This is a genomic window from Streptomyces sp. PL-29, assembly GCF_058344425.1.
The window spans coordinates 4,008,858-4,123,320 of the sequence record NZ_CP136996.1 but is presented as its reverse complement, the minus strand read 5'-3'; the positions used below and the strand labels follow the sequence as shown (position 1 = coordinate 4,123,320).

104 protein-coding genes and 2 pseudogenes (2 of these 106 only partly in view) are annotated in these 114,463 nt (G+C 71.8%); 46 read left to right on the top strand and 60 right to left on the bottom strand.

Going from position 1 to position 114,463, the window contains the following annotated elements; translation table 11 throughout:
• Together R4Z63_RS18945 and R4Z63_RS18940 are read left to right on the top strand one after the other, a co-directional pair.
• Positions 1–1,167, top strand: partial view of a SulP family inorganic anion transporter gene (locus R4Z63_RS18945; RefSeq protein ID WP_384451589.1) — the 3' portion only. 261 nt of this gene lie to the left of the window's left edge; only the last 1,167 of its 1,428 coding nucleotides appear in the window; its start codon lies beyond the left edge, outside the window; the stop codon is at positions 1,165–1,167.
• Positions 1,168–1,185: 18 nt separating this feature from the next.
• Positions 1,186–2,422: pseudogene (locus tag R4Z63_RS18940) on the top strand (APC family permease).
• A gap of 282 nt (positions 2,423–2,704) precedes the next feature.
• Here the strand turns inward: R4Z63_RS18940 and R4Z63_RS18935 are convergent.
• The 11 genes from R4Z63_RS18935 to R4Z63_RS18885 form a co-directional block, all read right to left on the bottom strand.
• Positions 2,705–3,097 carry a YccF domain-containing protein gene (locus tag R4Z63_RS18935; RefSeq protein WP_037918887.1) on the bottom strand — a complete coding sequence of 131 codons (393 nt, stop codon included), beginning with the start codon at positions 3,095–3,097 and terminating at the stop codon, positions 2,705–2,707.
• Complete coding sequence (gene htpX / locus R4Z63_RS18930) at positions 3,094–3,957, bottom strand: zinc metalloprotease HtpX (RefSeq protein WP_037918886.1); 864 nt, start codon at positions 3,955–3,957, stop codon at positions 3,094–3,096. Before htpX ends, R4Z63_RS18935 begins: the two co-directional genes overlap by 4 nt.
• Before the next feature lie 206 nt (positions 3,958–4,163).
• Positions 4,164–5,696 carry an NADH-quinone oxidoreductase subunit N gene (locus R4Z63_RS18925; protein WP_384451596.1) on the bottom strand — a complete coding sequence of 511 codons (1,533 nt, stop codon included), beginning with the start codon at positions 5,694–5,696 and terminating at the stop codon, positions 4,164–4,166.
• Complete coding sequence (locus R4Z63_RS18920) at positions 5,693–9,331, bottom strand: NADH-quinone oxidoreductase subunit M (RefSeq protein ID WP_491522563.1); 3,639 nt, start codon at positions 9,329–9,331, stop codon at positions 5,693–5,695. The genes R4Z63_RS18925 and R4Z63_RS18920 overlap by 4 nt, the downstream gene beginning before the upstream one ends.
• A complete protein-coding gene (nuoK, locus tag R4Z63_RS18915; protein ID WP_037918881.1) occupies positions 9,328–9,705 on the bottom strand; it encodes an NADH-quinone oxidoreductase subunit NuoK in 378 nt (125 codons plus the stop codon). Before nuoK (R4Z63_RS18915) ends, R4Z63_RS18920 begins: the two co-directional genes overlap by 4 nt.
• On the bottom strand, positions 9,705–10,292 hold the full coding sequence (locus R4Z63_RS18910; protein WP_370466479.1) for an NADH-quinone oxidoreductase subunit J family protein: 588 nt from the start codon (positions 10,290–10,292) through the stop codon (positions 9,705–9,707). Before R4Z63_RS18910 ends, nuoK (R4Z63_RS18915) begins: the two co-directional genes overlap by 1 nt.
• The gene (locus R4Z63_RS18905; RefSeq protein WP_384451601.1) at positions 10,289–10,900 is read right to left on the bottom strand and encodes a NuoI/complex I 23 kDa subunit family protein; all 612 of its coding nucleotides are present in this window, start codon (positions 10,898–10,900) and stop codon (positions 10,289–10,291) included. The genes R4Z63_RS18910 and R4Z63_RS18905 overlap by 4 nt, the downstream gene beginning before the upstream one ends.
• Positions 10,900–11,868: a complex I subunit 1/NuoH family protein gene (locus R4Z63_RS18900; protein ID WP_037918878.1), complete on the bottom strand. Its 969-nt coding sequence runs from the start codon at positions 11,866–11,868 to the stop codon at positions 10,900–10,902. Before R4Z63_RS18900 ends, R4Z63_RS18905 begins: the two co-directional genes overlap by 1 nt.
• Positions 11,865–12,998 carry an NADH-quinone oxidoreductase subunit C gene (locus R4Z63_RS18895; RefSeq protein ID WP_384451605.1) on the bottom strand — a complete coding sequence of 378 codons (1,134 nt, stop codon included), beginning with the start codon at positions 12,996–12,998 and terminating at the stop codon, positions 11,865–11,867. Before R4Z63_RS18895 ends, R4Z63_RS18900 begins: the two co-directional genes overlap by 4 nt.
• Positions 12,995–13,588 carry an NADH-quinone oxidoreductase subunit B gene (locus R4Z63_RS18890; protein ID WP_037918876.1) on the bottom strand — a complete coding sequence of 198 codons (594 nt, stop codon included), beginning with the start codon at positions 13,586–13,588 and terminating at the stop codon, positions 12,995–12,997. The genes R4Z63_RS18895 and R4Z63_RS18890 overlap by 4 nt, the downstream gene beginning before the upstream one ends.
• Entirely contained in the window at positions 13,579–13,986 is a 408-nt protein-coding gene (locus R4Z63_RS18885; protein ID WP_037918874.1) for an NADH-quinone oxidoreductase subunit A, read from the bottom strand. Before R4Z63_RS18885 ends, R4Z63_RS18890 begins: the two co-directional genes overlap by 10 nt.
• Before the next feature lie 147 nt (positions 13,987–14,133).
• Between R4Z63_RS18885 and R4Z63_RS18880 the strand changes: the two genes are divergently transcribed.
• The 8 genes and pseudogenes from R4Z63_RS18880 (at position 14,134) to R4Z63_RS18845 (ending at position 24,852) form a co-directional block, all read left to right on the top strand.
• Positions 14,134–15,324, top strand: a complete 1,191-nt coding sequence (locus R4Z63_RS18880) for a sensor histidine kinase (protein ID WP_384451610.1) — start codon at positions 14,134–14,136, stop codon at positions 15,322–15,324.
• 283 nt (positions 15,325–15,607) lie between these two features.
• On the top strand, positions 15,608–16,909 hold the full coding sequence (locus R4Z63_RS18875; RefSeq protein WP_384451613.1) for a sensor histidine kinase: 1,302 nt from the start codon (positions 15,608–15,610) through the stop codon (positions 16,907–16,909).
• Positions 16,910–17,355: 446 nt separating this feature from the next.
• A complete protein-coding gene (locus tag R4Z63_RS18870; RefSeq protein ID WP_037918870.1) occupies positions 17,356–18,015 on the top strand; it encodes a response regulator transcription factor in 660 nt (219 codons plus the stop codon).
• Positions 18,016–18,166: 151 nt separating this feature from the next.
• Positions 18,167–20,109, top strand: a pseudogene (locus tag R4Z63_RS18865) (2-oxoacid:acceptor oxidoreductase subunit alpha).
• A complete protein-coding gene (locus tag R4Z63_RS18860; protein WP_491522562.1) occupies positions 20,102–21,181 on the top strand; it encodes a 2-oxoacid:ferredoxin oxidoreductase subunit beta in 1,080 nt (359 codons plus the stop codon). Before R4Z63_RS18865 ends, R4Z63_RS18860 begins: the two are co-directional and overlap by 8 nt.
• A 155-nt stretch (positions 21,182–21,336) precedes the next feature.
• The gene (locus R4Z63_RS18855; protein WP_384446394.1) at positions 21,337–22,191 is read left to right on the top strand and encodes an NAD(P)H-binding protein; all 855 of its coding nucleotides are present in this window, start codon (positions 21,337–21,339) and stop codon (positions 22,189–22,191) included.
• A gap of 168 nt (positions 22,192–22,359) precedes the next feature.
• Positions 22,360–23,304, top strand: coding sequence for an EamA family transporter RarD (gene rarD, locus R4Z63_RS18850; RefSeq protein ID WP_384446392.1), 945 nt, complete (start codon positions 22,360–22,362; stop codon positions 23,302–23,304).
• Between the two features lie 231 nt (positions 23,305–23,535).
• Positions 23,536–24,852, top strand: a complete 1,317-nt coding sequence (locus R4Z63_RS18845) for a M28 family metallopeptidase (RefSeq protein WP_037918860.1) — start codon at positions 23,536–23,538, stop codon at positions 24,850–24,852.
• A 121-nt stretch (positions 24,853–24,973) separates the two neighbouring features.
• On the opposite strand, the gene R4Z63_RS18840 is transcribed toward R4Z63_RS18845, so the two are convergent.
• The 4 genes from R4Z63_RS18840 to R4Z63_RS18825 form a co-directional block, all read right to left on the bottom strand.
• Positions 24,974–25,390: a hypothetical protein gene (locus R4Z63_RS18840; RefSeq protein ID WP_236647541.1), complete on the bottom strand. Its 417-nt coding sequence runs from the start codon at positions 25,388–25,390 to the stop codon at positions 24,974–24,976.
• Positions 25,387–25,590, bottom strand: a complete 204-nt coding sequence (locus tag R4Z63_RS18835; protein WP_236647540.1) for a hypothetical protein — start codon at positions 25,588–25,590, stop codon at positions 25,387–25,389. Before R4Z63_RS18835 ends, R4Z63_RS18840 begins: the two co-directional genes overlap by 4 nt.
• A 103-nt stretch (positions 25,591–25,693) precedes the next feature.
• The gene (locus R4Z63_RS18830) at positions 25,694–26,908 is read right to left on the bottom strand and encodes a LolA family protein (RefSeq protein ID WP_384446389.1); all 1,215 of its coding nucleotides are present in this window, start codon (positions 26,906–26,908) and stop codon (positions 25,694–25,696) included.
• Positions 26,909–27,147: 239 nt separating this feature from the next.
• Entirely contained in the window at positions 27,148–28,158 is a 1,011-nt protein-coding gene (locus R4Z63_RS18825; protein WP_037918855.1) for a polyprenyl synthetase family protein, read from the bottom strand.
• 231 nt (positions 28,159–28,389) lie between these two features.
• On the opposite strand from R4Z63_RS18825, the gene R4Z63_RS18820 reads away from it, so the two are divergent.
• Positions 28,390–30,396 carry a CocE/NonD family hydrolase gene (locus R4Z63_RS18820; protein WP_384446387.1) on the top strand — a complete coding sequence of 669 codons (2,007 nt, stop codon included), beginning with the start codon at positions 28,390–28,392 and terminating at the stop codon, positions 30,394–30,396.
• Positions 30,397–30,414: 18 nt separating this feature from the next.
• Here the strand turns inward: R4Z63_RS18820 and R4Z63_RS18815 are convergent, their stop codons facing one another.
• The gene (locus tag R4Z63_RS18815; RefSeq protein ID WP_037918852.1) at positions 30,415–31,233 is read right to left on the bottom strand and encodes an HAD family hydrolase; all 819 of its coding nucleotides are present in this window, start codon (positions 31,231–31,233) and stop codon (positions 30,415–30,417) included.
• A 390-nt stretch (positions 31,234–31,623) separates the two neighbouring features.
• Here R4Z63_RS18815 and fahA point away from each other — a divergent pair, with 390 nt between their 5' ends.
• Both fahA and R4Z63_RS18805 read left to right on the top strand, forming a co-directional pair.
• Positions 31,624–32,847 carry a fumarylacetoacetase gene (fahA, locus tag R4Z63_RS18810; RefSeq protein WP_037918851.1) on the top strand — a complete coding sequence of 408 codons (1,224 nt, stop codon included), beginning with the start codon at positions 31,624–31,626 and terminating at the stop codon, positions 32,845–32,847.
• Between the two features lie 167 nt (positions 32,848–33,014).
• Entirely contained in the window at positions 33,015–33,626 is a 612-nt protein-coding gene (locus R4Z63_RS18805) for a hypothetical protein (protein WP_037918850.1), read from the top strand.
• A gap of 395 nt (positions 33,627–34,021) precedes the next feature.
• Here the strand turns inward: R4Z63_RS18805 and nuoN are convergent, their stop codons facing one another.
• From nuoN to R4Z63_RS18735, 14 genes are read right to left on the bottom strand one after another with little or no spacing between them, the layout of a single operon-like run.
• Positions 34,022–35,668 (bottom strand): NADH-quinone oxidoreductase subunit NuoN, encoded by a 1,647-nt coding sequence (gene nuoN / locus R4Z63_RS18800; RefSeq protein ID WP_384446402.1) that lies wholly within the window; start codon positions 35,666–35,668, stop codon positions 34,022–34,024.
• Between the two features lie 5 nt (positions 35,669–35,673).
• Positions 35,674–37,290 carry an NADH-quinone oxidoreductase subunit M gene (locus R4Z63_RS18795; protein ID WP_384446384.1) on the bottom strand — a complete coding sequence of 539 codons (1,617 nt, stop codon included), beginning with the start codon at positions 37,288–37,290 and terminating at the stop codon, positions 35,674–35,676.
• Position 37,291: 1 nt separating this feature from the next.
• Positions 37,292–39,187 (bottom strand): NADH-quinone oxidoreductase subunit L, encoded by a 1,896-nt coding sequence (gene nuoL, locus R4Z63_RS18790; protein WP_384446382.1) that lies wholly within the window; start codon positions 39,185–39,187, stop codon positions 37,292–37,294.
• Positions 39,188–39,196: 9 nt separating this feature from the next.
• Positions 39,197–39,496, bottom strand: coding sequence for an NADH-quinone oxidoreductase subunit NuoK (gene nuoK, locus R4Z63_RS18785; protein ID WP_030958925.1), 300 nt, complete (start codon positions 39,494–39,496; stop codon positions 39,197–39,199).
• Positions 39,493–40,299 carry an NADH-quinone oxidoreductase subunit J gene (locus R4Z63_RS18780; protein ID WP_384446379.1) on the bottom strand — a complete coding sequence of 269 codons (807 nt, stop codon included), beginning with the start codon at positions 40,297–40,299 and terminating at the stop codon, positions 39,493–39,495. The genes nuoK (R4Z63_RS18785) and R4Z63_RS18780 overlap by 4 nt, the downstream gene beginning before the upstream one ends.
• Positions 40,296–40,898 (bottom strand): NADH-quinone oxidoreductase subunit NuoI, encoded by a 603-nt coding sequence (nuoI, locus tag R4Z63_RS18775; RefSeq protein ID WP_037918840.1) that lies wholly within the window; start codon positions 40,896–40,898, stop codon positions 40,296–40,298. The genes R4Z63_RS18780 and nuoI overlap by 4 nt, the downstream gene beginning before the upstream one ends.
• Positions 40,891–42,255, bottom strand: a complete 1,365-nt coding sequence (nuoH, locus tag R4Z63_RS18770; protein ID WP_384446377.1) for an NADH-quinone oxidoreductase subunit NuoH — start codon at positions 42,253–42,255, stop codon at positions 40,891–40,893. Before nuoH ends, nuoI begins: the two co-directional genes overlap by 8 nt.
• Entirely contained in the window at positions 42,252–44,756 is a 2,505-nt protein-coding gene (locus R4Z63_RS18765) for an NADH-quinone oxidoreductase subunit G (RefSeq protein WP_384446375.1), read from the bottom strand. The genes nuoH and R4Z63_RS18765 overlap by 4 nt, the downstream gene beginning before the upstream one ends.
• Positions 44,753–46,129: an NADH-quinone oxidoreductase subunit NuoF gene (gene nuoF, locus R4Z63_RS18760; RefSeq protein WP_384446373.1), complete on the bottom strand. Its 1,377-nt coding sequence runs from the start codon at positions 46,127–46,129 to the stop codon at positions 44,753–44,755. Before nuoF ends, R4Z63_RS18765 begins: the two co-directional genes overlap by 4 nt.
• Positions 46,129–46,884, bottom strand: a complete 756-nt coding sequence (gene nuoE, locus R4Z63_RS18755; RefSeq protein WP_384446371.1) for an NADH-quinone oxidoreductase subunit NuoE — start codon at positions 46,882–46,884, stop codon at positions 46,129–46,131. The genes nuoF and nuoE overlap by 1 nt, the downstream gene beginning before the upstream one ends.
• Entirely contained in the window at positions 46,881–48,206 is a 1,326-nt protein-coding gene (locus R4Z63_RS18750; protein WP_037918832.1) for an NADH-quinone oxidoreductase subunit D, read from the bottom strand. Before R4Z63_RS18750 ends, nuoE begins: the two co-directional genes overlap by 4 nt.
• Positions 48,206–48,952, bottom strand: coding sequence for an NADH-quinone oxidoreductase subunit C (locus R4Z63_RS18745; protein ID WP_384446368.1), 747 nt, complete (start codon positions 48,950–48,952; stop codon positions 48,206–48,208). Before R4Z63_RS18745 ends, R4Z63_RS18750 begins: the two co-directional genes overlap by 1 nt.
• Positions 48,949–49,503 carry a NuoB/complex I 20 kDa subunit family protein gene (locus tag R4Z63_RS18740; protein WP_030028258.1) on the bottom strand — a complete coding sequence of 185 codons (555 nt, stop codon included), beginning with the start codon at positions 49,501–49,503 and terminating at the stop codon, positions 48,949–48,951. The genes R4Z63_RS18745 and R4Z63_RS18740 overlap by 4 nt, the downstream gene beginning before the upstream one ends.
• 14 nt (positions 49,504–49,517) lie before the next feature.
• Positions 49,518–49,877 (bottom strand): NADH-quinone oxidoreductase subunit A, encoded by a 360-nt coding sequence (locus R4Z63_RS18735; protein ID WP_030653431.1) that lies wholly within the window; start codon positions 49,875–49,877, stop codon positions 49,518–49,520.
• A 798-nt stretch (positions 49,878–50,675) separates the two neighbouring features.
• On the opposite strand from R4Z63_RS18735, the gene R4Z63_RS18730 reads away from it, so the two are divergent.
• Positions 50,676–51,506: a C40 family peptidase gene (locus R4Z63_RS18730; protein WP_037918830.1), complete on the top strand. Its 831-nt coding sequence runs from the start codon at positions 50,676–50,678 to the stop codon at positions 51,504–51,506.
• 181 nt (positions 51,507–51,687) lie between these two features.
• On the top strand, positions 51,688–51,960 hold the full coding sequence (locus tag R4Z63_RS18725; RefSeq protein ID WP_037918828.1) for a hypothetical protein: 273 nt from the start codon (positions 51,688–51,690) through the stop codon (positions 51,958–51,960).
• A gap of 306 nt (positions 51,961–52,266) precedes the next feature.
• Here the strand turns inward: R4Z63_RS18725 and R4Z63_RS18720 are convergent, their stop codons facing one another.
• On the bottom strand, positions 52,267–53,550 hold the full coding sequence (locus R4Z63_RS18720) for a geranylgeranyl reductase family protein (RefSeq protein WP_037918827.1): 1,284 nt from the start codon (positions 53,548–53,550) through the stop codon (positions 52,267–52,269).
• 97 nt (positions 53,551–53,647) lie between these two features.
• Here R4Z63_RS18720 and R4Z63_RS18715 point away from each other — a divergent pair, with 97 nt between their 5' ends.
• Positions 53,648–54,190, top strand: a complete 543-nt coding sequence (locus R4Z63_RS18715) for a GNAT family N-acetyltransferase (protein WP_037918825.1) — start codon at positions 53,648–53,650, stop codon at positions 54,188–54,190.
• Positions 54,191–54,214: 24 nt separating this feature from the next.
• Here the strand turns inward: R4Z63_RS18715 and R4Z63_RS18710 are convergent, their stop codons facing one another.
• Positions 54,215–55,144 carry a glutaminase gene (locus R4Z63_RS18710; protein WP_037918823.1) on the bottom strand — a complete coding sequence of 310 codons (930 nt, stop codon included), beginning with the start codon at positions 55,142–55,144 and terminating at the stop codon, positions 54,215–54,217.
• Positions 55,145–55,148: 4 nt separating this feature from the next.
• Complete coding sequence (locus R4Z63_RS18705; protein ID WP_384446364.1) at positions 55,149–55,841, bottom strand: demethylmenaquinone methyltransferase; 693 nt, start codon at positions 55,839–55,841, stop codon at positions 55,149–55,151.
• A 323-nt stretch (positions 55,842–56,164) separates the two neighbouring features.
• Here R4Z63_RS18705 and R4Z63_RS18700 point away from each other — a divergent pair, with 323 nt between their 5' ends.
• Together R4Z63_RS18700 and R4Z63_RS18695 are read left to right on the top strand one after the other, a co-directional pair.
• The gene (locus R4Z63_RS18700; RefSeq protein WP_384446362.1) at positions 56,165–57,070 is read left to right on the top strand and encodes a DUF3152 domain-containing protein; all 906 of its coding nucleotides are present in this window, start codon (positions 56,165–56,167) and stop codon (positions 57,068–57,070) included.
• Positions 57,071–57,124: 54 nt separating this feature from the next.
• Positions 57,125–57,541: a response regulator transcription factor gene (locus R4Z63_RS18695; protein ID WP_052030264.1), complete on the top strand. Its 417-nt coding sequence runs from the start codon at positions 57,125–57,127 to the stop codon at positions 57,539–57,541.
• Here the strand turns inward: R4Z63_RS18695 and R4Z63_RS18690 are convergent.
• The 4 genes from R4Z63_RS18690 to R4Z63_RS18675 all read right to left on the bottom strand — a co-directional run bounded on the left by R4Z63_RS18690 (position 57,507) and on the right by R4Z63_RS18675 (position 62,312).
• Positions 57,507–58,151, bottom strand: a complete 645-nt coding sequence (locus tag R4Z63_RS18690; RefSeq protein WP_384446360.1) for an imidazolonepropionase-like domain-containing protein — start codon at positions 58,149–58,151, stop codon at positions 57,507–57,509. The two genes, R4Z63_RS18695 and R4Z63_RS18690, sit on opposite strands and share 35 nt — an antisense overlap.
• Before the next feature lie 13 nt (positions 58,152–58,164).
• Entirely contained in the window at positions 58,165–59,364 is a 1,200-nt protein-coding gene (gene mqnC / locus R4Z63_RS18685) for a cyclic dehypoxanthinyl futalosine synthase (protein ID WP_384446358.1), read from the bottom strand.
• A 77-nt stretch (positions 59,365–59,441) separates the two neighbouring features.
• Positions 59,442–61,241: a serine/threonine-protein kinase gene (locus R4Z63_RS18680; RefSeq protein WP_384446356.1), complete on the bottom strand. Its 1,800-nt coding sequence runs from the start codon at positions 61,239–61,241 to the stop codon at positions 59,442–59,444.
• Positions 61,242–61,448: 207 nt separating this feature from the next.
• Positions 61,449–62,312 carry a menaquinone biosynthetic enzyme MqnA/MqnD family protein gene (locus R4Z63_RS18675; RefSeq protein ID WP_384446354.1) on the bottom strand — a complete coding sequence of 288 codons (864 nt, stop codon included), beginning with the start codon at positions 62,310–62,312 and terminating at the stop codon, positions 61,449–61,451.
• Between the two features lie 237 nt (positions 62,313–62,549).
• Between R4Z63_RS18675 and R4Z63_RS18670 the strand changes: the two genes are divergently transcribed.
• Complete coding sequence (locus R4Z63_RS18670; RefSeq protein ID WP_030012116.1) at positions 62,550–62,753, top strand: cold-shock protein; 204 nt, start codon at positions 62,550–62,552, stop codon at positions 62,751–62,753.
• Between the two features lie 217 nt (positions 62,754–62,970).
• On the opposite strand, the gene R4Z63_RS18665 is transcribed toward R4Z63_RS18670, so the two are convergent.
• Entirely contained in the window at positions 62,971–64,644 is a 1,674-nt protein-coding gene (locus tag R4Z63_RS18665) for a lytic transglycosylase domain-containing protein (RefSeq protein ID WP_384446352.1), read from the bottom strand.
• A gap of 451 nt (positions 64,645–65,095) precedes the next feature.
• Here R4Z63_RS18665 and R4Z63_RS18660 point away from each other — a divergent pair, with 451 nt between their 5' ends.
• Positions 65,096–65,692, top strand: coding sequence for a dihydrofolate reductase family protein (locus tag R4Z63_RS18660; RefSeq protein ID WP_037918811.1), 597 nt, complete (start codon positions 65,096–65,098; stop codon positions 65,690–65,692).
• Between the two features lie 24 nt (positions 65,693–65,716).
• Here the strand turns inward: R4Z63_RS18660 and R4Z63_RS18655 are convergent, their stop codons facing one another.
• Positions 65,717–66,214 carry a hypothetical protein gene (locus R4Z63_RS18655; protein WP_157840192.1) on the bottom strand — a complete coding sequence of 166 codons (498 nt, stop codon included), beginning with the start codon at positions 66,212–66,214 and terminating at the stop codon, positions 65,717–65,719.
• 710 nt (positions 66,215–66,924) lie between these two features.
• Between R4Z63_RS18655 and R4Z63_RS18650 the strand changes: the two genes are divergently transcribed.
• Both R4Z63_RS18650 and R4Z63_RS18645 read left to right on the top strand, forming a co-directional pair.
• Positions 66,925–67,125 (top strand): hypothetical protein, encoded by a 201-nt coding sequence (locus R4Z63_RS18650; protein ID WP_384446349.1) that lies wholly within the window; start codon positions 66,925–66,927, stop codon positions 67,123–67,125.
• 377 nt (positions 67,126–67,502) lie between these two features.
• Positions 67,503–67,709, top strand: a complete 207-nt coding sequence (locus tag R4Z63_RS18645; protein WP_384446347.1) for a hypothetical protein — start codon at positions 67,503–67,505, stop codon at positions 67,707–67,709.
• A gap of 90 nt (positions 67,710–67,799) precedes the next feature.
• Here the strand turns inward: R4Z63_RS18645 and R4Z63_RS18640 are convergent, their stop codons facing one another.
• The 3 genes from R4Z63_RS18640 to R4Z63_RS18630 form a co-directional block, all read right to left on the bottom strand.
• Positions 67,800–69,674: an AMP-dependent synthetase/ligase gene (locus tag R4Z63_RS18640; RefSeq protein ID WP_384446345.1), complete on the bottom strand. Its 1,875-nt coding sequence runs from the start codon at positions 69,672–69,674 to the stop codon at positions 67,800–67,802.
• A gap of 306 nt (positions 69,675–69,980) precedes the next feature.
• Positions 69,981–70,751 carry a helix-turn-helix domain-containing protein gene (locus R4Z63_RS18635; protein ID WP_384446343.1) on the bottom strand — a complete coding sequence of 257 codons (771 nt, stop codon included), beginning with the start codon at positions 70,749–70,751 and terminating at the stop codon, positions 69,981–69,983.
• A 324-nt stretch (positions 70,752–71,075) separates the two neighbouring features.
• Positions 71,076–71,483 carry an ATP-binding protein gene (locus tag R4Z63_RS18630; RefSeq protein WP_370466481.1) on the bottom strand — a complete coding sequence of 136 codons (408 nt, stop codon included), beginning with the start codon at positions 71,481–71,483 and terminating at the stop codon, positions 71,076–71,078.
• Between the two features lie 156 nt (positions 71,484–71,639).
• On the opposite strand from R4Z63_RS18630, the gene R4Z63_RS18625 reads away from it, so the two are divergent.
• The 5 genes from R4Z63_RS18625 to R4Z63_RS18605 are packed head-to-tail and all read left to right on the top strand — an operon-like array spanning position 71,640 to position 74,893.
• Complete coding sequence (locus R4Z63_RS18625; RefSeq protein ID WP_037918802.1) at positions 71,640–72,500, top strand: helix-turn-helix domain-containing protein; 861 nt, start codon at positions 71,640–71,642, stop codon at positions 72,498–72,500.
• Complete coding sequence (locus R4Z63_RS18620; RefSeq protein WP_037918801.1) at positions 72,497–72,688, top strand: DUF397 domain-containing protein; 192 nt, start codon at positions 72,497–72,499, stop codon at positions 72,686–72,688. Before R4Z63_RS18625 ends, R4Z63_RS18620 begins: the two co-directional genes overlap by 4 nt.
• A gap of 32 nt (positions 72,689–72,720) precedes the next feature.
• Positions 72,721–73,188 carry a hypothetical protein gene (locus tag R4Z63_RS18615; RefSeq protein WP_384446340.1) on the top strand — a complete coding sequence of 156 codons (468 nt, stop codon included), beginning with the start codon at positions 72,721–72,723 and terminating at the stop codon, positions 73,186–73,188.
• Entirely contained in the window at positions 73,185–74,576 is a 1,392-nt protein-coding gene (locus R4Z63_RS18610) for a hypothetical protein (protein WP_384446338.1), read from the top strand. Before R4Z63_RS18615 ends, R4Z63_RS18610 begins: the two co-directional genes overlap by 4 nt.
• On the top strand, positions 74,573–74,893 hold the full coding sequence (locus R4Z63_RS18605; RefSeq protein WP_384446336.1) for a hypothetical protein: 321 nt from the start codon (positions 74,573–74,575) through the stop codon (positions 74,891–74,893). The genes R4Z63_RS18610 and R4Z63_RS18605 overlap by 4 nt, the downstream gene beginning before the upstream one ends.
• A gap of 255 nt (positions 74,894–75,148) precedes the next feature.
• On the opposite strand, the gene R4Z63_RS18600 is transcribed toward R4Z63_RS18605, so the two are convergent.
• The 5 genes from R4Z63_RS18600 to R4Z63_RS18580 all read right to left on the bottom strand — a co-directional run bounded on the left by R4Z63_RS18600 (position 75,149) and on the right by R4Z63_RS18580 (position 79,635).
• A complete protein-coding gene (locus tag R4Z63_RS18600; protein WP_384446334.1) occupies positions 75,149–76,486 on the bottom strand; it encodes a dicarboxylate/amino acid:cation symporter in 1,338 nt (445 codons plus the stop codon).
• A 370-nt stretch (positions 76,487–76,856) separates the two neighbouring features.
• Entirely contained in the window at positions 76,857–77,129 is a 273-nt protein-coding gene (locus tag R4Z63_RS18595; protein WP_052030316.1) for a DUF4229 domain-containing protein, read from the bottom strand.
• A 183-nt stretch (positions 77,130–77,312) separates the two neighbouring features.
• A complete protein-coding gene (locus R4Z63_RS18590) occupies positions 77,313–77,837 on the bottom strand; it encodes a GNAT family N-acetyltransferase (RefSeq protein WP_384446332.1) in 525 nt (174 codons plus the stop codon).
• Between the two features lie 117 nt (positions 77,838–77,954).
• Entirely contained in the window at positions 77,955–79,118 is a 1,164-nt protein-coding gene (mqnE, locus tag R4Z63_RS18585) for an aminofutalosine synthase MqnE (RefSeq protein ID WP_037918797.1), read from the bottom strand.
• 61 nt (positions 79,119–79,179) lie between these two features.
• Positions 79,180–79,635 carry an Lrp/AsnC family transcriptional regulator gene (locus tag R4Z63_RS18580; RefSeq protein ID WP_030026281.1) on the bottom strand — a complete coding sequence of 152 codons (456 nt, stop codon included), beginning with the start codon at positions 79,633–79,635 and terminating at the stop codon, positions 79,180–79,182.
• 122 nt (positions 79,636–79,757) lie between these two features.
• Between R4Z63_RS18580 and R4Z63_RS18575 the strand changes: the two genes are divergently transcribed.
• Positions 79,758–79,892, top strand: a complete 135-nt coding sequence (locus R4Z63_RS18575) for a hypothetical protein (protein ID WP_269084508.1) — start codon at positions 79,758–79,760, stop codon at positions 79,890–79,892.
• 8 nt (positions 79,893–79,900) lie between these two features.
• On the opposite strand, the gene R4Z63_RS18570 is transcribed toward R4Z63_RS18575, so the two are convergent.
• Positions 79,901–80,593, bottom strand: coding sequence for a UbiX family flavin prenyltransferase (locus tag R4Z63_RS18570; RefSeq protein WP_037918796.1), 693 nt, complete (start codon positions 80,591–80,593; stop codon positions 79,901–79,903).
• An 86-nt stretch (positions 80,594–80,679) separates the two neighbouring features.
• Here R4Z63_RS18570 and R4Z63_RS18565 point away from each other — a divergent pair, with 86 nt between their 5' ends.
• Positions 80,680–81,291 carry a rhomboid family intramembrane serine protease gene (locus R4Z63_RS18565; protein ID WP_384446328.1) on the top strand — a complete coding sequence of 204 codons (612 nt, stop codon included), beginning with the start codon at positions 80,680–80,682 and terminating at the stop codon, positions 81,289–81,291.
• A 127-nt stretch (positions 81,292–81,418) separates the two neighbouring features.
• Here the strand turns inward: R4Z63_RS18565 and mqnP are convergent, their stop codons facing one another.
• Genes mqnP through R4Z63_RS18550 form a run of 3 tightly spaced genes read right to left on the bottom strand, consistent with a single transcriptional unit; the run spans position 81,419 to position 84,266 of the window.
• Complete coding sequence (mqnP, locus tag R4Z63_RS18560) at positions 81,419–82,342, bottom strand: menaquinone biosynthesis prenyltransferase MqnP (RefSeq protein WP_384446326.1); 924 nt, start codon at positions 82,340–82,342, stop codon at positions 81,419–81,421.
• Positions 82,339–82,812, bottom strand: a complete 474-nt coding sequence (locus R4Z63_RS18555) for a hypothetical protein (RefSeq protein WP_037918792.1) — start codon at positions 82,810–82,812, stop codon at positions 82,339–82,341. Before R4Z63_RS18555 ends, mqnP begins: the two co-directional genes overlap by 4 nt.
• Positions 82,809–84,266 (bottom strand): menaquinone biosynthesis decarboxylase, encoded by a 1,458-nt coding sequence (locus R4Z63_RS18550; RefSeq protein WP_384446324.1) that lies wholly within the window; start codon positions 84,264–84,266, stop codon positions 82,809–82,811. Before R4Z63_RS18550 ends, R4Z63_RS18555 begins: the two co-directional genes overlap by 4 nt.
• 90 nt (positions 84,267–84,356) lie before the next feature.
• Between R4Z63_RS18550 and R4Z63_RS18545 the strand changes: the two genes are divergently transcribed.
• On the top strand, positions 84,357–84,701 hold the full coding sequence (locus R4Z63_RS18545; RefSeq protein WP_384446322.1) for a PLD nuclease N-terminal domain-containing protein: 345 nt from the start codon (positions 84,357–84,359) through the stop codon (positions 84,699–84,701).
• 28 nt (positions 84,702–84,729) lie between these two features.
• Here R4Z63_RS18545 and R4Z63_RS18540 read toward each other — a convergent pair whose 3' ends face one another.
• The 8 genes from R4Z63_RS18540 to hemL form a co-directional block, all read right to left on the bottom strand.
• On the bottom strand, positions 84,730–85,245 hold the full coding sequence (locus tag R4Z63_RS18540) for an SRPBCC domain-containing protein (RefSeq protein WP_037918786.1): 516 nt from the start codon (positions 85,243–85,245) through the stop codon (positions 84,730–84,732).
• A gap of 25 nt (positions 85,246–85,270) precedes the next feature.
• Positions 85,271–86,359: a c-type cytochrome biogenesis protein CcsB gene (gene ccsB / locus R4Z63_RS18535; RefSeq protein ID WP_037918784.1), complete on the bottom strand. Its 1,089-nt coding sequence runs from the start codon at positions 86,357–86,359 to the stop codon at positions 85,271–85,273.
• On the bottom strand, positions 86,356–88,059 hold the full coding sequence (gene resB, locus R4Z63_RS18530) for a cytochrome c biogenesis protein ResB (RefSeq protein WP_384446319.1): 1,704 nt from the start codon (positions 88,057–88,059) through the stop codon (positions 86,356–86,358). The genes ccsB and resB overlap by 4 nt, the downstream gene beginning before the upstream one ends.
• A gap of 13 nt (positions 88,060–88,072) precedes the next feature.
• Positions 88,073–88,846 (bottom strand): cytochrome c biogenesis CcdA family protein, encoded by a 774-nt coding sequence (locus tag R4Z63_RS18525; RefSeq protein WP_384446317.1) that lies wholly within the window; start codon positions 88,844–88,846, stop codon positions 88,073–88,075.
• A 4-nt stretch (positions 88,847–88,850) separates the two neighbouring features.
• Positions 88,851–89,477: a TlpA family protein disulfide reductase gene (locus R4Z63_RS18520; protein ID WP_384446315.1), complete on the bottom strand. Its 627-nt coding sequence runs from the start codon at positions 89,475–89,477 to the stop codon at positions 88,851–88,853.
• Between the two features lie 78 nt (positions 89,478–89,555).
• Positions 89,556–90,791, bottom strand: a complete 1,236-nt coding sequence (locus tag R4Z63_RS18515; RefSeq protein ID WP_370466482.1) for a polysaccharide deacetylase family protein — start codon at positions 90,789–90,791, stop codon at positions 89,556–89,558.
• A gap of 214 nt (positions 90,792–91,005) precedes the next feature.
• Positions 91,006–91,704, bottom strand: a complete 699-nt coding sequence (locus R4Z63_RS18510; RefSeq protein WP_037918777.1) for a histidine phosphatase family protein — start codon at positions 91,702–91,704, stop codon at positions 91,006–91,008.
• Positions 91,701–93,023: a glutamate-1-semialdehyde 2,1-aminomutase gene (gene hemL, locus R4Z63_RS18505; RefSeq protein ID WP_384446312.1), complete on the bottom strand. Its 1,323-nt coding sequence runs from the start codon at positions 93,021–93,023 to the stop codon at positions 91,701–91,703. Before hemL ends, R4Z63_RS18510 begins: the two co-directional genes overlap by 4 nt.
• Positions 93,024–93,156: 133 nt before the next feature.
• Between hemL and R4Z63_RS18500 the strand changes: the two genes are divergently transcribed.
• Positions 93,157–93,765 carry a hypothetical protein gene (locus R4Z63_RS18500; protein ID WP_078556091.1) on the top strand — a complete coding sequence of 203 codons (609 nt, stop codon included), beginning with the start codon at positions 93,157–93,159 and terminating at the stop codon, positions 93,763–93,765.
• Positions 93,766–94,123: 358 nt separating this feature from the next.
• Here the strand turns inward: R4Z63_RS18500 and R4Z63_RS18495 are convergent, their stop codons facing one another.
• Positions 94,124–95,485 (bottom strand): COG1470 family protein, encoded by a 1,362-nt coding sequence (locus R4Z63_RS18495; protein ID WP_384446310.1) that lies wholly within the window; start codon positions 95,483–95,485, stop codon positions 94,124–94,126.
• A 188-nt stretch (positions 95,486–95,673) separates the two neighbouring features.
• Here R4Z63_RS18495 and R4Z63_RS18490 point away from each other — a divergent pair, with 188 nt between their 5' ends.
• The 15 genes from R4Z63_RS18490 to R4Z63_RS18420 form a co-directional block, all read left to right on the top strand.
• On the top strand, positions 95,674–96,444 hold the full coding sequence (locus R4Z63_RS18490) for a helix-turn-helix transcriptional regulator (RefSeq protein WP_384446308.1): 771 nt from the start codon (positions 95,674–95,676) through the stop codon (positions 96,442–96,444).
• A gap of 194 nt (positions 96,445–96,638) precedes the next feature.
• Positions 96,639–99,767: a hypothetical protein gene (locus R4Z63_RS18485; protein WP_384446306.1), complete on the top strand. Its 3,129-nt coding sequence runs from the start codon at positions 96,639–96,641 to the stop codon at positions 99,765–99,767.
• Positions 99,764–100,468 carry a Pvc16 family protein gene (locus R4Z63_RS18480; protein ID WP_384446304.1) on the top strand — a complete coding sequence of 235 codons (705 nt, stop codon included), beginning with the start codon at positions 99,764–99,766 and terminating at the stop codon, positions 100,466–100,468. The genes R4Z63_RS18485 and R4Z63_RS18480 overlap by 4 nt, the downstream gene beginning before the upstream one ends.
• Positions 100,465–102,654: an ATP-binding protein gene (locus R4Z63_RS18475; protein WP_384446302.1), complete on the top strand. Its 2,190-nt coding sequence runs from the start codon at positions 100,465–100,467 to the stop codon at positions 102,652–102,654. Before R4Z63_RS18480 ends, R4Z63_RS18475 begins: the two co-directional genes overlap by 4 nt.
• Before the next feature lie 217 nt (positions 102,655–102,871).
• Positions 102,872–104,431, top strand: a complete 1,560-nt coding sequence (locus tag R4Z63_RS18470) for a phage tail sheath family protein (RefSeq protein WP_384446300.1) — start codon at positions 102,872–102,874, stop codon at positions 104,429–104,431.
• A gap of 74 nt (positions 104,432–104,505) precedes the next feature.
• A complete protein-coding gene (locus R4Z63_RS18465; RefSeq protein WP_030031999.1) occupies positions 104,506–104,946 on the top strand; it encodes a phage tail protein in 441 nt (146 codons plus the stop codon).
• A complete protein-coding gene (locus R4Z63_RS18460; RefSeq protein WP_037918765.1) occupies positions 104,943–105,440 on the top strand; it encodes a zinc-ribbon domain-containing protein in 498 nt (165 codons plus the stop codon). Before R4Z63_RS18465 ends, R4Z63_RS18460 begins: the two co-directional genes overlap by 4 nt.
• Positions 105,437–105,595, top strand: a complete 159-nt coding sequence (locus R4Z63_RS18455; protein WP_167344733.1) for a DUF6760 family protein — start codon at positions 105,437–105,439, stop codon at positions 105,593–105,595. Before R4Z63_RS18460 ends, R4Z63_RS18455 begins: the two co-directional genes overlap by 4 nt.
• Positions 105,596–107,921: 2,326 nt before the next feature.
• Complete coding sequence (locus R4Z63_RS18450) at positions 107,922–108,863, top strand: hypothetical protein (RefSeq protein ID WP_491522561.1); 942 nt, start codon at positions 107,922–107,924, stop codon at positions 108,861–108,863.
• 37 nt (positions 108,864–108,900) lie between these two features.
• Complete coding sequence (locus R4Z63_RS18445) at positions 108,901–109,326, top strand: phage tail protein (RefSeq protein ID WP_030710062.1); 426 nt, start codon at positions 108,901–108,903, stop codon at positions 109,324–109,326.
• A gap of 98 nt (positions 109,327–109,424) precedes the next feature.
• Positions 109,425–110,150 carry a CIS tube protein gene (locus R4Z63_RS18440; RefSeq protein WP_037918754.1) on the top strand — a complete coding sequence of 242 codons (726 nt, stop codon included), beginning with the start codon at positions 109,425–109,427 and terminating at the stop codon, positions 110,148–110,150.
• Positions 110,147–111,964: a VgrG-related protein gene (locus R4Z63_RS18435; RefSeq protein WP_384446294.1), complete on the top strand. Its 1,818-nt coding sequence runs from the start codon at positions 110,147–110,149 to the stop codon at positions 111,962–111,964. The genes R4Z63_RS18440 and R4Z63_RS18435 overlap by 4 nt, the downstream gene beginning before the upstream one ends.
• A 46-nt stretch (positions 111,965–112,010) precedes the next feature.
• Positions 112,011–112,328, top strand: a complete 318-nt coding sequence (locus tag R4Z63_RS18430) for a PAAR domain-containing protein (protein WP_384446292.1) — start codon at positions 112,011–112,013, stop codon at positions 112,326–112,328.
• A complete protein-coding gene (locus R4Z63_RS18425; protein WP_037918745.1) occupies positions 112,328–112,750 on the top strand; it encodes a GPW/gp25 family protein in 423 nt (140 codons plus the stop codon). The genes R4Z63_RS18430 and R4Z63_RS18425 overlap by 1 nt, the downstream gene beginning before the upstream one ends.
• Positions 112,750–114,463, top strand: partial view of a putative baseplate assembly protein gene (locus R4Z63_RS18420; RefSeq protein WP_384446290.1) — the 5' portion only. The gene runs 260 nt beyond the window's last position; 1,714 of the gene's 1,974 nt are visible here — the first part of the coding sequence; the start codon lies at positions 112,750–112,752; the stop codon falls past the right edge of the window. The genes R4Z63_RS18425 and R4Z63_RS18420 overlap by 1 nt, the downstream gene beginning before the upstream one ends.

Below are 114,463 nucleotides of genomic sequence, written 5' to 3'. Positions count from 1 at the left end.
CTGGCCGCCGGCGTGCTCCAGCTGGGCATGGGGGCGCTGCGGCTCGGCCGGTGGTTCCGGGCGATCTCCGTGGCCGTGGTGCACGGGATGCTGGCCGGCATCGGGCTCGTGCTGATCGCCGGGCAGCTGTACGCCCTGGGTGACGCGGAGGCTCCCGGGCAGACCCTGGCGAAGCTGGGCGGTGTGCACGGGCTCGCGGCGCGGGCCGACTGGGCCGCTGCGCTGCTGGGGGTCGTGACCATCGCCGTCATGGTCGTGTGGCGCCGGGCGCCCGCCCGCCTGCGGGTGCTGCCGGGCGCGCTGGTCGGGGTGGCGGTCGCCGCCGCGGCGGCGGCCCTGCTGCGGCTGCCCGTCGAGATGGTGCGCGTGACAGGGGTGCTGGAGGCCGTGTCCCCGCCCGCCTGGGGCGAGTTCGGGGTACTGGCGTCCTTCGGCGCGGCCGGGACGGTGGTCGCGCTGGCACTGATCGCTTCCGCCGAGACGCTCTTCAGTGCCGCCGCCGTGGACCGGATGCACGACGGTCCCCGGACGGAGTACGACCGGGAGCTGATCGCCCAGGGCGTGGGCAACAGTGTCTGCGGGCTGCTCGGGGCGCTGCCGATGACCGCCGTGATCGTCCGCAGCGCCGCCAATGTGGAGGCCGGAGCGCGCACCCGGGCGTCCCGGGTGATGCACGGCGGCTGGCTGCTGCTCTTCGCCGTGGCCTTCCCCCAGGTACTGGAGAGTGTGCCGCTGGCCGCTCTGGCCGGAGTGCTCCTGTACGCGGGGTGGAAGCTGCTGCCGGTCAGGTCGGTGGCCGCGCTGTGGCGCACGCACCGGGGCGAGGCGGTGGTGCTGGTCGCCACGGCCGGCGCGATCGTGGTCACCAACCTGTTCGAGGGGGTGCTGTTCGGGCTGGGCCTAGCCATCGCCAAGGCGGCCTGGGAGACCTCCCATGTGCACGTCGAGGAGGTGTGGGAGGGCGAGGAGCTGTGCGTGCGGGTCATCGGGAACGCGAGCTTCCTGCGGCTGCCCAAACTGCTCGACGCCCTGGACGCGCTGCCGCACGGGCAGCCGGTGCGGCTGGACCTGAGCGGGCTGCGCCATCTCGACCACGCCTGCCTGACCGCCCTGGAGGGCTGGGAGCGCACCCGGACGCCGCTCCCCGGCCGAGAGGGCGTCACCTAGCCCGGCTACCCTCCGCGCGTGGAGAACGAGCTGAAACGCACCCTGGGGGTTTCCGACGCGGTCGTCGTCGGGCTCGGAGCGATGGTCGGCGCCGGCGTCTTCGCGGCCTTCGCCCCGGCCGCGCGGGCCGCGGGCGGGGCGCTCCTCGCCGCCCTCGCGGTGGCAGCCGTGGTGGCCTACTGCAACGCGCTCTCCTCAGCGCGGCTGGCCGCCCGCTACCCGGCCTCCGGCGGCACCTACGTGTACGGGCGGGAGCGGCTCGGACCCTTCTGGGGCTGGCTGGCCGGCTGGGGCTTCGTGATCGGCAAGACCGCGTCCTGCGCGGCGATGGCACTGACGGTCGGTGCGTACGTGTGGCCCGGGCACGAGCACGCCGTGGCCGTGGCTGCGGTGGTGGCGATCACCGCCGCGAGCTACGGCGGGGTCCAGAAGTCCGCCCGGATCGCCCGGCTGATCGTGGCGGCGGTCCTGGCGGTGCTGGCCGGGGTGGTGGTGGTGTGCCTGTCCTCGGAAGTGGCACGGCCGGAGCGGCTCGCCGGGGCCCAGTGGTCCCTCTTCGGTCTGTTGCAGGGCGCCGGCCTGCTGTTCTTCGCATTCGCGGGCTACGCGCGGATCACCACCCTGGGCGAGGAGGTGCGCGAGCCGGAACGCACGGTCCCGCGGGCGGTGCCGATCGCGCTGGGCATCGCGCTGCTGGTGTACGGGGCGGTTGGGGTGGCGGTGCTGTCGGTGCTCGGCGTCGAGGGGCTGGCCGGGTCGCCGGCCCCGCTGGCGGACGCGGTCCGGGCGGCGGGGTGCGCCGGGACTGGCGCCGGTCGTCCGGGCGGGTGCGGCCCTGGCCGCGCTGGGCTCGCTCCTGGCTCTCGTGCTCGGGGTGTCGCGGACGGTGCTGGCGATGGCCCGGGACGGCCGCCTGCCGCGTGCGCTGGCCGCCGTGCATCCCCGGCACCGGCTGCCGCACCATGCCGAGCTCGCGGTGGGCGTGGTCGTGGCGGTGCTCGCGGCCACCGCCGACCTGCGGGGCGCGATCGGTTTCTCCTCCTTCGGAGTGCTCGCCTACTACGCGATCGCGAACGCTTCCGCCTGGACTCTCGATTCAGGTGTCAAGGGGCGGGCCGTGGCGGCGGTCGGACTGTCCGGCTGTGTGGTGCTGGCGTGTGCGCTGCCCCTCGCGTCGGCGGTCGCGGGGGCCGCGGTGCTGGCTCTGGGTGCGCTGGCCTACCGAGTGCCGGGCTCGTTCAGGGCCGGGGGCTGAACTCCGCCCGGGGCGCGGGTTCCAGGTCCGGGCCGCATTCCGCCGCCCTCGGCGCGGACGGCCTCCTGGGGGCCCAACGGGGCGGGCGGGCACTTTCCACGGGCCCGCGGGGAGTTGCGCGCACGGTCTGTGATGTGCTCCGGCAACTGCTTGGTTTCGTCCATGCGTTCATGCGTTCATGGTGACGCACACCGCCGACCACGCGCCCGCCCTGTGGAAAACCGCGCCGCGGACGGGCCTGGCCCGTCCGCGGCGCGGTGTCGAACTGTCGCTTCCGCAGTGTCAGCGGGAGGCGAACGGGGCGTCCGTGGGGACGATCTCGCGGCCCAGCGGGAGCAGCGAGAGCGGGACCATCTTGAAGTTGGCGATGCCGAACGGGATGCCGATGATCGTGAGGCAGAGGGCGATGCCGGTGGCGATGTGGCCGAGGGCCAGCCACCAGCCGGCCAGCACCAGCCACAGGACGTTGCCGATGCAGGACGGGGCGCCCGCGTCGTGGCGCTCGACCGTGGTGTAGCCGAACGGCCAGAGGGCGTAGACCGCGATGCGGAAGGCGGCGATGCCGAACGGGATGCCGATGATGGTGATGCAGAGGAGCACACCCGCGAGCAGGTATCCCAGGAACAGCCAGATGCCGCTGAGGATGAGCCAGATGACGTTCAGGATTGTCTTCATTGGCGGCGGCCTGCCATCTGTTCGAGCCGGGCGATGCGCTCGGCCATCGGAGGGTGGGTGGAGAACATCTTGGAAAGTCCCGCGCCGGGCCGGAACGGGTTGGCGATCATCATATGACTCGCTGTTTCCAGACGGGGCTCCGGCGGCAGCGGGAGTTGCTTGGTCCCGGCGTCGAGCTTGCGCAGGGCGCTGGCCAGGGCCAGCGGGTCCCCGGTGAGCTGCGCTCCGGAGGCGTCGGCCTCGTACTCGCGCGAGCGGCTGATGGCCAGCTGGATCACCGAGGCGGCCAGCGGGCCCAGGATCATGATCAGCAGCAGGCCGATCAGCCCGGGGCCCTCGTCGTCGTTCGACCGGCCGATGGGGATGAGCCAGGCGAAGTTCACCAGGAACATGATCACCGAGGCGAGCGCCCCGGCCACCGAGGAGATGAGGATGTCGCGGTTGTAGACGTGGCTGAGCTCGTGACCGATGACCCCGCGCAGCTCGCGCTCGTCGAGGATGCGCAGGATGCCCTCGGTGCAGCAGACCGCGGCGTTGCGCGGGTTGCGGCCGGTGGCGAAGGCGTTCGGCGCCTCGGTGGGTGAGATGTAGAGCCGTGGCATGGGCTGGCGCGCGGACGTGGAGAGCTCGCGCACCATGCGGTAGAGCTGCGGCGCCTCGAACTCGCTCACGGGGCGGGCGCGCATCGCGCGCAGAGCCAGCTTGTCGCTGTTCCAGTACGCGTAGGCGTTCGTCCCGAGTGCGACGAGGACGGCGACGATCAGGCCGGTCCGTCCGAAGAAGCTGCCGATCAAGATGATGAGTGCGGACAGCCCGCCGAGGAGTACGGCGGTCTTGAGCCCGTTGTGCCGGCGGTGCACGGTACGCCCTCCAAGTGGTGCGGCAGGGGAGCCCGTCATGGATCTGAGGGTCTACGGTCCAGTGGACCCTCCCTTCCTGGTCAACGCGAGGTGACGGCGTCTGGTTCCCAGGGCGTGCCGGAGCGGCGGCCCGCCGCCGCCCCCTCGGCGGGGGTGGCGGGGCCGCCGCGCGCGTTACTCCGTACGGGGCAGCCGCCCCGCTCCGGCTACTGCGTGAAGAGGCTTCCCGACGCGACGCGCAGGACGAGCTGCGGGGCGCCCGAGAGGACGACCGCGGTGATCGCGGTCGCGACGATGGCCGCCGCAACCGGCCAGGGGGCCTTCGTACGGGCCTGTGCGCCTTCTGCGCCCTCGGGGACGCGGAAGAGCAGCGCCGTCCAGCGCAGGTAGTAGTACAGGGCGATGACGACGTTGACCGCCATGACCGCGGCCAGCCAGCCCAGGCCCGCGTCGACGGCGGACCGGAAGACGGTGACCTTGGCGAAGAGGCCGATGATGCCCGGCGGCAGACCTGCCAGGCAGAGCAGGAAGAAGGCGAGGGACAGCGCGGCCAGGGGGCGCTCGGCGTACAGGCCTCGGTAGTCGCTGATGCGGTGCAGCGGCTTGGTGCGGGCGACGAGGGCGGCCACGGCGAAGGCTCCGAGGTTCACGGCCGCGTACATGAGCGCGTAGGCGAGGGTGGAGCCGATCTGGTCGCGCTCGGCGTACGCCGCCGCGGCGATCGGGACCAGCAGGTAGCCGGCCTGGCCGACCGAGGACCAGGCGAGCAGCCGTACGGCGCTGTGCGGGCGGTCCGCGGACTGCCGCACGGCGGCGGCGTTGCCCAGGGTCATGGTGAGCGCGGCGAGGACTGCGACGGCCGGGCCCCAGACCTGCGCGTACGCCGGGAAGGCGATCACCGTGACGAGGATGAGGCCGGTGAAGCCGACGGCCTTGCCGATCACCGAGAGGTAGCCGGCGATGGTGAGGGGAGCTCCGACGTAGGTGTCGGGCACCCAGAAGTGGAAGGGGACGGCCGCGGTCTTGAACGCGAAGCCGACCAGGGTGAGCGCGACACCGGCCACGGCGAGGGTGTCGAACTGCCCGGGGACGTCCTCCAGGCGGTCCGCGACCTGGGTGAGGTGCAGCGAGCCGGTGACGGCGTAGACGAAGCTGACGCCCATCAGCGACACGGCGGTGGCCGTGACGGAGGACAGGAAGAACTTCAGGGCGGCCTCGGAGGAGAGGCGGTCGCCGCGGCGCATGCCCACGAGCGCGAAGGCGGGCAGGGAGGCGACCTCCAGCGCGACGATCAGGGTGGCGAGGTCGCGGGAGGCGGGCAGCAGGGCGGCGCCGGCGGCGGAGGAGAGCAGCAGGAACCAGTACTCGCCCGCGGGCATGCGCGTGTCGCGTACGGCGGTGACCGACAGGAGCGCGGTCAGCAGGGCGCCGGCCAGCACCAGGAACTGGACTACGAGCGTGAAGTGGTCGGCAACGTAGCTGCAGGCCTCGGGGTCGGCGGTGAGGCAGAAGGTGGCGCGGTCGCCGGAGCGCAGCGGCAGCAGGCAGGCAGTCGCGGCGGCCAGGCCGGCTACCGCGGTCCAGCCGAGGACCGGCTTGTGGCGCTCGGCGACGAAGAGGTCGGCGACGAGGACGGCCAGGCCGACGGCGGCGGTGATCACCACGGGTGCGATGGCGAGCCAGTCGACGGACTGGACCAGGCTGGGGGTCTCGGCCGCGAGGACCGTCAGGGCCGTCATGAGTTGCCTCCTGCGAGGAGCTGCTGAACGGCCGGGTCGGTCAGGCCGAGGAGGAGCGCGGGCCACAGGCCGGCGAGGACGGTGAGGGCGACGAGCGGGGTCCAGGCGGCGAACTCGTGGCGCTGGACGTCCGCGACGGTGAGCTCGGGACCCGCTTTCGGGTCTCCCATGCAGACGCGCCGTACGACGACGAGCAGGTAGGCGGCGGTGAGCAGGGTGCCGAACGCGCCGACGGCCGTGTACGTGAGGAACGCGGCGCGGGACAGTCCTTCGGCCGGGTCGAAGGCGCCGAACAGGGCCAGCATCTCGCCCCAGAAGCCGGCCAGTCCCGGCAGGCCCAGGGAGGCGACGGCGGCGAAGGCGAGGAGCGCGCCGAGGCGGGGGGCGCGGCCGTAGAGGGCGGCTCCGGTGGCGCCGGCGAGGGTGTCGAGGTCGGCGGTGCCGTAGCGGTCCTTGAGGGCGCCGACCAGGAAGAAGAGCAGGCCGGTGATCAGGCCGTGCGCGATGTTGGCGAAGAGGGCGCCGTTGACTCCGGTGGGGGTCATGGACGCGATGCCGAGGAGGACGAAGCCCATGTGGCCGACGGAGGAGTAGGCGATGAGGCGCTTGAGGTCGCCCTTGTTCCCCTTGCGGGCCAGCGCCAGGCAGGCCAGCGACCCGTAGACGATGCCGACGACGGCGAAGGCGCCCAGGTAGGGGGCGAAAACGGCCATGCCGTCGGGGGTGGCGGGCAGCAGGATGCGGACGAACCCGTACGTGCCCATCTTGAGCAGGACTCCGGCCAGGAGGACGGATCCGACGGTGGGGGCGGCGGTGTGGGCGTCCGGCAGCCAGCTGTGCAGGGGCCACATCGGGGTCTTCACGGCGAGGCCGAGGCCGATGGAGAGGACGGCCAGCAGTTGGGTCGTGCGGGACAGTTCGCGGCCGTTGTCAGAGGCGAGTGCCACCATGTCGAATGTGTCCGCCGTCACACCGATGAGGAGGATGCCGAGCAACATGACGACGGAGCCGAGGAGCGTGTAGAGGATGAACTTCCAGGCGGCGGCCTGCCGCTGAGCACCGCCCCAGCGGGCGATGAGGAAGTACATCGGGATGAGGACCATCTCGAAGGCGAGGAAGAAGAGCAGCAGGTCGAGGACGGCGAAGGTCGCGAGGGTGCCGGACTCCAGGACGAGGAGCAGCGCGACGAAGGCCTTCGGGGAAGGGCCTGCGGGGAGCTTGGAGTAGCTGTAGAGCGCGCAGAGGAAGAACAGCAGCGCGGTCATCACGAGGAGGGGGAGCGAGATGCCGTCGACACCGAGGTGGATCCGGACGTCCAGCGCCGGGATCCAGCTGATGTCCGTCGTCGCCTGGAAGCGGGACGGTGCGTCGTGGTCGAAGCCGAGGGCGAGTGCGATCGCCGCGGCGAGGATCACGCCGGTCACGGTCACGCCGTGGCGGAGCACGGCCTGCTCGGGGCTGCGGCCCTTGAGGCCGGGCGGGGCCGGCAGGAGGGCCGCGACGGCGCCGAGGAGCGGCGCGGCCACGATGAACGCCAGAAGGAACTGCATCACGGACGGGCTGATATCAATCACGGCTGGCTCACGGCTCACGATCCGGCGTTGACGTTGGCGAGGACGGCGGTGGCGATCGCCCAGGACCACGGCGCCGGCGAGCAGGGCGCTCAGGTAGCTCTGCACGTTGCCGGTCTGGGCCCGGCGGACGAGCCCGCCGAGCAGCCGGGTGCCGGTGCCCGCGCCGCGGACGTACGTGTCCACGACCTCGCGGTCGAGGAAGGCGACGAGGCGGGCCGCGGCACGGACGGGGCGGACGAAGAGCCGGTCGTAGACGGCGTCGAGGTGGAAGCCCTCGGCCGCATGGCGGTGCAGGGGGCCCAGGAGGGCCCGGCCGGGGTCGGCGGCCGGTCCCGCCGGCACGGCGGGGTGCTCATGGGTGACCTCCGCGACCTCGGGCGTTTCGGCCGCGGACTCGGCTGCCGCCGTGGCCGCGGACACGGCGGCGGACACGGCGGCGGGCTGCTCGGCGGCGGCGTTGCCGGCGGGCCCGGCCGCGGGGGCCTCGGCGGCCTTGGCCGTGGCGCGCTGCCAGAAGGCGTAGGTGAGCATCGCGCCGAGGAGGGCGGCACCCGTGCCGAGGACCGATGTGGCCACGGTGGGGGTGAGCGCCCGGCCGTCGAACCAGTCGGCGAGCGAGTCCGCGGCGAGGCCGAAGCCGACCGACGGGATGGCCAGCAGCCACAGCACGCCGGTCATGGCGAGGGGTTCCTTGCCGTGGTCGGGGGCGGCGGCGCCCCGGCCGCGGAAGGCCATCAGCCACAGCCGGGCTGCGTAGGCGGCGGTGAGCAGGGCGGTGAGCACGCCGGCGATCAGCACCAGCCAGCCGGCGGCGGAGGGAGCGGCGTCCGAGTGACCGGTGGCGGTCTGCTCGGCTGCGACGAGGACGGCTTCCTTGGAGAAGAAGCCGGCGAAGGGCGGGATCGCGGCGAGCGCGAGCAGCGCGATCGTCATCGTCCAGAAGGCGTCGGGGATGCGCTTGGCCAGGCCGTCCATCCGGGACATGGCGGCCAGGGAGTTCGTACCGGCAGCGTGGATGATCACGCCCGCGCCCAGGAAGAGGAGCGCTTTGAAGGCGCCGTGGGACAGGAGGTGGAAGACGGCCGCACCGCGGTCGGCGACGGCCAGGGCGCCGGTCATGTAGGCGAGCTGGCCGATGGTGGAGTAGGCGAGCACCCGCTTGATGTCGTCCTGGGCCAGGGCGGCGAGGCCGGAGCCGACCATCGTGACGGCCGCCATGACGGCCATCACCACCAGTGCGGCTGCGGAGGCCGCGAAGACGGGAAGGAGACGGGCGATGAAGTAGACACCGGCGGCGACCATCGTCGCGGCGTGGATCAGCGCGGAGACGGGGGTGGGACCGGCCATCGCGTCGGGGAGCCAGGTGTGCAGCGGGAACTGCGCCGACTTGCCCGCGACTCCGGCGAGCAGGAGCAGTGCGATCAGCGTCGGGTGGTCGAGTCCGCCGGCGGCGACGGTCCCGAGGATCTTTGTGATCCGGAAGGATCCGGCGTCCGTGGCGAGCGCGAACAGGCCGATCAGGAAGGGGACGTCGCCGAGCTTGGTGACGAGGAAGGCCTTCAGGGAGGCGGAGCGGGCCGCTTCGGTCTCCCAGTAGTGGCCGACGAGGAAGTACGAGCAGATGCCCATGACTTCCCAGCCGACCAGCAGCACCATCAGGTCGCCGGAGTAGACGACGAGCAGCATGGCGGAGGTGAACAACGAGACGAGGGACGCGTAGGAGGGGTAGCGCGGGTCGTCGCGGAGGTACGCCGTCGAATAGAGCTGTACGCAGGTGGCGACGACCCCGACGAGGACGGCAACCAGCGCGGCGAAGCCGTCGATGTAGAGCGAGAGGTCGATCGGAACCGAGCCGGTCGGGGTGAGCTCGGTCGCGGTGCTGACGGGCTGCCCGCCGCCCTGGCGGAGGGCGACGGTCACGGCCAGTACGGCGGCGGCGAGCGTCGGCAGGATCGCGAGCGGGCGGACGAATCCGGGGGCGGTGCGGCCGAGCAGCAGGCCCGCCACCGCGCCCAGGAAGGGCAGCAGCGGGACGAGGACGGCGAGGGTCGTGGTGCTCACGCGGCGACCTCCGGCCGGACGCTGCCGGTGCTGGTGCTGTCGGTGCTGTCGTTCGGGCCGGGCTCGTGGCCTTCGGCGGTGTCGCGCAGACGGTCGACGTCCGAGGTGCCGCGGTTGCGGTACACCATCAGTACGATCGCGAGGCCGATGCCGATCTCCGCGGCGGCGATGGCGATGGTGAAGAGGGTGAGGGCCTGGCCGGCGTGCAGGGTGTCGCGCAGCCAGACGTCGAAGGCCACCAGGTTGAGGTTGACGGCGTTGAGCATCAGCTCGACGGACATCAGGACCAGGATGGCGTTGCGGCGGGCGAGCACTCCGTACAGGCCCGTGCAGAACAGGAGCGCCGCGAGCACGGCGGGGTAGGCGAGGTGCATCAGCGCTGCCCCTTGTCTCGGGCGTCGGCGGGGTCGTTGCGGCGGGACAGCACGATGGCGCCGATCAGCGCGGCGAGGAGGAGCACCGAGAGCGCCTCGAAGGGCAGCACCCAGTGCTGGAAGAGGATCTCGCCGGAGACCTTCGTGGAGCCCTGGACCGGCCCGTCCAGGTCGATCCAGGTGGTGCGGAAGGCGTCGACGACGACCCAGACGAGGGCGACCGCGGCGACGACGGCGACGGCGAGGGCGATCCGGCGGTTGCCGGAGTCGGCGTCCGGGGAGCGGCCGATCGGGGCCTTGGTGAGCATGAGCCCGAAGAGGAGCAGCACGACCACGGAGCCGAGGTAGATCAGGACCTGGACCCAGGCGATGAACTCGGCGGTCAGCAGCAGGTACTCCACGGCGATCCCGCCGAGGGCGACGACCAGCCAGAGGGCGGCGTGCACCAGCTGCTTGGTGGTGACCGTGACGAGGGCCGCGCCGAAGGTGGCGAGGCCCACGAGGAGGAAGGCGATCTCGACGCCGGTCGGGGACAGGAATCCGGGCCCGGTGGTGGCGGCTGCGGCCAGGGGGGCGGCGGGGCTCACGCGTCTCCCTCCGGGGTCGGGGTCGGGGTCGTCGGCGGTTCGTCCGCGGCCGCTCGGGCGGCGGCTTCGGCGGCAGCCGCGGCGGCAGCCGCCGCTTCGGCCTTCTCCACCGCCTTGCGGGCGGCGGCGATCTCCTTGGGCTCCTCGGCCTTCGGGTCGAGGGCCGGCGGGGCGGGGACGGTCCACATCCACTCGCGGAGTTTGTCGCGCTCGTGGGTCAGCTCGTGGATGTCGGTCTCCGCGTACTCGAACTCCGGCGACCAGAAGAGGGCGTCGAAGGGGCACACCTCGATGCAGATGCCGCAGTACATGCAGAGGGAGAAGTCGATGGCGAAGCGGTCGAGCACGTTCCGGCTGCGCTCGCGGCCGCCGGGGGTGGCGGCGGGGACCGTCTCCTTGTGGGAGTCGATGTAGATGCACCAGTCGGGGCACTCACGGGCGCAGAGCATGCAGACCGTGCAGTTCTCCTCGAACAGGCCGATGACCCCGCGGGAGCGCGGCGGAAGTTCGGGCTGGACCTCGGGGTACTGGGCCGTGTGAGAGCGCTTCGTCATCGTGCGCAGCGTGACGGCCAGGCCCTTGGCCAGGCCGGATCCGGGGATGGGCATTACTGGATCGCCACCTTCACGATGCCGGTGAGCGCGATCTGGGCGAGCGCGAGCGGGATGAGTGTGGTCCAGGCGAGCTTCTGGAGCTGGTCCTCGCGCAGGCGCGGGTAGCTCACGCGGAGCCAGATCACGACGAAGGCGAGGACCGCGGTCTTGAGCAGGGTCCAGACCCAGCCGAGCCCCTCGGCGCCGAAGGGTCCGTGCCAGCCGCCGAGGAAGAGGACGGTGGTGAGGAAGCAGAGGACGACGATGCCGGCGTACTCGGCGAGCAGGAACAGCGCGAAGCGCAGGCCGGTGTACTCGGTGTACGCGCCAAAGATGATTTCGGAATCGGCGACGGGCATGTCGAAGGGGGGCCGCTGCAGTTCGGCGAGGCCGGCGGTGAAGAACACCAGGGCGCCGGCGATCTGCCAGGGCAGCCACCACCACTCGAAGGCCTCCACGATGCCGGGGAGGGAGACCGTCCCGGCCGCCATCGCCACGGAGGCGGCGGCGAGCAGCATCGGGAGCTCGTAGGCGAGCAGCTGGGCGGCCGTGCGCAGGCCGCCGAGCAGGGAGAACTTGTTGGCGGAAGCCCAGCCGGCCATGAGGGAGCCGAGGACTCCGACGCCCATGACGGCGAGCACGAAGAACAGGCCGGCGTCGATGACCTGGCCGACCGCGCCCTCGCCCGGACCGATCGGGATGGCGAGGAGGACCAGGAGGTACGGCAGCAGGGCGACGGCGGGGGCCAGCCGGAAGATCCTGCGGTCGGCGCCCGCCGGGACGACGTCTTCCTTCTGCGCGAACTTCACGCCGTCGGCGACGAGCTGCGCCCAGCCGTGGAACCCGCCGGCGTACATGGGGCCGAGGCGGCCCTGCATGTGGGCCATCACCTTGTGCTCGGTCTGCCCGACGACGAGCGGGAGCACGAGGAAGACGGCGAAGACGACGATCAGCCGCAGGGCGACGTCGAGGACGTCGTTCACGCGTCGCCTCCGTTGTCGGTGGTGGGGTGGGTCTCGGGGGATTCCCCGGGCTCGGCCTGCGCGGCCCGCTCGGGGCCGGACTCGTCGTAGGCGGGCTTCGGGTCGTGCCAAGGGGCGTCGGAGCTGCGCGGGGCGGGGCGGCGCGGCGCGCGTGCAGCGGGCTCCGTGGCCGGCGGGCCGGCGTCCGGCGCGGCCGGCGTCGTGCCCGGGTCCTGGCTCGCCGAGCCGTCGGCCGCCGAGCGGGTGCGGCGCGCCGGGCGGGCCGGGGCTTCGGAGGCCTCTGGGCCGGCAGCGGCGGCGTCCGGGGCGGCCTGTTCGGTGGCCGGAGCGGCAGCGGTGTCGGCCGCCTGGCTCGCCGAGCCCTCCGTGACCGAGCGGGTGCGGCGCGCCGGGCGGGCCGGGGTCTGCGGGGTGGCGGCCTCGGCGGTCTGGGTGGCCGAGCCCTCGGCGACCGAGCGGGTGCGGCGGACGGGGGCGCCCTCGCGCGGGGTGCGGGCGGCGCCTGCACCGGCGGCCCGCGGGGTGCGGGCGGGGCGGGCCGGAGCCGGCGGGAGCTGGCCCTTCATGGGGCCCCAGTCGTTGGGGTCCGGCACGCCGGGCGGAAGCATCTGCCGGCGCTTCGGGGCGTCGGGGTCGTGGGCCTCACCCGGCTCCTTCGCCCCCGGCCAGGCCTTCGCGACGCGCGCGGCCAGCACGAAGTCCTTGCGCAGCGGGTGTCCCTCGAAGTTCTCCGGGAGGAGCAGGTGCACCAGGTGCGGGTGGTCGGTGAAGGTGATCCCGAACATCTCGAACGTCTCGCGCTCGTGCCATTCCGCCCCCGCGTACAGGGCCACGGCCGACGGCAGCGAGGGGGAGCCGTGCGGGACGGTCGTGCGCAGCAGGAGCCGGCGTACGCGGCGGTTCTCCAGCGAGGCGACGTGCGCGCAGACCCGGAAGCCGGTGCCGGGCTCGTCCACGGCGCTCAGCCAGTCGAAGTACGTGCAGCCCAGCTTGTCCCGGGCGATCTCCAGCGAGGAGATCCAGGAGCCGACGGGCACGTCGACGGTGAGGACGTCGTACGAGAGCTCGGCCACGGCCTCGGCGCCGAAGAGCGTCGGCGCGGCGTCGGGGAGGGAGTCGTAGAGGTTCACGCGCCGGCCCCCTGCCCGGGTGCCGGCGGGGCCGTGACCAGGCCGCTGGTCAGCTGGGAGACGGACGGCCCCGACGCATAGCGGTCGGCCAGCGACTCACGGGCGATCTTCTCCTGGAGCTTGAGGATGCCCTGCAGGAGCGCCTCCGGGCGCGGCGGGCAGCCGGGCACGTAGACGTCGACGGGGATGATCTGGTCGACGCCCTTCGTCACCGAGTACGAGTCCCAGTACGGGCCGCCGCAGTTGGAGCAGGCGCCGAAGGAGATGACGTACTTCGGCTCCGGCATCTGCTCGTAGAGCCGCTTGACCGCGGGGGCCATCTTGTCCGTGACGGTGCCCGAGACGATCATCAGATCGGCCTGGCGCGGACCCGGTGCGAACGGGATGACGCCGAGGCGGATGAAGTCGTGCCGGGCCATCGACGCGGCGATGAACTCGATCGCGCAGCAGGCCAGGCCGAAGTTGAAGACCCACAGGCTGTACCGGCGGCCCCAGTTCAGGACCACCTTCATCGGTTCCGGGGCCAGGCGGGAGAGGACTCCGAGGCGCTTGGGCTCGGGGAGCAGCTCCGGCTGAGGTGTCACGTCCATTCGAGGACGCCCTTCTTGTACGCATAGAGCAGGCCGACGGCCAGGAAGCCCAGGAAGATGAACATCTCGACCAGGGTCGTGGCGCCGTAGCCGGCGGCGGCGAACACCGTCGCCCACGGGAACAGGAAGATCGAGTCGACGGCGAAGATGACGTAGAGGAACGCGTAGACGTAGTAGCGGACCTGGGTGTGCGCCCAGCCCTCGCCGACGGGGTCCACGCCGCATTCGTAGGTCAGCAGCTTCTCGGGGGTCGGGACGACGGGCCGCAGGAGGCGGCCCGCGCCGAAGGCGACGGCCACGAAGAGCACACCGAGGGCTGCGAGCAGACCGACGACCGAATAACTCCGGAAGTAGTCCGCCGCGAGCACGGTTACGGTCGATACCGTTGCTTCGGGCACGTCCGTTCCTCGCTCCTCGGTCACTGTCGACGATCTGGTACGGACGGGAGTCTAGGGCCTGCCCCACACGGGGTGGGGTTATCCCCCGTTCACAGCACCCCGGCCACCCCATGGCACCAGCGAGTCCCGCTTGACAGGCTGTGGCGCATGACCACGAGCCCGGCCATCGCCGACACCGACCGACCTCCCCCCGTACGGCCCGTGTTCAGCGCCGTCACGTTGAAGGAAATCGCCCATCTGGTGACCAATCTGCCGGAGGCGGTCGTCGGTTTTGTTTACGCGGTCGTCATGATTTCCACCGCGGGCGGTCTTTCCGTGACCGCGATCGGACTTCCTTTGCTTGCGGTCGGCCTCCTTCTGTCTCGGCAATGGGGACGGCTGGAGCGGGCCCGCGCACGGTTGCTCCTGGGCGTGGGGGTGGAGGAGCCGACCCCGCTCCCCGGTCCGCGGCGGTCCGGCGGCTTCTTCCCCTGGCTGTGGACGAGCATCAAGGATCCGGTCGGCTGGCGGGCCGTGCTGTACCAGCTGATCCGGCTGCCCTGGGGGATGCTCACCTTCACGGTAGTCCTGACCGGGCTGTTCGTGCTGTGGCCGGTGCTGCCGTATCTGGTGCGGCTGCTCGCGAACGTGGACCGCGCGATGGTGCGGGGCCTGCTGTCGCCCTCCGACGACCTGGAGCGTCGGATCGCGGAGCTGGAGTCCGACCGGGGCGTGGTCGTGGACACGGCCGCCGCCGACCTGCGGCGCATCGAGCGGGACCTTCACGACGGGGCGCAGGCGCGGCTGGTCGCGCTGGCGATGGGGCTGGGCCTGGCGAAGGAGAAGCTGCTGGAGGACCCCGAGGGCGCTGCGGCGATGGTCGACGAGGCCCACGACGAGGTGAAGCTGGCGCTCCAGGAGCTGCGGGACCTGGCCCGCGGGATCCACCCGGCCGTGCTGACCGACCGGGGTCTGGATGCGGCGCTGTCGTCGGTGGCGGCGCGGTGCGTGGTGCCGGTGAAGGTGTTGGTGGACCTGCCGACGGGACCGCAGGCGCGGCCGGCCGAGGCGATCGAGGGCATCGCGTACTTCGTGGTGTCCGAACTGCTGCAGAACGTCAGCAAGCACGCGAGGGCGCGGGGGGCGACCGTGGAGGTCTGGCGGGCAGGGGCGCGGCTGATGATCCGGGTGTCCGATGACGGGCGGGGCGGGGCGGACACGTCCGGCGGGACGGGGCTGGCGGGGCTGGCCGAGCGGCTGGGCGCGGTGGACGGGGTGCTGGTCGTCGACTCCCCCGAGGGGGAGGGGACGGTGGTGACGGCGGAGCTGCCGTGGCGTGACCGCCGGGGCCGACTCTGAGGCGCGCGAGGTGCAGCCGGTGTGTGGTCGTGGGTGGTGCTTCCGTCCAGGGGTGAGCGGGCTCCCGTCCAGGGGTGGGCGGGGGCCCGTCCGTGTGTCCGGCTCGCGGCCGCTCCCCGGGGCTCCGGTTCCGGCTCCGGCTCCGGCTCCGGCTCCGGCGGTGCCGCATCGACAGGGGTGGGGTTATCCCCCGGGTGGAGAGGCCCACCCGCCGCATGGTCCGGGGGTGGCGGCGGGCGGGAGGGTGGGGGTGTGGCCGAGGAGTGGAAGGGCGGGACGTGAGATGGACGACGGCAAGGGCGGGCGGGGCGGGGTCGGTGCGGTGCTGCTGGCCCCGGTGGCGGGGCGGACCTGGCGGGAGTTCGCGTACCTCCTGGTCGGGCTGCCGCTGAGCACGCTGTACTTCTCCCTCACCATCACCGGCGTGAGCCTCGGTGCCGGCCTGCTCGTCACCTTCTTGGGCGTCCCGGTACTGGCGGGGGTGCTGGCCATGTGCCGCGGGTTCGGGCGGCTGGAGCGGATCCGGGTGCGCGTGCTGCTCGGGGCGCACATCAGCGAGCCGGCGCCGATCCGTGCGAAGAAGAGCGGGCCGCTCGCCGCCATGGGCGCGGTCCTGCGCAGCGGCAGCGCCTGGCGGCACGCGCTGTACTCCGTGATCCACTTCCCGTGGGCGGTGTTCGCCTTCTGCGTGGCACTGACCTTCTGGGCGGTCGGCTGGACGTACCTGCTGTACCCGCTGTGGTTCTGGGTCCTCCCCACCTGGACCGACCAGCCGGGGCTCCAGCTCTTCCAGAACGACGACTACTCCTTCTACCTCGACTCGCCCGCGGAGATCGCCCTCACCTGCCTCGTCGGGCTGGCCGTCACTCTCGCCACCCCGTGGCTGTTCAGGGCGCTGACCACGGTGGACCGGGTCGTGGTCGGCGGGCTGCTCGGTGCGTCCCGGCTGGACAGCCGGGTCACCGAGCTGGAGTCCGACCGGGGGGTCGTCGTGGACACCGCCGCCGCCGACCTGCGGCGCATCGAACGGGATCTGCACGACGGTGCCCAGGCACGGCTGGCGGCGCTGGCGATGGACCTGGGGCTGGCGAAGGAGAAGTTCGGCCAGGACCCCCAGGCCGCCGCCCGCATGGTGGACGAGGCGCACGGCGAGGTGAAGACCGCCTTGCAGGAGCTGCGGGACCTGGCCCGCGGAATCCACCCGGCCGTGCTGACCGACCGCGGGCTGGACGCCGCGCTGTCCTCGGTGGCCGCCCGGTGCACCGTGCCGGTACGGGTGGAAGTGGACCTCGCGGCCAGGCCGGCCGCGGCCATCGAGGGGATTGCGTACGCCACGGTCTCGGAGTTGCTGCAGAACATCGGCAGGCACTCCGCGGCCCGATCGGCCTCGGTGGACGTGTGGCGGTCCGGGGGGCGGCTGCTGCTCCGGGTGGCCGATGACGGCCGGGGCGGCGCGAGCGTGCGGGCCGGGACGGGGCTGGCGGCGCTCGCCGAGCGGCTGGACGCCGTGGACGGGGTGCTGGTCGTCGACTCCCCCGAGGGCGGGGGCACGACGGTCACCGCCGAGCTGCCGTGGCGGTCCTGACGCCGGTGCGGAGCCGTGGGACCCCCGTCCGGGTGGGCCGGGGGTCCGTCCGCGCGCCCGCCCCACCGCCGCCTCCCGGCCCGCTTCCCCGAACCCCGCGCCCCGGACTCCCGGGCCGCACCGGAGGGCGCCCCGGGCGGGGCTGAAACGGCGCGGCGCCGCCGCTCAGGATCCTCGGACGGGAACCCGGGGTGGGCATCCGGACGGAAATCCGGGGCGGCGTCCGAGCGGGAATCCGGGCCGCGGACGCCGACGCGGCCGGACGGCGCCGGCTCCCGTGGATCCGGAGCTCTGGCTTCCATCAGCTCGGTGTGCGAAAACTCCCCTCGTACGCCCACGTGTTGTCCCGGCTCTGCCTTCACCGGGACTCAAGGCTGGGATGCTTGGCTGAGTCGGGCAGTACGGGAACGAGTGGACGCGGGAGCTGCTGAGTCGTGGAAGACAGGGTGCGGGTGGTCATCGCCGAGGATTCCGTACTGCTGCGCGAGGGCCTGACCCGGTTGCTGACGGACCGGGGGCATGACGTCGTGGCGGGCGTCGGGGACGGGGAGGCCCTGATCAAGACGGTGGCGGACCTCGCCGCCGAGGATGCGCTGCCCGACGTGGTGGTGGCGGACGTGCGCATGCCGCCGACGCACACCGACGAGGGCGTGCGGGCCGCCGTACGGCTGCGGCGCGACCATCCCGGGATAGGCGTGCTGGTGCTGTCGCAGTACGTGGAGGAGCAGTACGCCACGGAGCTCCTGGCCGGTTCCAGTACCGGAGTGGGGTATCTGCTGAAGGACCGGGTGGCCGAGGTGCGCGAGTTCCTGGACGCCGTGGTCCGGGTGGCCAGGGGCGGCACCGCCCTGGATCCCGAGGTCGTCGCCCAGCTGCTGGGGCGCAGCCGGAAACAGGACGTCCTGGCGGGTCTGACGCCGCGCGAGCGCGAGGTGCTGGGGCTGATGGCCGAGGGCCGTACCAATTCCGCCGTGGCCAAGCAGCTGGTCGTGAGCGACGGAGCGGTGGAGAAGCACGTCGGCAACATCTTCATGAAACTGGGCCTGTCGCCGAGTGAAGGGGATCACCGGCGCGTACTGGCCGTTCTCACCTATCTGAAATCTTGATCGACTGAAACTTTGTCAGATACGGCATACCGGCAGGGCCGTCTCGAATTATGGCCCTACGGTCCAGAATGTGGTCGCTCCTGGGGGCCTGATCCCTACCGTCGTAGGGTGGGTCATGGGGGTGCTCACGCCTCGAAGGAGGTCCAGTTCAGTGACCAGCCAGGTCAGCAGCCCAGCCGAGCAGGCCGACGGGGCCGGGGGTGCGGTTGTCGGTGGACAGCGCACTCCGGGCAGTCCGGACGGCAAGGAAGTACGGCGACTCGATCGGGTGATCATCCGGTTCGCGGGTGACTCCGGTGACGGCATGCAGCTCACCGGTGACCGGTTCACCTCGGAGACCGCGTCGTTCGGGAACGACCTGTCGACACTGCCGAACTTCCCGGCCGAGATCCGCGCCCCCGCCGGCACCCTGCCGGGCGTCTCCTCCTTCCAGCTCCACTTCGCCGACCACGACATCCTCACGCCGGGCGACGCCCCGAACGTGCTGGTGGCGATGAATCCGGCGGCCCTGAAGGCGAACATTGCGGACGTGCCGCGCGGCGCCGAGATCATCGTCAACACGGACGAGTTCACCAAGCGCCCGATGGCGAAGGTGGGCTACGAGACCTCGCCCCTGGAGGACGGCTCGCTGGCCGCCTACAACCTGCACCCGGTGCCGCTGACCACGCTCACGGTCGAGGCGCTGAAGGGTTTCGGGCTGTCCCGCAAGGAGGCCGGCCGCAGCAAGAACATGTTCGCGCTGGGGCTGCTGTCCTGGATGTACCACCGGCCCACCGAGGGCACGGAGCGTTTCCTGCGGCAGAAGTTCGCGAAGAAGCCGAACATCGTCGAGGCGAACGTGGCCGCGTTCCGCGCCGGCTGGAACTTCGGCGAGACGACGGAGGACTTCGCCGTCTCCTACGAGGTGGCACCCGCGACCCAGGCCTTCCCCACCGGCACCTACCGCAACATCTCCGGGAACGTGGCTCTCTCGTACGGCCTGATCGCGGCGGGCCGGCAGGCCGATCTGCCGCTCTATCTGGGCTCCTACCCGATCACGCCGGCCTCGGACATCCTGCACGAGCTGAGCAAGCACAAGAACTTCGGGGTGCGCACGTTCCAGGCCGAGGACGAGATCGCCGGGATCGGCGCGGCGCTCGGCGCCGCGTTCGGCGGCGCACTCGCGGTGACCACCACCTCCGGGCCGGGCGTCGCCCTCAAGTCGGAGACGATCGGCCTGGCGGTCTCCCTGGAGCTGCCGCTGTTGATCGTGGACATCCAGCGCGGCGGCCCCTCCACCGGTCTGCCGACGAAGACGGAGCAGTCCGACCTGCTGCAGGCGATGTACGGGCGCAACGGCGAGGCGCCGGTCCCGGTCGTCGCCCCGCGCACCCCGGCCGACTGCTTCGACGCGGCCCTCGACGCGGCCCGGATCGCGCTGACCTACCGCACCCCGGTGTTCCTGCTGTCCGACGGCTACCTCGCCAACGGCTCGGAACCGTGGCGGATCCCGGAGGTCGCGGACCTGCCCGACCTGAAGGTCAAGTTCGCCACCGGCGCGAACCACACGCTCGCCGACGGCACCGAGGCCTTCTGGCCCTACAAGCGAGATCCGGAGACCCTGGCCCGACCCTGGGCGGTCCCCGGAACCCCGGGCCTCGAACACCGGATCGGCGGGATCGAGAAGCAGGACGGCACGGGCAACATCTCCTACGACCCGGCCAACCACGACCTCATGGTCCGCACCCGCCAGGCCAAGGTCGACGGCATCGAGGTGCCCGACCTCGACGTCGACGACCCGGACGGCGCCACCACCCTGGTCCTCGGCTGGGTTCCACCTACGGCCCCATCACCGCCGCGGTCCGCCGGCTCCGGGCGGCCGGACTCCCCGTCGCCCAGGCTCACCTGCGCCACCTCAACCCCTTCCCCGGGAATCTCGGCGAGGTCCTTCGGCGTTACCACAAGGTAGTGGTGCCGGAGATGAATCTCGGCCAGCTCGCCACCCTCATCCGCGCGAAATACCTGGTCGACGCCCAGTCGTATCACCAGGTGAACGGAATGCCCTTCAAGGCCGAGCAGCTCGCCAAGGTTCTCAAGGAGGCCATCGATGACTGAGGTGACCGAGGCGACCGACGGGGCGCGGACCCTGCTCTCGCTGGTACCGAAGGCCGAGGGCAAGCAGTCGATGAAGGACTTCAAGTCGGACCAGGAAGTCCGCTGGTGCCCCGGCTGCGGCGACTACGCCGTGCTCGCCACCGTCCAGGGCTTCATGCCCGAGCTCGGACTGGCGAAGGAGAACATCGTCTTCGTCTCCGGCATCGGCTGCTCCTCCCGCTTCCCGTACTACATGAGCACCTACGGGATGCACTCGATCCACGGCCGGGCGCCGGCCATCGCGACGGGCCTGTGCACCTCCCGGCGCGACCTGTCCGTGTGGGTCGTCACGGGGGACGGAGACGCCCTCTCCATCGGCGGAAACCATCTCATCCACGCCCTGCGCCGCAACGTCAACCTCAAGATCCTCCTCTTCAACAACAGGATCTACGGACTCACCAAGGGCCAGTACTCCCCCACCTCCGAGGTCGGCAAGATCACCAAGTCGACGCCGATGGGCTCGCTGGACGCGCCCTTCAACCCGGTGTCGCTGGCGCTCGGCGCCGAGGCGTCGTTCGTCGCCCGCACCGTCGACTCCGACCGCAAGCACCTCACCGAGGTGTTGCGCCAGGCGGCCGACCACCAGGGCACGGCGCTCGTCGAGATCTACCAGAACTGCAACATCTTCAACGACGGCGCCTTCGAGGCCCTCAAGGACAAGGACCGGGCCCGCGAGGCGGTGATCAGGCTGGAGGACGGCCGGCCGATCCGGTTCGGCGCGGACGACGAGAAGGGCGTGGTGCGCAATCAGACCACCGGTGACCTGGAGGTGGTCGACGTGACCCCCGCCAACGAGGGGCGGGTCCTCGTCCACGACGCCCGAGCCGCCAGCCCCGCCACGGCGTTCGCGCTCTCCCGGCTCGCCGACCCGGACACCCTGCACCGGACCCCGATCGGGGTCTTCCGCAGTGTCGAACGACCGGTCTACGACACCCTGATGGCCGACCAGCTCGACGCGGCCGTCGACCGCAGCGGCAAGGGCGACCTGGGCGCACTGCTGAACGGCAGTGACACCTGGACCGTCGTCGGCTGACCGAACCACGCGGACGCGCCGAAGCCCGGACCCCCTCGACGGGTCCGGGCTTCGGCGCGTCCGCCCCCCGAGAGGTAAGCCCTCCCCCGGGAAGCGCTTTCAAAAAGAAAGCGCTTCCCGTAGGGTTGTGCTGTCGTCCATCGAGGAGAACAGTCATGAGCATCGTCGTCACCGCAGCCACCGGAGCCCTGGGCCGCCTCGTCGTCGAGGAACTGCTGGAACGGGTCCCCGCCGACCGCGTCGCCGTCGTCGTCCGCAGCGCGGAGAAGGCCTTCGACCTGGCCGCACGCGGGATCGACGTGCGCGTCGCCGACTACGACGACCCGGCCGCCCTGGCCGTCGCCTTCCGGCCCGGCGACCGGGTGCTGCTGATCTCCGGCAATGAGATCGGGCGGCGCGTCGCGCAGCACACCGCCGTGATCGCTGCCGCGAAGGCGGCGGGCGCGGCACAGCTGGCCTACACCGGCGTCCTCGGCGGCCCGGAGGCGGACTTCGAGCTGGCCTCGGAGCACACCGCCACCGAGCAGGCCGTCCTCGCCTCCGGACTCCCGTATACCTTCCTGCGCAACGGCTGGTACCACGAGAACTACACCCGCGACCTGCCGACCGTGCTCGGGCACGGGGCGGTCCTGGCCAGCGCGGGCGAGGGGCGGGTCGCCTCGGCGGCGCGGGCCGACTACGCGGCGGCCGCCGCCGCGGTGCTCACCGGCGAGGGGCACCTGAACCGGATCTACGAACTCTCCGGCGACACCGCGTGGAGCCTCGCGGAGTACGCGGCCGAGGTCTCGGCACAGAGCGGCAAGGAGATCGCGTACAGCGAGGTCCCGGCCGACGAACACCTCCGGATCCTGACGGACGCCGGGGTGCCGGAGGGGTTCGCCGCGATCATCGTCGACGTGGACGCGGCGATCGCGCGCGGCCGGCTGGCCGGCACCGGCGGAGACCTCGCCCGGCTGATCGGGCGGCCGACGACCCCGGTCGCCCAGGCGATCGGGGCCGCGCTGGCCTGAACCCGCGGACTCCCGGCGGACTCCCGGCGGACTCCCGGCGGGCGCGCCGCCGCGGCCCCGCGAGACGTCACACGGGATGTCATGAGTATCTCCCGATTACGGGCATGACATCTGGGCCCCGCGGCGATAACGTCGTCAAAGTTGGCTGGAAGTCGCACAGGAGGCCCCGTGAAGGCACAGAACGAGCAGCGCGCGGGTTTGCTCTACGGATTCGGCGCTTACGGGATGTGGGGGCTGGTCCCCCTCTTCTGGCCGCTGCTGATGCCTGCCGGGGCCGTCGAGATCCTCGCCCACCGCATGACGTGGTCCCTGGCCGTGGTCGGCCTGGCACTGCTCGCAGTGCGCCGCTGGAGCTGGATACGCGAGCTGCTGAGCCGGCCGCGCAAGCTGGGTCTGACCGCGCTGGCCGCGTCCGTCATCAGCGTGAACTGGGGCCTGTACATCTGGTCGGTCAACAACGGCCACGTCGTCGAGTCGAGCCTCGGCTACTTCATCAACCCGCTGGTCAGCATCGCCATGGGGGTGCTGGTCCTGGGTGAGCGGCTGCGGCGCGCGCAGTGGGTGGCCGTCGGCCTCAGCTTCGTCGCCGTGCTCGTCCTCGCCGTCGGCTACGGGCGGCCGCCGTGGATCTCGCTGGTCCTGGCCTGCTCGTTCGCGACCTACGGCCTGATCAAGAAGAAGCTCAACATGGGCGGGCTGGAGTCGCTGGCCGCCGAGACGGCCATGCTGTTCCTGCCGGCCCTCGGATACCTGCTGTGGCTGGGCGCCCAGGGCCGGTCCAGCTTCGCCTCCCAGGGCGTCGGCCACGCGCTGCTGCTGGCCGCCACCGGCCTGGTCACGGCGATCCCGCTGGTGCTCTTCGGGGCGGCCGCCATCCGCGTTCCGCTGTCCACCCTGGGACTGCTTCAGTACATGGCCCCGGTGTTCCAGTTCGGACTCGGCGTCCTGTACTTCCACGAGGCCATGCCGCCCGAGCGCTGGGCGGGCTTTTCCTTGGTGTGGGCCGCGCTGGCGATCCTGACCTGGGACGCCCTGCGGACCGCTCGGCGCTCCCGCGCCCGGCTGGAGACGGCTCCCGTGATCACCCCGGCGCCGACCCGCGAACCCGCGTAACGACCACACGACGGGCCCGCAACAGCAAACGCTCCGACCCCACGATCCCCGGCACGGACCCTCCGTACCGGGGATCGTCCGTTTTCCGAACTGCCCTGACCGAATCGAGGTCTTGACGGATAGTCATACTCTCGCTGACCATCAGGCTCGCACTTCCGCACTGACGCACTCACGCTCACCTGCTCTCTCGCTCGTTCCGTCATATCCCCAGCGGAATCCCGGAGCCCCCACATGAGCCTGTCCGTCTCCCGGCGCCTCGCTGCCGTGACCGCTCTCGCGGTTGCCGGCCTGTTCGCCTCCACCGCACCCGCCGCACTCGCCGCCCCCACGGCGGTCGCCGCGGCGCCGACCCCGCCCGACATCCCGCTGGCCAACGTCAAGGCCCACCTGTCGCAGCTGTCGACGATCGCCGCGAACAACGGCGGCAACCGCGCCCACGGCCGGGCCGGCTACAAGGCCTCGATCGACTACGTGAAGGCCAAGCTGGACGCGGCGGGCTTCACCACGACGCTGCAGACCTTCACCTCCAGCGGCGCCACCGGCTACAACCTGATCGCCGACTGGCCGGGCGGCGACCCGAACTCGGTCCTGATGTCCGGAGCGCACCTCGACTCCGTCACCTCGGGCGCGGGCATCAACGACAACGGCTCCGGCAGCGCGGCCGTCCTCGAAACCGCCCTCGCCGTCTCCCGGGCCGGGCTGCAGCCCACCAAGCACCTGCGTTTCGGCTGGTGGGGCGCGGAGGAGCTGGGCCTGGTCGGCTCGAAGTACTACGTCAACAACCTCCCGTCGGCCGAGCGGGCCAAGTTCGCCGGGTACCTGAACTTCGACATGATCGGCTCGCCGAACCCCGGCTACTTCGTCTACGACGACGACCCGACGATCGAGCAGACCTTCAAGAACTACTTCGCCGGCCTCGGCGTGCCGACCGAAATCGAGACCGAGGGCGACGGCCGCTCCGACCACGCCTCCTTCAAGAACGTGGGCATACCGGTCGGTGGCCTGTTCACCGGGGCCAGCCGCACCAAGACCTCCGCGCAGGCCCAGAAGTGGGGCGGCACCGCAGGGCAGGCCTTCGACCGCTGCTACCACTCCTCGTGCGACAACACCGCCAACATCAACGACACCGCCCTGGACCGCAACGCGGACGCCATCGCCTACGCGATATGGAACCTGGGCGCGTCGACCCCGGTTCCGCCCGGCCCGTCCTTCGAGAACACGACGGACGTGAACATCCCTGACTCCCCCGCCCCGGCGGTCAACTCGCCGATCACGGTCTCCGGAGTCCCCGGCAACGCCCCCGCCACCACCAAGGTGGACGTGAACATCGTCCACACCTACCGCGGTGACCTGGTGGTCGACCTGGTCGCCCCGGACGGCTCGGTCTACAACCTGCACAACCGCACCGGCGGCAGCGCCGACAACATCGTGGGGTCCTACACCGTCAACGCCTCCAGCGAGGTGGCGAACGGAACGTGGAACCTCCGGGTCAGGGACGCGGCCGCACTGGACGTCGGCTACATCAACAGCTGGAAGATCACCTTCTAGGGCGTTCCAGGGGATTCCGGGAGGTTCCAGGACCTTCCGGAGCCCTGCAGGGCCCTCCGGGCGACCGGCGGTCCCGCCGCGCTCTGGGCTCCGGCGCGATCCACCCGGACCGCGCCGGAGCTCAGCCGTCCTCGGCGCGGGCCGGGGACGAGGCCTCCAGCGGCTCCCTCATCCGGGCCCGCAGCTCCTCGGCCACAGCCGCGACGTCCGCGCGGCCCAGCTTCGCCGCCTCGACCAGGTCGCCGAGTTCCTCCGGCGAGGGCAGCTTCGCGGCTCCGGCCACGCGCAGGTACGAGCGGGTCGCCGCGGCCGCGTAGAACTCGTTCATCGGCGATTCCAGCGCCGGGCAGACCGCCAGGGTGTGCAGGAACGCGGCGGCCCGCCACGCGGTGTCCGGGGCGGGCTGTTCTGGTACCAGCACCAGGTCGTTCTGGTGCCGGGCGACTGCGGCGGCCACCCCGGAGGGATCCCACACCGCGGGATCTGACGGGAGATGGTGGGCCAGAGCGGTCCAGGCCCACTCCATGGTGATCTTCAATTGCCGAACCGCTCCTGGAAGTAGCCCCAGTGATCGGCGAACTCCTCAATGCCGGAGAGGAAGTTCTTCCGGTCCTCGTCGAGCTCGCGTTCGGTGACCTCGGTGATCAGCGCGGTGACCGTCGTCCCCAGCGCCGCCGCACGCGCCTTGAGGCGCTCGTGGAACTCTTCGTTCAGGCGGATGGTGACGTGTCTCGACATGCCCAACACCGTACAGCGGAGGCGCTGTACGGGCAGCACCAACGACGCAAGGGTGGGCAGGGACACAGTCCCTGCCCACCCTCGGCCGCACCTCCCGGGACGGCTACTTGTCGGCGTCGGCCGCCTTCACCAGCGCGTCCTTGGTGACGGCGCCGGCGTAGACCTTGCCGTTGTCGGTGACCAGGACGTTGAACAGGCGGGTCGACATGACCCGGCCCTCACCGAAGCCGCCGCTGACCTTGTCCCCGAGGGAGTCGAGGAACTGCCGGGCCTCCTTCGGGGCGTTCTTGTCGTTCTCCAGGTCCTTCAGGCTCCTGCCCGAACCCGAATCAATCCGTGCGATGGTGGCCCAGCCCTCGCCGAGCACCTTCACGTCGCCCTGGCCGGCCGGACCGCCGACCAGTCCGTCCAGGCCCGGGAAGGACTCCAGCGCCTTGAACGCGCCGTCCTTGTCACCCTTGCCGTGTCCGTCCACGCCCTCGGTCACCTTGGCACCCTTGGGCGGGGTGAAGGAGAAGGTGTCGGCGGACGGCTTGGCGAAGTCCACCTTGGTGAAGCCGGCGTCCACGATCGGCTTACCGCCCTGGGACGAGAGCAGCTGCACGCGCAGCGGCACGCCGTTCCTGGCGTCCACCGCGATCTGCACCGATCCGACGGTCGAGCCGGCCTGCTTGGGCTTGAGCACCAGCTGGTAGGCGTCCCGCCCGGCCACCTGGGCGGTCTCGCCGACGCTCACGTCCGTGGTGGGACCGGCGGCCGCGAGGATCTCCTCGGCCAGCTTCTGCGGGGAGGCGTTGAGCCGGTCGCCGGTCTTGTGCTCCTTGCCCGTCCCCTTGCCGGCCGTCTTGTCCGACGGGGATGCCTTCTCGTGGAAGACCTCGTTGGACTTGGAGTCGTAGCCCCACACGTCGTCGCCGTTGTGGATGAGGCTGTACTCGTCCTTGCCGTCCAGGAAGGTGAGCTTCTGGCGGTCCTCGCCGTCGGCCGCGACCCGCAGGGTGTGCGTGCCGCTCGCCAGCTGCGCGACCTTGTCCCCCGGGTCGGCGGAGCCGCCCGTGACCCCGCCGCCGCCCAACAGGCCGGACGCGATCTTCGGCAGGCCCAGGTCGGTGCTGATCCTCGCCGTACCCGACAGCTGCTCCACCTGCGAGGCGGCGACCTTCTCGATCAGCTGCTGCGCCGTGACCTCGGGCAGGTCGGGCCCGCCGGCGTTGGCGAAGGCCGGGACCATCGCCACGGTCGCCGCGGCGACACCCGCCACCGCGACCGGTACGGCGTACCGGGCGGCCTTGCGAGAAGTCTTCGTGTTCGCTGCCATGTCAGTGCCCTGCCCTCTGTGTCGACGGCGGCGATCCGCATGTCGCCGCGCTCACCCGATCTGGTGGGGTTGATGACTCCATCTGACCAAATCGGCGACGTCGGGGCGTCAGTCCCCGGAAGCAACCGTACGTACGACCGTGGGATGACACGGAACGGGCCCTCTTCCCCCGACCCGTAGGGGTCGGCGGGCGGAGGGCCCGTGCGGTGCCGTCGGACGCGACCGCCCGCCGTGGGCGGTCAGCCGGCGCGGTGCACCACCGCGTCGCACAGCTCCTCCAGAGCCGCCTTCGCGAAGCACTCGGGCAGCGGCGCGAGCGTGGCCCGTGCCTCCTGCGCGTAGCGGACCGTGTCGCGGCGGGCCTGCTCCAGGGCCGGGTGCGCCCGCAGTCGGGTGAGCGCCTCGGCGTGGCGGGCGTCGTCGGTCAGGTCGCCGTCGAGCAGTTCGACGAGCTCCAGGTCCTCCGGCCGGCCGTCCCGCGCGGCCATCTCGCGCAGCCGGAGCACGGGCAGCGTCGGGATGCCCTCGCGCAGGTCGGTGCCCGGGGTCTTGCCGGACTCGTGGGTGTCGGAGGCGATGTCGAGGACGTCGTCGGCGAGCTGGAAGGCGGTGCCGAGGCGCTCCCCGTACTGGGTCAGGATGTCGACGACCGACTCGTCGGCGCCGGACATCAGTGCGCCGAAGCGGCCGGAGACCGCGATCAGCGAGCCGGTCTTGCCTGCGATGACGTCGAGGTAGTGGGCGACGGGGTCACGGCCGTCCCGCGGGCCGGCCGTCTCCAGGATCTGGCCCGTCACGAGCCGCTCGAAGGCCTCGGCCTGGATGCGCACGGCCTCCGGCCCGAGGTCGGCCAGGATGTGCGATGCACGTGCGAAGAGGAAGTCACCCGTGAGGACGGCCACCGAGTTGCCCCAGCGGGCGTTGGCGCTCGCCACACCGCGGCGCACGTCCGCCTCGTCCATGACGTCGTCGTGGTAGAGCGTCGCCAGGTGGGTGAGCTCGACGACCACGGCGGACGGCACGACGCCGGGCGCGTAGGGGTCGCCGAAACGGGACGCCAGCATGACGAGCAGCGGCCGGAACCGCTTGCCTCCGGCCCGGACGAGGTGCTGTGCGGCCTCGGTGATGAAGGGGACTTCGCTCTTGGTGGCTTCCAGCAGACCCGCCTCGACGGCGGCCAGTCCGGCCTGGACATCGGTCTCAAGAGCCTGGTCCCGCACGCTCAGTCCGAACGGCCCGACGACGGTCACGAGGGGTACTCCTGTCTGCTGACGATCACGCTGACGATCACATGGATTGTCGATGTGTCGCTGCCATCACTCAAGCCAGCGTATCGGGTCTGTTTTCGATCACCGAGAGGGCCTTCCCGGCCACCCTCCCCACACTGCCCGATGCGCACCGGTATGTTCTGGAGGAGCCGGAACAACCGGAGAGTGCGTTTTGCCCAGAACTGCGGCCGAGGCGAATGGTGGCAGAACCCGATGATCATCCGCACCGAGTTCCCGTACGGAACCACCCACGAGGATGTCCGGATCCCGCTCCCGGACGGGGTGGAGCTGTACGCCCGGATCTGGCGCCCGGCGACCGGCGAACCCGTCCCGGCCCTGCTGGAGTATCTCCCCCACCGGCTCACCGACCGGACCGCGCCGCGCGACTGGCAGCGCCACCCGTGGTACGCGGGGCACGGCTACGCCTCCGTACGCGTGGACGTGCGCGGGCACGGGTGCAGCGGCGGCCTGCCCGGCGACGCGTGCGACGCCCGTGAGCTCGCGGACGGGGTCGCGGTGGTGGAGTGGCTGGCGGCCCAGGAATGGTGCACGGGTTCGGTGGGGATGTTCGGGGTCTCCTGGGGCGGGCTGAACTCCCTCCAGCTGGCCGCTCTCGCCCCCGAGGCCCTGAAGGCCGTCGTCACCGTCTGCGCGACCGACGACCGCTTCGACAACGACGCGCACTACATGGGCGGCTCGGTGCTCGCCGTGGACATGCACGCGCGGGCGGCGGCCCTGCTGGCCCTCTCCTCGCGGCCGCCGGACCCGCAGTACGCCGGCGACGGCTGGCGCGGGCAGTGGCTGGAGCGGTTGGAGGCGGTGGAACCGCTGATCCACACCTGGCTCTCGCACCAGACCCGCGACGCCTACTGGCGCCACGGCAGCGTCCGCGAGGACTACGGCGCGATCGACGCGGCCGTGCTCGCGGTCGGCGGCTGGCACGACCCCTACCGGGACACCGTGCTGCGGCTGGTCCAGCACCTGCCGTCGGCGCGCGTACGCGGCCTGATCGGACCCTGGCCGCACCAGTACCCGGACCGCGGGCGGGCGCCGGGACCGGCCATCGGCTTCCTCCAGGAGACCCTGCGCTGGTGGGACCACTGGCTGAAGGGGGCCGACAACGGCGTGATGGACGAACCGCTGCTGCGTGCCTGGATCAGCGAAGCGCACCCGCCCGCGACCGTGTACGAGGAGCTGCCGGGACGCTGGGTCGGCGAGGGGTCCTGGCCCTCGGCGGGGGTGGTCCCCGTGCCGTACGTGTTCCGGGGCGCACCGGTGACCGTGGCCTCCCCGCAGCACACCGGGCTGGACGCGGGGCGCTTCCGGCCCCGCGGCAACGACGCCGACCTTCCGCCGGACCAGCGCGAGGAGGACGCGAAATCGGCCTGCTTCGAGTTCCCGGTGGGCGGCGGCGAGCCGGTGGAGATCCTGGGCCGGCCGTCGGTGACCCTGCGACTGCGGCTCGACGTGCCGTACGGGCAGGTGGTGGCCCGGCTGTGCGACGTCGCCCCGGACGGCTCCTCGACGCTGGTCACACGGGGCGCGCTGAACCTGTCCGCCCGCCAGGGCCGGGACCGGGCCGTCCCCTGGCCGGTGGGGTCGTACGAGGACGTGACCTTCGAGCTGAACGGCATCGGCCACGCCTTCCCGCCGGGGCACCGGATCCGCCTCGCGGTGTCCTCCGCGTACTGGCCGTGGATCTGGCCGCGGGCCGGGTCGGAGGCCGGCTGGACCCTGGACCCGGCGGGCAGTTCGGTGACCCTGCCGGTCCGGGCGGCCTCCCCGGCCGGGGACGAAGGGATCGTCTTCGAGCTCCCGGAACAGGCGGAGCCGCTCGGCGTCTCCTTCCCGGCCACCCTGGACGAGCCGCGCCCGGAGCGGCTCGTCGTACGGGACGTGGCGCGCGGGACCTGGCGGCTGGAAGTGGATCCGCGCTGCGGGGGCACCCGGGTCCACCCGGACGGCCTGGAGTACGGCGAGGACGCCACTGACGTGTACGAAATCCAGGACGGGGACCCGCTGTCGGCCCGGACCCGCTCGCAGTGGCGGATCCGGCTCCACCGGCCGGAACGGGGCTGGGACGCGCGGGTGGAGACCACCTCGGAGATCCGCTGCGACGAGGGCGGCTTCGTGACGTCGGACGAACTGGTCTGCCGGGAGGGCGAGGAGGTGGTCTTCCACCGCTCGTGGGAACGCCGCCTTCCGCGCGCGGCGGGCTGACCGGGTCCCCGGTGGCGGTTAGCCGAACAGCCGCTCCAGGACCACCGCGATGCCGTCGGCCTCGTTGGACAGGGTCAGCTCGTCGGCCACCGCGACCAGTTCCGGGTGGGAGTTGGCCATGGCCACCCCCCAGGCCGCCCATGCGAACATCGGGACGTCGTTCGGCATGTCGCCGAAGGCGATCGTCCGGGTGGCGCAGATGCCCAGGACGTCGGCCGCCCGGGCCAGGCCATGGGCCTTGTCGATGCCCGGCGGCTGGAGTTCCACCGTGTGCTCGCCCGCCATCGTGACGTTCACCAGGTCCCCGACCACCGAGCGGGCCACCCGCGTCAGCTCGTCGTCGTCCAGTTCCGGGTGCTGGAGCAGCACCTTGTTGATCGGTGCCGACCACAGGTCGGAACGCCGGGCCACCCGGACCGTCGGCAGGTGCGGGTGCCACATCCGGTAGCCCGGGCCCATCAGCATCTCCGCGTCCAGGCCCTCCTGGTTGACCGCCGCGTAGACCTCGCCGATCTCCGCCTCGATCTTGCCGAGGGCCACCTCCGCCAGCTCGCGGTCCATGGAAACGGCGTGCAGCAGTCGACCGCGCGCCGCGTCGTACACCTGCGCCCCCTGGGCGCACACCGCGAGCCCCGTGTAATCCAGTCCGTCGAAGACGTGTCGCACCTGGGGGACGGGGCGACCGGTGACGATGATGTGCCGGGCGCCGGCGGCACGGGCCGCCGCGAGCGCCCCGCGGGAACGGGCCGAGACGCCGTCGCCGGCACGCAGCAGGGTCCCGTCCAGGTCAGTGGCGATCAAGGCATAGGGGAGGGCCGGAAGAGGCGCGGAAGTCACGGCGCCAAGGATACGGACCCCTGTGGACAAGTCCTACAAATAGGGCGCGAAACCGGCCTCCCACGCGCCCCCTCGGCCACGTGACGCACTGCGGAGTCGACGATCCGGTTCTGAGCACGACAGGTCGCCGCCACCGCCCGGCACCTTCCCGCTTCGACGCGCGGCGCCGGAACCCTTGTCCAGGCGCCCGACCTTACGGCCTGAACCCGGCAACTCGCACTCGAAGATCAGATAGGACCATCATTGGCAATATCTGCCCATTCCAGCCTTCCCCTGTGTGTTTCATATCCGACTGGGGGCCCGAGCTTTCCCACGGGATCCTGGGTAGCGTGTGCCGCACGGTGTTTCCCGGGACACCCCCGGACCGCGTCGAAAGCGAGGCAGTACCCCATGCCCCAGCAGAGCCCCCTCGATGTCCCCGAGGGCGACCCGTTCGGGCCGCACAACCTCCCCTACGGCGTCTTCTCGACCGCCGGCGAAGACCGCCGGCGGATCGGCGTGCGCATCGGCGGGCACGTGCTGGACGCGGGGGCGGCAGCGATCGCGCTCGGCTCCCCGTACGCCGGGCTGCTCGGCGCGCCCTCCCTCAACCCGCTGCTGGCCGCCGGGCGCACCGCCTGGCGCGACGTGCGGCGCGCCCTGACCGCCTGGGTCACCGACCCCGGCCACCGCCCCACCGTCGAGCCCCACCTGCTGCCCCTGGACGGGGTCACGCTGCACCTGCCGTACGAGGTCGCCGACTACGTCGACTTCTACGCCAGCGAGCACCACGCCACCAACGTCGGCATGATGTTCCGCCCCGACGGCGACGCGCTGACGCCCAACTGGAAGCACCTGCCCATCGGTTACCACGGCCGCTCCGGCACCGTCGTGGTCTCCGGGACCGACGTCGTGCGGCCCTCCGGGCAGCGCAAGGCGCCCGCCGACCCGGCCCCCGTCTTCGGCCCGTCCGTCAAGCTCGACATCGAGGCCGAGGTCGGGTTCGTCGTCGGCACGCCGTCCGCGCAGGGCAGCCCGGTCCCGCTGGGCGCGTTCGAGGACCACGTCTTCGGTCTCTTCCTGCTCAACGACTGGTCGGCGCGGGACATCCAGGCCTGGGAGTACGTACCGCTCGGCCCCTTCCTCGGCAAGTCCTTCGCCACCTCCGTCTCCGCCTGGGTCACCCCGCTGGAGGCGCTCGACGCCGCCCGCGTCGCCCCGCCCGCCCGGGACTTCCCGCTCCTGCCCTACCTGGACGACGCCGCGGTCGACCGCCCCGGCGGCTTCGACCTGCGCATCACCGTCGCCCTCAACGGCCAGGAGGTGGCGCAGCCGCCGTTCGCGACGATGTACTGGACCGCCGCCCAGCAGCTCGCGCACATGACCGTCAACGGCGCCTCCCTGCGCACCGGTGACGTCTTCGGCTCGGGCACGGTCAGCGGCCCCGAGGTCGGCCAGCGCGGCTCGCTGCTGGAGCTCACCTGGAACGGCCGCGACGCCATCGAGCTCGCCGACGGCAAGCGCACCTTCCTGGAGGACGGCGACACCGTCACCCTCACCGCCTGGGCCCCCGGCCCGGACGGCACGCGCGTCGGCCTCGGCGAGGTCACCGGCCGCATCGTGGGCGCCGCGTAGCGCCCCTCCGCGCCCCCAGCGCCCCCCAGCGCCCCCCGCGCCTCCGAACGGCCAGCCCCCCGTTCGGAGGCGCGCCGCGTGCGGCGGGCGGGGCGGGCCGGGATGGTGGACGGACGACCGGAAGCGGGAACCCGTACCCCGTACCCCCACCGCGAGGAGCCGCCGCCATGACCGTACTCAGCCCGAGGACCCTCGTCACCTGCGCGGCCGCCGTGGCCCTCGGCCTGACCGCCGTGGCCCCGGCCCACGGGGTCGAGGGGCCCGCGCCCGACCCGCGCGACGCGAAGGCCATGCGGGACTTGGCGACGGCGATCGCGGCGACGGCCAAGTACGCGGACGAGCGGGAGGCCATCAAGGACGGGTACGTCCCGCACGGCGAGGAGTGCATGACGAACCCCTTCGGGGTGGGCGCCATGAACTACCACTACGTCAAGCAGGCCAACTGGGGTTCTAAGGACCCCGCGAGGCCCACCGCGCTGCTCTACAGCCGGGAGAAGGACCGAAACGGCCGCCGCAAGCTGGAGACGGTGGAATGGATGGCCACCGACCGGGACCAGGACCTGAAGACCGACGACGACCGGCCGAGCATGTTCGGCCTGCCCTTCGACGGCCCCATGCCGGGCCACTGGGCCGGCATGCCCAAGCACTACGACCTGCACCTGTGGGCGTACAAGGAGAACCCGGCCGGCCGCTTCCACAACTGGAACCCGGCCCTGACCTGCCCGAAGAAGGCCCCCACCCCGGGCAAGCCGGCGGCCGCCCACGCGCACGGACACTAGGCTCGTCAAGCGCCCCCGGCATATGACTCACTCGTGAGTGCGGCCCTGCCTGAGAACTCCGGCGATACGGCGAACGCGCCCGCGAGACTCTGCCCCGTGGGAGCACTGATGAGCGTCGAACCGGCAGCTCCGCAGCCTGAGCCGGAGCCGGGGCCCCGCCGGCCCGTCCCGCCCGCGGGTGGCAGCTGCGGTCGGCGGCCCCTGCCGACTTCGAGGTCTTCCGCGAGTTCACGATCAAGCCGTTGACGTGCGCCAGGGCCGGGATCGTCCACTTCTGGCGGGTCGAGAACGAGGACGGACGCGCCGTGGTCCACGTCTACGCGTTGGATCCCGCCACGGCCGAGGGCCCGGCTCCCCCGAAGGGGGGCCGGGCCCTGGGCGGTGCGGCGGTCCGGTCAGCGGACGAAGGTGCTCGCCTGCCCCGCCAGCTCCAGGAAGTACTGCGGCGCCAGGCCCAGGACCAGGGTGACGGCGACGCCCACCGCGATGGTCGTCATCGTCAGCGGCGAGGGGACGGCCACCGTCGGACCGTCGGCCTTCGGCTCGCTGAAGAACATCAGGACGATCACGCGGATGTAGAAGAAGGCGGCGATCGCGGACGACAGGACACCGATCACGACCAGCGGCCCCGCGCCGCCCTCCGCCGCCGCGCTGAACACGGCGAACTTCCCGGTGAAGCCCGACGTCAGCGGGATGCCGGCGAAGGCGAGCAGGAACACCGCGAAGACGGCCGCGGTCAGCGGCGAACGCCGGCCCAGACCGGCCCACTTGGACAGGTGCGTCGCCTCGCCGCCCGCGTCGCGCACCAGCGTGACCACGGCGAACGCGCCGATCGTCACGAAGGAGTAGGCAGCCAGGTAGAAGAGGACGGACTGGATGCCCTCCGCCGACGTCGCGATCACACCGGCCAGGATGAAGCCGGCGTGCGCGACGGAGGAGTACGCCAGCAGCCGCTTGACGTCGGTCTGGGTCACGGCGATCACCGCGCCCGCCAGCATCGTGACGATGGCCACCCCCCACATCACCGGACGCCAGTCCCAGCGCAGCCCCGGCAGGACCACGTACAGCAGCCGCAGCAGGGCGCCGAAGGCGGCCACCTTCGTCGCCGCCGCCATGAAGCCGGTGACCGGGGTGGGAGCGCCCTGGTAGACGTCCGGGGTCCACATGTGGAAGGGCACCGCGCCGACCTTGAAGAGCAGGCCCGTCAGGATCAGCGCACCGCCCATCAGCAGCAGCACGTCGTTGCCCATGGTGCCGGCCAGGGCCGGGTCGATCGTCGTGACCGTGCCGTCGACCACGTCGGCGATCACCGCGTACGACATGGAGCCGGCGTAGCCGTAGAGCAGGGCGATGCCGAAGAGGAGGAAGGCGGAGGCGAAGGCACCCAGCAGGAAGTACTTCACCGCGGCCTCCTGCGACATCAGCCGCTGGCGGCGGGCGACGGCGCAGAGCAGGTACAGCGGGAGGGAGAAGACCTCCAGGGCGATGAACAGCGTCAGCAGGTCGTTGGCCGCCGGGAAGATCAGCATTCCGGCGATCGCGAACAGGGCCAGCGGGAAGACCTCGGTGGTGGTGAAGCCCGCCTTGACCGCGGCCTTCTCGCTGTCGCTGCCGGGTACCGACGCCGCCTGCGCGGCGAAGGAGTCCACCCGGTTGCCGTGCGCGGCCGGGTCCAGGCGCCGCTCGGCGAAGGTGAAGACCGCGACGACCGAGGCCAGCAGGATGGTGCCCTGGAGGAAGAGCGCGGGACCGTCCACGGCGATGGCGCCCATCGCGGCGATGTGCGCCTTGGTCGAGCCGTACCCGCCGGCCGCGAGGCCGACCACCGCGGCGAAGGCCGAGGCCAGCGCGGCGAGGGTGAGGAAGACCTGCACGTAGTACCGGGACCTGCGGGGCACGAAGGCCTCCACGAGGATCCCGACGACCGCCGCGCCCACCACGATCAGCGTGGGAGCGAGCTGCGCGTACTCGATCGTCGGTGCCGGGATCCGGTCGGCCGGCGCGTCGGCCGCCAGTGTCCACAGGCTGTGGGCGGAAGTCAGTGCGCTCACTTCGCCTCCTCCCCGTTCTTGGCTTCGACGGCGACCTCGGGCTTCGGGTCCGTCTGCTTCACGTCCGACATGGTGTGCTCCACCGCCGGGTTGACGACGTCGGTGAGGACCTTCGGGTAGACGCCGAGCCCGATCAGCAGCGCAATCAGCGGGGCGACCACCAGCACTTCGCGCAGGCGCAGGTCCGGCATCGTGCGGACCTCCTCCTTCACGGGCCCGGTCATCGTGCGCTGGTAGAGCACCAGCGTGTAGAGCGCGGCCAGCACGATGCCGACGGTGGCGATGATCCCGACGACCGGGTAGCGGGCGTACGTGCCGACCAGGACGAGGAACTCGCTGACGAAGGGCGCGAGGCCGGGCAGCGAGAGGGTGGCCAGGCCGCCGATCAGGAAGGTCCCGGCGAGGACCGGGGCGACCTTCTGGACGCCGCCGTAGTCGGCGATGAGCCGCGAGCCGCGCCGCGAGATCAGGAAGCCGGCCACCAGCATGAGCGCCGCCGTCGACAGGCCGTGGTTGACCATGTAGAGGGTGGCGCCGGACTGGCCCTGGGAGGTCATCGCGAAGATGCCCAGGATGATGAAGCCGAAGTGCGAGATGGAGGCGTAGGCCACCAGCCGCTTGATGTCCCGCTGGCCGACGGCCACCAGCGCCCCGTAGACGATGCTGATCAGGGCCAGGACGAGGATCACCGGCGTGGCCCACTTGCTGGCGTCGGGGAAGAGTCCGAGACAGAAGCGGAGCATCGCGAAGGTGCCGACCTTGTCGACGACCGCGGTGATCAGCACGGCAACGGGGGCGGTGGCCTCGCCCATCGCGTTCGGCAGCCAGGTGTGCAGCGGCCACAGCGGGGCCTTCACCGCGAAGGCGAAGAAGAAGCCGAGGAACAGCAGCCGCTCGGTGTTGGTCGCCATGTCCAGGGTGCCCGCGGCGCGGGCGGCGGTGATCTCCTGGAGCGAGAAGTTCCCGGCGACCACGTACAGGCCGATGACGGCGGCCAGCATGATCAGGCCGCCGACCAGGTTGTAGAGGAGGAACTTGACCGCCGCGTAACTGCGTTGCGCGGCCGCGTTCTCCTCGCTGCCCGAGTGGGCCCGGTCCCCGAAGCCGCCGATGAGGAAGTACATCGGGATGAGCATGGCTTCGAAGAAGATGTAGAAGAGGAAGACGTCGGTGGCCTCGAAGGAGATGATCACCATCGCCTCGACCATCAGGATCAGGGCGAAGAAGCCCTGGGTCGGGCGCCAGCGCGAGGGCTTCCAGGTGGCGGAGCCGCTCACCGGCTCCGCCAGCGGGTCGGCGTCGTGCCAGCCGGCCGCGATCACGAAGGGGATCAGGAGCGCGGTGAGTCCGATGAGGACGACGCCGATCCCGTCCACGCCCAGCTCGTAGCGGACGCCGAAGTCGGCGATCCAGGGGCGGGATTCGGTGAGCTGGTAGCGGTCGCCACCGGGTTCGAAGCGGATGGCGATGAGCACGGCCAGGGCCAGTGTCGCCAGCGAGAAGAGCAGCGCGAGCCACTTGGCGGCGGTCCGGCGGGCGGCCGGGACGGCCGCCGTCAAGATCGCGCCGACCGCGGGCACCGCGGCCGTGGCCGTCAGAAGCGGGAAGTTCATGTCACACCGCCCTCATCAGCAGGGTCGCGGCGATGAGGATCGCCGTCCCCCCGAACATCGAGACCGCGTAGCTGCGGGCGTAGCCGTTCTGCAGCCTGCGCAGTCGGCCCGAGAGACCGCCGACCGAGGCGGCCGTCCCGTTGACCACCCCGTCGACCAGGCTGTGGTCGACGTACACGAGGGAGCGGGTCAGGTGCTCCCCGCCGCGCACCAGCACGACGTGGTTGAAGTCGTCCTGGTACAGGTCGCGGCGGGCCGCCCGGGTGAGGAGGGAGCCGCGCGGGGCGACGACCGGGACGGGCCGCTTGCCGTACATCGCCCACGCGATGCCGACGCCCGCGAGGAGCATCACCATGGTGGCCGCGGTGACCGTCGTGGCGCTGACCGGCGGGTTGCCGTGCGCGTAGCCGGTGACGGGCTCCAGCCACTTCAGGAAACGCTCGCCGATCTCGAAGAAGGCACCGGCGAAGACCGATCCGAAGGCGAGGATGACCATCGGGACGGTCATGGACTTCGGGGACTCGTGCGGGTGCGGCTCGTGGCCGTCGGCGGACGGCTGCCAGCGCTTCTCGCCGAAGAAGGTGAGGAGCATGACGCGGGTCATGTAGAAGGCGGTGATGCCGGCGCCCAGCAGGGTGACCCCGCCGAGGATCCAGCCCTCGGTGCCGCCCTTCGCGAACGCCGCCTCGATGATCATGTCCTTGGAGAAGAAGCCGGACAGGCCCGGGAAGCCGATGATCGCCAGGTAGCCGAGCCCGAAGGTGACGAAGGTGACCGGCATGTACTTCCTCAAGGCCCCGTACTTGCGCATGTCGACCTCGTCGTTCATCCCGTGCATCACGGAACCGGCGCCGAGGAAGAGGCCGGCCTTGAAGAAGCCGTGCGTCACCAGGTGCATGATCGCGAAGACGTAGCCGATCGGGCCGAGGCCCGCGGCGAGGATCATGTAGCCGATCTGCGACATCGTCGACCCCGCCAGGGCCTTCTTGATGTCGTCCTTCGCGCAACCGACGATCGCACCGAAGAGCAGCGTGACCGCTCCCACGACGGTGACCACCAACTGGGCGTCGGGGGCGGCGTTGAAGACCGCGGCGGAGCGGACGATCAAGTAGACGCCGGCGGTCACCATCGTGGCCGCGTGGATGAGGGCCGAGACCGGGGTCGGGCCCTCCATCGCGTCCCCGAGCCAGGACTGCAGCGGCACCTGAGCCGACTTGCCGCAGGCCGCGAGCAGCAGCATCAGGCCGATGGCGGTGAGCTTGCCCTCGGAGGCCTCCCCCACCGCGCTGAACACCGGCCCGAAGGCGAAGGTCCCGAAGGTGGTGAACATCAGCATGATCGCGATCGACAGGCCCATGTCGCCGACGCGGTTGACCAGGAACGCCTTCTTCGCGGCGGTGGCCGCGCTGGGCTTGTGCTGCCAGAAGCCGATCAGCAGGTACGAGGCGAGGCCCACGCCCTCCCAGCCGAAGTACAGCAGCAGGTAGTTGTCGGCGAGGACCAGCAGCAGCATGGCCGCGACGAACAGGTTCAGGTAGCCGAAGAAGCGGCGGCGGCGCTCGTCGTGCTCCATGTACCCGATCGAGTACACGTGAATGAGCGTGCCGACGCCCGAGATCAGCAGGACGAAGGTCATCGACAGCTGGTCCAGCTGGAAGGCCATGTCCGCCTGGAAGCCCTCGACGGGGATCCAGGTGTACAGCTTCTGGGTCAGCGTCCGGTCCTCGGCGCTGCGCCCCAGCATGTCGGCGAAGAGCGCGACGCCGATCCCGAAGGAGACGGCCGCGAGCAGGGTGCCGATCCAGTGGCCGGCCTTGTCGAGGCGCCGGCCGCCGCAGAGCAGCACCACCGCTCCGAGCAGCGGCGCCGCGATCAGCAGCGCAATCAGGTTCTCCACAGCGACCCCTTACAGCTTCATCAGGCTGGCGTCGTCGACCGAGGCCGAGTGGCGGGTACGGAACAGCGACACGATGATCGCCAGGCCGACCACGACCTCGGCGGCGGCGACGACCATCGTGAAGAAGGCGATGATCTGACCGTCGAGGTTGCCGTGCATCCGGGAGAACGCGACGAAGGCCAGGTTGCAGGCGTTGAGCATCAGCTCGATGCACATGAACAGCACGATCGCGTTCTTGCGGATCAGCACCCCGACGGCGCCGATCGTGAACAGCAGGGCCGCCAGGTACAGGTAGTTGACCGGATTCACTTCGAGGCCTCCTCACGGCCGAGGCGCTCCGCCGAACGCTGCTCCAGCGCCTTGAGGTCGTCGAGCGCCTCGCCGGAGACGTCGCGGACCTGGCCGCGATCGCGCAGCGTCCGGCTGACGGTGAGCTCGGACGGGGTGCCGTCCGGCAGCAGGCCGGGCACGTCCACCGCGTTGTGGCGGGCGTAGACCCCGGGCGCGGGCAGCGGCGGGAGCTGCACGCCCTCGCGTACGCGGCGCTCGGCCAGCTCGCGCTGGGTCGCGGCCCGTTCGGTGCGCTCGCGGTGGGTGAGCACCATCGCGCCGACGGCTGCGGTGATCAGCAGAGCGCCAGTGATCTCGAAGGCGAACACGTACTTGGTGAAGATCAGCTGGGCGAGGCCCTCGACGTGCCCGGCGGAGTTGATCCGGCCGAGCCCGTTGAAGTGGCCCAGCCCGGCGTGGCCGATGCCGGCGCACAGCAGGATGCCGAAGCCGAGGCCGCACAGGAGGGCCAGCCAGCGCTGCCCCTTGATGGTCTCCTTCAGGGAGTCGGCGGCGGTGACGCCGACGAGCATGACCACGAAGAGGAAGAGCATCATGATCGCGCCGGTGTAGACGATGACCTGGACGACGCCCAGGAAGTACGCCCCGTTGGCGAGGTAGAAGACCGCCAGGATGATCATCGTCCCGGCGAGGCTGAGTGCGCTGTGCACGGCCTTCTTCATCAGGATCGTGGCCAGCGCACCGATGACGGCGATGGTGCCGAGGACCCAGAACTGCACGGCCTCACCGGTGGAGGTGACGGTCGCGGCCATGGCGCTCATGCCCCCACCTCCGCGGTGTTCCCGTCGTCGGAGCCGGCCGGCTCCTCGCCCTTGGAGACCGCCACCTGCCGGACCGTGCCCGGGGCGGCGCCCGTCACCAGTCCGCGGTAGTAGTCCTGCTCGTCGGTACCGGGGAAGATCGAGTGCGGCGCCTCGACCATGCCCTCGGTGAGGCCGGCGAGCAGCTGCTCCTTGGTGTAGATGAGGGACTCGCGGCTGGCGTCGGCCAGTTCGAACTCGTTCGTCATGGTCAGCGCCCGGGTCGGGCACGCCTCGACGCACAGCCCGCACAGGATGCAGCGGGCGTAGTTGATCTGGTAGACCCGGCCGTACCGCTCACCCGGGGAGTAGCGCTCCTCCTCGGTGTTGTCCGCACCCTCCACGTAGATGGCGTCGGCGGGGCAGGCCCAGGCGCACAGCTCGCACCCGATGCACTTCTCCAGACCGTCGGGGTGCCGGTTGAGCTGGTGCCGTCCGTGGAAGCGCGGGGCGGTCGTCTTCTGCTGCTCCGGGTACTGCTCGGTGAGGCGCTTCTTGAACATGGCCTTGAAGGTCACGCCGAAGCCGGCCACCGGATTCTGCCACTTCTCGTCAGACATTCTCAGCACCCTCCTCTCGGTCACTGTCGGTGTTCGCGCCGCCACTGACGATCAGCTCCCGCTCACTGCGGGGCCGCCTGCGCGGTACGGGTGCCAGGTGCTGGCCGGGCTTGGGCGGTACGGGGAACCCGCCCGCCAGCGGATCGAAGGGCGCGGTGTCCCGGCCGGCGTCCGCGGCCGCCGCCTTCTCGCGCTTGTCGCGGAAGACGTCCGCGACGAAGGAGAGCAGCAGGATCGCCACGACGGCGCCGCCGACGTAGAGGGCGATGTCCGCCATCGCGTAGTTCTCGTTGCGCAGGGCCCGGACGGTGGCGACCATCATCAGCCAGACCACGGAGACCGGGATCAGGACCTTCCAGCCGAGCTTCATCAGCTGGTCGTAGCGCACGCGTGGCAGCGTGCCGCGCAGCCAGATGAAGAAGAAGAGGAGCAGCTGCACCTTGAGGACGAACCAGAGGAGCGGCCACCAGCCGTGGTTGGCGCCCTCCCAGAAGGTGCTGATCGGGTACGGGGCCCGCCAGCCGCCGAGGAACAGCGTGACCGAGACCGCCGAGACGGTGACCATGTTGACGTACTCGGCGAGCATGAACAGCGCGAACTTGATGGACGAGTATTCGGTGTTGAAACCGCCGACCAGGTCGCCCTCGGACTCCGGCATGTCGAAGGGGGCGCGGTTGGTCTCGCCGACCATCGTGACGACGTAGATGATGAAGGACACCGGCAGCAGCACGATGAACCAGCGGTCCTGCTGGGCCTCCACGATCGCCGAGGTCGACATCGACCCGGAGTAGAGGAAGACCGAGGCGAAGGCCGCACCCATCGCGATCTCGTAGGAGATCATCTGGGCGCAGGAGCGCAGGCCGCCGAGGAGCGGGTAGGTGGAGCCGGAGGACCAGCCGGCAAGGACGATGCCGTAGATGCCGACGGAGGCCACCGCGAGGATGTAGAGCATCGCGATGGGCAGGTCGGTCAGCTGCATCGAGGTGCGCTGCCCGAAGATGGAGACCTCGTTGCCGGCCGGTCCGAAGGGGATCACCGCGATGGCCATGAAGGCCGGGATCGCCGCGATGATCGGGGCCAGGACGTACACCACCTTGTCGGCCCGCTTGACGACGATGTCTTCCTTGAGCATCAGCTTCACGCCGTCGGCGAGCGACTGGAGCATGCCCCAGGGGCCGTGCCGGTTGGGGCCGATACGCAGCTGCATCCAGGCGACGACCTTGCGCTCCCACACGATGGAGAACAGCACCGTCACCATCAGGAAGGCGAAGCAGAACACCGCCTTGACGACGACGAGCCACCAGACGTCCCGTCCGAAGAGGGACAGGTCCTCGGCAGCGAGTTGAACGGTGTTCACGCGCCCACCTCCGCAGTGGTGTCGCCTGCGCCGGCCGGGGTCGCCGGGCCGATGCGTACGAGGGTGCCCGGGCGGGCTCCGGCGTCGGCGAGGACGCCGGAGCCGGTGGAGTTCAGCGGGAGCCAGACGACGCGGTCGGGCATCTCGGCGATCCGGAGCGGGAGTTCCACCGTGCCGGCGGGGCCGGTGACCGCGAGGACGTCGCCCTCCTTGACGCCCGTCTCGGTGGCCGTGGCGGCCGACAGCCGGGCTGCGGCCTCGTGCCGGGTACCGGCCAGGGCCTCGTCGCCCTCCTGGAGCAGGCCCCGGTCCAGCAGGAGCCGGTGACCGGCGAGGACCGCCTCGCCGACGCCCGGACGGGGCAGCGGCACCGGGTCGGTGGACTGCTCGGCGGCGAGCGCGCCCTCCCAGGGGCCGAGCCGCTCCAGTTCGCGGCGTACGGCGTGCACGTCGGGCAGGCCGATCGGCCGGTCGGCGGCGTCGGCCAGCATGTGCAGCACGCGGGCGTCGGCCGGGGCGAGCCGGCGGGTCATCTGGTCGGGCTTGAGCGCGGCCTCGAAGGGCCGGACGCGCCCTTCCCAGTTGATGAACGCGCCCGCCTTCTCGGCGACCGCGGCGACCGGCAGGACCACGTCCGCGTGATCGGTGACCTCGCCGGGCCGCAGTTCCAGGGAGACCACGAAGGCCTCCTTGAGGGCGGTCCGCGCGCGGGCCGGGTCCGGCAGGTCGGTGACCTCCACACCCGCGACCAGCAACGCGGACAGTTCCCGGGTGGCCGCCGCCTCGACGATCTGGCCGGTGTCGCGGCCGTAGCGGTGCGGGAGTTCGTCCAGGCCCCAGGCGGTGGCGACCTCGTCGCGGGCCCGCGGGTCGGTGGCCGGACGGCCGCCCGGCAGCAGGGACGGCAGGGCGCCGGCCTCGACGGCGGCCCGCTCCCCGGCCCGGCGCGGGATCCACACGAGCTTCGCCCCGGTGGCGGCGGCCGCCCGTACGGCGGCGGTCAGCGCACCGGGCACACCGGCGAGGCGCTCTCCGACGACGATGACGGCGCCCGGTGCGCGCAGCGCCTCGGCGGCCTCCGCGCCGCCCGCCTCCAGGCCGGTCCGTGAGGACAGCGCGTCGAGCCAGTCGGGCTCGGTGCCGGGAGCGGCCGCCAGGAGGGTGCCGCCGGCCTTCTGAAGTCCGCGGGTGGCGAAGGGGGCCAGGGCGAAGGTCCGCTGCTTGGACCTGCGGTGGGCCTTGCGCAGCCGCAGGAAGACCCCGGGGGCCTCCTCCTCGGCCTCGATGCCGGCGAGCAGCACCGCGGGCGCCGCCTCCAGCGAGGTGTAGGTGACGCCGTCGCCGTCGAGGTCCTTGCCGGTGCCGGCGACGGTGGCGGCCAGGAAGTCGGCCTCCTCCGCGCTGTGCACGCGGGCCCGGAAGTCGATGTCGTTGGTGTCGAGCACGACCCGGGCGAACTTGGCGTAGGCGTAGGCGTCCTCGACGGTGAGCCGGCCGCCGGTGAGCACTCCGGCCCGGCCGCGTGCGGCGGCGAGCCCGTTCGCGGCGGCCTCCAGGGCCTCGGGCCAGCTCGCCGGTTCCAGGACCCCGGCGGCGCTGCGCACCAGCGGGGTGGTCAGACGGTCCGGGCGCTGCGCGTAGCGGAACCCGAAACGGCCCTTGTCGCAGACCCATTCCTCGTTGACCTCGGGGTCTTCCGCGGCGAGGCGCCGCAGCACCTTGCCGCGCCGGTGGTCGGTACGGGTCGCGCAGCCGCCCGCGCAGTGCTCGCACACGCTCGGGGAGGAGACGAGGTCGAAGGGGCGGGAGCGGAACCGGTACGCGGCCGAGGTGAGGGCGCCGACCGGGCAGATCTGGATGGTGTTGCCGGAGAAGTACGACTCGAAGGGATCGCCCTCGCCGATGCCGACCTGCTGGAGTGCGCCGCGCTCCAGGAGCTCGATCATCGGGTCGCCTGCGATCTCGTTGGAGAAGCGGGTGCAGCGGGCGCACAGGACGCACCGCTCCCGGTCGAGCAGGACCTGCGGGGAGATCGGGACGGGCTTCTCGTAGGTCCGCTTCCTGCCCTCGAAGCGGGACTCGGCGTTGCCGTGCGACATCGCCTGGTTCTGCAGCGGGCACTCGCCGCCCTTGTCGCAGACGGGGCAGTCCAGCGGGTGGTTGATGAGCAGCAGCTCCATCACCCCGCGCTGGGCCTTGTCGGCGACCTCGGAGGTCAGCTGGGTCCTGACGACCATGCCGTCGGTGCAGGTGATGGTGCAGGAGGCCATCGGCTTGCGCTGGCCCTCGACTTCGACGATGCACTGGCGGCAGGCGCCGGCGGGGGGAAGGAGGGGGTGGTCGCAGAACCGGGGGATCTCGATGCCGAGTTGTTCGGCGGCGCGGATGACGAGGGTGCCCTTGGGCACCGAGAGCTCGGCTCCGTCGATGGTCAGCGAGACCAGGTCCTCCGGCGGGACGGCGGGTTCCCCTCCGGAGGCGGCCGTAGTGGTGACGGTCATGCGTTCACCTCCGTGTCGGCCCAGAGGGTCGACTTCCTGGGGTCGAAGGGGCAGCCCTTGCCCGTGATGTGCTGCTCGTACTCCTCGCGGAAGTACTTCAGCGAGGAGAAGATCGGGCTGGCCGCGCCGTCACCGAGCGCGCAGAAGGACTTGCCGTTGATGTTGTCGGCGATGTCGTTCAGCTTGTCGAGGTCGGACATGACGCCCTTGCCGGCCTCGATGTCGCGGAGCAGCTGGACCAGCCAGTACGTGCCTTCGCGGCAGGGAGTGCACTTGCCGCAGGACTCGTGCGCGTAGAACTCGGTCCACCGGGTGACGGCCCGCACCACGCAGGTGGTCTCGTCGAAGCACTGGAGGGCCTTGGTGCCGAGCATCGACCCGGCGGCGCCGACGCCCTCGTAGTCCAGGGGGACGTCGAGGTGCTCGTCGGTGAACATCGGGGTGGAGGATCCGCCCGGGGTCCAGAACTTCAGCCGGTGCCCGGATCGCATGCCGCCGCTCATGTCGAGGAGCTGGCGCAGGGTGATGCCGAGCGGGGCCTCGTACTGGCCGGGTCCGGCGACGTGCCCGGAGAGCGAGTACAGGGTGAATCCGGGGGACTTCTCCGTCCCCATCGCCTTGAACCAGTCCTTGCCCCGGTTCAGGATCGCGGGAACCGAGGCGATGGACTCGACGTTGTTGACGACAGTGGGGCACGCGTAGAGCCCCTCGACGGCGGGGAAGGGGGGGCGCAGCCGGGGCTGGCCGCGCCGGCCTTCGAGCGAGTCGAGCAGTGCCGTCTCCTCGCCGCAGATGTACGCGCCCGCGCCCGCGTGCACCGTGATGTCGAGGTCGAGCCCACTGCCGAGGATGTTCCTGCCGAGGTATCCGGACGCGTACGCCTCGCGCACCGCCTCGTGCAGGCGCCGCAGGACCGGTACGACCTCGCCGCGCAGGTAGATGAAGGCGTGCTGGGAGCGGATCGCGTAGCAGGCGATGATCATTCCCTCGATGAGGGAGTGCGGGTTGGCGAAGAGGAGGGGGATGTCCTTGCAGGTTCCCGGCTCCGACTCGTCCGCGTTGACCACGAGGTAGTGCGGTTTTCCGTCGCCCTGCGGGATGAACTGCCACTTCATCCCGGTGGGGAAGCCGGCTCCGCCGCGTCCGCGCAGGCCCGAGTCCTTCACGTAGGCGATGAGGTCGTCCGGGGTCATCGCGAGGGCCTTGCGCAGGCCCTCGTAGCCCTCGTGGCGCCGGTAGGTCGCCAGCGTCCACGATTCGGGTTCGTCCCAGAAGGCCGACAGGACGGGCGCGAGGAGCTTCTCCGGGCTGCTCCCTCCCCCGGCCTCCGGCCGGGAGGTACCCCCGTTGCTCAGTTCAGAGGACACGGACATCACTCCCCTCCCTCGGTGGTGCTCTCGCCGCGCGGGTGGACGATCGGGGGGTGCGGGGGCTCGCCGCGGGCGATGCGCAGCCCGATCAGGGAGGCGGGGCCGGCCCCGCCGGTGGCCTCGACCGCGCCCGCGCGCTCGTCCGGGAAGCCGGCCAGGATCCGGGCCGTCTCCTTGTAGGTGCACAGGGGTGCGCCCCGGGTCGGCGAGACCTCGCGGCCGGCCAGCAGGTCGTCGACCATGGCCTTGGCGGACTCGGGGGTCTGGTTGTCGAAGAACTCCCAGTTGACCATCACCACGGGGGCGTAGTCGCAGGCGGCGTTGCACTCGATGTGTTCGAGGGTGATCCTGCCGTCGGCGGTGGTCTCGTTGTTGCCGACCCCGAGGTGCTCCTTGAGCTCCTCGAAGATGGCGTCGCCGCCCATGACCGCGCACAGGGTGTTGGTGCAGACGCCGACCTGGTAGTCGCCCGAGGGCTTGCGCCGGTACATCGTGTAGAAGGTGGCGACGGCGGTCACCTCGGCCGTGGTCAGGCCGAGCATCTCGGCGCAGAAGCGCACCCCGGTCCGGGAGACGTGGCCCTCCTGCGACTGGCACAGGTGCAGCAGCGGGAGGAGCGCGGAGCGGCTGTCCGGGTAGCGGGCGATGACCTCCTTCGCGTCCGCTTCGAGGCGGGTCCGTACCTCCGCCGGGAAGTCGGGGGCGGGCAGCTGGGGCATGCCCAGCGCGACCCCTTGGTTCTGAGGACTGGCGGTCATCGGTCGACGCCTCCCATCACGGGGTCGATGGAGGCGACGGCGACGATGACGTCGGCGACCTGGCCGCCCTCGCACATCGCGGCCATGGCCTGCAGGTTGGTGAAGGACGGATCGCGGAAGTGGACCCGGTAGGGGCGGGTCCCGCCGTCGGAGACGACGTGGACGCCCAGCTCGCCCTTGGGGGACTCGACGGCGGCGTAGGCCTGTCCGGCCGGCACCCGGAAGCCCTCGGTCACCAGCTTGAAGTGGTGGATGAGGGCCTCCATGGAGGTGCCCATGATGTTCCTGATGTGGTCGAGCGAGTTGCCGAGCCCGTCGGGGCCCATGGCCAGCTGCGCCGGCCAGGCGATCTTCTTGTCGGCGACCATCACCGGTCCGGGCTCCAGCCGCTCCAGGCACTGCTCGATGATCCGCAGCGACTGGCGCATCTCCTCCAGCCGGATCAGGAAGCGCCCGTAGGAGTCGCAGGTCTCGGTGGTCGGCACGTCGAACTCGTAGGTCTCGTAGCCGCAGTACGGGTCCGACTTGCGCAGGTCGTGCGGCAGGCCGGCGGAGCGCAGGATCGGGCCGGTGGCGCCCAGGGCCATGCAGCCGGAGAGGTCGAGGTAGCCGACGTCCTGCATGCGAGCCTTGAAGATGGGATTGCCGGTGGCGAGTTTGTCGTACTCCGGCAGGTTCTTCTTCATGGTCTTCACGAACTCGCGCAGCTGGTCGACGGCGCCCGGCGGGAGGTCCTGCGCGAGGCCGCCGGGGCGGATGAACGCGTGGTTCATCCGCAGTCCGGTGATCAGCTCGTAGAGGTCGAGGATCAGCTCGCGGTCGCGGAAGCCGTAGATCATGATCGTGGTCGCGCCCAGCTCCATGCCGCCGGTGGCGATGCACACCAGGTGGGAGGAGAGCCGGTTGAGCTCCATCAGCAGGACGCGGACGACGGTGGCGCGGTCCGGGATCTGGTCGGTGATGCCGAGCAGTCGCTCGACGCCGAGGCAGTACGCGGTCTCGTTGAAGAACGGCGTCAGGTAGTCCATGCGCGTGACGAAGGTGGTGCCCTGTGTCCAGTTGCGGAATTCGAGGTTCTTCTCGATTCCGGTGTGGAGGTAGCCGATGCCGCAGCGGGCCTCGGTGACGGTCTCGCCGTCGATCTCCAGGATCAGCCGGAGCACACCGTGGGTGGAGGGGTGCTGCGGACCCATGTTGACGACGATCCGCTCGTCGTCGGCCCTGGCCGCCGACTGGACGATCTCGTCCCAGTCGCCGCCGGTGACGGTGTAGACGGTTCCCTCGGTCGTCTCGCGAGCGGAGGAGTGGTTGGACGTGGACATCAGCTGTACGACCTCCGCTGGTCGGGAGCCGGGATCTGGGCGCCCTTGTACTCGACGGGGATGCCGCCGAGCGGGTAGTCCTTGCGCTGCGGGAACCCCTGCCAGTCGTCCGGCATCATGATCCGGGTGAGGGCCGGGTGCCCGTCGAAGACCAGGCCGAAGAAGTCGTACGCCTCGCGCTCGTGCCAGTCGTTGGTCGGATAGACGGAGACGAGCGAGGGGACGTGCGGGTCGCTGTCGGGGACGGACACCTCCAGCCGCAGGATCCGGCCGTGGGTGAGCGAGCGCAGGTGGTAGACGGCATGCAGCTCGCGGCCCTTGTCCCCGGGGTAGTGGACTCCGGAGACCCCGGTGCAGAGCTCGAAGCGCAGGGCGGGGTCGTCGCGCAGGGTGCGCGCGACGCGCGCGAGGTGCTCCCGGGCGATGTGGAAGGTGAGCTCGCCCCGGTCGACCACGGTCTTCTCGATGGCGTTCTCCGGTACCAGGTCCTGCTCCTCCAGGGCGCCTTCGAGCTCGTCGGCCACCTCGTCGAAGTACGAGCCGTACGGGCGGGAGGACGCGCCGGGCAGGGCCACGGTGCGGACCAGGCCGCCGTAGCCGCTGGTGTCACCGCCGTTCGCCGCGCCGAACATGCCCGTGCGGACGCCGATGACCTCGGGGCCCTGGGCGCGCGGCGCGGGCAGGCCGCCGCCCGCGTCGGTCGCGGCGGCGTCGTTGCCGTGGTCGGGCTCTTGGGTCTCGCTCACCGGAGCAGCCCCTTCATCTCAATGGTGGGGAGGGCCTTGAGGGCCGCCGCCTCCGCCTCGCGGGCCGCTTCCTCCCGGTTCACGCCGAGCTTTCCGCCCTGGATCTTCTGGTGGAGCTTGAGGATCGCGTCCATCAGCATCTCGGGGCGGGGCGGGCAGCCGGGGAGGTAGATGTCCACCGGGACGATGTGGTCGACGCCCTGGACGATCGCGTAGTTATTGAACATTCCGCCTGAAGATGCACAAACCCCCATGGAGATCACCCATTTGGGAGCGGGCATCTGGTCGTACACCTGGCGCAGCACCGGCGCCATCTTCTGGCTGACCCGTCCGGCGACGATCATCAGGTCGGCCTGGCGCGGGGAGCCGCGGAAGACCTCCATGCCGAAGCGGGCCAGGTCGTACCGGCCCGCTCCGGTCGTCATCATCTCGATGGCGCAGCAGGCGAGGCCGAACGTCGCCGGAAAGACGGACGACTTGCGCACCCATCCCGCGGCCTGTTCGACGGTGGTCAGCAGGAAGCCGCTCGGCAGCTTCTCTTCCAGTCCCATGGGAATTCAGCCCCTCAGTCCCATTCCAGGCCGCCGCGGCGCCAGACGTAGGCGTAGGCGACGAAGACGGTGAGCACGAAGAGCAGCATCTCGACGAGCCCGAAGATCCCCAGGGAGTCGAAGGTGACGGCCCAGGGGTAGAGGAAGACAACCTCGATGTCGAAGACGATGAAGAGCATCGCCGTCAGGTAGTACTTGATGGGGAAGCGACCGCCACCGGCCGGCATCGGCGTCGGCTCGATGCCGCATTCATAGGCGTCGAGCTTCGCCCGGTTGTACCTTTTTGGACCGATCAGCGTGGCCATGACCACGGAGAAGATCGCAAACCCTGCGCCGAGGGCGCCGAGCACGAGGATGGGCGCGTACGCATTCACGCTCCTCGCTCCTTCCAGTCGTCCTGGACCGTTGGACCGCGGCCGGCCGGGCCCCTCCCAGCGGTAGCGGGGGGCGTGCCCCGCCTCGCGAAGATCGTGCACATGTGAGGCAGTTCACAAGCCGGACTGGTGCGCATCTTATGCCCGCTCCTCTGTGATCTGCGACACGGGGAACACCACCGAGTTTGTGATCTCCACCACCTGACGAACGATCATGAAGTCCGATGAGTGGTGATCTTCATACTCGAAGCAGCCGCATGATCACCAATAGTGACATTCAAGCCCGTTGTTGCAGGTGGAGGGCGCGTCGCCCTACCAAACGATTCCGCCTGCAAGCAAATTGGCCCCAGCGCCCGGGCAGTGATATGGAGATCCGCGTCGCCCGGTCGGGGGGCCTACGTGTACAGAGGTGGACGCGGGGCATACGAGGGTGCGACGGGGCGCCGAGTGCGTGCATCCGTTCACGAGCCCTCCGCGGCGGCGGGCGCCCGGCCTCACAGGAAGGTCACGGGCCGGCCGCGGTGTCCACGCGACGTGATCCTCCTGTGACCTGCGCCACTCCGAATCGGACGTTCCGAAAGCGGGCTTGGCCATCTGTGCGGAGGGATGGTAGTCCGGGGATCATTTCGGACTTAATTCTGAAACCCCATGATCACAGCCCTGTGAGGGCGTGTCCGTTTCGCCCGTTACGGCGTCAATAAGAAGCCAGGCGCGCCCGGTTCGCGCCCTTCGCGCGCAACTGTGGCGCACCCCACGTTTCTTGAAGGGAACCCTGACGCCCTGATAGCGGTTGTTCTCATGTCCCACACCGCTCACATACCCAGCCACCGGAAGCCCCGCCGCAGCGCCTCGAAGCTCGCGGTCCGCGCCGGAGTTGCCGGTGGCGTTCTCAGCACCCTGGCCATGGCCGGCACCGCGAGCGCATCCCCGTCCGAGCCTGTGGCCGAGACGACGCTCGAAATGCCGGTCCTGGACCTGGACCTGGCCGCCGAGGTCTCCTCCGCGGTCGCTACGGCCGCCGAGAACACCCGTCTGGCCGCCGTGGAAGACGAACTGACCGCTCAGGAGGAGAGCGCCCGCACCGGCGCCGCCGCCGAGGCGAAGCAGGCCAAGGAAGCGGCCCTGAAGGCCGCCGAGAAGAAGGCGAAGGAGGAGGCGGACCGCAAGGCCGAGGCCGAGCGCGCCACCCGCGACTCCGAGCGCACCTCGCTGAAGACCACCTCCGCCCCGGCGAAGGCCCCGCAGGGCACCGGCACCGTGACGGCCCCGGCGACCGGCTCCGCCGCTGCCATCGTCAACTTCGCCCGCGCGCAGGTCGGCAAGGCCTACGTGATGGGCGGGACCGGCCCGTCCTCGTTCGACTGCTCCGGCCTCGTCCAGGCCGCCTACCGCCAGGCCGGCATCTCCCTGCCGCGCATGTCCCAGGCGCAGTCCACGGCCGGCAGGTCCGTCTCCCTGAGCGCCCTTCAGCCGGGCGACATCCTGTACTGGGGCCCCAAGGGCAGCGCGTACCACGTCGCCGTCTACGTCGGCGGTGGCAAGTTCGTCGGCGCGCAGAACCCCAGCACGGGCATCGTCGAGCGCAGCCTGAGCTACGACAAGCCGACGGGCGCCGTCCGCGTCCTCTGAGCCGCCCCTGAGCCCCGCTCAGGTCCCGGCAGCAGACACGGCCGGAGGGCCGGTACTCCCCCGCTCGGGGGTGGAGTACCGGCCCTCCGGCCGTTGTCGTGGGCGCCGGTACGCGGCGTTCCGGTCCCTGCGAAGATGGCGGGGCAGGCCCCGAGCGTCAGACCCTGGAGGTGGTGGTCCCGTGGGCACACAGCCGTACGAGCACCACGAGGCCGGCGACCCCACCGCGGTCCGGGCCGCCCTCGGCCTCGGGCTCCTCGCCGTCGGGGGCTGGCTGCTGAACACCACCCGCCCCTGGCAGAAACCGGGGCACGCCCTGCTCCTCGCGACCGGCTGGACCGTCTCGGGCACCCTGCTGGTGTGCGGCCTGGTCCTGCTGGCCCGGTGCGTGCGCGGCGTGCACGGCGGCCCCGACCGGGAAGACCGGGGTACCGGCGACCGCCGTCCCTCATGAGCACCCTCCACCGGCCTCAGGCCTTCGGGGCCGCCTTGGTTCCACCGGGGCAGCCATCAGACGGGACGTTTCCTACCGCCGGTAGTGCGTTTGGGGTATGAGTCGTCACGTGGCGCCCCAGGCCGTCGAGCGAGCCGCCAAGAGATCCGTGTCGCTCCCCCCAGTCGTTGATCAAGGAAGTCGAGGAGCTTCCCGGCTCGCCGAAGGTGAAGATCCTGAACGTGTGACGGCCGGCGCCCCGAGCCGAGCCGCCCCGAGCCGAGCCGGGCCGCTCGGCTGTCCGACGAGCGACCCGGCCTTGACCGATCAAGCGCGGGGGGCCACCTTCGAGAGGCCGTTGATGACGCGGTCCATGGCGTCGCCGCCCGTCGGGTCGGTCAGGTTCGCCAGCATCTTCAGGGTGAACCTCATCAGCACCGGGTGGGTCAGGCCGCGCTGCGTGGCGACCTTCATGACCTTCGGGTTGCCGATCAGCTTCACGAAGGCGCGGCCCAGCGAGTAGTAGCCGCCGTAGGTCTCCTTGAGCACCTTCGGGTAGTTGTGCAGCGCCAGCTCGCGCTGCGCCGGGGTGGAGCGCGCCTGCGCCTGCACGATCACGTCGGCCGCGATCCGGCCCGACTCCATCGCGTAGGCGATGCCCTCGCCGTTGAACGGGTTGACCAGGCCGCCGGCGTCCCCGACCAGCAGCAGGCCCTTGGTGTAGTGCGGCTGCCGGTTGAAGGCCATCGGCAGGGCCGCGCCGCGGATCGGCTGCGTCATGTTGTCCGGGGTGTAGCCCCAGTCCTCCGGCATCGAGGCGCACCAGGCCTTGAGGACCTCGCGCCAGTCCAGCTCCTTGAAGGCGGAGGAGGAGTTGAGGATGCCGAGGCCGACGTTGGACGTGCCGTCGCCCATGCCGAAGATCCAGCCGTAGCCGGGCAGCAGCCGGTCCTGCGGGCCGCGCCGGTCCCACAGCTCCAGCCAGGACTCCAGGTAGTCGTCGTCGTGCCGCGGCGAGGTGAAGTACGTGCGCACCGCGACGCCCATCGGACGGTCCTCGCGCCGGTGCAGGCCCATCGCCAGGGACAGCCGGGAGGAGTTGCCGTCGGCGGCGACGACCAGCGGTGCATGGAAGGTGACCGGGGTCTTCTCCTCGCCCAGCTTCGCCTGCACGCCGGTGATGCGGCCGGTGCGGGCGTCGCGGACGGGCTCGCCGACGTTGCAGCGCTCGTACAGCCGGGCGCCGGCCTTCTGGGCCTGGCGGGCCAGGGTCTCGTCGAAGTCGTCGCGCTTGCGGACGAGTCCGTAGTCCGGGTAGGAGGCCAGTTCCGGCCAGTCCAGCTGGAGCCGCTGTCCGCCGCCGATGATCCGCAGGCCCTTGTTGCGGAGCCAGCCGGCCTCCTCGGAGATGTCGATGCCCATCGCCACCAGCTGCTTGGTGGCGCGCGGCGTCAGTCCGTCGCCGCAGACCTTCTCTCGGGGGAACGCCGTCTTCTCCAGGAGCAGGACGTCCAATCCGGCCTTGGCGAGGTAGTAGGCGGTGGTCGAGCCGGCGGGCCCGGCCCCGACGACGATCACGTCCGCGGAGTGTTCGGAGAGGAGCTCGGTCACTGCGGGGTCTCCCGAAGGCTCGATAAAGGGTGCCAGGCGGCACCGGACATGTGCAGTCTATGCAGCGAGAGAGACCGCGATCCGAAGGGCTGCCCCGATGACGACTTCGCCGACCCGGCCCCCGCTCCCCGCGGTAGGGCTGCGCGTGCCCACCGACGAGGACGCCCACGCCTGGCACCGCGTCTTCAACGACGCCGATGTCATGGAGTTCCTGGGCGGTCCCGCCGAGTGGTCCGAGTACGAGGAGTTCACCGCGCGCCAGCGGCTGCACGACGCACAGCTCGGCCTCTGCCTGTGGACGCTGCTGGACGGCGACGGCGAGGTGATCGGCTTCACCGGGGCGCAACCGTGGCCGGCGGACAAGCCGTGGGGGCCGGTCGGGGAGATCGAGATCGGCTGGCGGCTCGGGCGAGCGGCCTGGGGACGCGGCTACGCGTACGCCGCGGCGCTCGCCACCCTGGAGCGGGTCCGCGAGACCGGGATCGAGCGGGTGGTGGCGATGATCCACGCCGACAACGCCCGCTCCGTGGCGGTGGCGGAGCGGCTGGGCATGGCCCTGGCCGAGGAGTTCACGACGCCGGGCGGGAGCCCGGCCCGCCGCTACGCCCTGGACCTGCGGGAGCTGCCGCCGCCCCGGTGAGCGTCCCGGCAGCGGGCAGGGGGGTCAGAAGACGGACAGGCCCGTCAGCGTCGTGAAGCGGTCCAGCGCGGCGACGCCCGCGACCGAGTTGCCCCGGGCGTCGAGCCCCGGGCTCCACACGGCGAGGGTGCACTGCCCCGGGACGACGGCGACGATCCCGCCGCCCACCCCGCTCTTGCCGGGCAGCCCGACGCGGTAGGCGAACTCGCCCGCCGCGTCGTAGGTCCCGCAGGTCATCATCACCGCGTTGACCTGCTTGGCCTCGCTGCGCGTCAGCAGCCGCGAGCCGTCCGCGCGCAGTCCGTGCCGGGCCAGGAAGCGTCCGGCACGGGCGAGGTCGGCGCAGCTCATCTCGATGGAGCACTGCCAGAAGTAGTGTTCCAGCAGGGCCGGCACCGGGTTGTCGATGTTCCCGTACGAGGCCATGAAGTGGGCGAGGGCCGCGTTGCGGTCCCCGTGTCCCTGCTCGGAGGCGGCGACCTCGGCATCGAAGCCTATGTCCGGGTTCTGGCTCTCCTGCCGCAGGAACTCCAGCACCTCGCTGCTCGCGTCGCCCGTCAGTGTCTGGAGCCGGTCGGTGACCACGAGGGCGCCGGCGTTGATGAACGGGTTGCGCGGAATGCCGTTTTCGTACTCCAGCTGCACGAGCGAGTTGAACGGGTTGCCCGAGGGCTCCCGGCCGACCCGCTCCCACAGGCTGTCGCCGCCCTCGGCCAGGGCCAGGGCGAGCGCGAACACCTTGGTGATCGACTGGGCGGAGAAGGGCACCTGCCAGTCCCCCACCCCGAAGACGTTGCCGTCGAGGTCGGCGACGGCCATCCCGAACTGGCACGGTTCCACGGCGGCGAGCGCCGGGATGTACTCGGCGGGCGTGCCGCTGCCCAGCAGCGGGGCGACCTCGGCGGCGATCCGCTCCAGCAGGGACTCGTAGTCGGGGGACTCTGCGTCGGACACGGCGTCAGACCTTGATGCCCCGGTGCAGTGCGACGATGCCGCCGCTGAGGTTGCGCCAGGCGACCTTGGACCAGCCGGCCTTCTGCAGCAGGGCGGCCAGCGCCGGCTGGTCCGGCCAGGCGCGGATGGACTCGGCGAGGTAGACGTACGCGTCGGGGTCGGACGACACCGCGCGGGCGACGGGCGGCAGCGCCCGCATCAGGTACTCGGTGTAGACCGTCCGGAAGGGCGCCCAGGTGGGCTGCGAGAACTCGCAGATCACGACCTGCCCGCCCGGCTTGGTCACCCGGTACAGCTCGCGCAGCGCCGCGTCGGTGTCCTGGACGTTGCGCAGGCCGAAGGAGATCGTCACGGTGTCGAAGACGTCGTCCTTGAACGGCAGCTTCGTCGCGTCGCCGGCGGTCAGCGGAAGCCAGGCGTTCCGCTTCTTGCCCTCCATGAGCATGCCGAGGGAGAAGTCGCACGGGACGACGTACGCGCCGGTCGCCGCGAAGGGCAGCGAGGAGGTCGCCGTACCGGCCGCCAGGTCGAGGACCTTCTGCCCGGGGCGCGCGGCGACGGCCTTGGCGACCTCCTTGCGCCACACCCGGTCCTGGCCGAGGGAGAGGACGTCGTTGGTCAGGTCGTAGTTCGCCGCGACCCTGTCGAACATGGAGGCGACTTCGTGCGGCTGCTTGTCCAGGGAGGCCCTTGTCACTGGCGTTCGCCCCTCGTGTTGCGATGCGGATCGGCGGGTACCGCCCCATCCTCTCAGGCCGCCCGGGCCCGGACGGCGCGGGCTCCGCCGTAGCGCGCCGCCGTAGCGCGCCGCCGTAGCGCGCCGCCGCGGCGCCGTAGCCGCGCCGTGCCGCGCCGTACCCGTGCCGTACCCGACCGTAGAACTGTTCCGAAGGACAGTTACGCTGCTACGTCGCACACGCGTTGACTGCCAGGGTGCGGCCCGGTGAGGGTCACCCACCGGATCAGCACCCCAACCGTGGGCGGGTCCGGCAGCGGCCGCCGCGAACAGGAAGCTTCACGATGCCGGCAGGCCATTCCACCGGTCGTTCCCGCCGTGACGGCCCGCGCGCCAGGCGCCGGGCCGCACGACGCAGGCGGCTGCGGCGTACGATCCTCCTCGGCTCCGCGGCGCTGGTCGCCGTCTCGGCGACCGCCTACGCGCTGGTGCCCGAGGACGAGACCAGCACGGACGCCAAGGGCCGCGCCGCGGCCCGGCCCGACGAACCGGGCGCAGGAGACACCGACGCCGCGGGGAACCCGCTCCCGCAGGGCGGCGCGAAGTCCCCCGAGGCCGAGCCGTCCCCCGCCGCCTCGGCACAGCAGTCCGCCTCGCCGCAGCAGTCCACCGACGCCCCGGCGACGCCCGGCAAGCCCGGCGCCTTCGCCGGGTCGTCCGCCTCCGGCGGTGTCCAGGGCAAGGGGACGGCACGGCGCTGGCGGCTGGAGGTCGAGGAGGGCAGCGGGGTCGATCCGGAGGCGGCCGCCCGTTCCGTCGAGGCGATACTCGGCGATCCGCGCGGCTGGACCAAGGACCCGCGGTACGGCTTCCAGCTCGTGGGAGCGGGCCAGCCGGTGGACTTCACCGTCAAGATCGCGTCGCCCGGGACCACCGACATGCTGTGCGACGTGGTCACCCCGGAGCTGATCGGCGAGACCAACTGCCGGGTCGGCCACACCGTGGTGGTGAACCTCAAGCGCTGGAAGGAGGGTTCGCCCCAGTTCAGCGGCACCGTGGAGGAGTACCGGGCGCTGATCGTCAACCACGAGGTCGGGCACGAGATCGGCCGCGGCCACGAGGGCTGCCCGGGCCCCGGAAAGCCCGCGCCGGCGATGATGCAGCAGATCAAGGGCCTCGGCGGCTGCAAGTCCAATGCCTGGCCGTTCGACGCGGAGGGAACCTACCTGTCCGGTCCACCCGTCCTCTAGGAAAAGGCCGCCCTCCGTACGGGGCCGGCCGGGGGGCATCGAGGAGTGGGAACCGTGCGCGTCGTCAGCTTCAGCGTCCCTGCGTGGTTCCCCTCGTACGAGGAGCCGGACGGGCCGCCGGCGCAGCACGAGGGCCGTCCCTGCGAAGCCCTGCTGACCGAGCAGGAGTCCGCGGTGTTCCTGTGCCTGGCCACCGGCGCCTCCAACCGGGAACTCGCCGGAGAACTCCAACTGTCCGTCAGCACGGTCAAGTTCCACGTCGTGAACATACGCGCCAAGCTCGGCGGGATCAGCCGCCTCCAGGCCTGCCTGCTGGCCGCCCTCGCCCGGGAGGGCGGCCGGACCGCCGAGGCACTCCCCGCCGGGAGCGCGCCCGGCGGAAGCCACGACGGACTCGGATACGACGGGCTCGGCGACGGGCTCGGCGACGGCGGTCTCAGCGACGGCGGTGGAGCAGCCGTCCCCCGATGACCGTGGCCACGCACGTGGTCGCACCCCGCGCCAGCAGATCGGCCTCGTCCGCCACCGCGAACACCGCGAAGCGTGCCACCGCGCCCGGCTCCAGCACCCCGTGGAAGGCCTCCGCCGCCGACTCCCGGCCCGCGAGGGGATCCAGGGCGGCGCGCCCCTCGTAGGGCGCCGGCGGCAGGATCGTCAGCCCCGATCGGGACACCGCCGTACGCACCGCGGCGACCGTGAAACGGCCGCACACCGCCACCACCCCGCGGGCCAGCAGCCGCTGCGTGCCGCGCCGGGCGCTGTGGCCCCACCGCGACTCGGTCGGCTTCAGGGCCTCCAGCGCCTCCCCGCCGCTGATCGGGTCCGCGCCGAGCTCCGTGAGCTCGTACGGGTCGTCCGGGTAGTACGTCCGCTCCAGCAGCTCGTCCGCCCCGCGCACCAGCAGCCCCGGGGTGAGCACCCCGGGCCAGCGGCGGACCCGGGCGTGCGGGTGGGCCGCCGCCAGGTCCTCGTAGGGACCCACGCGGGCGATCCGGTCGCCCTCGACGAGGACCGCGCCGCCCGCCAGCGGAGCGGACCTCGGTCCGGTCACGAGGAGTTCGGCGGCGTGCAGCGTCAGCATCGTGTCGGACGCGTCAGTTCGCGGAGACGAGCTTCAGCTCGGGGTGCGCGGTGCCGCCCTCGATCGCGGTGGAGGAGATGTGCGAGACGACGCGGTCGTCGGCCGGGTCGTTCGCCGGGTCGTCGTGGACCAGGAGGTGCTCGTACGTCGTCGCGCGCTGCGCCGGTGTGCGGCCCGCCTTGCGGATGAGGTCGATGATCTCCTGGCGGTTGGAGCGGTGCTTGGCGCCGGCCGAGGAGACGACGTTCTCCTCCAGCATGATCGAGCCGAGGTCGTCCGCGCCGTAGTGCAGCGAGAGCTGGCCCGCCTCCTTGCCGACGGTCAGCCACGAGCCCTGGATGTGGGCGACGTTGTCGAGGAACAGGCGCGCGATCGCGATCATGCGCAGGTACTCGAAGATCGTCGCCTGGGTGCGGCCCTTGAGGTGGTTGTTCTCGGGCTGGTAGGTGTACGGGATGAAGGCGCGGAAGCCGCCCGTGCGGTCCTGCGTGTCCCGGATCATCGCGATGTGCTCGATGCGCTCGGCGTTGGTCTCGCCGGTGCCCATCAGCATGGTGGAGGTGGACTCCACGCCCAGCTCGTGGGCGATCTCCATGATCTCCAGCCAGCGCTCGCCGGACTCCTTGAGCGGGGCGATCGCCTTGCGCGGCCGGGCCGGCAGCAGCTCGGCGCCGGCGCCCGCGAAGGAGTCGAGGCCGGCCGCGTGGATGCGCTGGATCGCCTCCTTCGCCGAGACCCCCGAGATACGGGCCATGTGCTCGACCTCGGACGCGCCGAGGGAGTGGATGACCAGCTGCGGGAACGCCTGCTTGATGGCCGCGAAGTGGTGCTCGTAGTACTCGACGCCGTAGTCCGGGTGGTGCCCGCCCTGGAACATGATCTGCGTGCCGCCCAGTTCGACGGTCTCCGCGCAGCGGCGCAGGATGTCGTCGAGATCCCGCGACCAGCCCTTCTTCGTGTCCTTCGGGGCCGCGTAGAAGGCGCAGAACTTGCACGCCGTGACGCACACGTTCGTGTAGTTGATGTTCCGCTCGATGATGTACGTGGCGATGTGCTCGGTGCCCGCGTAGCGGCGGCGGCGCACCGCGTCCGCCGCCTGCCCCAGCGCGTGCAGCGGCGCGTGGCGGTAGAGGTCGAGCGCCTCTTCCTTGGTGATCCGGCCCCCCGCGGCGGCGCGGTCGAGGACAGACTGGAGAACGGCCTGGTCGGTCACCGGGAGTCACCTTTCGGCGGTGTGTCTGTGTCAAGGTCCGGACCGAGCCAGCCTACGCCAGGGTCCGGCGGCGGCTTTCAGGGGCTGCGCCTGAGGTCGCCCTCGGGGTTCCCGGCCGGGCTGTCGCCCGACGTGTAGTGGAGCGTCCCGTCCGCGTTCAGGGTGAACCGCTCGTCGGCGGAGCCGTTGGAGCAGACCCCCGGGGCCGGGTTGGGTCCGCCCGCGGTGTCCAGCACCAGGGAGCGGTCGGTGGCCGAGGCGAGCTTCCAGTCACCGCTGCAGTCGGTGCCGAGGACGGCCAGGACGGACTTGTCCCGGGCGACGACCTCGCCGACCCGGCCGCCCTTGATGGTGATCTCGAACTCTGACGAGAGCCCGAGGCGGGCGGTGGTGACCGTGCCCTTCCACGTACCGATGAACTCCTTGGGCACGTCGGTACGGGTCCCGGACGAGGGCCGCGCGGAGCTCGCGCCCGAAGCCGGGGCGGAAGCGTCCGGGGCGGAAGCTCCCGGGGCGGGTGAGGAGGCGGAGGGCCGCGCGCCGGCGTCGGCCAGGTCCCGCTGCCCGCCGCCCTGCCCTGGCAGCAGGTCCAGGAAGTAGAGCCCGCCGGACAGCAGCGCCAGGACGGCCGCGGCGGCCAGCACGAGGGTGCAGCTGAACCGGCGGCCGCCGGTGCTGACCGTGATCTGCCGGCCGCCGGGCTCCGTCCGCGGATGCGGCAGCGCGCCGGCCCCGGGCGGCCCGGAGGGCGGGCCGCCGGCCGGGGCCCCGCCGGCGGTCTCGGTGGGGCTGCCGTGCGGACCCCCCGCTGGGACGGCGTACGGAGCGCCCGCGCCCTGGCTCCCGTACGAGGGGTCCGGTGCCCCGAAGCCGCCACCGGCGGGGGCGTACGACCCGGCGGTGAACGGGACCGGGCCCGACACCGCCTCCGGTCCCGCGGGCCCGCCTCCGGCCGGGGCGGGGCCGGCCGCGGCGGCCCCCTCGGCGGGGCCGGCGTCGAGGTCGAGCAGGGCAACCGCGGCCCGGCTGGCCTCCTCGACCAGGGACGCGGGGAGCCAGCCCGGGACGCCGAGCGCCCCGGCCAGGGCGGCGGCGACGGCGTCGGGGGCGGGCCGGTCGGCGGCCGTCTTGGCCAGGCAGGCCTCGATCAGGTCGCGCAGGTCCCCGGCGTGGAGCCCACCGAGCTCGGGCGGTTCGTGCACCACCTTGTAGAGGAGGGTGGCGGAGTTGTCCCCGGTGAACGGCGGCCGGCCGGTCGCGGCGAAGGCCAGCACCGCGCCGAGCGAGAACACGTCGGCCGCCCCGGTGATCCCCTTGCCGAGGATCTGTTCGGGCGCCATGTAGCCCGGCGAGCCGACGGAGACTCCGGTGGAGGTGAGCGAGGCGGTGCCGTCGGTGGCCCGCGCGATCCCGAAGTCGATCAGCCGCGGCCCGTCGAGGGTGAGCATCACGTTCGACGGCTTCACGTCCCGGTGGACGAGCCCGAGCCCGTGCACGGCCACCAGGGCGCGTGCCAGCCCCGCGCCGATGGCCCGTACCGAGGTCTCGGGGAGCGGCCCGTGCGCGGCGAGCGCGCGGTCCAGGGAGGGGCCCGCCACGTACCCGGTGGCCACCCATGGAACCGGGGCCCCGGGGTCCGCGTCCAGCACCGGCGCGGTCCACTCGCCGCCGACCCGTCGGGCCGCCTCGACCTCGCGGCGGAACCGGGCCCGGAACTCCTCGTCGGAGGCGAAGTGCGGGTGGACGATCTTGACGGCGACGGTCCGGCCGCCCGCGCTGCGTCCGAGGTAGACCCGTCCCATGCCACCCGCGCCGAGCCGGCCGAGCAACCGGTACGCACCGATGGTCCGCGGCTCACCGGCTTCCAGCGGATGCATCGCGCCCCCCCCCAATTCCCCGTGTTTCCGGGCGCCTTGTGGCATCCGGTCGAGCAGCAGCCTAGGGGGTGGCAGCAGCGGGAGGGTGCGGCCGCCACCCCTTTGCATTTCCCCCGACCGGCGGAGGAATGCGGAAAGGGCGGGAATTCCCGGGAAACCGGGCATTCACCTGGCGGGCGCTTTGGATCTACCCGGCGGTAAACGCGGTCAGCACTCCTGCACCATCGCGCTCAGCAGCTCCACGGACACATCCGCGGGATAGCCCGTCGTCGCTCCCGTCCGGCGGGCGAATTCCCGTACGCCGGCGAGCTGATCGGGCCCGAAGCGGAAGTCGAGCGTCGTGAAGTACCGCTCCAGCAGCGCCGCGTCGAAGGCCTCCCAGCGGGCCGCCTGCTCGGCGACCTTGGTGACCTCTTCGAGGGAGAGGTCACGGGAGGCGAGGAAGGCCTCGTGGACCTTCTGGACGACCGCGGGCTCGCGGGCCAGGTAGTCCTTGCGGGCGGCCCACACGGCGAACACGAACGGCAGTCCGGTCCACTCCTTCCACATGTGCCCGAGGTCGTGGACGGTCAGCCCGAGCCGGGGCGCGTCGTGGAGGGATGCCCGCAGCGCGGCGTCGCCGATCAGTACGGCGGCGTCGGCCTCCTGCATCATCACACCCAGGTCGGGCGGGCAGGTGTAGTAGTCGGGCTCTACGCCGTACTGCTCGGACAGCAGTAGCTGGGCCAGGCGTACGGACGTACGGGAGGTCGAGCCGAGGGCGACGCGGGCTCCGTCGAGCCGGTCCAGGGGGACCTGCGAAACGATCACGCAGGACATCACGGGGCCGTCGCAGCCGACCGCGAGATCGGGGAAGGCGACGAGCCGGTCGGCGTTGCGGAGGAATTCCACGAGGGTGATCGGGGCGATGTCCAGCTCCCCGTCGACGAGCCGCTGGCTGAGCTTCTCGGGGGTGTCCTTGGTCAGCTCCAGGTCCAGCAGCGTGCCGGTTCTGGCGAGCCCCCAGTAGAGAGGCAGGCAGTTCAGGAACTGAATGTGGCCGACGCGGGGCCGGCTGCGGTAGACGTCCACATCGCGAGACTAGTCCCACGGTCCGCGTCAGCCCTGAGGAGGGTCTCAAACGTCCGGGTGACGTGATCTTTCCCTCTGGTCTCGGCCGCATGGTGCGTGCTAGGCTCGACGCAAGTTGCAGTTTGGTTTCCCTTGCAGTACGAGGCCTGCGGAGAATGTGACCCGCAGGCTTTTGTAGTTTTCAGACTTCTTAGCAGGTTCTGGAGCAGGGCGACCCTTTGGCCCATAGGAGGGCTCATGGCTACCGGAACCGTGAAGTGGTTCAACGCTGAAAAGGGCTTCGGCTTCATCGCCCAGGACGGCGGCGGCCCGGATGTCTTCGTCCACTACTCCGCGATCAATGCCTCTGGCTTCCGCTCCCTGGAGGAGAACCAGACGGTGAACTTCGACGTCACGCAGGGTCCGAAGGGCCCGCAGGCGGAGAACGTCACCCCGGCCTAGTCGCCTGGGCCAACCTCCATCGCGGGTTGGAAAAGCAGTACCCAAGGAGCCCTGTCCCCTCTGCGCGAGCAGAGCGGCGGGGCTCCTGCCTTTCCCCTCCGGATCGCGGCGGAGGCGGATATGCCCTGGGGCCCGCACCGTGTGCACGGTGCGGGCCCCAGGGCGTGTGTACGGCCGGGCCGGCCGGGTCCGACGCGCCCGCCGACCCGGGCCCGGGTCAGTTCGCGGCGTCCGCGGGCGGGGCGGTGATCTCGATGCGGAGGATCAGGACCACGTCCTCCGGGGTGACCAGGCGGAGCTGGTAGGCGCCCGGGGCGAGGTCCGCGTCCGTGAAGAGCTCCGGCAGGACGATCCGGCCGTCGGCGGCGGTCTCCGGCAGGGTGAGGCTGAAGACCTTCTTGCCGTTCTCGTCCTTGAAGTAGGGGCCCTTCGCGGTCTCCGGGTCGGCCGGCACCCACTCGCCGCCCTTCTCCAGGCCCAGACCGGCGACGACTCCGGACACGGCGACGGCCTTGCCCTTGGCCGTGGCCCGGACCTCGACCCCCTTGATGCTCGTACCGGCGACCGCCGCGAGCGGCTTCGCGCCGTCCGGGCGGGCGAGCAGGTCGGCGACCGGCGCCGTGACCTTGCCCGTGAAGTTCGCGGTGAGCCGGCTGGTGGTGTCGTAGGCCGAGACCCGCAGGGTGAAGGTGCCCGCCGTGGCGCCGGCCTTGAGGCCGGGCGCGGCGGCGATGCCGTCGGCGCCCGTCGTGACCACCAGGGAGGTCGCCGTCCCGAAGAGGGTGCCGGTGGCGTCCTCCTCGATCGCGAAGATCACCTCTCGGTTCGCTGCGGGCTTGCCGTCACTGAGGAGCAGCTTGACCCGCGGAACCGTGGTGAAGGCGGTCCCCGCCTCGGCGGTGAGGCCGGGACCGTCTAGCACCGTCAGGTCCTGGAGGTACGGGGCCGGCTTCTCCGGGGTGGGGGTCGGCGTCGGGGTGGGCGTGGGCGTCGGGGTGGGCGTCGGGGTCGGCGTCGGGGTGGGCGTGGGCGTCGGGGTCGGCGTGTGGGTCGGCGTCGACGTGACCGGCTGCGGGCGGGGCGTGGGCAGGGTGCCCGGCTGCGCCGGCGGGTAGGTGCCGACGGGCGGGTTGGCGACCTCGGTGGCGCCCTGCTGGTACTGGCGCATGTAGCCGAGCACGGTGTTCACGTACTCGCGGGAGTTGTTGTAGCTGAGGATCGCCTTGTCGAGCTCGGCGGCCACGGACAGGTTCCGGTCACCCGCGCACAGGTAGAGGCCGGCGCCGAGGGCCGCGTCGTAGATGTTGTTCGGGTCCCGCTTGGAGTCGCCGTTGCCGTCGGCGCCCCAGGTGGCCCAGGTCGAGGGGATGAACTGCATGGGACCGACGGCGCGGTCGTAGACCACGTCCGCGTCCCACTCGCCCCGGTCGGTGTCGCGGATCTCGGCGAAGCCGTTGCCGTCGAGGCGCGGGCCCCGGATCGGCTTCTCCGTGTAGCCGTCGGCCTTGAGCCCGTAGCCGGAGGCGTGGACGGACTCGACCCGGCCGATGCCCGCGAGCAGCTGCCAGGGCAGCTTGCAGTTGGGGAGCGCGGCCGCCACCGACAGCTCGGCGCGGTGGTAGGCGTCGAGGGCGGTCGCGGGTATGCCGCTCGCGCCCTCAGGGGTGCCCGCCCCCGCGGCGGGCGGCGGGTCGGCGACGATGTCCGGCAGGTCCAGCCGGGCGTCACCGCGGTCGGTGGCCTGCGGGCTGTCCGGGGTCGGTTCGGACTCCCCCGCGTCCGCGGTCGACGGCGTGGAGACGACCGCGGCAGTGGTCAGGCTGGCCGCGAGCGCGGCCGTGCACAGGACCTTGCGCGAGGTGTTGACGATGTGGCGGTGAAGCGGCTTCACAGTGCGGCGATCCCCCCAAGGAGCCGTTCAGGGTATGCGGCCGGTCGGGCCGTGAATATCCACTGTCTATCAGGTATTCCGACCCGACTCGCCGTCCGCCCGGCAGATGTGACGGACCATTCGTCTCGCCTTCACCACGGTCCGGCGACAGAACGGACAACAGCCTCAACTCTCCGCCCGAAATAGCCCGATGACAACCTGATTCAAGCCGTACTACGCCCGTTCGAAGCCATCGGGCAGGCCTGCGGCCACGCCAGCGTCCACCCACCCGGCTGCGCCGATGCGCGGTCCCCCCCGCCGCTCCACGGGGCCCACTCGCCACCCCGCACGCGCCACTCGCGGCAGTGTGACCCGGATCACCCAAGAAGGATCGCGGGGACCGATGCATTCCGCGGCGCCCGCCGGTCTTACTTGCATCGACACCGACCCGGACAGAAGAGGAACGATCCCCATGCGCATCGTCATCACTGAATTCATCAGCCTCGACGGGGTCGTGCAGGCCCCGGGCGGGCAGGGCGAGGACGGCGACGGCGGCTTCGCTCACGGTGGCTGGACCCAGCCCTTCTTCGACCCGGAGGTCGTCGGTGGCGCCTTCACCGAGGCCCTGGAGAAAGCCGACGCACTGCTGTACGGGCGCCGCACCTGGCAGAACATGGCCGCCGCGTGGCCGCAGCGGGCCGGCGACCCGTTCGCCGACCGGATGAACGCCCTCCCGAAGTACGTCGTGTCCGACACCCTGGGCGACGACGAGCTGACCTGGAACAACACCACGCGGATCGACGGCGCCAAGGCCGTCGCCCGCATCCGCGAGCTGCGCGACGGCGACGGCGGGGACCTGGTGGTCATGGGCAGCCCCACCCTGGCACGCACCCTGCTGAGCGAGGGCCTCGTCGACGAGCTCCGGCTCATGATCATGCCGGTGCTACTGGGCGGCGGAAAGTCGATCTTCCCCGAGGACGGCGGCCTGCACACCCTCGAACTGACCTCCACGGCGATCAGCCCCGCGGGCGTGCACGTGTGCACCTACCGCCCGGCCGCCGAGGCCTAGCACATCTCGGGATCGGGACCGCCGTCAGAACACGGCGGTCCCGATCCCCACCAGGCATCCGGCCACCGCCCCCAGCACGACGGCGGCGAACAGGCCGGCCAGGGACACGAGGAAGTAGCCCTCGGCCTTCCTCACCGTGCCACTGCGGGCACAGGCGAACAACCAGGCCGCGAACGTGAGGAACGGTACGAGCAGCAGCCCAGCGGCGGTGCCGAAGTTGAACACAGCCGTCCCCGACAGCTCGTAGGCCCGACCTCTCGCCGTCCGAACCTCCACCTCGGCCCCCCGCCGGTACGCGTCGGCGGCCGTGTCCAGCACGATCTCGCGCGCCTCCTCCCCCGGGCGGCGGGGGGTGTACCAGCCCGCACAGTCGGTACCGGTCGCCCAGCCCTCGGCGGCGGGGGCCTCGTAGCAGCGGTCGACCTCGACGACCCCGTCCACGGGCCCGAAGCCGAGTACCGCGCCCATCTGCGGCCCCGGCAGCACCCACATCAGCCACCCGGCCACGGCGAGCGTCACCACCACCCCACCACCGGCCAACCCCCGCCCCCACCTCCGCACAGCAGCTCGCACGGCGCCCCCTCTCCCGTGCGGGCCGATACCCGCGGGGGCCGGGGCGTAACGCGTGGGCGGGGTGGTGGCGGGGGGCGGTGGGGCGGCATCAGAGCTGTTCTGGGGGTTTCCCGTCAGTCCCATCGTCTCTCCGGTTCGTGCCGGCCGGTCAAGGGCGCTTCCTGCGGTCGCGTCGCTGCGCGATGGCCTTCGGCCACCCTTGACCGACCGTCCCGCCCCGGACATCCGAAAGACCGCCGGTAAGCCCCCAGAGGAACGGGCCGGTGCCAACTTTCCGGGACGGGGCGTCGGAGGCGGCACGGGCGAAGCCCGCAACGCACCCGATCGCTCCGCACTCCTCGCCTCTCAGCGTCTGCTACCCGTCCGGGGCTGGGCATGGGCCGCACACACCCTAATCGCTTCTCGCGGACGGCGTCTGACGGCGATCGGGGGAGGCGGGAGGGAGGGATGACGGCTGAGTCGAAGTCGATGCAGGCCTGAGAGGGAGTGGGTGAGCGAGGCGGTACAACGACCGACCGTCAGAAGAGATTCACTACAGCACATCATGACATGGGCGCTCGACGGGCCGCAGTTACCATCGATCGCCCCAAGCAGAGCGCCCTTGAATGCGCACCGTGAGCTGTTTGCGGTAGCGGAAATCGTTTCTGTGGTGAACATTTGTGTCGACCGGACTCCAGATCGCGGATTACACCGCAGGCAACTCCTACGCCGACCGTTACCACTTGACGGCGAGTGCACCGATCAGCGGGGAGCGGTGGTGGGCGTTCGCGACCAACTCCGACCCCGACAACGCGGGAACCCTGAAGGCCTACGCGATCTGCGCGAAGGTGGTCAAGAACCCGACCCTCACCACCCCCTGACCTGAAGCACCCGTCCCGGTTCTGGACGTACGCAGGAGTACGTCCAGAACCGGCGATCGGCCGGCCAGCACCTCCTGACCCCGACCGCCGTCAGACGCCGTCCGCGAAAAGCGACCAAGCCGGCTGCGGCATGTGACCAGCGCCGGGACGGGGCGGTGCCCCGGCGAAACACCACACCCACAACCCCGCCCCGCTCGCCCCACCCCCATCGGCTTCCGCAGCGCTCCGGCCCCACCGTGAGGGCCTGGCCGCCTGCCGTGTCAAGCCCCGAGATGCCGTGGCGTGACGGCGCGAGGACAGCGGGGCGCAATGGTCGTACGAGGTTCGGCCTCCGCAGGCCGGCCGCCACCGCTCTCCGCAGCGCCAAGGAGTACGCCATGACCAGCATCCACCGTCTCGCCCTGCTCAAGGCAGCCATCGCCGTGGGAGCCCTGCGTGTGGCGCCCGGAGCGCCGGGCGCGATCGGAGACTCCATGGAGCGCGCCGCCACCGGCACGCTCGTCCCCATGCAGCCCGCCTCGCGGGGTGCGCCCGAACGCCCCGTGCGGGTGCCGCTGCACAGCCGCTGGTCCGACGTCGCCTGATGCAGCGGGGCTCTGGACCCAAGCGATCCGTCGCGGATTATCGACCAGCGGACGCCCCAGGGTCCGCGGCGCAGCCCAGACCCATCGGGCTCACGTCCCCCGCGGCCCCCGGTACAGCTCGTCGATGCGGTCCGCGTAGTCGCGCGCGATCGCGCTCCGCCTGAGCTTCAGCGACGGCGTCAGGTGCCCGCGGGCCTCGGTGAAGTCGCCCGGCAGGACGGCGAACCGACGGATCGACTCGGCCCGTGACACCAGCTGGTTCGCCTCGTCGACGGCCCGCTGGAGGTCGGCCAGCAGTTCCCCGTCCCGCACCAGGTCCCGCATCGGTACGTTCTGTTTCTTCCGCATCTGGCGCCAGTGCCACAGCCCGTCCGGCTCCAGGGTGATCAGCGCGGCGACGTAGGGCCGGTTGTCGCCGACCACCATGCACTGCCCGACCAGCGGGTGGGCCCGCAGGCGGTCCTCCAGTGGCGCGGGGGCCACGTTCTTGCCGCCGGAGGTGATGATCAGGTCCTTCTTCCGGCCGGTGATGGTGAGGTACCCCTCCGCGTCGAGCGCTCCGATGTCCCCGGTGGCCAGCCAGCTGCCGGACGGGAGCGCCTGCCCGCTGTTCCAGTAGCCCGCGAAGACGTGCCGACCGCTCAGCAGCACCTCCCCGTCGGACGCGATCCGCACCGCGGTCCCGGGCAGCGGCCAGCCCACCGTGCCGAGCCGGGGCCGCTGCGGCGGGGTGACGGTGCTGGCCCCGGTCGTCTCGGTGAGCCCGTAGCCCTCGAAGACCTCGATGCCCGCGCCGGTGTAGAAGGCGGCGAGCCTGCGCCCCAGGGGCGATCCGCCGCTCAGGACGTAGCGGACGCGACCGCCGAGCGCGGTCCGGATCCGCCGGTAGACGAGCGGGTCGTACAGCGCCCGTGCGGCGCGCAGTACCGGCCCGGGCGCCTTGCCCTCGACGCTCTCGCCGACGCGGCGCGCGATGCGGGCGGCCCGGTCGAAGGAGGAGGCGCGGCCCATGCTCTCGGCAGTGGCTCGGGCGGTGTTGTAGACCTTCTCCAGGACGTAGGGGATGGCGAGCAGGAAGGTCGGGCGGAAGCCGGCGAGGTCGGCGAGGAGGTCTTCGGTACGGATGCTGGGCGCGTGGCCGAGCTTGACGCGGGCCCGGAGGCAGCCGACCGCGACCATGCGGCCGAAGACGTGGCTCAGCGGCAGGAACAGCAGGGTCGAGGCGGGGTCCTCGCTGACGGACTTGAAGACGGGGTGGAGCAGCTCGATGGAGTTGTCCACCTCGGCGAAGAAGTTGGCGTGGGTGATGACGCAGCCCTTGGGCCGGCCGGTGGTGCCGGAGGTGTAGATGAGGGTGGCGACGGAGTCCGGGGTCCGGTTGCCCCGCCGCAGGTGCACGAGGGCGTCGGGGATGCGCTCCCCCGCCTTCACCAGTCGACCGATCGCGCCCGTGTCGAACTCCCAGAGGTGGGCCAGCCGGGGCAGGTTGGTCCGTTCGGAGCTGAGGATGCGGGCCTGCGCGGTGTCCTCGACGGCGCAGGCCACGGCGCCGGAGTCCTGGATGATCCAGCGGGCCTGGAGGGCGGAGGCGGTGGGGTAGATGGGTACGGTGACCAGCCCCGCGGCCCAGCCGGCGAAGTCGAGCAGGGTCCACTCGTAGGTCGTGCGGGCCATGATGGCGAGCCGGTCGCCCTCGCGCAGCCCCTCGGCGATCAGCCCCTTGGCGACGGCGAGCACCTCGGCCGCGAACTCGGCGGCCGTGACGTCGCGCCAGGTCCCGTCGGGCTCCTTGCGGGCGAGTACGGCCTCGTGCGGGGCCTGGGCGGCGTTGTCGAAGGGGATGTCCCCCAGGGATCCGTGCGCGGGGGCCGCGGCCAGCGCGGGTACCCGCACCTCACGCACCACTCCGTCGACGACCGTCCGGACGGGCTCCACCGGTTTCGGCTCCGCTTCCACGGCGCACACTCCTCGACTAGACGGGTGTTACCGCCGGTAATCTACGGAGGGGCACCCCCGCCCGACCACCCCCCGGAGCCCTTCTTCACCGACGCTCCACCCCGCGACCGCCGCCACCGCACGGCCGGGGGAATCGAGGAGATCCGTACCGCGCACCGCGTCTCCGACGCTCACCGCGGGCCCCGACCCCCGCCCGGGACCATCCAGCCCCCGAGGGGCAGCGGGGACGTGTCCCGTCACTCACCCCGCAGGAACGGGCGCCAGCCGGGGCTCGACGGCGCGGAGCGGACGGGCCGCTGTCAGCCGCGGAGGCCCTTACGCGGCGTCCGTCGAGCGGGCGTCCTGCGAGCACGCGCCGCAGCGGCCCGGGGCCGGGGCGCGGAAGGCGTGGTCGCAGCCGTCGCAGTTCTGGAGCGGGTCCGGACGGGCGGGCGGGCGGACCGGCCGGCCCGGCGGGGCGGGCGGCAGGTGCGGCGGGAGCAGGGCGGTGAGCCGGTACGCGAGGACGGACGCGGGGCGCCGCATGTCCGCAGGGAGGTCCGAGGACAGGGCCCGCTCGACCGCGCCCGGTTCGACGCCGCGCCGCAGCCACTCCGACACGCCCGGCGTGAGCCGCCGCACGTCCCGTTCGGACAGCAGGAGCCGCGGATCGCGGCGCCGCAGCCGCGCCAGCAGGTCGGCCGCACCGGGGTGCACCCGCTGCGCCTCGGGAGCCGCCGCGGGCGGGGGATCATCGGCCTCCTGCGGTACGCCCCCCGGTTCCGGTGTCGGCTCGGGGTCCGGGTCCGGTACGGGTTCCCGGCCGGGCGGAGGAGGAGGGGCCTCCGGGGCGGAGCCCGGCTTGTTGTACGAGTACGTACGGGTCACCACCCGCCCGCCCTCCAGCCGCTCGCGCCGCCGCTCCAGGTACCCGTGCCTCTCCAGCTCCCGCAGGGCGGAGGCGATCCGCACCTCGCCCTCCGGGAAGCGGCCGGCGAGGGCCTTGATGCCGACGGGGGCGCCGTCCGGCAGCGACTGGATGTAGGCGGCGACGCCGATCGCCGTCGCGGACAGTTCGCGGTGCTGGAGGAGGTGGTTGCCGACCACGGTGTAGTGACTCGCATGCCACGTGTTGACGTGGATGACACCGGATCGGGCGGCGCCGGAGGGAACTCGGGACGTGGCGCGCGAGGGCGCGCTAGGGTACTGGGGAGCCATGGGGAAGCTGCTACTTCCTTGTTGGTCAGGCCCTCGGCCGGGATGCCAGTCCCACCGGGGGCCGTCTCATGTCTGGGGTTGTCGCGGCGAGCATATGCCCGCCAACCCACCCGAAATCCAGCTCAGTTGACACTTTTCACCCGACCGAGCGACGCGGGCCGGGTGTGGTTGGTGGGTTGGTTCTTTCCTCCGGTTCTTTGGGTCTTTATGCGTCTAAGCACGCCGGGTCGCGGACCCCCGTGACCCGGCCGCCAGGGGCACCTCCGCCCACACCACCTTGCAGGGCGACGGCCCTTCCCTGACGCCCCAACGGTCCGCCAGCGCTTCGACGATGAGCAGTCCGCAGCCCGCGTCGCGGATGCGCGGGACCCGGTCGCCGCGCGCGTCCGTCACCTCGATCAGCAGCGCCTCCGGGGTCGCCGTGAGGGCCAGCCGGAAGTCCCGGCCGGGCACGCGCCCATGGGTCACGGCGTTGGCGGCGAGCTCCGCCACGACGTGCGCGGGTTCGATCAGGGGCAGGCCCCAGCCCCGTAGTTGCTCGACGGTCAGGAGACGGGCGAGACGTGCGGCGCGCGGGGTCGCGGACAGCTGGACCTGGAAGTCGACGAATTGAGAAATCACGTCACTCAGCGTGTCCGTGCGTGCGTACCGTGAGAAGCGGCACCGCCCGTACGTCCCGGGTTTGTCCGGAGCTTGTCCAGTGCTGTCGCGGCTGTCCGGACCGAGGTGGCGGGTACGGGGCGCTGAGGACATCGGCTCGTCGGAGGTGGGCTCGCAATGAGCTTGGACAGCAGTGACGGTACGGAAGAGCCCGGCTGGGACGTCGACCCGGAGGACGAACAGGGCGCGGCGGTGGTGGCCGCGCTGGGCCGCCAGCTCAAGGCGTGGCGGGAGTCAGCCGGCCTACGGCCCGCCGATTTCGGGGCGGCCATCCAGTACGGGGAGGACCAGGTCCGCAAGGTCGAGGCGGGCAAGCGGATCCCCCGCCCCGAGTACCTGGACAGGGCGGATGAAGCGCTGAACGCGGGCGGCAAGATCGCCGCCATGAAGGCCGACCTGGAACAGGTCCGCTACCCGAAGAAGGTGCGGGACCTGGTGAAGCTGGAAGGCCGAGCGGTCGAACTGTCGGCTTACGGCAACCACAACATCCATGGCTTGTTGCAGACGGACGACTATGCGCGGGCCCTGTTCGAGATGTGGCAGCCTCCGCAGACGATGGAAGAGGTCGAACGCGGTTTGGCCGCACGGATGGCGCGGCGGTCGATCTTCGAGCGGAGCCCCGCACCCGCTCTGTGCTTCGTCCAGGAAGAGGTGACCCTACGGCGCCGCATCGGGGGGACAATGGTGATGCGTGGCCAGCTCGAACGTCTGCTGGAGATTGCCGAGCTGCGGCACGTCACGATCCAGGTCATGCCCACCCATCTCGAAGAGCACGCCGGAATGGGCGGGTTGATCCAACTGTTGAAATTCGCGGACGGATCGGCGGTGGGGCGTTCCGAAGGGGCCTTCAACGGCCGCCCCGTCTCAGATCCGAGGCAGGTCCGGATCCTTGAGCAATGCCATGCCATGATCCGATCCCAGGCTCTCACGCCACGGGAGTCCGTCGCATTCATCGAGCAAGTGCTGGGAGAGACATGATCCACGAGCCCGAGCCGGAGTGGTTCAAAAGCAGCTACAGCGACAGCGGCGACATCAACGACTGCGTCGAGGTGGCCACCACCCCCCGCGCGGTCCTGGTCCGCGATTCCAAGGACACCTTGCGCGCCCACCTGGCCTTCGGCCACCCCGCCTGGGAAGGGTTTGTCGCACACGCGTCCGGCCTGTGACGGAACCGGGGGTTCCTCTCCCGCGTCTCCCGATGAACGGTCGCCAACTGCGCGGGGGATGGATGTCGTTCGACGCGGAATGGGCGGAGCACAAAGCCCTCGCCCGGTCGGCGCCGGCACCCGCGCCAGACCCGGTACCGGCGCCCGGGGCGGGCGGTGACGGTCCGGCCGGGGCGCTGGTGGCCACGGCTTCGTCCCTCAACGGGAACGCGAACCTCCTGATCGAGATCGCCGCGCTGCTCCACGAGGGCCGCCCCGACGGCGACGCGAGCACCATGGCGCGCGCCCCGCGCGCCCATGCCGACGTGGCCGCACAGACCCTCCGCTTCGCCGCGTTCGCCGACGACCAGTTCAAGGACACCGTCGCCCTCTTCGCCGGGCTCGCTACCCGCCTCAAGACAGCCGGCACGAGCTTCGCCGAGGTGGACGACGACACCGCCCGGTCCTTCCTGGCCGGCCTCCTCGACTCGGGGCGGTACGTGCCGCCGGAGTGCAAGTGAGCAGGGGGATCAGCCACCGCGAGGACGTCGCGTTCCTGGAGGAGTGCAGTCCGCCGCTCATCGAGCGCAACGCCGCCGAGTTCCGCCGTCTGCGCGACCTCCTGGTGCAGGTCGGAGCGCCGGCCCGGCGCGCGGAGACCCGTACCGAGTGGGAGAGCGAAGGCAGCCACACGTACACCGAGCGCCTCACCGAGGCCCGGCTGCTGGTGGCCCAGATGGCCGAAGGCTACGACAGGGCCGCCAGTGCCCTGAACGCCTACGCCGCCGCCGTCACCACCGCGACGTCCCACTACCGCAACGGCAAGCACACCGAACGGGCGCTCGCGGCGCTCATCGGCACCAAGGGCGTGGCGGTCACCGAGGCCGCGCGGGCGGCGGAGCCCATGCGGCGGTGGGAGGACATGCGGGCCACGACCGGATTCCTCGACTTTCTGGCCGAGGTCACCCTGGACGTCGACGACATCCGGGAGGAGGCGGACCGGCTCCACGACGCGGCGGGCGGCAGCTTCCACCTCGCGAAGACCGTGGAGGAGGAGGCCCGCGCCACGTGCGTCCACGCGCTGAAACAGGCATACGGGCTGCTCCCCGAGTTCAGGGTGCCGGGCGGCGGCGCACGGCCCGACCTGTATGCGGCGATGGCGGACATCCGTCGGGAGGCGGCGGAGGCCGCCGCCTCTCCGCTGACCCGCCTGCCCGGCAGCGGCCCGAAACGGGAGACGGCGCCGGCGGTCGGCGACGCCGAGATGTCACCTGCGCTGCGTGACATCCGGATGCGGATCTCGTCTCTGCCTGTGGCGGACGACAGCTACTGGGACCCTCCGGGCGACGACGAGGAGCGGGCCCGCTGGATCTCCCGCAACAAGGAGCTGCTGCGGGCCGCCGCGGGGCATGCCGGACTGCCCGAGGAACTCGTCGCGGGGATCGCCTGGAAGGAGATCGGCGGGCAGTACGGACTCACCGACGACCTCACCGACACCCTGCGCGGCGCGGCCGCCTCGCCGTTGAGCCCCCTCTCGCCGCGGGACCTGCCGTGGCGGCTGGGCGGGATGCCCGACGAGACCTCGTTCGGGCCGCTCGCGATCCAGCTGCGCCGGGGCGCCGAGGTGCTCGGCTACGATCCGGCGCACCTCACGCGGGCCCAGCGGGACCTGGTGGAGGAGTCGCTCCAGGATCCGAAGCAGAATGCGTTCATCGCTGCGGGCCATCTGGCCCGGCTCAAGGCCGAGGCGGGGTACGGCGACGTGCCCGCGGAGCGGCTGACCGAGACCCAGATGCGGGAGATCGCCGCCCGCTACAACGGCGGCCCGTACTGGCGGTCGGGCAAGGCCCAGGACTACGGCGATGGTTTCGGCGACGCTCTCGGCAAGGTGAAGGACGCGATGGGATGACAGACGGCAGCGGGACCATCGTCCCGCCCGCGGACCGTGGCTGGGCGCGCCGGGTGCTCGGGCTCCTCCTCGCCCTCGTGCACGCCCTGAACGCCGTGCTCGTCTACGCCGCCGTGTCCCGCGGGCCGCAGGCCTCATGGGACCACCAGGGGTACGAGGGCACGGCCGCGGCCGTCTTCCTCTCCCTCTGCCTGAGCGCGCTCGGGCTCCTGATCACGCTCGCCCCACCCGTCCGCAGGCTGCTGGGCTCGTGGTGGCTCGCGCCGCCGCTCGTTCTGGGGGTGCTCGCATGGGTTCGCATCGAGACGCTCGGCTGAGGCCGCCCCGCGGGTACACCGGTCTGCCCGCGCCACGCGGCCTCCTCGGCCGTTCGGGGCCCGCCGCCGCACGGCGGGCCGCTGGTGGTTCGCGGCCGGTACCGTTCGCGGCTCGTTGCTGATCGCGGCCCGTTGCCGGTCTCGACGACCGCACTCGTCCGCGCCCGCACCGTCCGGCGTCCTGCAGGGAAAAAGACGCCGCGGCCCCCGCCCGGACGGGGGCGGGGACCGCGGAGTGTGGGATGTGCGGGCTGCTCAGGCGGTCGCGGCGGCCGGCTGCGGCGCGGCGTCGACGACGACCGGGGCGGCGGGCTCGTCCAGCGGGGAGGCCGAGGCGTTGCCGTAGGCCTCCTTGTCCAGGATCCCCTCGCGGGCCGAGACGATGACCGGGACCAGGGCCTGGCCGGCGACGTTCGTGGCCGTGCGGATCATGTCCAGGATCGGGTCGATCGCCAGCAGCAGGCCGACGCCCGCGAGCGGGAGGCCCAGGGTGGAGAGGGTCAGCGTCAGCATGACGGTGGCGCCCGTCAGGCCGGCCGTCGCGGCGGAGCCGATGACCGAGACGAAGACGATGAGCAGGTACTCCTTGATGCCCAGCTGCACGTCGAAGATCTGCGCGATGAAGATGGCGGCGAGTGCCGGGTAGATCGCGGCGCAGCCGTCCATCTTGGTGGTGGCGCCGAACGGGACGGCGAAGGAGGCGTACTCCTTGGGAACGCCGAGGCGTTCGGTGACCTTCTGGGTGACCGGCATGGTGCCGACGGAGGAGCGGGAGACGAAGGCCAGCTGGATGGCGGGCCAGGCGCCCTTGAAGAACTGGATCGGGCTGACCTTGGCGACCGTCGCGAGCAGCAGCGGGTAGACGCCGAACATGACCAGGGCGCAGCCGATGTAGATGTCGGCGGTGAAGGTGGCGTACTTGCCGATCAGGTCCCAGCCGTACGTGGCGATCGCGGTGCCGATCAGGCCGATGGTGCCGATCGGGGCGAGGCGGATGACCCACCACAGGGCCTTCTGGAGGAGCTCCAGGGCGGACTCGGCGAGGTCGAGGACCGGCTTGGCCTTGGCGCCGAGCTGGAGGGCGGCGATGCCGGCGACGACGGCCAGGAAGACGATCTGAAGGACCTTCAGCTCGGTGAACGGGGTGACGATGTCCGTCGGCACGATGCCGGTCAGGAAGTCGATCCAGGAGCCGGTCTTCTTGGGCTCCTGGCCGTCGGCGGCGGTCAGGCCGGTGCCCGAACCCGGGTCGGTCAGCAGGCCGATGGTGATGCCGATGCCGACCGCGATCAGCGAGGTGATCATGAACCAGAGGAGGGTGCGGGAGGCGAGGCGAGCCGCGTTGTTCACCTTGCGCAGGTTGGTGATCGACACCAGGATCGCGAAGAAGACGAGCGGGGCGATGGCCAGCTTGAGCAGCTGGACGAAGATGTCGCCGGTCTTCTCCAACGTGGTGCCGAGCCAGCTGACGTCCTGGCTGCGGGCTATCCAGCCGAAGAGGACGCCGAGGGCGAGACCGGCGACGATCTGGGCCCAGAAGGGGAACTTGAACGAGGCCTTGGCAGGGGCCTGTGGGGTCGCGGACACGGACACTCTCCGGAGGTGGCGCACGGGGTGAGGGGGGTGGTTCTGCGGGTGTTGCGGTGCGGCAGCAGCCAGGAAGGGCCGGCCGGGACCGCTGCTGTATCGATTCAGCTCAACAGCAACAGGCCGCGGACGCGCGGCGGCAGAGGTCGACGTGCAGGCGCATCACGAGCGGGACGCTCGTGATCATCGGGTGCGCAGCTGTGGTCAACATGATGAACACGCTAACACTCATCCTTTGGGAATCTCAAAGGGGCGCTTTGAGACAGCGGCGCACGGGGCCCTCTTGCGCGGGCCCGGAGAACGCCGCCGCCCCAGCGCTACGGGCGGCGTACCCGGCGCTGGGGCGGTTCGGTGTGTGAGGAAGCCAACGGGGGCGTTACGACCCGACGCGCGCCGCGTCGTCGGCCTGGTCCTCCTGGCTGCGGTTCTCGGCGAGCTTCTGCTTCGCACCCGCGACGCGCCCGGAGATCTGCGCGGACATCTCGTCACGCTGCTTGCGCAGGAGGACGAAGGAGAGTGGGGCGGAGAGCACGAGGGCGAGCAGGACGACCCAGGCGCCGTTGGCGTCGCCGAGCCCGGCGGGGACCAGGCCGAACCGGACGAGGAGCGCGACGACGGCGAGGCAGCCGACGAAGATGCCCAGGCGCATCGCGGTGTATCGGATCGTTGCGCTCGGCTTGAGGGACACGGTGACCCCTTCTCTCTCGTCGTGGTCGGATGCGTCGTGCGTCACGCGCCGGGCGTCACGCGTCGCACGGCGCCTTCCAGTGAAGCATGCCGAGACCCGGCAGCGGCCCGCCGGGGTGCGCGGGGGCGGCCCGTCCGGCCGCCGTCACAGGAGCGGCAGGAGCATCGTGATGTCGTCGCGGTCGTCGCCTGGGGCCATGCGGACGGCGCCGGGGACGCGACCCACCTGCTTGTAGCCACAGGAGGCGTAGAAGCGCTCCAGGCCGAAGCCGCCGCGACAGCTGAGGCGGATGGCGTCGATTCCCTCGATCGAGCGGGCCGCCGCCTCGGTGGCGGCCATGAGGTCGCGCCCGAGGCCCCTGCCCTGGTGGCGCGGATGGACCATCACCGTGCAGGCCCACAGCCAGTGCCGATGGAGCCGGTGCGCGTTGCGGACGAGGAAGGCGGTCGCGGCGACCGCCCCGGCCTCGTCGTGCCCGACCAGCAGCCGGCGGCTCCCGTCGACGACGCCGACGAGGTGCTCGTCAAGCGAGGGGCGGACGTCGTCGTGGGTGACCGGGGGCACGAAGCCCACGGCGCCGCCCGCATTGGAGACGTCGACCCAGAGTTCGAGGATTCCCTCACACAGGGAGGGCCCGACGACCGGATCCAGGGTGAAAGTAGTGGCCATTTTGCGAGTTCAGTCATTACCTCATGGGTCGTCCAGGCAAAGCTAAACCCCGGCCCATGGGCCGGGGTTAACTCGCCGGAAGCGGCTGCGGCGCGCCGGGCGCCGGGCGCCGGAGGGTCAGACGCGCATCGCCTGCGGGGTCTCGCGCAGGTTCGCGTCCGGGCCGGGGTACTCGCGGATGATCTCGTAGCGCGTGTTGCGCTCGACCGGGCGGAAGCCGGCCTCCCGGATCAGCTCCAGCAGGTCCTCGCGGCCCAGCTTGTTCGGGGTGCCGTAGTTGTCCGCGTCGTGGGTGATCTTGTACTCGACGACCGAGCCGTCCATGTCGTCCGCACCGTGCTGGAGTGCGAGCTGGGCGGTCTGCACGCCGTGCATCACCCAGAAGACCTTGACGTGCGGCACGTTATCGAAGAGCAGCCGCGAGACCGCGAAGGTCTTCAGCGCCTCGGCGCCGGTGGCCATGGTCGTGCGCGCCTGGAGCCTGTTGCGCACCTTGCCGTCCTGCATGTCCACGAAGTCGTGCTGGTAGCGCAGCGGGATGAAGACCTGGAACCCGCCGGTCTCATCCTGGAGCTCCCGCAGCCGCAGCACGTGGTCCACGCGGTGGCGCGGCTCCTCGATGTGCCCGTACAGCATCGTCGAGGGGGTCTTGAGGCCCTTCGCGTGCGCGAGCCGGTGGATGCGCGACCAGTCCTCCCAGTGGGTGCGGTGGTCGACGATGTGCTGGCGCACCTCCCAGTCGAAGATCTCCGCACCGCCGCCGGTGAGCGACTCCAGGCCCGCCTCGATCAGCTCGTCCAGGATGTCGGAGGCCGACATGCCGGAGATCGTCTCGAAGTGGTGGATCTCGGTCGCCGTGAACGCCTTCAGCGAGACGTTCGGCAGGGCCTTCTTCAGCTCGGACAGCGAGCGCGGGTAGTAGCGCCACGGCAGGTTCGGGTGCAGGCCGTTGACGATGTGCAGCTCGGTGAGGTTCTCCGTCTCCATGGCCTTGGCCAGGCGGACGGCCTCCTCGATGCGCATCGTGTACGCGTCCTTCTCGCCCGGCTTGCGCTGGAAGGAGCAGTAGGCGCACGACGCGGTGCACACGTTCGTCATGTTGAGGTGGCGGTTGACGTTGAAGTGGACCACGTCACCGTTCTTGCGCGTGCGCACCTCGTGGGCGAGGCCACCGAGCCAGGCCAGGTCGTCCGACTCGTAGAGGGCGATGCCGTCCTCACGGGTCAGCCGCTCGCCGGAGCGGACCTTCTCCTCCAGCTCACGCTTGAGCCCAGCGTCCATGTACCGGTCGCCTCCTCTAGATGCCTCTTGCCTGTCCTGCAAACCCTGACCCACCGTACTCTCAGGCTTCCTCGGGCAGCTCCCCGACCCGGTTCTCCCACTTCGTGGAGAGCACGATGGTGGTGCGGGTGCGCGAGACGCCCTTGGTGCCGGAGAGCTTGCGGATGATCTTCTCCAGGCCGTCCACGTCGCTGGCGCGCACCTTGAGCATGTAGGAGTCGTCGCCGGCGATGAACCAGCAGTCCTCGATCTCCGCGAGGTCGCGCAGCCGCCGCGCCACGTCCTCGTGGTCGGCGGCGTCGGAGAGGGAGATGCCGATCAGTGCGGTGACGCCGAGGCCGAGCGAGGCGGAGTCGACCGTCGCGCGGTAGCCGGTGATGACACCGGCCGTCTCCAGACGGTTGATGCGGTCGGTGACGCTGGGGCCGGAGAGGCCCACGAGACGGCCCAGCTCCGCATATGAGGCGCGACCGTTCTCCCGGAGTGCCTGGATGAGCTGCCTGTCCACCGTGTCCATGACGTGGGGCCTTCCATTATTCGGCGATCCTGCAAGTCTAGGTATAGAATCTAAGGCATGCGGGGTCAACACCCTGCGATTTCCTTCATCAGATCACTAACGATCTTCAGGAGTGATACACCGTGTTCACGATCGAGATGGCGCACGCACACATGCGACAGCTCCAGGAGCTGGCCAACCGATCCCGAGCCCACCAGCCCGTCGCGGCCGCCCGCGTCGACAAGGCACGCAAGCCGCTCGGCCGCAAGAAGGCCTAGTCACCGGCCTAGTCGGCACCGTTCGCCTCCCGGGGAGCGCGGGAGCCTCCCAGCTCCCCCTCCCAGCGGCGGTAGAGCCGGTGCGGCACCCCTGCCGCGTCCAGCACCCGCCCCGCGACGAAGTCCACCAGATCCTGGATGTGCGTCGCACCCGCGTAGAACGCCGGAGAGGCCGGCAGCACGACCGCACCCGCCTCGTCCAGCGCCACCAGATGCTTCAGCGTCTGCCCGTTCAGCGGGGTCTCCCGCACCGCGACCACCAGTCGGCGCCGCTCCTTGAGCGTGACGCTCGCCACGCGCTGGAGCAGGTCCTTCGACAGCCCGAGCGCCACCCCCGCCACGCAAGCCGTGGACGCCGGGACGATCAGCATCCCCTTGACCGGGTACGAGCCCGAGCTCGGGCCGGCGGCCAGGTCCCCGGCACCCCAGTACCGCACGTCCGCGTCGGCCGCCAGGCCCTCGAAGGTCCCCGGCTTGCCGTCGGCTCCGCGTGCCAGCCACTCCGCGAGGTCCGCGCGCCAGTGCGCGTCACGGAAGGCGATGCCCGTCTCGTCCAGCAGGGTGAGACGCGAGGCCCGGCTCACGACCAGGTCGACGCTCTCCCCCGCGGCGAGCAGGCCACGGAGCACCGCCGCCGCGTAGGGCGTCCCGGACGCTCCGGAAACCCCGACCACCCACGGCGTGCGATTGCGCTCTGTCATACCTCCGAGACTATCCGGCCACGCCGTGCGGGCACTCAGTAAGGTGACCGCACGTTCCCGTAGGGGGAGCCGCGAAGGGGGCGAAGATGAGCACGACGGTCGATACCGGCTGGACGCAGACCCGCAGGGCCAAGGCGGCTGCCCAGCTGATGCTGGGCTGGGTGGCCCTGCTGTGGGCCCTGGAGGCAGTCGACCACCTCACCGGTCACGCCCTCGACCAGTACGGGATCGTCGCCCGTGACCCCGACACGCTCACCGGCGTCGTCTCCGCGGCCTTCCTGCACTTCGGCTTCGACCACGTCGCCGCCAACAGCGTCCCGCTGCTGGTCCTCGGCTTCATAGCCGCCCTGTCCGGGATCCGCCGGTTCCTCGCGGTGTGTGGCCTGATCCTGCTCGCCGACGGCCTCGGCACCTGGCTGATATCCCCGTCCGGCACCATGACGCTGGGTGCCTCCGGCATCGTCTTCGGCCTCTTCGGCTATCTGCTCGTACGGGGCTTCGTCGAGCGCAAGGCGCTGGGCATCGCGGTGGCCGTGGGCGTGGCCGCTGTCTGGGGCACCACGGTCGTCTCCGGCATCATGCCGACGGACTCGGGCGTCAGCTGGCAGGGACACCTGTGCGGCCTGGTGGCCGGCATCGTGACGGCCCTGTACTTCCAGCGCCCGGCCCGCCGCCGCCCGGCGGCCGTCACGGGCTGACCACCGCCCGGTCCGCGGGCGGGCCCGGGGCCTCCCGCAGCCCTGCCCGGGAAGCCGCTCGCGCATCTGCCGGCGTCGGTCCCGGCGGCGCCCCGGCCGCTGCGCTCGACGGCAGGTGGCAGGCTGCTCAGAAGGTCAGGCCCCGCACCACGAGATCGGCCAGGGCGCACACGAAGAGGGCGATGCCGATGAAGCCGTTCACGGTGAAGAAGGCCCGGTTCAGGCGCGACAGGTCGTGCGGCGTCACGATGGTGTGCTCGTAGACGAAGGCGACGACGACGATCGCCAGACCGGCCCAGAACAGCAGGCCCGCGTCCGTGGCGAGCGCGTACCAGGCCAGCAGGGCCGTGGTCACGACGTGGGAGCCGCGCGCGCCCCACAGGGCGGCCGGGACGCCGAAGCGGGCCGGGACGGACTTGACGCCCTCCGCGCGGTCGGCGGCCACATCCTGGCAGGCGAAGATCAGGTCGAAGCCGCCGATCCAGACGCCGACCGCCAGACCCAGGATCACCGCGTCCCAGGACCACTCCCCGGTGATCGCCAGCCAGGCCCCGACCGGGCCCATCGCCTGGGCCAGTCCGAGGATGGCGTGCGGGAGGTTCGTGAACCGCTTGCCGTACGGGTAGACCACCATCGGGACGACGGCGACCGGCGCCAGCGCCAGACACAGCGGGTTCAGCAGAGCCGCCGAGCCGAGGAAGACCACGAGCGCGATCGCCGCACCGGTCCAGGCCGAGCGGACCGACACCGCACCGGTGACCAGCTCACGCCCCGCCGTCCGCGGGTTGCGGGCGTCGATCTCGCGGTCGATGATCCGGTTCGCGGCCATCGCGAAGGTCCGCAGCCCCACCATGCAGACCGTGACCAGCAGCAGCTTGCCCCAGTGCACGGTCCGGTCGAGCTGGAACATGGCGGTCAGGGCGGCGATGTAGGCGAACGGCAGCGCGAAGACCGAGTGCTCGATCATCACCAGCCGCAGGAAGGCCCTGACCTTGTTGGCGGCCTCCGGGGCGGGCCCCTGTCCGACCACTCCGTCGGCGGTGGCCATCATGCGACCTCCCTCCGGAACCGTTCGAGGTCGGCGAGCAGGTCCGGCGCCCGCAGCGCACCGAGGTCCAGCGTCCGGGCGGCGGGGCCGTCGGGCTCGCCCTCGGGCGGGGTGACGTGCGCGGTGACCGCCCAGTCGGCGCCGGCGGGCCGGGCGTCCAGGCGCAGGAAGTTGCCGGCCTCGACCGTGAAGGGCTCGGCCGCCGCCAGGGCCTGCTGCAACCGCTCCGCGAAGGCGTCGGCCTCGGTGTCCCGGGCGCCGGGCAGTTCGAAGCCGTCGCCGTCGCCGTCCGCGTCGTACATCAGCGTCCAGACGTCGCCGGGCCCGGCGAACTCCTCCGGGCTCACGCCCGCGTCCCGGGCCGCGGCGATCACGCCGGGCTGGGTCGGGTCGATCTTCGGGCGCGCCAGGACGACGTACGCCTCCGCGGTGCCGAGGTGCAGTTCCGGGCCGTCCACGGGGATCGGACTCACAGGCCGTACTCCTTCCAGCGGCGGTCCACCAGGGCCGCCGTCGCCGGGTCGGACTCCACCATGTCGGGCCAGCCGCCGTCGCGCGTGTAGCCCTCCTCGGGCAGCTTCTTGGTGGCGTCGATGCCCGCCTTGCCGCCCCAGAACTGCTGGTAGGAGGCGTGGTCAAGATGGTCCACCGGTCCCTCGACCACGGTGAGGTCGCGGGAGTAGTCCGTGTTGCCGAGGGCCCGCCAGGACACCTCGTGCAGGTCGTGGACGTCGCAGTCCTTGTCCACCACGATGATCAGCTTGGTCAGCGACATCATGTGGGCGCCCCAAATGGCGTGCATGACCTTCTGCGCGTGCTTGGGGTACTTCTTGTCGATCGAGACGATCGCACAGTTGTGGAAGCCGCCCGACTCGGGCAGGTGGTAGTCCACGATGTCCGGGATGATGATCTTCAGCAGGGGCAGGAAGAACCGCTCCGTCGCACGGCCGAGCGGGCCGTCCTCGGTCGGCGGGCGGCCCACCACGATCGACTGGAGCAGCGGCCGCTTGCGCATCGTGATGCAGTCGATCTTCAGGGCCGGGAAGGGCTCCTGCGGGGTGTAGAAGCCGGTGTGGTCGCCGAAGGGGCCCTCCGGGAGCATCTCGCCGGGCTCCAGCCAGCCCTCGACGACGACCTCGGCGTTGGCCGGGACCTGGAGCGGGACGGTCTTGCAGTCGACCATCTCGATCCGCTTGCCGGCGACGAAGCCGGCGAAGAGGTACTCGTCGATGTCGCCCGGCAGCGGCGCGGTGGACGCGTAGGTGACGGCGGGCGGGCAGCCGAAGGCGATCGCGACCGGCAGCCGCTGGCCCTTGGCCGCGGCGACGGCGTAGTGGTTGCGGCTGTCCTTGTGGATCTGCCAGTGCATGCCGATGGTGCGCTTGTCGTGGCGCTGGAGTCGGTAGAGGCCGAGGTTGCGCACGCCCGTCTCGGGGTGCTTGGTGTGCGTCAGGCCGAGGTTGAAGAAGGAGCCGCCGTCCTTGGGCCAGGTGAAGAGGGCGGGCAGCAGGTCCAGGTCGACGTCGTCACCGGTGAGGACGACCTCCTGGACGGGTGCGGAGTCGCCCTTCACCTTCTTCGGCGGGACGTGGACCATCGAGCCGAGCTTGCCGAAGGCCTCGCGCACCCCGATGAAGCCCTGCGGCAGCTCCGGCTTCAGCAGGCCGCCGATCTTCTCGCTGATCTCGCCGTACGACTTCAGGCCGAGGGCCTTCAGGAGGCGGCGGTCGGTCCCGAAGACGTTCATGGCCAGCGGCATGGCCGAGCCCTTGACGTTCTCGAAGAGCAGCGCGGGACCGCCCGCCTTGTTCACTCTGTCGACGATCTCCCCGACCTCCAGGTACGGGTCGACTTCGGCCTTGATGCGCTTGAGGTCGCCCTCTCGCTCCAGAGCCCGGAGCAGCGAGCGGAGATCGTCGTAAGCCATAGGGGTCAGTATCCGTCACCAACTACGCTGGGAGCGTCACCGGGGCCCCTTGCGGGTCCGTCGCCACTGCCCGGGAGTCGGTCCCACACCGTGCTGCGCTACCTGCCGTTCCTGCTGATCATCGCGCTGACCATCTACGCCTTCATCGACTGCCTGAACACGCCGGAGCAGGAGGTCAAGCACCTGCCCAAGCCGATGTGGGTGATCATCATCCTGCTCTTCTCCATCGTGGGGCCGGTGGTGTGGCTGTTCGCGGGCAAGCAGCGGGTGGCCTCCGGCGACGTACGGCGCCCCCGGGGCGGCCGCACCCAGTGGGTGGCCCCCGACGACAATCCGGAATTCCTGAAGTCCCTGCGCGAGGAGCAGGACGACAAGAACCGGGACAAGAACCGGGACAAGGACAAGGACAAGGACAACGGCAAGGACGCCGACTAGGGCCGGCCGGGCTTCCGGCCGGAAGGCCTCAGGAGGCCTTGGGGACCCGACTGAAGGACGCGTACGACTCGCGCAGCCGAGCCCGGCGGGCGTCCGTCCAGGCGGACCAGTCCGTCGGGCGTCCGGCCAGCGCGGCGTCCAACAGCTCGAAGTGCTCGTGCCAGCCGGCCAGGCAGTCGAGGCGGTCCTCGTCGGAGCCGCCGCGCTCGTTCACGAACCGGACGACCGTCGAATCGGTGCCGACCGCCTCCAGGTGGAAGCGGATCCGGCCCTGCTCGCTCACCGTGTACTCGGCGACGCGCTCCACGTCCCAGGCGGTGACGTGTCCGCTCGCCACGGTGGGGGTGTTCAGCCAGCGCAGCGTGACGGACCCGCCGAGCCGCCGCTCCAGCACGTCGGCCGCGGCCAGCCAGCCGCGCAGCCCCTCGGGCGTGGTCAGGGCGTGCCAGAGGGCCTCGTAGGCGTACGGGAGATGCAGCTCGAAGCGGAGCAGCCAGTGGTTCTCGCCGCGCCGTTCGCTGGTGGCATGGCTCACGAGGGACATGCCACCAGCGTCTCACTCCCGCCGGTCAGACGCCCGCGTACGAGTGCTTGCCGCTGAGCAGGATGTTCACGCCGTAGTAGTTCCAGATCCAGCAGGCGAAGGCGAAGAGGGCCAGGTAGGCGGCCTTGCGGCCCTTCCAGCCGGCGGTGGCGCGGGCGTGCAGGTAGCAGGCGTACGCCACCCAGGTCACGAAGGACCAGACCTCCTTGGGGTCCCAGCCCCAGTAGCGGCCCCAGGCGTCGCCCGCCCAGATCGCGCCCGCGATGATCGTGAAGGTCCACAGCGGGAAGACGGCCGCGTTGATGCGGTACGAGAACTTGTCCAGCGAGGCCGCCGAGGGCAGGCGCTCCAGGACGGAGGAGGTGATCCTGCCGGGCTTGCCGCCGCCGGCGAGCTTGGCCTCGTAGGAGTCCCGGAAGAGGTAGAGGACCGCGCCGGCCGCACCGAGGTAGAAGACGGCGCCGCAGAAGATGGCGGTGGAGACGTGGATCCACAGCCAGTACGAGTGCAGGGCCGGAACCAGCTGGTCGCTGTCGGTGTAGAGCCAGGTGACCGCGATGCCGAGGTCCAGCAGGACGGTGGTGACCAGGATCAGGCCGAGCCAGCGGACGTTCTTCTTGAGGGCGAGCAGCACCAGGTACGTGCCGACGGCCACCGTGGAGAAGGTGATCGAGAACTCGTACATGTTGCCCCAGGGGGCCCGCTCGACCGACATCGCGCGGGTGACCACTCCGGCCGCCTCGACGAGGAAGGCGAGCGCGGTGAGCGAGACCGCGATCCGCCCGTACAGGTCGCCCTGCACGGTGCCGCCGGCGGCGCCGGGGCCGTCCGGGACGTCACGGGTTCCGGCGCCGGAGCGGGTGGTGACCCGGGGCCGGTCCAGTACGGCCGTGGCGCCGCCCTTGCCGCGCACCTGCACGGCCGGGGCAGCCGACGCGGCCGCGGTGGAGCCGGTGAGCGCCGCGGCCGTGCGGGCCACCTTGCTGCGGCTACCGAAGGTCCACTCGGCGATGTGCGCGAAGAAGGCGAGCGTGTAGACCGCCATCGACGAATAGACCAGGTAGTTGCTGATCTCAGCCAGATTCTCGTTGGCTGCGGCTGCGAGCGGCGTCATCCGCGCTCTCCTTCAGGGGTTTCTTCGACAGGTTCGGCGGGCGTCGCGGTCGGCGCCTGCTCGTGCAGCGTGGCGGCGAGGTCCGCCAGTTCCTCCGGGAGTCTGGCGGACTCGCTGCGGCCGAGGCCCGCCATCTCCACGACGGTCACGCCGTCCTTGCCCGCCACGGCGCGCACCCAGATCCGGCGGCGCTGGATGAACAGCGACCCGGCCAGGCCCGCGATGGCGGCGATCGCACCCGCGAGGGCGAGGCCGCTGCCGGGCTGCTGGGTGACGGAGAAGGTGGCCCACCGCTCGATGCCCTCGAACGTCACGGTGCCCGCGCCGTTCGGCAGGGTCATCGTGTCGCCGGGCGCCAGCTTCTGCTTGAACTGCTCGCCCGAGGCGTCCTTGAACATCTCCATCTTGGAGGTGTCGAGTCGGTAGACGTTCTGCGGCAGACCCGAGTCCACGCCGAGGCTTCCGTGCCAGGCGTTGAGCATGAGCTGCGGGTTCAGCAGGGCGGGGAACTGCGAGAACATCGTTCCCATGCCCTCGCCGGCGAAGGTCGGCACGAAGACGGCGTTGAAGCCGAGCTGCTCCTGCTTGCCGTCCTTGTCCTTGTAGCCGTCGGTGACCTTGACGGCCCCGGTGGAGGTGAGGTTGCCGTCCTGCGGGAGCACCGGGACGGCGTCCTTGTAGATCACCTTCCCGGTGGGGTCGGTGACCGAGATGATCGGCGCATAGCCGTGGCCGAGCAGGTAGACCTTGGACCCGTCGATCTCCAGGGGCTTGTTGACCTGGATCTCGCGCTTCCGCGGCGTGCCGTGGGCGCCCTCGCTGAGGGTGACGTACGCCGTGAAGTCGCGCGGGGTGCCGCGCTGCGGGCCTGACATCTCGTAGGTGGCGTCGAAGCGGTCCAGGGTGAAGCTGAACGGCGGCAGGTCGTCCGGGTGGAAGAGCGTGCCGGGCTTGAAGTCGTCGTACTGGGTGAGCGTGTTCGAGAAGCCGGTGCCGCGCAGGACCAGCTTGCCGCCCTCCGACTTGAAGTACTGGCCCCAGGCGAAGGCGACGAGCATCACGATCAGCGCGACGTGGAAGATCAGGTTCCCGGCCTCGCGGAGGTAGCCCTTCTCCGCGGCGATGTGCCCGGTGCCCGCCTCGGTGCGGAAGCGCTTCGCGCCGAGCAGCGCCCTCGCGTACGAGAGGACCTCGTCGGGGGTGCTGTCGGTGCGCCAGGTGGTGTGGGCGGGCAGCCGGTCGAGCCTCCTGGGGGCGGCCGGCGGTCGGCCGCGGAGCTGGCCGACGAACTGCCAGGCGCGCGGGACGATGCAGCCGATCAACGAGATGAACAGCAGCAGGTAGATCGCGGAGAACCACACGGAGCTGTAGACGTCGAAGAGCTGGAGCGCCTCGGCGACTCCGACGTAGGACGGGTTGTCCCGCTTCCACTCGGCGACCTTCAGCGCGTCGACGTTGGTCTGCGGGACGAGGGAGCCCGGGATGGCGCCGAGTGACAGCAGGAAGAGCAGGATCAGCGCCACCCGCATGGAGGTGAGCTGCCGCCAGAACCACCGGGCCCAGCCGATCACTCCGATGCCGACCGGACCGCTGTCCTCGACGGGTGCGGTGGAGAGCTGGGAGCCGGCCTCCGCCTCGGAGGGGTCCCCCGGGGAGGGCTCGGGCGGCGTCCCGGTGGGCGTCTTGTCTGTCGTACTCATGTCCGTCGGTTCCTCAGATCCCCACCGTGAAGCTTTGGGTCCAGCTCTGCATGTCGGTGACGATGCTGTCCCACCAACCTGTGACGAGCAGCAGGCCGGTGACGATCAGCATGCCGCCGCCGATGCGCATCACCCATGCATAGTGCTGCTTCACCCAGCCGAATGCACCGAGCGCCTTGCGGAAGGCGATCGCGGCGAGGACGAAGGGCAAGCCCAGGCCCAGGCAGTAGACGACGGTGAGCAGCGCGCCGCGGCCGGCGCTCGCCTGGTCGAGGGAGAGCGTGCTGACGGCCGCGAGGGTCGGGCCCATGCAGGGGGTCCAGCCGACTCCGAAGAGCACGCCGAGCAGCGGCGCGCCGAGCAGTCCCGCCGTGGGCCTGCGGTGGAAGCGGAACTCCCGCATGGTCAGGCCGGGGATCGCTCCCATGAAGAAGAGGCCCATGAGGATCACCACCCCGCCCAGGACGCGGGAGATGATCTCGTTGTTCTCCCGCAGGGTCTGGCCGAAGTAGCCGAAGAGCGCGCCGGTGGAGACGAAAACCGCGGTGAAGCCGGCGATGAACAGGAGCGCGCCCGCCAGCATCCGCCCGCGGCGGGCCTCGGCGAGGTCCGCTCCGCTCACGCCGGTCACGTAGGAGAGGTAACCAGGTACCAGCGGCAGGACGCACGGCGAGAAGAAGGAGACGAGCCCCGCGAGGAGCGCGATCGGCAGCGCCAGCAGCAGTGCGCCGTTCAGGACCGTCTCGTTCACACCCGTGGCCTCGGCGGCGAGGACGTACTCGACCACGGGGTCACCCCTCCGCGAGGACGGGGTCGATCATTGAGCGCAGCTGCTCCTCGCTGAGGGGGGCCAGGGTGCGCGCGGCGATCCTGCCCTCCTTGTCCAGGACGAGCGTGGACGGGATGGCGTTCGGGCTGAGGCTGCCCTTGGGGAAGCGGAGCAGCAGCTTGCCGTCGGGGTCGTAGAGGCTCGGGTAGGGGACCTTGAAGGTCTCCTCGAACGCGGCGGCGTTCTGCTTGCTGTTGTCGCGGACGTTGATGCCCACGAAGACGACGTCCTTGCCGGCGTCGGCGAGCTCCTTGGAGACCTTCGCGAAGGACGGGGCCTCGGCGCGGCAGGGCGGGCACCAGGAGCCCCACACGTTGAGGACGACGACCTTGCCCTTGAGGGCGGTGGTGTCGAGGGTCTTGCCGTCGATGGTCTCGCCGTCGAGCTTGGGGGCCTCGGCGCGCTCGCCCTTGGCCGCGGTGGAGATGCCGCTCTCGCCCGTGACGTAGTTGCCGCCGCTGCCGGTCGGCTTGCCGCTGTCCGTACCGCTGCACGCCGTGAGGGCGAGGGCGCCGGTGAGGGTCACTGCGGTCAGCAGGAGGGCGCGGCCGCCGGGTGAGCGGCGTCGGGGGGCGCGGCTAAGGCTCATGTGAAAAGTTTCGCATGAGCAATTCGCGGATCCTCCGCACCCCCCGGCCGGTTGTCAATGCCCTGGTCAGGTGGTGGTTCAGGCGGCGGCGAGGTATGCGTTCCAGCCGCCGGCGGGTGACTGGCCGGGGCCGAGGGCGCGCAGCCGGTCGAGCACCTTGGGGTCCTGGACCTCCAGCCAGTCGGTGAACTGCCTGAAAGACACGAGCCGTACATCCCTTTTGTCCGCCATGCCCTTGAGTGCTTCCTCGACGGCGTCCATATAGATGCCGCCGTTCCACTCCTCGAAGTGGTTGCCGATGAAGAGCGGGGCGCGGTTGGTCTCGTAGGCCCTGCGGAACCCGCCGAGATAGGTGGCGGTGGCCTGGGTGCGCCAGGCCGGGTAGTGGGCGGGCGCACCCCTCGTGGTGTTCTTCGACTGGTTGGCGAGGATGTTGTAGTCCATCGACAGCACCTCGAAGGAGTGCCCCGGGAAGGGCAGGGACTGCAGCGGCAGGTCCCAGATGCCGGACCTGCGCACGGGCCATACCTGGAGGCCGCCGGGCGAGCTGGCGTCGTAGCGCCAGCCCAGCTTCCGGGCGGTCGGCAGGAGGTTGTCCCGGCCCAGGAGGCAGGGGGTGCGGGCGCCGGTCAGTTCCTTGCGATAGTCGAAGGGCAGCGGTTCCGCATCGGTGAACCCGGTGTTCGTGCGCCAGCTTGTGACGAAGGACACGGCCTGATCGATCTCGCTCTGCCAGTCCTCCGGGGTCCAGCGGGCGACGGAGCCGGGCCCCCCGCAGAAGTGTCCGTTGAAGTGCGTGCCTATCTCGTGCCCGTCGAGCCATGCCTCGCGGACGTGGCCGAGGGTGGCACGGACGTTCTCGTCCTTCAGGTAGCCGATGTCGGACGCTCCGACGGGATTGTTCGGCGGCCGGTAGAGGTGCCGCTTCGACTCGGGCAGCAGGTAGATGCCGGAGAGGAAGAAGGTCATGGCCGCGCCGTGGTCCCTGGCGAGCTTCAGGAAGCGCGGGAAGAGACCGTTGCCGACCTCCCCCGCGCCGTCCCAGCTGAAGACGACGAACTGCGGCGGAGTCTCGCCCGGCTGGAGGGGCACCGGCGGGTCGGGCTGGTGGGGCTGCGGTCCGGTGTCGGCCGTCGAACCGTCACCGATGGGCCTGGCGGGCGCCTTCCCACCGGGCCCCGGGTCCTTCGCGGGCCCGGGAGCGCCGGGACCGGACACGCCGGGCAGTCCGCAGCCGGCGACTCCCATCGCGGCCGCGGCGCCAAGTCCCAGTCCCAGCAGCCCCCTCCGACTGACTCCCCTGATGTCGCGCATGTCACCGTCCCCATCGTCGTCAACACGCCCCGACCGAAAGTCCATATAAGCGGACAAGCCGACCGGACATGTGTGCTGACACGGTGATTCCCGCGCATCTTGTATTTAATGAGACAGATCTGTAACGGCCCGTAACGGACCGTCGGACCCGGAGACGGGACCGTCCCGATCCGGTCTGGTCCGACCCGGTCCTGCCCCGTCCCGTCCTGCCCGATCAGGCTCCGAACGCCTTGGAAGCGCCCTTCACCGGCTTCGCCCCGGCCAGCAGGTGGGCCGGGACCAGGTCCCGGGCCGGCTCGCTGTAGCCCACCGACACCAGCTTGTCGCCCTGGAAGGTGAAGGACGTCAGGGACGCGAGGGTGCACTGGCGGCGGCGCGGGTCGTGCCACAGCCGGCGCTTCTCCGCGAAACTGCGCACGATCCAGATCGGCAGCTGGTGGCTGACCGCCACCGCCTCGTGGCCGCGGGCCGCGTCGCGCGCGGCCTCCAGCGCGCTCATCATCCGGACCACCTGCTCGACGTACGGCTCGCCCCAGGAGGGCTTGAACGGGTTCGTCAGGTGCTTCCAGTTGCCGGGCTTGCGCAGCGCGCCGTCGCCGACGCCGAAGGTCTTGCCCTCGAAGACGTTCTCCGCCTCCAGCAGCCGGGCGTCCGTCGCCAGGTCCAGGCCGTGGGCCTTCGCGATCGGCTCGGCCGTCTCCTGGGCCCGCTCCAGCGGCGAGGACACCACGTAGGCGATGTCCCGGCTCTTGAGGTGCTCGGCGACCCGGTCCGCCATCCGGCGGCCCAGCTCGGAGAGGTGGTAGCCCTCGCGACGCCCGTACAGGACCCCGTCCGGGTTGTGCACCTCACCGTGGCGCACCAGGTGCACGACGGTGATGTCGGACGTCGCGTCGCGGCCGTCGGTGCTCATGCGGTGGCCTCCGCGGCGGCTCGGGCGGCGGCCGGCAGGGCTGCCGCGACGCGCTCGATCGCCTTCTCGTCGTGGGCGGTGGAGACGAACCAGGACTCGAAGGCGGACGGCGGCAGGTAGACGCCCTGCGCCAGCATCGAGTGGAAGAACGCGTTGAAGCGGAAGCTCTCCTGCTTCTTCGCGTCGTCGTAGTCGCGCACCGGGTCCTCGGTGAAGAAGACCGAGAACATGTTGGACGCGGTCTGCAGGCGGTGCGCCACACCCTCCTTCGCGAGCGCCCCGGCGACCAGGCCCTGGATCTCCGCCGAGACGGCGTCGACCTTCTCGTACGCGGCCGCGTCGAGCAGCCGCAGCTGCGCGAGGCCGGCCGCGGTGGCGATCGGGTTTCCGGAGAGCGTGCCCGCCTGGTAGACGGGGCCCGCGGGGGCGAGGTGGCCCATGACGTCGGCGCGGCCGCCGAACGCCGCGGCCGGGAAGCCGCCGCCCATGACCTTGCCGAAGGTCATCAGGTCGGGCTTGACCCCGTCGACGCCGTACCAGCCGGCGCGGGACGTGCGGAAGCCCGTCATGACCTCGTCGGAGATGTAGAGCGCACCGTTCTCGCGGCACAGGTCCGCGAGCCCCTGGTTGAAGCCCTCGGCCGGGGTGACCACACCCATGTTGCCGGGCGCCGCCTCGGTGATCACGCAGGCGATCTCGCCGGGGTGCGCGGCGAAGGCCGCCCGGACCGCTTCGAGGTCGTTGTAGGGGAGCACGATCGTGTCGCCGGCCTGCGCACCCGTGACACCGGGGGTGTCCGGGAGCGCGAAGGTGGCCAGCCCGGAACCGGCGGCGGCCAGCAGGGCGTCCACGTGACCGTGGTAGCAGCCGGCGAACTTCACGACCTTGGCGCGACCGGTGAAGCCGCGTGCCAGCCGGATCGCCGACATGGTCGCCTCCGTCCCGGAGGACACCAGGCGCACCTGCTGCACGGGCTCGATGCGCCCCACGATCTCCTCCGCGAGCGCCACCTCGCCCTCACCGGGTGTACCGAAGGAGGTGCCGCGTGCGACGGCCGCCTGGACGGCCTCGACCACCTCGGGGTGGGAATGGCCGAGGATCATCGGCCCCCACGAGCAGACGAGGTCCACGTACTCGCGACCGTCGGCATCCGTGAGGTACGGACCGGTGCCGGACACCATGAACCGGGGCGTACCGCCCACGGCGCGGAAGGCGCGCACGGGAGAGTTCACGCCGCCGGGGGTCACGAGGGAGGCGCGCTCGAAGAGCGTCTGCGAAACTGGGGCTTCATACGGGTACGGGTAGCTCACACCAGCCATGGTCTCAGAGGCTGCGACAGACTTGCGGGCGGGCGTTTCACCGCGTCGCCGCGGGGGAGGTCACTGCCATGATGATCAGGCTGCGTGGCGGGGGCCGCGGGGCCGGGACGAGCAAGACCAGTCGGGTGGAGATATGCAACGCGGTGGTGGACCGGGCGAGGGTACGGACGGCCTCGACCCGCAGCGCGCCCGCGAAGCCCGCGAGGCCCGCCGCCGGGGCAGGCACCGCAGGCGCGCCACCGAGGCGGCCGACGCCGTGCCGGAGCCCGCGACGCCGCCCGAGGACGCGCCCAGGGGCCGCGGCATGGGAGTGACCTACAAGTACTTCGGCGCCCCCGACGGCGCGACGGCGGCACGGGTCCCGGTGACGATGCGGCCGGAGGAACTCGGCGGGGACGAGCTCGGCATGGGCGGCCTCTTCACCAAGATCAAGCCAGAGACGATGGCCGCGATGGTGCTGACCGGCATCGAGGGCATACCCCTGCACAAGGTGCCGCCGCTGGAACTGGTCGTCCTCCACCCCGACTACGCGGTGGTCAAGCTCCCGACGACGGTGGTCGACCCGCTCCGCGGGATCGGGGAGGAGTCCGTGGGCGCCGCCGCCTTCATCTGGTCCACGGTCCCGGACCGCGGCGGCCCGAGCGACGCCTTCAACGTCTACCAGCTGCTCCACGAGTGGCAGGATTTCAGCCACCGTCTCCACGAGGCGGGGCATCAGCCCTACTGCCTGGTCTGGCCCTGACCGCCGTCTCTTCCCGAGCCCGGGCGGTGCACACCGGACCGGAGCACGACGTCGCCCGCTGCCACGGTCCGGGCGGGGTGCGGAGCCGTCGATCGTGAAACCCGGCACGAACCGGGCGCGACCCCGCCCCAATCCGGGTACGAGCCGGGCGCGATAGTCAAAAACCGGCCATGTTTTGCCGACTGCCCCGCTACCGCCCAGTAGCCGCGCAATAGCCGTGGAACGGCGCAACCGCACCGGAACACGGGAATGCAGACGACCCGTCACCAGTCCGTCCGGTAGGCACTTTCCGGACGGACCGGGACGGGTCCGCTTTGCTCCTGGGCGAGCCTGACGGACTATGTCCGTCCCGCTCGGGTCACCTGAGGTCGCTCAGCACACCGCTCACGTTGAGGACTTCGTGGCACTCCTGGGCCTGACGGCCGGTGGCCGGAGTGCCCGGCTTCGCACAGGTCACCTGGACGGTCACAGTCTGACTCTCGGTGATGCTGATGGGGGTGACCCAGTGGTAGTCCTGGTTGCGGAACGTCTCCAGCGCGATCGTCGTGATCTTGCGGTCGCCGAAGTCGATCGTCAGCACGCCCTCGTCGCCCTGGAAGTTGGCCACCACGAGGTCCGTGATCCCGAACACCTTGCCCGCGGGCACCGTGTAGGACCCGGTCTTGCTCTGGCCGCCGCCGGTCTGCAGGTCGATGGTGGCCGAGCTCTGCAGCCCGCCGCCACCGCCGCCGGCTCCGCCACCGGAGCCACCACCGCCACCCGCCCCGGGCTGGCCGCCCTTCGCCGCACCCTGGCCGGTACCCACACCGCCCGGCTGCTTGCCGCCGCCGGCCACCGGGTTCTGCCCCGCCCCGTCCGCCGCGGGCTCCGGGTTCCTGGCGGCCTCGGCCGCCGCCTCCTTCGCGGTGCTGCGCACGGCGGGGCGCACCAGCATGAACCAGGCGAGGAGCAGAGCGAGCAGCGCGGCCAGGACCGCGAGCAGCCATGTCGGGAAGACCGGGATCTGGACGAACTCCACCTCAAGCGGTGCCCGTACACCCTCGCGCTCGGGACGCGGCCCGGCCCCGCCGGCGTCCCCCGCCTCCCCGGCCTCCCCCGTCTCGGCCACCTCCACGGTGAACGGCCAGGTCACGGGGGATCCGAACCACACCGGGCTGCCGGTGCGGACCTTCAGCACCACCTCGGCGGATTCGCCCGGTTCCAGCTTCAGCGTGGGCGGGGCGACGTCGAACTTCAGCTCCTCGCCGGGCTGTGCGGGCGTGAAGCCCACCTTCACCGGGGCGTTCCCCTCGTTGCGCACGGCGATGCGGTATCGCCCGCGCAGCCATCCGCGGCGGCGTTTGGGAGCGCTCTCTGCGCGCAGTTCCCGGAACTCCTCCACGTGGACGGTGGTCTCGGGCACCCGCACGGCCTCGGGCTGCTCGGTGGGCAGCACGCGTACGGCGAGCGGCACGTCCCCGGCCCGCACCTGGGAGGAACGGGGCGGCGCCAGACGGATCGTCACCGTCTCCGAGGTGCCCGGGTAGAGCGAGACGCGCTCGGGTTCCACCGTGGTCCAGGCAGCGCAGTCGCCGACGACTTCCAGGCGGTACGCCTCGACGATGTCGCTGTCGTTGCGCACGGTCAGGCTCGTGGTGGCGGTACCGCCCGGCATCACCGACACCGGCTCGATGTCGAGGACGGGCGCGCCAGGGCTGGGAGATGCAGCTGGGGATGTCACGCCACGACGCTACGGCCGCCGCCACGCACACCACCACGGACGCGGGGGCAAGGCCCCGGGCAGTCCCGGTGCCCCCGCAGACTTTCCCAACTCCTCCTGCACGGCCATCGGTTGGACCTCAACGTCGAGATCCGACCGGGCCGGCCACTTCCGTTACCCCACGACGCATCACGGAACAGGTACGACACATGCGCTGCGCTGATGACAACGGCATCATCCACACCTCCGGCACCGGCATATCCCGGCTCCCCGCCCAGGCCCCTGCGCCAGCCCCTGCCCCAGCCCCAGCCCCTTCTGCTTCTGCTTCTGCTTCTGCTTCTGCTCGCAGAACCGGTCGACGGGTGACGGTGGCCGTGTACGCCTCCGACCCGATCCTGCGCGTCGGGGTCGTCCACCAGCTGCGCCAGCGACCCGAGATCGAGCTCGTTCCCGACGCGGAGGCCGACGCTGCGCAGGTGTCGCTCGTGACCGTGGACAGCGTGGACGACGAAACCGCAGCCCTGCTGTACCGGCTGCGGCACAACCCCCACACCCGCACCGGACTCGTGGTCGGCACCTTCGAGTCGGGCGACGCGCTGCAGCGTGCCATCGAGTGCGGGGTCAGCGCGGTGCTCCGGCGCGCCGAGGCAGACCAGGACCGGCTCCTGCGGCTGGTGCTGGCCATAGCGAACGGCGAGGGGGTGCTGCCCGGAGACCTGCTGGCCAAGCTCCTCGACCACATGGGCAGCCTCCAGCGCTCGGCTCTCGACCCGCGCTCGGTGTCCCTTTCCACGCTGACGTCGCGCGAGGCGGACATGCTGCGCCTGGTGTCGGAAGGGCTGGACACCGCGGAGATCGCCCGCAAGACCTCGTACTCCGAACGGACCGTCAAGAACGTGCTGCACGAGGTCATCACGCGCCTGCAACTACGCAACCGGACGCACGCGGTCGGCTACGCCCTGCGCAACGGTCTGATCTGACCTCCCGGCACTGCCCGAAAGCGCACACGGCGCTTCCCCCGGGTCCGGCCGCGCGGCCCTACCGGTCCGCGCGGCCGGACCGGCAGGGTGGCGGGGTGACAGGCAGGATGCGGGACCGGACTGTGAGGTGGGCCGTGAGGGGCACGGAGGGGTCCGGCCGTCGGCGACACCGCTGGGGGAGGGCCGGCGCGTCGATGCTGCTGCTGGCGCCCTTGCTCGCGGCGACGGCGGCCGCCGGACCGGGCGACGCCGGGGCTCAGCCCCTCGCGGCCGACGCCGGGAGTGGCCGGGTGGCGTACGCCGGTACGCGCCACCGCAGCCTGGGGCGGGTGGCGGACGGCACGACCGACGCCAGTACCCCGCTGTTCGGTGACGGGCCGGTCCACCTCGACGTCCAGCCCTCGGCCCTCGGCGACCAGCTCGTCTTCGCGAGCCGCCGCGACGAGCGGACTCCGCAGGTCTACCTGCGGTCCGCGGACGGATCGGTCCGCCGGCTGACCGGCGGCATGGACGCGGGCAACCCCCGGCTGACCCCCGACGGGCGGTCGGTCGTCTTCGACTCCGCCCAGCGCGCCGCGGCCGGGGGCGTCCAGCGCGACCTGTGGCTCGTGCGCACCGATGGCACCGGCTTGACCCGCCTGACCGACACGCCCGCGAACGAGGAGCACCCCACCGTCTCCGCGGACGGCGCACGCCTTGCGTACTCCTCCGACAGCGACCGGGCCGCCGGACCGCAGGTCTACGTACGCCCCCTGCGCGGCGGCGCCGCCACCCGACTCACCGACCCGGCGAACGGCCCGGCCACCGAGCCCGTGTGGAACCCGGTGGACGACGCGGCCCATCGCGACGTGCTCGCCTACACCGCCACCGGGTCCTCCGGGCCCCGCCTGCGGTGGACGAACGGGCGCGTGGACGGTCAGCTGCTGTCCGGCGCCCAGGCCGGCTGGCGGACCCGGGGGGCAGCGTGGCTGCCCGACGGGGACGGTCTGCTCTTCGTCAGTCCGGACCGCACCTGTGACTGCAAGGGCGACTGGGACCACGTCTTCCAGGTGCCCGCGCATGCGGCGGACACGCCGAAGCTCGTGTACAGCGAGGACCGTGAGGTCGGCTCGCCCACCTGGCTCGGCCCCCTCCAGGGTGGCGGTGCCGTCGTCGAGCGGATCTCGGCGGGCGGCCCGCACGTGGTGACCCTGCAGGACGCACGGACGGACGGCTCCGACCCCCGTGACCTCAACCTGACCATCCTGAACGAGGACCCTGCGGCCGACACCAACACCGACCCGGCCAAGGACCCGCTGTTCCAGCCCGGCCCCGGCTTCGACCCGTGGACGGAGCGGCAGAACTACACGCCCGACGGGCGAAGGATCGTGGTGACCCGCTTCGAGGGCACGCCGGGCAGCAGGATCCAGCGGATCTGGACGGTCGACGCCGACGGCGCCAACGCCGCGGTCCTGCCGCTCGCCGGCCGTGCCCCCGGGGACTGGGACACCGACCCGACGTTCTCTCCCGACGGCAGGTACCTCGCCTTCACCCGTACCTCCCCCGGCGGCGTCGGCCAGGCTGCCGGGCCCGGGCGCATCCTGATCGCGGACGCCGCGACGGGGGCGATCCGCGGCGAGGTCGTCCCGCCCGCCGGACAGCCCAAGGGCGGCGACGCCCAGCCCACCTGGTCCTCCGACGGCACGACGCTCGCCTTCACGCGCAACCTGGTGATCAACGGCCACGGCGGCAACAAGCACATCTGGACCGTGCCCGTGGAGCACCTCGACCGGCAGCGCGACCTGAGCTCCACCGTCTGCTTCGGCGCCTGCGAAGTCATCGACGACAGCCCCGCGTTCTCCCCGGACGGCACCACCATCGCCTTCAACCGCAAGAACGGTGGCGGCCGCGTCGACGAACGCAGCGGCATCCTGCTCGCCTCCCCGGCGGGCGGCACCTGCCGGGTCCTGCTGCCCGACGCCGCCCGCGACAAGCCGGGAGCCTGCGGCCGCGAACTGCCCGAGACCACGGGCAACGGCCCCTACCAGCCGCGCGACGCCGCCTGGACCGCCGACGGCACGTCCCTGGTCGTCACCGGCCGCGGCTCCCGGGCCGCCAACAGCCCGGAGAAGCTCAAGCTGGTGAACGTCGCGACCGGTGCCCACAACCTGCTGGTCACCGGCCTGCCGGGCCGTCAGAAGGAACCCAGTGTGCAGCAGTCGGTGGACCTCGCGGTGCGGGCTCCCCGCAAGAGCGGGCCGCTCACCGTCGGCGGCTCGACCACCGTCCGGGTGGACGTCGTCAACCAGGGTCCGGCGGCCTCCCCCGGAACCCGGCTGACCGTCGCGCCTCCGCTCGGCGTGAGCATCACCGCGCTCACCGCACCCGGTGCGACCTGCGACGCGGCAGCCCTGACCTGCGCGCTGGGCATCGTGACGCCCGGTACCACCGTCCCGGTGACCGTCACCCTGACCGGTGTCACCCCCGGTGACCAGAGTGTGGAGTGGTCGGTCACCGGTACCGTCCTCGACCCCCGCCCCAGCGACAATGCCGGCCGGACCGTGGTGCCGGTGCGCGAGGCCCCCGTCACCCCGGAGCCGACGCCGACTCCGCCCACCCCGACACCGGCACCGCCCACGACGCCGCCCACGACGCCGCCCACGACGCCGGCTCCGGCGCCGCTGCCGCCCGCACCCCAGGCCGGCCCCGGCGTGAGCATCACCGCACAGCCGAACCCCGGCTACGTCGGCGGCCGCGTCGTCGTCACCGTCACGGTCGCCAACGGTCGCGACGCCCTGGCCACCGGCCTGCGACTGCGCATCGGGCTGCCCGGGGGAATCCCCCACGACGGACCGCCGCCCGGCTGCGACCGGAACTGGACGTGCGCGCTGCCGGACCTGACTCCGGGCGCCAGCAACGTGCTGCGGGTCGTCCTCAGCCCGGACAAGGCGCTCACCGGCCAGGTCACCGCGCACCTCACCACGACCGGCACGGACGCCGACCCGGGCGACAACACCGCACAGCAGGAGCTGCGCATCCTTCAGCCGCGCATCGTCGCGGTCCCGCCGATCGGCAAGCCGGGCTTCGTCACCTCGGTACGGGGCGAGGACTTCCCGCCCGGCGCGCCGGTGCGGTTCGCGTGGAAGCCGGGCATCACGGCCGCGGCGGCACCGACCGTCCCCCAGGCCGACGGCACCTTCATCGGCCAGCTGCTGATCCTCGCCAAGGACCAGACCGGCCCGCGCGTCATCACCGCGAGCGGCCCCGGATTCTCTCCGGTGCAGACCGACTTCCTCGTGGTCAACGGCACGGTGCAGCCGCCCGACGAGGTGAGCCGCCGGTGATCCACGAGGTCGACGAAGGGCTGCGGCGGCTGCTCGCGGAATCAGGTCTGGAGGCGTCGGGCGTCGAGGTCGTCTTCGACGCGCCGACCCGCGACTGGGCCGCCCGTCGCAGCGCGCCCACCGTCTGCGTGTTCCTGTACGACATCCGGGAGGACCCGACCCGGCGCGGCAGCGGCGGGGGCGAGGTGTACGACGCGGACGGGTTCGTCGTCGCGCGCCGCACCCCGCCGCGCTGGTTCGAGCTGACGTACCTGGTCACCGCCTGGGCGAGCAGGCCTCAGGACGAGCACCGGCTGCTGTCCCAGGTGCTCTCCTGCCTCGTGACCACCGATACGCTGCCCCCGCGCCTGCTCACCGGGACCCTCGCCGACCTCGGCCTGCTCGTGGACGTGGACGCGGGCGGCACCGGCATGGACGCGCCGGCCGCCTCCGACGTGTGGTCGGCGCTCGGCGGCGAGCTGAAGCCTTCGCTCGGGCTGCGCGTGAAGGCCCCGCTGGCCGGGATCAGCAAGCTCACGGCCCCGCCGGTCACCCAGGGCCTGGTCGTGGACTCCGTACCGCAGGCAGGGCCGGACGGGGACGGCAGCCCGCGCCGGCTGCGCTACGTCGAACTGGGCGGGCCGGGACCGGAGGGCTTCGGCGGCTCCCGGGAACGGCCCAAGGCCCCCGCCCGCCGCCGTAGAGGAGAACGCCAGCCGTGACGCACACCCTCCAGCCCCCGGCCCCTCACCCGGCTGCGGAACAGGAACGGGCCCCGGAACAGGAACGAGGCCCGGGCCCGGAGCGCGGCGACGGGTTCCCGTACCTGTGGGCACGGCTCCGGCTCGTCGAGGAACGGGTCCGGCAGTCCGTGGAGCTCCGGCGAGCCGTCGATCCCGACCCGGACGACCCCTTCCGCGGCCAGTACCTCACGCCCGAGGCCGCCGTCCGGATCCTGGACGAGGAGCGCGGCCCCGGTCTGCCCCTGCCCGCACCGGTCGACCCGCCGCCGTCCGGCTCACCGCTCGGCATCCTCGTCGCACGCTTCGGGCTGGATCCCCTGGACGTGGATCTGCTGCTGGTCGCGCTGGCCCCGGACCTGGACGCGCGGTTCGAGCGGCTCTACGGCTACCTCAACGACGACCTGACGCGCCGTCGGCCGACGGTGGGACTCGCCCTCGACCTGTGCGGGCACGGCCACTTCTCCGCCGCGCGCTTCCGGCTCTCCCCCGAGGCACCGCTCGTCGCAGGCGGCCTGCTGGAGGTCACCGAGCCCGAACGGCCGCCCCTTTCCCGGGTGCTGGCCGTCCCGGACCGGGTCACCGCCCACCTGCTCGGTGGCACCGCGCCCGACCGGCGACTGGCCGAGGTGCTCGGCCCGGCCGCCGACGACCCGGCCGTCGACCCCGGCGAACTGCACCGGGCCGCCGCAGCGGCCGGGAACGGGACCGGCCACGTCCACCTGCGTACCCGTGGCGGAGACCCCGAGGGCCTGGCCGCCGCGGCACTGCGGGCCCGCGGGCTGCGCCCCCTGGTCCTGGACCCCGTGGCGCTGGCGCACCACGCCGGCGCCCTGCCCCTTCTGGCCCGCGCCGCCGCCCGAGAAGCCAGGCTGCTGGGCGCCGGTGTGCTGCTCGGGCCGCTGGAGGCGCTGCCCGACCAGCCCGGCGAGCGGGCCCACGTCCTGCGCACCCTGTGCACGGTGCTGCGCGGCATCCCGCTGTTCACGTACGGCACGAGCGGCTGGGAGCCCTCCTGGGCGGCCGCCACCCCCGTCTCCCTGACGGTGGCGGCCCCCTCCCCCGACCGGCAGGCCGTGCGCTGGCGGCACGCGCTGGAACGGGCCGCCGCGGAGCACGGCGGTACGGACGCGGCGGACGCGGGGAGCGGTCCGGACGCGGGGAGCGGTCCGGGCGGGGCGGCGGCCCTCGCCCGGTCCGTGTCCGCGCACCGCCTCGACGCCGGGCAACTGCGGCGCGCCGCAGACACCGCGTCCCGTACCGCCGCTCTCGACGGCCGCCCCGTCTCCCCCGCCGACCTGCGGACCGCCGTACGCGCCCAGAACGGCGCGGGCCTGGCCCGCCTCGCCCGCCGCGTGGAGCCGGCCGTGGGGTGGGACAACCTGGTCCTGCCCGCGCCCACCCACCGCCGGCTGCGTGAGCTCGCGGTGCGTGCCCGCCACCGCGACCAGGTGCTCGGGCAGTGGGGCATGCGGCCCGGCGGAGGGCGCGGGCGCGGGGTGATCGCGCTGTTCGCGGGCTCCTCCGGCACCGGGAAGACCATGTCGGCCGAGGTGGTCGCCGCCGACCTGGGCATGGACCTGTACGTGGTGGACCTGTCCACGGTCGTCGACAAGTACGTCGGCGAGACGGAGAAGAACCTGGAACGCATCTTCACCGAGGCATCGGCCGTGAACGCGGTACTGCTCTTCGACGAGGCCGACGCGATCTTCGGCAAGCGCTCGGACGTGAAGGACTCCCACGACAAGCACGCCAACATGGAGTCGGCCTACCTGCTCCAGCGGATGGAGTCCTTCGACGGCATCGCCATCCTGACCACCAATCTGCGGGCCAACCTCGACGAGGCGTTCACCCGCCGCCTCGACGTGATCGCGGACTTCCCGGTGCCCGACGCCGCACAGCGCCGGGCCCTGTGGGAACGCTGCCTGGGCGACCGGGTGCCCCGGGCCGATGACGTCGACCTCGGCTTCTGCGCCGACCGGTTCGAACTGGCCGGGGGATCCATCCGGGCCTGCGCGGTGACGGCCGCCTACTTCGCGGCAGCGGCCGGGGGGCCACTGACGATGGGCCAGGTGATGACGGCCGTCGCCCAGGAGTACCGCAAGCTCGGACGCCTGGTCCTGGAGGGTGAGTTCGGACCGTACCTGGGGCAGGTCGCGGACGTGTGACCCGTCGGCGGTCCGGACGGACTGTCCGGGCGGACTGTCCGGGCGTCCGGTCCGGACGGACGAGCGGGCGGGCGGGCTGCCTGGACGGCCCGCCGGGAGGAGACCGGAAGGGCAGCGCGCTTGCCCCTGACCAGGCCCGAACGCCCCTGCCGGCGGCCGTCGTCGCGCGGAAGGCTGTGACCGGAACCGATAGCCGATCCGTGTCGAAGGAGCGAGCATGCCGACGTACCTCACCCCGGGCGTGTACGTGGAGGAGGTGCAGTCCGGTGCTCGTCCGATCGAAGGGGTCGGCACCGCCGTCGCCGCGTTCGTCGGGTTCGCCCAGAGCGGGCCCTTCCACGAACCGACGCTGGTCACCAACTGGGACCAGTACGCACAGCACTTCGGTGGCTTCACCGAGGGCTCCTACCTGGCCCACGCGGTCTACGGCTACTTCGCCAACGGCGGCGGCGCCGCGTACGTCGTCCGCATCGGCGGGCCGACCGCCGACGCCTCCGCACCGGCCGCCGCGGGATCGGTACCGCCGCCGCGCGCCGCGCAGCCCGTCGAGCTCGGCGGCTTCCTGATCACGGCACGCCCGGGCATCGCCGGTGTGTCCGTCGAGATCGCCGACGCCGACGGGGACAACCCGCCGGAGGACCGCTTCAAGCTCCTCGTCCGCCAGGGCGAGCAGATCGCCGAGACCTACGAGGCCTCCGCCCGCAAGAACGTCAAGGGCTACCTCGTCACCCAGGCACGCGCCTCGAAGCTGATCGAGGTCACCGAGCAGCGGTCCGCCACCCAGACCCGGCCGGCCGGCCAGACCGTGGCCCTGCCCGACGCGCCGGGCCCCGTGGCGGCCGCGACAGGCCAGGCGGCCGTGTCCCGGCTCGACCCGGCCGAGTACGTCGGCGACGCGGGCGCCCGCACCGGCTTCGCCGGCCTGGAGACCATCGACGAGATCACCATGGTCGCGGTGCCCGACCTGATGAGCGCCTACCAGCGCGGCGAGATCGACGCCGAGGGCGTGCGCACCGTACAGCTCGCGGTGATCTCCCACTGCGAGCAGATGGGCGACCGGGTGGCCGTCCTGGACACCCCGCCCGGCCTGTCCGCGCAGCAGGTACGCACCTGGCGCAACGACGACGCGGGCTACGACTCCCGCTACGCCACCCTCTACTACCCGTGGGTGAAGGTCTTCGACCCCGCCTCCGGCCGCAACACGACCGTCCCGCCGAGCGGCCATGTCGCCGGAGTGTGGGCGCGCAGCGACGCCGAGCGCGGCGTGCACAAGGCCCCCGCCAACGAGGTCATCCGCGGCGCGGTGGACCTGGAACTGCGCCTGAGCAAGGGCGAGCAGGACCTGCTCAACCCGATCGGCGTGAACTGCGTACGCGCCTTCCCCGGCCGCGGCATCCGGATCTGGGGTGCGCGCACCCTCTCCTCCGACCCGGCCTGGCGCTACCTGAACGTGCGCCGCCTCTTCAACTACCTGGAGGAGTCCATCCTCCTGGGAACCCAGTGGGTGGTCTTCGAACCGAACGACGACCGGCTCTGGTCCAGCATCCGGCGCAACGTCACCGCGTTCCTGACCGAGGAGTGGCGCCGCGGCGCGCTGTTCGGCCGCACGGCGGCGGAGGCGTTCTACGTGAAGTGCGACCGGGACAACAACCCGCAGGAGTCGATCGACCAGGGCCGTGTGGTCTGCGAGATCGGTGTGTCGCCCGTGAAGCCCGCCGAGTTCGTGGTGTTCCGGCTGGCCCAGTTCTCCGACAGCACCAGCCTCGTCGACGAGTGACCCTCCGGGGCGGCGGCACCGGCGGCATCCGCAGGGCCGACAGCACCAGCAGCAAGGAAAGGTGAAGGACAGTCATGGCAGAGGGCGATGCTCTTTCCACCCATATCTTCGGCGTGCAGCTCGGCGGCTACCTGGTCGAATCGATCCAGGAGATCAGCGGCCTGACCGTCGAGGAAGAGGTCGTCGAAGTCCGCCAGGTCAGCGCGGAGGGCAAGCAGATCATCCGCAAGCAGCCCGGCGCGCGCCAGGCGGGCGAGGTCACGATCACCCGAGGACTCGACAAGAGCAGCGAGTTCACCAAGTGGATCAAGGAGACCCTCAACAACGGAGCGGTCGACACCGCGCGGCAGAACCTCACGATCGAGATCAAGGACTCCACGGGCGCGACCATCCGCCGCATCCAGCTGATGCAGGGCTGGGCCTCCAAGTGGGAGGGCCCCTCCCTCAAGGCCGGCGAGTCCGCCGCGGCCACCGAGTCCGTGACCATCGTGTTCGAGGAGATCATCGTCGAATGAGGCGCCGTACCGTGACCGCGGGCAGCCTGGAGGAGATCCTCCAGGTCACGGCGCCCACCCAAGCCCCGGAGCAGGCGGCGGCGCCCCCGGCCGCCGCCGCTCCGGCCCCCCGTGAGGACCACGGGTTGCGCACGGAGTTCGAGTTCGAACTACCGCGCGGCTACGTGGACGAGGCGGGCACGGTGCACCGGCACGGCTCGATGCGCCTGGCCACCGCACGCGACGAACTCCGCCCGCAGATCGACCTGCGGGTCAAGGAGAACCCGGCCTACCTGAGTGTGGTGCTGCTGAGCCAGGTGATCACCCGGCTTGGGACCATCACCGACGTGCACGCGGGGGTCGTCGAGCGGATGTACGCGACCGACGTGGCGTTCCTCCAGGACTTCTACCGGCGCGTCAACAGCGAGGGCCACACCCGCGCGGCGGTCACCTGCCCACACTGCGACGGCGGCTTCGAGGTCGACCTCTCCGGTGGGCGCCTGGGGGAATCGTGACGTACGCGCTCCCCCGGCTCCGGGAGGAGATCGCGTACATCGCCTACCACTTCCACTGGCGGCGCGACGAGATCCTCGACCTGACCCACGGCGAGCGCCAGGACTGGGTCACCGAGATAGCTCGAATCAACACCCGTGTGAACGAAGGCGGTTGAGAAAATGGCATGGCGGGACAGGCTGCGTCGACGCGCCGCTGTGCCGGAATCCCTGCCGGAAGCCGCGCCGGACTCCGTGACCGGCGCCGGCACGTCGGCACCGGGTGCGGCGGCGCGGAGCGCTGCCGCACCCGGTGACTGGGACGGCGGCTGGCGGATGACCGCACCGCCCGTGCTGACCGTCTCGCGTTCGGTCACCGGCGTCAGCGACGGACTCGCCTTCCGTTCCGGCCTGGCCGCGTGGCGCAACCCGTCGTTCGACACGGGCCTCGCCCACGGGCTCCTGCCGTCCGCCCCGGCCGGACTCGTCCGCGGGGTCGCCCGCCCCGCCACCGCCCGTCCCACCCACAGCGGCGGCGGGCCGCTGCTGCTCCGGGCGCTGCCCACCGAGCCGACCGAGCCCACCGAACCGGGTGCTGGCCATCAGCCCGAGCAGGCGCGGCCCGTGCGCGAGACCCCGCAGGTCTCGCGCCGCCCCGGGCCCGGCGCCGCCGCACCGGGCCCGGGGCGCCCGGACACCGCACGACCGAAGCCGGGTGCGGACCGTCAGCCGGACGCCGCCGCACCGGGCCCGGTTGTCTCGCGAGCCGGGGCCCGGGGGACCTCGGACCGGACCGCGGCTCCGAAGCCCGCGTCCGGGTCCGGATCCGGGTCCGGGTCCGGGTCCGGGTCCGGATCCGGGTCCGGATCCGGGTCCGGGTCCGGGTCCGGGTCCGGGTCCGCGGCGAACGCCGTGTCACCGACCCCCCTACGGCCGCGGGTCAAGGGTTCCGCGGCCGGGTCTGCAGCCGGGACGAGGGGCCTGGTATCCACGCCTTCCGCAGCCGTACCCGAGGCATCCGCGCCCGCGGTGCAGCGGGCCGCCGAGCCCGCCCGGACGGCGCCGCCCACGCCGTTCCCCGTGGTCCGCCGTATCGCCGTGGTCCCCGGGTCTTCCGCCGCCGAAGGCATGTCCGGCCCGCCCGCCCAGCGGACCGCCACCCCCGCACGGGCGGCCGCGGCCCGCCGGCCCGCTCGTACCGGCGAGGAAACTCCCGGCAGCGCCCGCACCCCCGCGGTCCGGCCGCGCCCGGTCGGGCGTACGCTCACCGTCGCCCGCGTCCCTGCCACACCGCAGCGCCGCGTGGCCGCTGTCCGTCCCCCCGCCGTACCCGTGGCCGGCCCAGGTGCGCCGGTCCAGCGGGCGCAGCCCCGCGCCCCGCTCGGCACGCCTCCCACCGAGTCGGCGCCCCCGTCCACACCATCAACGCCCCCGGCACCGGCCGCCGTACCCGCCCTGCCCGTGGTGCAACGCCAGACCGAACCCACCACTGCACCGGCAACACCCACCGGGAGCAACCCGGCACCGGCCGCCGTACCCGCCACGCCCGTCGTACAGCGTGAGGCCGAACCCACCACCGCAAGCACGCCAGCACCGGCTCCGGCTCCGGCTCCGGCTCCGGAAAGGCCGATGCGCACCCGCGCACCACTCGGCGCACCACTCACCGAACTCCCCCCCACCGCCACACCGACCGCCACGCCCCACACCAACCCCACCACCGGCCCGGCAGCAACCACCCCCGCCATGCCCACCCTGCAACGCCGACCCGAACCCACCACGGGCAACCCGGCAACGAACGAACCCCCGCACACCCGCGCCCCGCTCGGCACCCCACCCACCGAGACAGCCCCCCGGGCCACACCGCCAACGCCCCCGGCACCGGCCGTCGTACAGCGTGAGGCCGAACCCACCACCACAACCACACCGGCTCCGGCTCCGGCTCCGGCTCCGGAAAGGCCGATGCGCACCCGCGCACCACTCGGCGCACCACTCACCGAACTCCCCCCCACCGCCACACCGACCGCAGCGCGCGACACCAACCCCACCACCGGCCCGGCAGCAACCACCCCCGCCATGCCCACCCTGCAACGCCGACCCGAACCCACCACGGGCAACCCGGCAACGAACGAACCCCCGCACACCCGCGCCCCGCTCGGCACCCCACCCACCGAGACAGCCCCCCGGGCCACACCCACCACCCCCAACGCCGCACCCGCCCTGCCCGTGGTGCAACGCCAGACCGAACCCACCACCGCACCGGCAACACCCACCGCAACCACGCCGGCTCCGGCACCGGCACCGGCACCGGCACCGGAAAAGCCGATGCGCACCCGCGCACCACTCGGCGCACCACTCACCGAACTCCCCCCCACCGCCACACCGACCGCCACGCCCCACACCAACCCCACCACCGGCCCGGCAGCAACCACCCCCGCCATGCCCACCCTGCAACGCACGGCGGACGCGCCTGCCGGGCAGCATCGGTCGGTACCCGCGGATCGGTCCGTGCCGCGCGGACGCCCGGGTCTGGGGGCGCCCCTTCCCGCGCTGCCGCGGAGCGCAGCCGCGCCCCGGGCCGCCGCGCGGCCACAGGCGCCGGCGGTCCACGCGCCCCCGCCGGACGGGGGCGGCTCGCACCGCGGCGGCATCCAGCGGACCACCGCCACCCCGCCTCGCTCGGGCCCCGTGCCGGGTCCGGTCCCGCTCGTCGCCGCCCGAGCCGTCGGCAAGCGGGCGACGCCCGATGCACCCCCGTCCCTCCAGCTGCTGGCGGCGCGGCCCCTCGCCCTCGGCACCCGTGACGTGGCGGGCATGGGCAGCGCGCCGGCCGCCGCCCCTCGGACGGCCGGCCGGCCTGTGGTCCCGGCGCGCTGGTCCGCCCCGTCGGCAACCGCCCCGCAGCAGGTCCAGCGTGCCGCGGCCCCCGCCCCCGGTACGGCCGCCCCCGCCGCCCCCGGCCGAACCGGCCGCTCCACACCCACCGCACCGGCCGTGCGCCCGGCGCCCGTGTCGGCCGCGGCCCCCGCCAGGACGGCGGCGGCGCTCCTGCCCGTGACCGGCCCGTACACGCCCCCGCTCGTGGTCCAGTCGGCACCCGCCGCTCCGGCCTCCGGTTCCGTGCCGGTCGTACGGCCCGGGGCGCCGGCCCCCACGGCCCTCCCCGGTCCGTCCGCACCCGGTCCGGCCGCCCCCGCTCCGCCGCCCAGCCCTCCGGCGCCCGGCCCGCCGCCCCCCGTACAGCGCGACACGGGCCGGACCGGTCCCACCGCGACCGCGACCGCGGCCGCCCGACCCGGCGGCGGACGCGAAGCCGCACCCCACGGCGGCGGCGACCTCGATCTGGACGAACTGGCACGACGTCTGCTCGACCCGGTCGCGCGCCTCCTGCGCACCGAGTTGCGGCGCGGCCGGGAACGCGCGGGCCGGCCCTTCGACGGGCGCCGCTGAGAACACTGACGAACGAGAAACGGATGACGACACACCGATGACGGACAACATCTTCGCGACCAGTGTGTTCTTCCGGCTCGCGATCGGCGGCAACGACCTGGGCGCCTTCCACACCTGCTCGGGCATGGGCGCCGAGGTCGAGATGGAGAGTTACGCCGAGGGTGGCAACAACGGCTTCACCTGGCAGCTGCCCGGCCGCGTGACCTGGTCGAACATCACTCTCACCCGGCCCGTCACCGCCGACACGGCGAAGATCGGCCGCTGGCTCGACGAGACACTGCGGCGGGTCGAGCCGAAGGACGGGGAGATCGTGGCGCTGCGGCCCGATCTGAGCCGGATCATCAGCTGGCAGGTGTTCGGGATCGTTCCGGTGCGCTGGCAGGGGCCGTCCTTCGACCCCGCCAACTCGGCCGCGGCCGTGGAGACGTTGGAGATCGCCCACCAGGGGCTGCTGCCCTCCTGACCGCCCGCCCCGGCCCCTCCCCCACCCACCCGTCCTCGTACGCCCCGCACCCGCACCAGCCCTCGCCCCCGCCCCCGCCCCGGAAGGAAGTCCACGGCATGGCCTTTTCGGCACGCGCCAGCCGCGCCCGGGCCCAGCTCACCCTCAAGGAGCCCCCGGCCTCCGTCGGAGCCAGGCCCGGCGGGACGATCGCCCGCCTCGACCTGCAGTTCAACCCCTCGACCCTGCAGCTGGGCAAGACCACCGAGTGGCGGCGCTCCCCGTCTCGGATGGCGGGCCAGTCGGCCCTGCCCGAGTTCGTCGGCAGTGGCCCGCGCACGCTGAGCCTGGACGTGTTCCTGGATGCCACCGCCACCCACGACAACTCGGTGGAACAGGCGGTGGAGAAGCTGATGAAGGCATGCGTGCCGACCCCGGCCAGCCTCGGCCGCAAGAAGCCGGCGAGCCCCTGGGTGCGCTTCGAGTGGGGCAGCGCGCGGACGACGTCGTTCGACGGGGTCCTGTCGAACCTGTCGGTGTCGTACACGCTCTTCGACGTGGACGGGAAGCCGCTGCGGGCCACCTGCTCGCTGTCCATCGAGGAGGCGAGCGTGGACCCGCCCGGTCAGAACCCGACCTCCGGCTCGCGTACCGCCCGCAGCACCCACACCGTGGTGGCGGGCGACAGCCTGGCCATGCTGGCCTGGCGCGAGTACGGCGATGCGACGGCCTGGCGGGCCATCGCGGAGGCGAACGGCATCGACGACCCGATGGCACTCGTCCCCGGCACCGAGATCGTCGTGCCGGCCACACGGGACCGGCACGGCGAGGAGGAACAGCGGTGAGCGGGTCGGAGTCGGGGGGCCGGTCGTTCGCGGCCGACCCCATCGTGGAAGCCCCAGGCGAACTGCCGCAGATCTGGACGGCGCAACTGGTCAGCTGCGTGGTCGACGAGAACGTGGGCCTGCCCGACACGGCGGTGCTCACCTACCGCGACCCCGACCACGAGTTCCTGCGCGCCACCGGCATCACCATCGGCACCCCGCTGCGGGTGTCGGTGGCGACCGTGAAGGGGCAGGCCCGGGAGCGGTTGTTCAACGGCGAGGTCACGGCCCTGGAGATCGACCGGGACCGCACCGGCTCGTTCACCGTCGTACGCGCCTACTCCACGGCGCACCGCCTCCAGCGCGGCCGCAAGGTCGTCGCCTACCGGAACATGACGGCCGCCGCCATCGTCCGCAAGGTGGCCGCCGGAGCCGGCCTGGCCGTCGGGAAGGTGGAGGCCGCGCCGGTCACGTACCAGCAGCTGTCCCAGGCGAACGTCTCGGACTGGGACTTCCTGCAGTTCCTCGCCGGTGAGAGCGGCGCACAGGTACGCGTCGACGACAACGGCGTGCTCCAGTTCACCCGGCCCGTGCAGGCGTCCGGTGCGCCCTCCCCGTCGACGTCGGCGGTGCGCGACCCGATGGTCCTGGAGTACGGACGCAACCTCCTTGCCCTGCGGGCCGCCCTGTCGGCGGCCGACGGCGCCTCGAAGGTGCAGGTACGCGGCTGGGACGTGACCACGAAGCGGCCGCTCGTCGCCGAGCAGCCGTCCGTGGTCAGCGACACGGTGGTGCCGGGCCTCGCCCCGCAGTCCGCCACCCGCTTCGGGGCGGCGTCCGTGTCCGTCACCGACACCCCGTACCGCACACAGGCCGAGACGACGGCGGTCGCGAAGGCGGCTGCGGCCCAGATCAGCTCCGGCTTCGGCGAGCTGGAAGCGGTGGCCGAGGGCAACCCGCTGCTGCGCGCCGGCAAGCCGGTCGCACTCGGCAACGTCGGGCAGGCGTTCTCCGGCCGGTACACGGCGACGGCCGTCCAGCACGTCCTGGAGCCGCACGGCGGCTTCCGCTCGACGGTGTGGGTCAGCGCCAGCCCGGACCGCTCCCTGACCGGTCTGGTCACCGGTGCGAACGCGCCGGGCCGCGGGCCGCGCATACCCGGTCTGGCGATCGGCGTGGTGACGGACGTGCGCGAGCCGAACGGCTCCCAGCGCGGCGCGGTCCGGCTGAAGTTCCCCTGGCTGGACGACACATACGTCTCCGACTGGGTCCGTACCGTCCAGTGGGGCGGCAAGGGCGGCGGCGGGGTGGTCAGCCCGGAGGTCAACGACGAGGTACTGGTCGGCTTCGAGCAGGGCCTGCTCGACAGCCCGTACGTCATCGGCGGCCTCTACAACGGCGTCGACGAGCCCTCGCCGCACGACGTACCGCTGGTCGACGCGACGAGCGGCAAGGTCAACCGGCGCTCGATCGTCTCGCGTTCGGGCCACCGGGTGGAACTGCTGGACGCGGCGGCGCCCGGCCCGTCCGGGCTGCGGCTGGTGACCGGGGACGAACGGCTCGAAGTACGCATGGACGACCGCCGGGACCGGATCGAGGTCACCGTGTACGCGGGCCGGGGCCGTCCCGCGGCCTCCGTCCTCATGGACAAGGACGGCATCACCCTCGACGCCCGGCAGGGCACCGTGAAGGTGTCCGGCCGCCAGGTGGACATCGACGGCACCGCCGGGGTCAGCATCGGCGGCCGGTCGGTGAAGGTCTCCGGAACCTCGGACGTCACGGTCGACGGCGGCCTGCTCGCCGTCCTCAAGGCCCGCCTCATCCGTATCAACTGACCCCGCAGCCCCCTACACACCGACCGCCGTCTCCGAGGAGCACCCGATGCCAGCCGCAGCCCGTACCGGCGACCCCACCAACCACGGTGGCCGGCTCGCCACTCCGCCGCCCGGCGCCGCCGCGGCGGTGGCCACGGTGCTGATCGGCGGCCGGCCCGCCGCCGTCGTGGGCAGCCTGCACGTCTGCGTGGTCCCGCCGCACGCCGCCCTCGGACCGGCCAACGTGGTCATGCCGAACCCGACGGCCCTCGCCTCGGGGACGGTCCTCATCGGGGGACTGCCCGCCGCACGCGCCCGCGACCAGACCGCGTGCGGCGCGATGGTCCTCACCGGCGCCCCGGACGTCCTGATCGGAGGCGTGTGATGAGCGAACGGTTCATCGGACGCGGCTGGGCCTTCCCCCTGCGCGTCGGCCCGACCGGCGGGATCGCCATGGTCGAACGCGAACGCGAGCTGGAAGAGGCCATCCGCCTCGTGCTGGGCACCGCGCCCGGCGAACGGCCCATGCGGCCCGAATTCGGCTGTGGCATCCACGAGTACGTGTTCGCCCCCGGCGACGGCGACACCGCCGGCCGGATCGCCCAGCAGGTGCGCGAAGCACTGGAACGCTGGGAGCCCCGGATCACGGTCGACGACGTCGCCGTCGCCTTCGACTCCGTCGAGGCGGGCACCCTCTACATCGATGTGCACTACACGGTGCGCACCACCAACGACCGGCGCAACCTGGTCTTTCCCTTCTACACGATCCCCTCCGAGGAGGGGGCCGAGGAAATGGTCGCGGACTGATGGCCCTGCCCTCCCCCAACCTGGACGACCGACGGTTCCAGCAGCTCGTCGACGAGGCGAAGCGGTACGTGCAGCAGCGCGCCCCGGAGTGGACCGACCACAACGTCTCCGACCCGGGCGTCACCCTCATCGAGACGTTCGCCTACCTCGTGGACCAGCTGCTGTACCGGCTCAACCGGGTCCCGGACAAGAACTACCTGGCGTTCCTGGACCTGTTGGGCATCCGGCTGTACCCGCCGTCGGCCGCCACCGCCGACGTCGACTTCTGGCTGTCGGCCCCCCAGCCCGACACCGTCACCCTGCCCGCGGGCACCGAGGTGACGACCGAGGTGGCGACCGCGGCCGGCGACACCGAGGAGGTCGTGGTCTTCGCCACCACCGACGACCTGCGGATCCTGCCCAGCGAGCTGACGAAGCTGGTCACCGCGCCCCGCACCGGTGAACCGGCCGACCGGACCGGCGCACTTGCCGAAGGCCGCGACATACCCTGCTTCCAGGCCGTGCCCGAACCAGGCGACGCCCTGCTCTTCGGACTGCCCACGGCGGTGCCACGCTGCGTCGTCGCGGTGCGCCTGGACAGCCGCGTCGAGGGCGTCGGCGTCGACCCGCGCCAGCCCCCGCTGGTGTGGGAGGCGTGGAACGGCGGCCGGTGGCAGCGCTGCGCCACGGACTCCGACAGCACCGGCGGCCTCAACCGGCCCGGCGAGATCATCGTGTACGTCCCGGCCGGGCACACCACCTCGGTGATCAGCGGGACCCGCGCGGGCTGGCTGCGCTGCCGGGTCACCGAACCCGAACCCGGCCAGCCCTTCTACTCCGAGTCCCCGACCGTGCGCGAAGCCGCCGTCTTCACCGTCGGCGGCACCATGACGGTGGAGCACGCCGAACGCGTGCGGGACGTACCGCTCGGCGCGTCGGAGGGCGTCGCGGGACAGAGCTTCCGGCTCGGGCGCCCGCCCGTGCTGCTCGACGGGGAACCGCCGGTGGTGGAGGTGTCCTCCCCCGAGGGCTGGCAGCGCTGGGAGGTCGTCGAGCACTTCGGCCGCTCCGGTCCTGACGACCGGCACGTCCGCGTCGACGCCACCACCGGCGAGTTCACCTTCCCGCCGGTGCTGCGCGAGGCCGACGGCAGCCTGCGCGCCTGCGGCGCCGTACCGCCCAAGGGCTCCCACATCCGGGTGGCCGGTTACCGCACCGGCGGCGGCCCGGCGGGCAACGTCTCGCGCGGTGCGATCTCCGTACTGCGCAGCTCGGTCCCCTACATCGCCCGGGTCGTCAACCGGGAGGCGGCACGCGGCGGCGTCGCCGGGGAGACCGTCGACAACGCCAAACTGCGCGCCCCGGAGGCGCTGCGCATGCAGGAACGCGCGGTGACCGCCGAGGACTACGAGATCATCGCCCGCCGGACGGCGCCCTCGGTGCGCCGGGTGCGCTGCCTGCCCGCCGCCGACGGCGACCGCGGCGCGGGTTCGGTCCGCGTCCTCGTCGTCCCGGACGCGGTCGCCGACGAGGACGACCGGCTCCGCTTCGAGCAGCTCATCCCGTCCGATCAGGTCCTCGCCGCAATCACCGCGGCCCTCGACGAACGGCGCCTGATCGGCACCGGCCTCGTCGTCGAACCGCCCGTCTACCAGGGCGTCACCGTCGTCGCCCGACTGTCGGCGCCGGCCGCCGACGCCGACCGGGTGCGCGACGCGGCGCTCGCCGCGCTGT

Bases quoted from the DNA above. Each gene is read 5' to 3' on its own strand.
- R4Z63_RS18595 (WP_052030316.1), bottom strand. From the start codon at position 77,129: ATGCGCCTGGGCATCTTCGTCGGCTGCCTCGCCGTCGTCGCGCTCCTC.
- R4Z63_RS18490 (WP_384446308.1), top strand. From the start codon at position 95,674: ATGCGCTGCGCTGATGACAACGGCATCATCCACACCTCCGGCACCGGC.
- nuoI (WP_037918840.1), bottom strand. From the start codon at position 40,898: ATGTCTGACGAGAAGTGGCAGAATCCGGTGGCCGGCTTCGGCGTGACC.
- R4Z63_RS18565 (WP_384446328.1), top strand. From the start codon at position 80,680: ATGAGCACGACGGTCGATACCGGCTGGACGCAGACCCGCAGGGCCAAG.
- R4Z63_RS18820 (WP_384446387.1), top strand. From the start codon at position 28,390: ATGATCATCCGCACCGAGTTCCCGTACGGAACCACCCACGAGGATGTC.
- R4Z63_RS18690 (WP_384446360.1), bottom strand. From the start codon at position 58,151: ATGCTGACGCTGCACGCCGCCGAACTCCTCGTGACCGGACCGAGGTCC.
- hemL (WP_384446312.1), bottom strand. From the start codon at position 93,023: ATGGCTGGTGTGAGCTACCCGTACCCGTATGAAGCCCCAGTTTCGCAG.
- nuoE (WP_384446371.1), bottom strand. From the start codon at position 46,884: ATGACCGCCAGTCCTCAGAACCAAGGGGTCGCGCTGGGCATGCCCCAG.
- R4Z63_RS18670 (WP_030012116.1), top strand. From the start codon at position 62,550: ATGGCTACCGGAACCGTGAAGTGGTTCAACGCTGAAAAGGGCTTCGGC.
- R4Z63_RS18580 (WP_030026281.1), bottom strand. From the start codon at position 79,635: ATGGACACGGTGGACAGGCAGCTCATCCAGGCACTCCGGGAGAACGGT.
- R4Z63_RS18780 (WP_384446379.1), bottom strand. From the start codon at position 40,299: ATGAGCGCCATGGCCGCGACCGTCACCTCCACCGGTGAGGCCGTGCAG.
- R4Z63_RS18890 (WP_037918876.1), bottom strand. From the start codon at position 13,588: ATGGACGTGACACCTCAGCCGGAGCTGCTCCCCGAGCCCAAGCGCCTC.
- R4Z63_RS18605 (WP_384446336.1), top strand. From the start codon at position 74,573: ATGACAGACGGCAGCGGGACCATCGTCCCGCCCGCGGACCGTGGCTGG.
- R4Z63_RS18500 (WP_078556091.1), top strand. From the start codon at position 93,157: ATGCAACGCGGTGGTGGACCGGGCGAGGGTACGGACGGCCTCGACCCG.
- R4Z63_RS18625 (WP_037918802.1), top strand. From the start codon at position 71,640: ATGAGCTTGGACAGCAGTGACGGTACGGAAGAGCCCGGCTGGGACGTC.
- R4Z63_RS18765 (WP_384446375.1), bottom strand. From the start codon at position 44,756: ATGACCGTCACCACTACGGCCGCCTCCGGAGGGGAACCCGCCGTCCCG.
- R4Z63_RS18660 (WP_037918811.1), top strand. From the start codon at position 65,096: ATGCGCATCGTCATCACTGAATTCATCAGCCTCGACGGGGTCGTGCAG.
- R4Z63_RS18440 (WP_037918754.1), top strand. From the start codon at position 109,425: ATGGCCTTTTCGGCACGCGCCAGCCGCGCCCGGGCCCAGCTCACCCTC.
- R4Z63_RS18740 (WP_030028258.1), bottom strand. From the start codon at position 49,503: ATGGGACTGGAAGAGAAGCTGCCGAGCGGCTTCCTGCTGACCACCGTC.
- R4Z63_RS18540 (WP_037918786.1), bottom strand. From the start codon at position 85,245: ATGTCCCTCGTGAGCCATGCCACCAGCGAACGGCGCGGCGAGAACCAC.
- R4Z63_RS18465 (WP_030031999.1), top strand. From the start codon at position 104,506: ATGGCAGAGGGCGATGCTCTTTCCACCCATATCTTCGGCGTGCAGCTC.
- nuoK (WP_037918881.1), bottom strand. From the start codon at position 9,705: ATGCACCTCGCCTACCCCGCCGTGCTCGCGGCGCTCCTGTTCTGCACG.
- R4Z63_RS18795 (WP_384446384.1), bottom strand. From the start codon at position 37,290: ATGAACTTCCCGCTTCTGACGGCCACGGCCGCGGTGCCCGCGGTCGGC.
- R4Z63_RS18550 (WP_384446324.1), bottom strand. From the start codon at position 84,266: ATGGCTTACGACGATCTCCGCTCGCTGCTCCGGGCTCTGGAGCGAGAG.
- R4Z63_RS18680 (WP_384446356.1), bottom strand. From the start codon at position 61,241: ATGCATCCGCTGGAAGCCGGTGAGCCGCGGACCATCGGTGCGTACCGG.
- R4Z63_RS18905 (WP_384451601.1), bottom strand. From the start codon at position 10,900: ATGCCCATCCCCGGATCCGGCCTGGCCAAGGGCCTGGCCGTCACGCTG.
- R4Z63_RS18615 (WP_384446340.1), top strand. From the start codon at position 72,721: ATGAACGGTCGCCAACTGCGCGGGGGATGGATGTCGTTCGACGCGGAA.
- R4Z63_RS18730 (WP_037918830.1), top strand. From the start codon at position 50,676: ATGTCCCACACCGCTCACATACCCAGCCACCGGAAGCCCCGCCGCAGC.
- R4Z63_RS18520 (WP_384446315.1), bottom strand. From the start codon at position 89,477: ATGAGCCTTAGCCGCGCCCCCCGACGCCGCTCACCCGGCGGCCGCGCC.
- R4Z63_RS18570 (WP_037918796.1), bottom strand. From the start codon at position 80,593: ATGACAGAGCGCAATCGCACGCCGTGGGTGGTCGGGGTTTCCGGAGCG.
- R4Z63_RS18880 (WP_384451610.1), top strand. From the start codon at position 14,134: ATGACCACGAGCCCGGCCATCGCCGACACCGACCGACCTCCCCCCGTA.
- R4Z63_RS18460 (WP_037918765.1), top strand. From the start codon at position 104,943: ATGAGGCGCCGTACCGTGACCGCGGGCAGCCTGGAGGAGATCCTCCAG.
- R4Z63_RS18925 (WP_384451596.1), bottom strand. From the start codon at position 5,696: ATGACGGCCCTGACGGTCCTCGCGGCCGAGACCCCCAGCCTGGTCCAG.
- R4Z63_RS18830 (WP_384446389.1), bottom strand. From the start codon at position 26,908: ATGGCAGCGAACACGAAGACTTCTCGCAAGGCCGCCCGGTACGCCGTA.
- resB (WP_384446319.1), bottom strand. From the start codon at position 88,059: ATGAGTACGACAGACAAGACGCCCACCGGGACGCCGCCCGAGCCCTCC.
- R4Z63_RS18855 (WP_384446394.1), top strand. From the start codon at position 21,337: ATGAGCATCGTCGTCACCGCAGCCACCGGAGCCCTGGGCCGCCTCGTC.
- R4Z63_RS18425 (WP_037918745.1), top strand. From the start codon at position 112,328: ATGAGCGAACGGTTCATCGGACGCGGCTGGGCCTTCCCCCTGCGCGTC.
- R4Z63_RS18845 (WP_037918860.1), top strand. From the start codon at position 23,536: ATGAGCCTGTCCGTCTCCCGGCGCCTCGCTGCCGTGACCGCTCTCGCG.
- R4Z63_RS18445 (WP_030710062.1), top strand. From the start codon at position 108,901: ATGACGGACAACATCTTCGCGACCAGTGTGTTCTTCCGGCTCGCGATC.
- R4Z63_RS18510 (WP_037918777.1), bottom strand. From the start codon at position 91,704: ATGAGCACCGACGGCCGCGACGCGACGTCCGACATCACCGTCGTGCAC.
- R4Z63_RS18590 (WP_384446332.1), bottom strand. From the start codon at position 77,837: ATGGCCACTACTTTCACCCTGGATCCGGTCGTCGGGCCCTCCCTGTGT.
- nuoF (WP_384446373.1), bottom strand. From the start codon at position 46,129: ATGTCCGTGTCCTCTGAACTGAGCAACGGGGGTACCTCCCGGCCGGAG.
- fahA (WP_037918851.1), top strand. From the start codon at position 31,624: ATGCCCCAGCAGAGCCCCCTCGATGTCCCCGAGGGCGACCCGTTCGGG.
- R4Z63_RS18700 (WP_384446362.1), top strand. From the start codon at position 56,165: ATGCCGGCAGGCCATTCCACCGGTCGTTCCCGCCGTGACGGCCCGCGC.
- R4Z63_RS18750 (WP_037918832.1), bottom strand. From the start codon at position 48,206: ATGTCCACGTCCAACCACTCCTCCGCTCGCGAGACGACCGAGGGAACC.
- R4Z63_RS18835 (WP_236647540.1), bottom strand. From the start codon at position 25,590: ATGTCGAGACACGTCACCATCCGCCTGAACGAAGAGTTCCACGAGCGC.
- R4Z63_RS18805 (WP_037918850.1), top strand. From the start codon at position 33,015: ATGACCGTACTCAGCCCGAGGACCCTCGTCACCTGCGCGGCCGCCGTG.
- R4Z63_RS18620 (WP_037918801.1), top strand. From the start codon at position 72,497: ATGATCCACGAGCCCGAGCCGGAGTGGTTCAAAAGCAGCTACAGCGAC.
- mqnP (WP_384446326.1), bottom strand. From the start codon at position 82,342: ATGATGGCCACCGCCGACGGAGTGGTCGGACAGGGGCCCGCCCCGGAG.
- R4Z63_RS18485 (WP_384446306.1), top strand. From the start codon at position 96,639: ATGCTGCTGCTGGCGCCCTTGCTCGCGGCGACGGCGGCCGCCGGACCG.
- ccsB (WP_037918784.1), bottom strand. From the start codon at position 86,359: ATGACGCCGCTCGCAGCCGCAGCCAACGAGAATCTGGCTGAGATCAGC.
- mqnE (WP_037918797.1), bottom strand. From the start codon at position 79,118: ATGGACGCTGGGCTCAAGCGTGAGCTGGAGGAGAAGGTCCGCTCCGGC.
- R4Z63_RS18875 (WP_384451613.1), top strand. From the start codon at position 15,608: ATGGACGACGGCAAGGGCGGGCGGGGCGGGGTCGGTGCGGTGCTGCTG.
- R4Z63_RS18645 (WP_384446347.1), top strand. From the start codon at position 67,503: ATGACCAGCATCCACCGTCTCGCCCTGCTCAAGGCAGCCATCGCCGTG.
- R4Z63_RS18430 (WP_384446292.1), top strand. From the start codon at position 112,011: ATGCCAGCCGCAGCCCGTACCGGCGACCCCACCAACCACGGTGGCCGG.
- R4Z63_RS18470 (WP_384446300.1), top strand. From the start codon at position 102,872: ATGCCGACGTACCTCACCCCGGGCGTGTACGTGGAGGAGGTGCAGTCC.
- R4Z63_RS18715 (WP_037918825.1), top strand. From the start codon at position 53,648: ATGACGACTTCGCCGACCCGGCCCCCGCTCCCCGCGGTAGGGCTGCGC.
- R4Z63_RS18515 (WP_370466482.1), bottom strand. From the start codon at position 90,791: ATGCGCGACATCAGGGGAGTCAGTCGGAGGGGGCTGCTGGGACTGGGA.
- R4Z63_RS18935 (WP_037918887.1), bottom strand. From the start codon at position 3,097: ATGAAGACAATCCTGAACGTCATCTGGCTCATCCTCAGCGGCATCTGG.
- R4Z63_RS18860 (WP_491522562.1), top strand. From the start codon at position 20,102: ATGACTGAGGTGACCGAGGCGACCGACGGGGCGCGGACCCTGCTCTCG.